We start from the raw sequence: 114,670 nt of genomic DNA, 5'->3' as shown, positions 1-114,670 counted from the left end.
CGTCTGGCAATTGCGCGCGCGCTGCTGCACGATGCGCCGCTGATGCTGCTCGACGAACCCACCGAAGGGCTGGATGCCACAACCGAGAGCCAAATCCTTGATTTACTGGCGAATGTCATGACCGGCAAAACCGTGCTGATGGTCACACACCGCCTGCGCGGACTGGCGAGTTTTGATCGGATAATTGTGATGGACAACGGACACATTATTGAGCAAGGTAGTCACGCAGAGCTGTTGGCGAAACAGGGTCGCTACTACCAGTTTAAACAGCGTCTGTAGACTATATTTGTAGCGTCCTTACTCGCGTACTGGAGTTTTGCTGTCATGCGCCTGGTCCAGCTTTCTCGTCATAACATCGCGTTCCCTTCTCCGGAAGGGGCGCTGCGTGAGCCCAACGGGCTGCTGGCCCTTGGAGGTGACCTCAGCCCCGCTCGGCTATTAATGGCGTACCAGCGCGGTATATTCCCCTGGTTTTCCCCCGGCGATCCGATTTTATGGTGGTCCCCCGATCCGCGTGCAGTGCTGTGGCCAGCGCAGTTTCACGTGAGCCGCAGCATGAAGCGTTTCCATGCGAAATCCCCTTACCGCGTCACCCTCAACCACGCTTTTGGTCAGGTCATTGAAGGCTGTGCAGAAGACCGCTATGAAGGGACATGGATAACCCGCGATATCATTACCGCCTACCACCAGCTCCATGAGCTTGGCTACGCCCACTCCATCGAGGTGTGGGAAGGCGGAGCACTCGTCGGCGGCATGTACGGCGTGGCGCAGGGGACGCTGTTTTGCGGCGAGTCGATGTTCTCTCGTGCGGTTAACGCCTCGAAAACCGCGCTGCTGGTCTTCTGCGATGCGTTTGCCCAGCGCGGCGGACGCCTGATCGATTGTCAGGTGCTCAACGAGCATACGGCCTCCCTGGGTGCTATTGAAATCCCGCGACGCCAGTACATCGAACAGCTGGATGCCAGCCGTCAGGAGAAGCTCCCGCGCGACTTCTGGATACCGAGAACGCTCTTTATGCCCAATGCCTAAATGTTTTCCGCATATTTTTTGTGAGGGTGTTATAATTATGCCGCAGAGTAGCTTCTGCCTGTTGCCCCGCCGCCGTTTGGGACCCTCGCTTCAGATAACGTCCTGACGTTTATCCTGTTGTCTCCCCTTTACGAATGCGCTTCCTGTTCGGTTGTACCGTGACGCTTGGGCAATGCGCCGAAACTGTTTTGCTGCGTTTTAATCGCGCAATTCTTTACTTAATTGATGAATTTCGGCATTATCTTGCCGGTTCAAAACTTGGTAGTGATACCCCAGAGGATTAGATGGCCAAAGAAGACAATATTGAAATGCAGGGTACCGTACTTGATACGTTGCCTAATACCATGTTTCGCGTAGAGCTGGAAAACGGTCACGTGGTAACTGCGCACATCTCCGGTAAAATGCGCAAAAACTACATCCGCATTTTGACGGGCGACAAAGTGACTGTTGAACTGACCCCGTACGACCTGAGCAAAGGCCGCATTGTCTTCCGTAGTCGCTAATTGTTTTCGCCTGTAATGGCAGATGAATATTAAATAAGGCCGGGATTTTCCCGGCCTTACTTTTTTTGTGCTGCAGGTGATTATTTGAACAATTATTTAGCCGTTCGTTTCAGCGTCAGGCTGTCTGGTCGACAGCAAGGCCAGCCACTGTAAGTGACCGACATTAGCAGCCGCAATGCCCTTTTAATGGCTGTGTCTGGCTATGCTATCAGCCGTTTGCCACCTGATAACCTATATTTATCAAAGCATCAAGCTCGTCTTTTGCAAACAACCTTGCCCGATAGCATTCGCCAGGGAACTCTGGATAGCCATCCAGCGAGCAAATCAAATCGTAGATTGTGGCAATAATATGGCCTGTCACATCGCTGATAAAGAAAGAGCGCGCATGGTTGGTGTAGATGCCATAGTAGTCACCATAATCTATTGCTGCCCCCATAAAATCAGTGACTTGAGGAACACGATCGGAAGGTAACTCGAAACTTTCGTGAGCCTGGGTTGCTGTATTGGCGACGAGATCAACAGCATAGAAAACGACTCTCGCAGGATCGGTTTTGTAAAAAACAGCCGTTGAATCAAGCGTAATATCTCGAGTAACTGCATTGCCTTCATTATCGACGCAGGAGCGATTATCAAATAGCGAAAGAACAAATTTCCCTTCAGTCTCATTGCTTAACCCAGCAAAAGCGCTATTTTTAGTGACAAATACGGTATGAGCACCATTTTCAAAATCCGCTATACCGGAAGTATCTATCTGCGTAACGCCCTGTCCTGCAGCGAAATTACTGTTAAACCCCCCTGTATTAATACTCCACAGCATCTTACCATCGGCAGGAGAAATACCAAACGTCAGGCCTGCAGAGCGAGTATGAACAACAATCGCTTCAGCATTTGCCTCACCCGCGGGGATCCAGGAAAGCGAGTTAAGGTGAGCATCGTTTGTGGGACTATTATTCAGGATCTTCGTATTATCAAAAGCACGAGTGTAATTTTTTGCCCACAGCATCACGCCTGTCTTTTCATCAAATTTTAATATTGATGCATCCTGTCGCATAGTATTGGTAGAACGGTCCGGGTTATCATTACCAATCATGAAGAGATTACCAGCTGAATCCCAGATCAGATCGTGGGTGTTAGCATAGCGGTTGCCATCGCGGTCACGTAAATCAAATTCCAGAATCTCGTTGCCCAAAATATCGATTTTGAAAAAGCGTCGCCCATACCAATGTTCATCTTCATCACTGCCGATATAGAAATAACCTTTATGCGTTTTTAGCATCTGGTTACGGTAGGGCTGAGCATAATAGCAGCGAAGATCGCCGTTCCGGTCGTAGCCATCACAATTGGTTGTCATTAACCAACTGTTTCCCCATACGGTCGTGAAGTTAGCGGGATCCGTTTGCTCAATATCGATATGGAAAATTGTCCCATCGCGGTAGAGTTGTTCCTGTGTGCTTACTTGGATGATTTGATTAAAAATTTCCACTCCGCTAAGGTTTTTAAAGATAACCTGCACTTGGTTAAGGTAGTTTGCGTACAGCCCAATAACTGGAACTTTTATCTCAGGTAAAGTGATAATGTCACTTGAAGAATACGTAAAATCTAAACTTGTCGTGCTAGTCGATCTTCCCAGAACCGTATAGGAATATGTTGCCTCTTCATCAATTATAAACTTCAGATAGACCGCAAGCTGGTTGTTAGCAGGAGCGAGATCCATTCCAAGATAGGTAATTGCCATATTATTCACCTGTTGTTAATTATTACTGTGTAACTTCTTTTACTCGCATCTCATTCACCTGTTGGGGAATGATCTTATTTCCTTTCACCAGATAATCAATAACCGCATTGGAAAGGTTATATCCACCTTTTACCTGTTTGTTCTGACCATCAATGAATGCAGTAAAGCCATCACCACCAGGGGCAAGGAAACTATTTGTCGCTACGCGATAGGTATCAGAGTCTACAATTGGCTTGCCATTAAGCGTAAGTAGCACAACGCGTTGCCCGACAGGTTTATGTTGGTCGTAGCGCATCTCCAGTCCTTTCGACATCTGCAAAACACCGTTAGTGAGTGATGCACTGTGCTCCATAAGATTTCGTAAGGATTTCCCTTTCAAATCCATTATGGTTAGCTCATTTGGAAACGGGAACGCGCTAATAACATCGCCGAGGGTTATCGGACCGGCATTCAAATCAGCACGCAGACCACCTGAATTAGTGAGCGCCAGTTGCGCATCAGGCGCAGCAGCAAGCATTGCATCGGTAAATAAATTGCCCAGCGAAGATGATTCCCCGTAGGCGCGCGTAAGCGTAACAGGCGTCTCTCCAACTTTTTGGCGAACCGTTTCGGAGAGCTTTTTATTCCAGCTATCAATAACACTCTGAGTTGCCGGATCGGGTTTCCATTCATCAGCGTAAAGGGTTTTAAGTTCGAAGCTTTTTATTTTGTTGTGATGTTTTTTTAGATCCACATCCAGGACCAGTTTACCAATATCAATCCCACCACTATCAGTCGAAAGCACCAGCGTGTTATCTACTTTAAGCGGCTCCGGCGTCCCAACATGCGCATGTCCGGTAATCAGAATATCCAGTCCTTTCACCTGTTTCGCCGTCTGGATATCCTTATCAAGGGCGCGTTTGACATCAGTATTGCCGATACTGGACTGGCGTGCAGGGAAACCTTCATGAATGAGTGCAACGGTTATATCTACTTTTCCACGTAGTTCATCCAAATAATGCTGGAGATATTTCACCTCGTCACGCGCTTCAATACCCTGACGCATTGACGATGAAACGGTATCATCGAAAGCGAATACGCCATGCAACCCAATGACCCCAATTTTAACGCCACCCTTTTCAAGGATTGTATACGGCTTATTCCAGAAAAGGACATTGCTATTTTTATAAAACACGTTACCTAACAGTATCGGGAATTTAGCCTGACTGAGCTGTATCAGCGTATTATCCCAACCATGGTCGAACTCATGATTGCCGACAGACGCAGCATCAAATGACATTGTATTCATAATATCTATGATTGCCCGCCCTTTTGTCAGGCTGCTAATGTATGGACCGGTAAAGTAATCTCCAGCATCGAAATAAAAAGTAGCCTTATTTTTTTGCTTTTCTTGCTTAACGTAAGTCGCAATATTTGCGAAGCCACCGACAGCTCTTTTACCTTCTGCAACATAAGGGAGTTTATAGGGCTCAACATGTGCATGCAGGTCATTGGTATAAATGACGGTAACGTCCTGCGCTGGACTTAGCGAAGCATATCCCGATAGTAATAAAACCGCGATTACTGTTTTTTTCATTTTTAACTCTCGAATTAAAGAAAGAATTTCATTATCGATTAGCAAAAAACAGATTTTGTGAACCTTCTCACGACATATGGAAAAGGGAGACGCGAAAATTTACGACTAACAGAATCAGTTGGTGAAGCACATGGAATCCGCTCAAAAAATAGATCTCAATGTTTGCAAAAGCTGGTCATGTCCAAATCTCGGAATACCAGATGCGAGTGATTATGTTTTTCCTGTTTATCGTCTGGGCTACGCAGCACTTGAATGTCAAAAATGTGGCAGTCTTCCTCCACTGTTTAATACAAAAGAATGTGACGAGTGGTTCAGTCAATTCATGCAACGAAAATTAGGAAATACAGGACAAGGTTGTCCCCGCTGTTTTACAGCGCACATCATTCGCTATGGATACACAAAAGCCAGAACACCCCGCTTTCAATGTTGTACCTGCCGTTATGTATTTACTCCACACTATGACAATGCTGTAGGCCTGAATAAAAATATCACCCTTCTTTCCCAGCTCGAACAAGGGGTGCACTCTGGTGAAACGACAAACCAAAGGGTGCTTGCGCAAGCGGTTAACGGGTTCGAGCGCGATCTGCATGTTTCACTCCCTGCGCTAACAAGGGTGTCAACGACCACAATGGTTATACCGTTTCAGGGTCATTCTACCAGGCAGAAACTGTATGTTGTGATCAGTGCCGATGCTGACTCCGGCAAAATTATTCAAATAACAACCAACTATTGCGAATGGAAGGTAGGTGATTCATTGCTCTATCAGGGTTCTAAGTCTTTCCCTTCTTCGATACTACCGTCGAGCGATACCGATCTTATTCGGGAGCAAGAAATGCAATTTCTTAAACGGAGTCAATTTGATGAAATTCAGTACGGTAGTGCCGAGCTTAAGCGAAACGACCGGGGAAGCATAGTCCGTCCTGTCATTACCATACACAGTCATTTCCAGCGATTAAAACGACGCTTCCCGGGTGTAACCGATCATTATCTCGCCCATGAGTGCGTTTTGCGCGGCGGGGCTATAACTGCCTGGTCAACAGAAGTCCGACTTGGAAAAACCGATCTTTGGTTTGTATCTGAAAAGAATGAAAAGGCCAACCTCTCTGACAAAGCATTTTGCCTTACAGGTAGCTGGAAAATGGGATGGTGGAAAAATGTGTGGCAGCGTTGGGATAATGGCGAGGTATGCAAGATGATTGGCCTACTGACCGGACAGCAAAGTACAGCGGAGCCCGCGTTGATTTCACTTGCATACTGCACTGCGTTTGCTGTCTGGCTGAAATCCCATCCATGGTCATTACAGTGTCATAACTATGGGGCACGGGTAGTGAGCCAGCATTTAGTGGGTCTTGGCTGTATTTATAACCAACAGATGAAGGAAAATTCAGGCAGTTAAGGGCCACATAACGCGAGCTGTACGGCAGCGAACTGCACTATTTTTTAGTGTCATCAAAAGTTATTAACGTCTTCCTGTAACACCCACTTTTCCGAAAATTAATCCATTTGGCGTCAGAGCAACTCCCCCGACGCCTCGGATCGACGTCAGGAAATAATGTGAATTACCGTTTCTGCACTTTGAGGTGCAACGACATCTGCGGCCATCGAATGCGTAATGTTATGGAGTAGCCCAGTCAGGTGCGGCAACATATCGCGGTCAAAATGCGATACCAGCAGTATGTGGTTTAACGCCCGACAGTAATCACACTGTGCTTCGGTGTCTTCAAGCAGCCACTCTTTTTGTCTCGGTTGTTCCGCTTCGTCCTCAAATTCCACCACCTGAAAATCACGCATTGACTCTGTGAGGCCGGATTTCATTTCTTCCAGATACGCCCCAAGGCAGCGACAGATGGGCTGCGTTTGTGGGAGTGATGTGCAATCGAGGAGGATTTCGGTGAACAATTTGCAGCGCTCTGCAAGGGTTGGGAGATCGGGGTTGAGGGAGAGTTCGCTATAAAGCAGTGAAAGATTGTTATGTTCCATTTGATTATGACTCCGTGTGAAATGATGGGATCTCCACCCAAACGCCAACTCAGGTGGCAGACTGAACCGGTTTGGCGTACCGACCCACACGGGAAAATCGGCGCTTCAAAAGAAGCCCCGGTTCAGCCCACCATAATTGAGTCTGCGGATTATATCGCTAGCTTTCAAAAGTGTGAACGAACCTGATGATAGTTGACGTATCAACATCATTTCTCGTGTGTAATCAGGACGCCAATCCTGACACCTGATTTTGCAGGTGCGCCGCCATTTTATTACTGTGGATTTATCCAGCAACTGACTTCGAAAGAAACTGGAAAGCGCCTCGCAAAATTCCTCTGCGGTCTGTTGCCCTCACCCCAGCCCTCTCCCACAGGGAGAGGGAGAAAACACTAAAAACGACAACACTGTTGTCGTTTTGCTTTTACCTTGGCAGGCATAAAAAAAACCGGGCAAATGCCCGGTTTTTAACATTAACGTTTAACTCAGTGAGCCGCTTCCGGCTTGTGCTTCGCCGCGCTCTGGAAATCGTACGTCAGTTCGTTCTTCGCCTGGTCCAGCGCCACGGTCACCTGACCGCCGTCCACCAGCGAGCCAAACAGCAGCTCGTTTGCCAGCGGCTTCTTCAGGTTGTCCTGAATCACGCGCGCCATCGGACGGGCACCCATCGCACGGTCGTAGCCTTTCTCGGCCAGCCAGTTGCGGGCCTCCTGGCTCACTTCCAGCGACACGCCTTTCTGATCCAGCTGAACCTGCAGTTCGACGATGAACTTGTCCACAACCTGATGGATCACCTCGGTAGACAGGTGATCGAACCAGATAATGTTGTCCAGACGGTTACGGAACTCCGGCGTGAAGATCTTCTTGATCTCCTCCATCGCATCGGTGCTGTTGTCCTGGTGGATCAGGCCGATGGATTTACGCTCGGTTTCACGCACGCCGGCGTTGGTGGTCATCACCAGCACCACGTTGCGGAAGTCCGCCTTGCGCCCGTTGTTGTCGGTCAGCGTCCCGTTGTCCATCACCTGCAGCAGGATGTTGAACACGTCCGGGTGCGCCTTCTCGATTTCATCGAGCAGCAGGACCGCGTGCGGATGCTTGATCACCGCGTCGGTGAGCAGGCCGCCCTGGTCAAAGCCTACGTAGCCCGGAGGCGCACCAATCAAACGGCTGACGGTGTGACGCTCCATATACTCGGACATATCAAAGCGCAGCAGCTCAATGCCCAGCGCTTTGGAGAGCTGAACCGTCACCTCGGTTTTCCCCACGCCGGTTGGGCCAGCGAACAGGAAGGAACCGACAGGCTTGTGGTCATGCCCCAGCCCGGCGCGGGCCATCTTGATCGCTTCGGTTAAGGCCTCAATGGCCTTATCCTGACCAAAGACCAGCATTTTCAGGCGATTGCCGAGGGTGCGCAGCGTGTCGCGGTCGCTCTGAGAAACGCTCTTCTCAGGGATACGCGCGATGCGGGCCACCACGGACTCAATATCCGCCACGTTAACGGTTTTCTTACGCTTGCTGGCCGGCATCAGGCGCGCACGCGCCCCGGCCTCATCAATCACGTCAATCGCCTTATCCGGCAGGTGACGGTCGTTGATGTATTTCACCGCCAGCTCCACCGCCGCACGGACCGCTTTCGCGGTGTAACGCACGTCGTGGTGCGCTTCGTACTTCGGCTTCAGGCCGTTGATGATCTGCACCGTTTCCTCGACGGACGGCTCGGTCACGTCGATTTTCTGGAAGCGGCGGGCCAGCGCGCGGTCTTTCTCAAAGATGTTGCTGAACTCCTGGTAGGTCGTGGAGCCAATCACGCGGATCTTGCCGCTGGAGAGCAGCGGTTTGATCAGGTTCGCGGCATCCACCTGGCCACCGGAGGCCGCACCTGCGCCGATGATGGTGTGGATCTCATCGATAAACAGGATGCTGTTGGTGTCCTGCTCCAGCTGTTTTAAAAGCGCCTTGAAGCGTTTTTCAAAATCACCGCGGTATTTGGTGCCCGCCAGCAGCGAGCCTATATCCAGTGAGTAAATGGTGCAGTCGGCAATCACTTCCGGCACGTCGCCCTGCACAATGCGCCAGGCAAGCCCTTCGGCAATCGCGGTTTTACCCACGCCTGACTCACCCACCAGCAGCGGGTTGTTCTTGCGGCGACGGCACAGCACCTGGATCGCGCGCTCCAGCTCTTTATCGCGACCAATCAGCGGGTCGATACCGCCAACGCGAGCAAGCTGGTTAAGGTTGGTGGTGAAGTTTTCCATACGATCCTCCCCGCCTGCTTGCTCTTCATTGTTATTGACCTGATTGCTGGAATCCGATGCCTGGTTAGGCTCGTCTTTGCGCGTTCCGTGAGAAATAAAGTTAACCACGTCGAGGCGGCTGACTTCGTGTTTGCGCAGCAGGTAGGCAGCCTGTGACTCCTGCTCGCTGAAGATGGCGACTAAGACGTTTGCGCCAGTCACTTCGCTACGCCCGGAAGACTGGACGTGGAATACCGCGCGCTGCAGCACGCGCTGGAAGCTGAGCGTCGGCTGCGTGTCGCGCTCTTCTTCACTGGCTGGCAGCACCGGTGTGGTTTGTTCGATGAAGGCTTCGAGTTCCTGACGTAGCGCCACCAGATCCACGGAGCAGGCTTCCAGCGCTTCGCGGGCAGATGGGTTGCTAAGCAGTGCGAGCAGTAAATGCTCGACGGTCATAAACTCATGTCGGTGCTCACGCGCTCTGGCGAAAGCCATGTTTAAACTGAGTTCCAGTTCTTGATTGAGCATAGGCACCTCCCCCCAATTTTATGCCTTATCAGGCCTTTTCCAGCGTACACAGCAACGGATGCTCGTTCTCCCTCGCATAGTCGTTCACCATCGCCACTTTGGTTTCCGCCACTTCGGCTGTGAAGATGCCGCAGATAGCTTTGCCACGATAATGAACGGTAAGCATCAGTTGCGTTGCACGTTCTACATCATAAGAAAAGAACTTTTGTAGCACGTCAATAACAAATTCCATCGGCGTGTAATCATCGTTCATTAACATAACCTTATACATAGATGGCGGTTTTAGCGCGTCGCGCACTTTGTCTTCCGCCAGCTGGTCGAAATCCAGCCAATCGTTGGTCTTACCCATTATGCATAACCACTTTGAATCTACCTCAGATGTTAGATAACAATCATCTATTACTGTCATCCGCGATGTCTGTCACAAACTGTTGCAATAGCGTTAACTGCTTCAAACTTTGGTTGATTATTGTCCCATCTCCAGCGCCAAACGCTTGACGACTTCTTTCGTTTCTCTAAATTGTACAAGCGTGAGATGGCGAGGTTTTGAACAGCCCCCACTCCACCACCGGTTCATTCCATCTTAACTTATAAGATTTACGAAGGATGTCGAAGCATGGAAATGGGTACTGTTAAGTGGTTCAACAACGCCAAAGGGTTTGGCTTCATCTGCCCCGAAGGCGGCGGCGAGGATATCTTCGCTCACTATTCCACCATTCAGATGGATGGTTACAGAACGCTCAAAGCCGGGCAGTCCGTCCGGTTCGATGTACATCAGGGACCAAAAGGCAATCATGCAAGCCTAATCGTACCCGTTGAAGCAGAGACGGTTGCATAGCTCTCTGTTTTATTGTGTACATCCCGCAGTCAAAATGCCAGCCCGATCGGCTGGCATTTTTATTTTCGGGTTATTCCCGAGCCAGCGCGTCCACCGGATCCAGCCGCGCCGCGTTGCGGGCGGGCAACCAGCCAAACAAAATGCCGGTAAAGGTCGAACACAAAAACGCGGTGATAATGGCAACCGGCGAGAAGCCAATCTCCCAGCCGGGTAAAAAGAGCTGGAGCGCAAACGCGATCATCATCGAGAGCGCAATGCCCATCGCCCCGCCGACCAGACACACCAGAACCGCCTCAATCAAAAACTGCTGCAGCACATCGCTGGCCCGGGCGCCGACCGCCATGCGAATACCGATCTCTCGCGTGCGCTCGGTGACCGACACCAGCATGATATTCATCACCCCGATGCCGCCGACGACCAGCGAGATCACCGCCACCAGCGTGAGGAACAGCTGAAGAGTACGTGTGGTCTTTTCCGCCGTTTTCAAGAGGCCGTCCATATTCCAGGTGAAGAAATCTTTCTTCCCGTGGCGCAGGGTTAACAGTCGCTCAAGCTGCTGTTCGGCGAGCGCGCTGTCGTAGCCCTCCTTCACGCGCACGGTGATGGAGTTGAGCCAGGACTGTCCCATAATCCGCCCGGAGATGGTGGTGTAGGGCAGCCAGACGCGCAGGATCTTGCTGCTGCCAAACATCGACTGCTTCTCTTCCGCCACGCCAATGACCGTGGCGGGCATGTTGCCGACCAGGATCACTTCGCCTACCACGCTGGCTTTATTGGGGAAGAGCTGCCTGCGCGAGTTCGCGTCCAGCACCACCACCTGCGCCCTGCCCGCCAGCTGCTCGGCGTTGAAGGTGGCGCCTTCGCTGAAGGTCATGCCGTAGACGTTGAAATAGTCTCCGCTCACGCCGTTAGCGCTGGCGGCCACGTCAACGTTGCCCACGCGCAACCGCAGATTCTGCGAAACCGCAGGCGTGGCGGAGTTCACCCACGGCTGCTTCTGAATCGCGGCCAGATCGTCGTATTTCAGCGCCTGCTGATACTGCGGCTCGTCGTCGCCAAAGTCTTTGCCGGGATAAACGTCAATGGTATTAGTGCCAATGGCGCGGATATCTGCCAGCACCAGCTGCTTGGCCGCGTCGCCCACCACCACGATCGATACCACCGAGGCGATACCGATAATGATGCCGAGCATCGTCAGCAGGGTGCGCATTTTGTTGGCCGCCATCGCCAGCCAGGCCATGGTCAGCGCTTCGCGAAAGCCGCTGGAGAACTGTCCCCAGCCGGTTGATGCCGGTAGCGCTTCTTTCGGCGCCGCAGCCCTGGACTCGCGCGGCGGTGGATTGCTGACCAGCTCGCCGTCGTGGATCTCAATAATGCGTTCCGCCTGCGCCGCCACCTGCGGGTCGTGGGTAACGATAATCACCGTGTGCCCCTGATCGCGAAGCTGATGGAGGATCGCCATCACCTCTTCACCGGAATGGCTGTCGAGCGCCCCGGTCGGTTCATCCGCGAGGATCACCTGCCCGCCGTTCATCAGCGCACGGGCAATACTCACGCGCTGCTGCTGGCCGCCGGACAGCTGCGAGGGCTGGTACTCCACCCGCTCCGCCAGCCCCAGACGCGTCAGCAGCATCTGCGCGCGCTCAAGCCGTTTCTTCCGCTCGACGCCCGCATAGACCGCGGGAACCTCCACGTTCTGCGCCGCATTCAGGTGAGAAAGCAGATGGTAACGCTGGAAGATAAAGCCGAAGTGTTCCCGGCGCAGCTTCGCCAGCGCGTCGCCGTCCAGCGTGGAGACATCCGTCCCGGCCACGCGATAGGTCCCGCTGGTCGGTTTATCCAGACAGCCGAGAATGTTCATCAGCGTCGATTTACCGGAACCCGACGCGCCGACAATCGCCACCATCTCGCCCGCCTCCACGCGCAGGGAGATGCCCTTCAGCACCTCCACCGGGCCGTCGCCTGACGGATAGCTGCGACGAATGTTATTCAGCTCAAGCAGCGCCGTCATTTAGCGGCTCCGGGCAGGCTTTCGCTGACAACAACCTCCTCGCCCTCTTCCAGTCCTTTCACCACCACCACGTCGGTGTCGTTGCGCGCGCCGATCACGACCTCGCGCTCGCGCGTTTCGCCGTTGCGCAGCACTTTCACTTTATAACGGCTCTCCCCGGCGGACTCGCCGAGCGCAGAGAGCGGAATGGTCAGCACATTCTTCACGCCGGTCAGCTGGATATGCACCTGTGCGGTCATGTCCAGACGCAGCACGCCCTGCGGGTTTGGCACCTCAAAGCGGGCATAGTAAAAAATTGCGTCGTTAACTTTCTCCGGCGTCGGCAGAATGTCCTTCAGCACGCCTTCGTAGCGCGTCTGCGGGTCGCCAAGCACCGTAAACCAGGCGTTCTGCCCCGGCTTAAGATGGATCACATCCGCCTCTGAGACCTGGGCTTTGACCAGCATGGTGCTCATGTCCGCCAGCGTCAGAATATTTGGCGCCTGCTGCGCGGCAATCACCGTCTGGCCCTGCAGCGTGGTGATCTGGGTCACTTCGCCCGCCATCGGTGCGACGATTTTGGTGTAGTCGAGGTTGGTTTTTGCCGTATCCAGCGAAGCCTGATTGCGTTTGATCTGCGCGTCAATCGTGCCAATCTGCGCCTGTTTCACCGCCAGTTCAGTGGTGGCAGTATCTAAATCCTGTTTCGAAATAGCCTGGGTTTTGGCCAGCGCCTGCTGACGGGTCAACGTTACCTGAGCCAGGTTACGTTCTGCCAGAGCCTGGGCACGCTGCGCGCGCAGCTCCATCAGCGTGGCTTCCACCTCGCGGATCTGGTTCTCAGCCTGCTCAGGATCGATAACGCCGAGCAGCTGGCCTTTTTTCACCTTGTCGCCAATCTCAACCGACAGCGTTTTCAACTGGCCGCTGACCTGAGCGCCGACGTCAACCTTGCGCAGCGCGTCAAGCTTGCCCGTCGCGAGGACGTTTTGCTGCAGTTCGCCCGGGCGAACAATCAGCGTCTGATACTGCGGCACCGGCGCATTCAGCACCTGCCATAGCCAGTACCCACCGGCTAAAACCACGACCGCCAGCAGCAGAAACAGCGTTCTGCGTGTTCCCTTGAGGTTCATAAATATTCCAAATAAATGTTCTGGCAATGATAAGCGTTGATTCTAACTAAACGACTCTTCAACGAAAGCCCTGTTCTCCGAAATCGTCCTAATTTGTTTACGAGATGTTGACATTTCTCCTGCTGAAATAGCGATATTCCAAAAGGATCAGGATCTACCATGTCTTCTATCGTCGATACATCACTTTCAAACCTGCCGCAGCCAAAATCCGGCTGGCAGCTCTTCAAAAACCTGGCTTTCGGTGAGATCGCACCCGGGCTGGCATGGGAAAAACCCGCCTATCGACGCAAGTTCATGCTGCGTTCACTGGCGACACCGCTCAGCACCGCTCGCCTGCTGTCTGATCTTGCGAAACATCCGCACCTGATGCAAATGCTCCAGGTTCAGCCAGGGCTGCCCTGCCGCCTTCATCGTCCGTGGTTAACGGTCAATATGGAGCGACAGCGTGTGCTGGAATCGCTGTCCTGGCACTATCAGATGATGTGCCGCCAGCTGCCGGCGACGCTGACAAAGGGTTACCTTTCAAAGCAGGGCGTGACTCTGCTGACCTTAACCGGAAAAGATGAACAGCAATTTACCGTCCGCCTGTGTGCCGACGCGTTTATGGATAAAGAGGGAGAAGCTACCCTCGTTTTCTGTGACAGTCAAAATACGGCGCTGGCGGAGATGACCTTTACGCTATGCCAGTTTGAGGGAAAATCGACGCTGTTCATTGGCGGTTTGCAGGGCGCAAAAGCGCATGTTCCCCATGAGCTGATCCAGGGAGCGACGAAAGCCTGCCACGGCCTGTTCCCGAAACGTCTGCTGGTCGAGGCCGCAATGACGCTCGGCGCCGCGTTCCCGGTAGAGCAGATTGTCGCCGTCAGTAACGATACCCATATTTATCGCAGCTGGCGCTACCGCAAGAAAAAAGAGGGCAAACTGTTGGCCGATTACGACAGTTTCTGGCTCTCCATCGGCGGTGAAAAGCAGGATAACGGTAATTTTATGCTGCCACTCGTCATGCCGCGTAAACCGATGGAAGAGATCGCCAGCAAAAAACGCTCCGAATATCGCCGCCGCTACGCGCTGCTGGATAGCCTGATTCAGCAGATGAAACAGGCGACCCAACGCTAATCCGCTTTCCCGCGTGCCAGCCACAGCACGCGGGAGAACATCTTCCGTAACAGGGTCGGTACCGCCTCCACGCCCCGCCTGCCCGCTTCCGTCGCCACTTCAATGGCTAAATCCGGTTTTGACGAACGGTGAATGGCTTTGGCGATCACCCGCCGCATGTTCATCGGGACATCGACCGGCACCATGGCAATGCGGTGGAAGACGTCGTCGAACCCCTGACGATACATAAAGTGTTCCATGTCCATCGCGGGGAGCATGGTTAAATGGTCGCGCTCTTCCTCGCGCTCGTTATTCAGCAGGCTCCGCACGGTCGAGGCATATTTTTTACCCGCCTCATCACCGTCTACCAGAACGTGCCACTCGATCCCCATCCGGCGGGCGAATTTTATCAGCGGCTTTAATCCCGACTGGGCGAATTCGATTACCTTAATGCCTTCCGCATCAAAGTGGTGGCCGCACTGGCGCGCCAGCTCGTTGATGACCCAGGTTTCCGTTTCCCCCTCCACCAGCAGCCAGCAGCGGGCAAAGAGCGACGACGCCCGGTTAAAGCGAATATGAAACGCGATGCGCCGCCCGTCTTCCGCGTTCAAACCGCCCGGCCCAAGGCGGAAAGCGGAGACGCGGGAGGATTCACGCACCAGGCGACAGACGTGTTCTACCGGCGTCAGCGATAATAACTCTCCGGAATTGGTGGTCGTAATGCGCTGGAGCGGCAGCAGATTCAGCAGATGCCAGGCCACGGAGAGCATGATGGGATGCAGGCGCGTTTCCGGGTCTTCCACCAGCAGCAGCGGCCGGGCGTCCCGGTCCAGACGAACGGTGCCTTTGGCCTGCAGAAGCGTTGAAAACAGCCCCAGCAGAATCACCCGATGGGTACGGCCGCCGGGCCGGTCGATCATCCGGTTAATGATGTCCAGATAGCGCCAGCTTCGCTGCTCATCATGAGAGCGGCGGCGCATCAGACGATGGCGGGACTCCGAGGTGCCCTGCTCGGAAAAATAGTGCTCCAGGAGTTGCACCATCGCGGACAACCCCTGTCGGATTTGACCATCGGTCAGATTCTGCGGACGCGACACCAGCTCTCTTGCCAGAAAATCCAACTCGCGGGCGGTAACCTCCACTTCCGGCATATTCGGTACGGTACCGTTACGAATACGCCGCATAAAGCGCGCATCGCGCAGGCGTAACACCGGCGTCAGGCGGATCAGGTGGCGGGCCAGATCGTCGATATTGTCCAGCGGGATCGGGTTGGCTTTCTCATCGAGAAAATCACGCAGAGTGAGTACCCCCTCGTTCTCCGCCATCTCACCTTCAAGCCGATAGAAAATCCGGTGGAAACCGTCATCGCAAGGCACCCAGCAGGGTGACAGCGGGCGGAAGCGACGCACGCGGTGACGTCCGGGCTCGGATTCGCGGAACGTCAGGATGATATGCAGATGCTTCTCGCGCCCCGTTACGTCACCGGGCGGGAACCAGAAATCGTCGCGGACGAAGTGATACAGATCGTCTTCGGGTGAAAGCAGTAGCGTCAATGCATCCAGCAGGCTGGACTTACCCCACGCGTTCTCGCCGATCAGGACGTTGTTCTGCTCCAGCTGCAGCGACAGGCGGTTAATACCGCGAAACCCGACAATTTCCACACGTTCGAGAAGCATAAATCCCCCGCGATATGATCACTTTTTCCTTCAAGTAATCAGCAGTATAGCGGGATGCAGACGGGCTTGACACTGCAATCCGCCTCCATAACCTGGCGGAAGCACGAAAAATTCAGAATTTATCCATCAGGTTTCATTTGAAATAACCCACATCTCACAAGATACTACCGCCCGCAAATTGGTCTATGCTCTATTTACCGCTGATTTGAACAAGGATTGACATCACATTGCCTTAAATCAAATTAATCGAATTTATTTAAGTGGCGAAGGGGTGTTGTTGGTTTTTAAAATACGGGCTCTTTGAGTCGTCATCCCTTTATGGCGATATATCCCGTGCGCGGGAAAGCGTGCGGAAAATTATTTGAGGTGGTTATGTTTAGAAAATTGGCAGCAGAATGCTTTGGTACATTCTGGCTGGTATTTGGTGGCTGCGGTAGCGCCGTTCTGGCAGCAGCATTCCCGGAATTAGGTATCGGTTTTGTCGGCGTCGCGCTGGCGTTTGGTTTAACCGTATTAACCATGGCATTTGCCGTGGGACATATTTCCGGCGGTCATTTTAACCCGGCAGTGACGTTAGGTTTATGGGCGGGGGGCCGTTTCCCGGCGAAAGACGTAATTGGCTACATTGTGGCGCAGGTAGTTGGCGGTATTATTGCGGCGGGCGTTCTGTACGTGATTGCCAGCGGTAAAGCCGGCTTCGACGCGGCGGCCAGCGGCTTTGCCTCTAACGGCTTCGGCGAACACTCTCCGGGCGGCTACTCCATGCTGTCTGCCATCGTGATTGAAATCGTGCTGACCGCAGGCTTCCTGTTGGTGATCCACGGCGCAACGGACAAACACGCGCCAGCCGGTTTTGCCCCGATTGCTATTGGTCTGGCGCTGACGCTTATCCACCTGATTTCTATTCCGGTCACCAACACCTCCGTTAACCCGGCACGCAGCACCGCCGTCGCCATCTTCCAGGGCGGCTGGGCGCTTGAGCAGCTGTGGCTGTTCTGGGTGATGCCAGTTATCGGCGGTATTCTGGGCGGCGTGCTGTATCGCACCCTGCTGGAAAAACGCGATTAATCTTTCCCTCCCTCTCCCCGTGGGGGAGGGCCGGGGTGAGGGCCACAGGCCGCACACCCCACATAGACACAAGCCGGGTAAGGCGCAGCCGCCACCCGGCTTTCTTTTGCCGCTTTACTGAACAGCCTTTATTGGGTAGTGTCACTGGCGCTTAACCGATACTCAAAAAGGACCGGCTGTTCATGTTTTCAGGACTCCTCATCATTTTGCTGCCCTTGATCGTGGGCTATCTTATTCCGCTGTATCGTGAATCCGCATTAAGGCTCATTAATCGATTCCTGAGCTGGATTGTCTACGTTATTCTTTTCTTTATGGGGATTAGCCTGGCATTCCTGGACAACTTATCGGCGAATTTACTCTCCATCCTCCATTATTCTGTCGTCACCGTAGTGGTTATTTTGCTGTGCAATATTGCCGCGCTGCTGTGGCTGGAACGCACTATTCCATGGAAAAATCACCATCATCAGGAAAAGCTCCCTTCACGAATTGCAATGGCGCTTGAATCATTAAAATTATGCGGCGTCGTGGTGCTCGGTTTTCTTCTTGGGCTGACCGGTTGGGCATTTTTACAGCACGCGACTGAGGCCAGTGAATATACGCTGATCTTCCTGCTGTTCCTGATCGGTATTCAGCTGCGAAATAATGGCATGACGCTGAAACAAATTGTCCTCAACCGTCGGGGAATGATGGTTGCGGTTATGGTTGTTGCCAGTTCAATGGTGGCGGGCGTCATCAACGCCTTTATTCTCGATCTGCCGCTGAAAACCGGCCTGGCGATGGCGTCCGGTTTTGGCTGGTATTCGCTCTCCGGTATTCTACTGACCGAATCATTCGGCCCGGTGATCGGCAGCGCCGCCTTCTTTAACGATCTGGCGCGCGAGCTGATTGCCATCATGCTGATCCCGAGCCTGGTTCGCCGCAGTCGTTCTACCGCGCTGGGCCTGTGCGGCGCAACGTCGATGGACTTTACCCTGCCGGTACTACAACGCTCCGGAGGGCTGGAGATGGTGCCCGCAGCTATCGTGCACGGCTTTATTTTAAGCCTGCTGGTTCCGGTCCTGATGGCCTTCTTCTCTGCCTGATACTTCTTTGGCGGTAGGTTTCCTGCCGCCAAAATTGCGCTAAATCAATCTCCCTCTATTTTGTAGCAGAAAGCCCTTTTCTCCGTTCTGGCACAGGCATAACCTTAAACATGTATATTAAATATAACTTTAACAGGTGTGATTATGTTTTGTGTGCAATGTGAACAAACCATCCGTACCCCGGCAGGCAATGGCTGCTCTTACGCACAGGGTATGTGCGGCAAAACCGCAGAAACATCTGACCTGCAGGACCTGCTGATTGCCGCCCTGCAAGGCCTTTCCGCATGGGCGTTCAAAGCCCGCGAATACGGTATTGTCGACCATTACGTCGATAGCTTCGCCCCGCGCGCATTCTTCTCCACGCTAACCAACGTTAACTTCGACTCTCCGCGCATTGTCGGCTACGCCCGCGAAGCGATTGCCCTGCGTGAGGCGCTGAAAGCCCAGTGCCTGAAGGCGGATGCCGGCGCTCGCGTGGAAAACCCAATGTCAGAACTGCAGCTGGTTAGCGACGATTTGGGCGACCTCCAGCGTCAGGCGGCAGAATTCACCCCGAATAAAGACAAAGCGGCGATTGGCGAGAACATTCTCGGCCTGCGCCTGCTGTGCCTGTACGGCCTGAAAGGCGCTGCGGCGTATATGGAGCACGCGCATGTGCTCGGTCAGTACGACAACGACATCTACGCCCAGTACCACAAAATCATGGCGTGGCTGGGTACCTGGCCTGCCGATATGAATGCCCTGCTGGAATGCTCAATGGAAATCGGCCAGATGAACTTCCGCGTAATGAGCATTCTGGATGCCGGTGAAACCAGCACCTACGGCCACCCGACGCCGACGCAGGTCAACGTCAAGGCAACCGAAGGCAAGTGCATTCTGATTTCCGGTCACGACCTGAAAGATCTCTACAACCTGCTGAAGCAAACCGAAGGCACCGGCGTTAACGTTTATACCCACGGCGAAATGCTGCCGGCGCACGGCTACCCGGAGCTGCGTAAATTTAAGCATCTGATCGGTAACTACGGCAGCGGCTGGCAGAACCAGCAGGTGGAGTTCGCCCGCTTCCCTGGCCCTATCGTGATGACCTCTAACTGCATCATCGACCCGACCGTCGGCGCGTACGATGACCGCATCTGGACCCGCAGCATCGTCGGCTGGCCGGGCGTGAGCCATCTTGAAGGTGACGATTTCGGTCCGGTTGTCGCCCAGGCGCAGCAGATGGCAGGCTTCCCGTACAGCGAGATCCCGCACCTTATTACCGTCGGCTTCGGTCGTGAAACCCTGCTGGGTGCCGCTGATTCGCTGATCGATCTCGTCAGCCGTGAAAAGCTGCGCCACATCTTCCTCGTCGGCGGCTGCGACGGCGCGCGCGGCGAGCGTAACTACTTCACCGATTTCGCCACCAGCGTGCCGGAAGACTGCCTGATCCTGACCCTGGCGTGCGGCAAATACCGTTTCAACAAGCTGGATTTCGGCGACATCGAAGGTCTGCCGCGCCTGATCGATGCCGGCCAGTGTAACGATGCTTACTCGGCCATCATTCTGGCGGTCACCCTGGCGGAGAAACTGGGCTGCGGCGTGAACGACCTGCCGCTGTCGCTGGTGCTGTCATGGTTCGAGCAGAAAGCGATTGTCATCCTCCTGACCCTGCTCTCTCTCGGCGTCACCAACATCGTGACCGGACCGACCGCGCCGGGCTTCCTGACGCCGGACCTGCTGGCCGTGCTGAACGAGAAATTCGGCCTGCGTTCCGTGACCAACGTTGAAGATGATATGAAACAGCTGCTGAGCGCGTAAGGAGTTATTCATGACCATGCCAACCTCACAATGCCCGTGGCGGATGCAGGTTCATCACATCCATCAGGAGACGCCGGATGTGTGGACGCTGTCGCTGCTGTGCCATGACTACTATCCGTACCGTGCAGGCCAGTATGCGCTGGTCAGCGTTCGCAATTCTGCGGACACTCTGCGCGCCTACACGATCTCCTCAACGCCGGGCGTGAGCGAGTACATCACGCTCACCGTCCGTCGTATTAACGACGGCGCGGGCTCTCAGTGGCTGACGCGGGACGTGAAGCGCGGGGATTACATCTGGCTGTCTGACGCGCAGGGCGATTTCACCTGTGACGACAAAGCAGACGATAAATTCCTGCTGCTGGCGGCGGGCTGTGGCGTAACGCCAATTATGTCGATGCGCCGCTGGCTGGCGAAGAACCGCCCGCAGGCCGACGTGCAGGCGATTTTCAGCGTCCGTTCCCCGGAAGATGTGATTTTTGCCGGGGAGTGGCGCAATTATCCGGTGACGCTGGTGGCGGAGCACAACGCGACCCACGGCTTTGTGCCCGGTCGCCTGAGCCGCAAGCTGCTGCAAAGCGTGCCGGATATCGCGAACCGCACCGTGATGACCTGCGGCCCGGCGCCGTACATGGACATCGTGGAAAAAGAGGTGAAAGCGCTTGGCGTGACCCGCTTCTTCAAAGAGCAGTTCTTCACGCCGGTGGCGGAAGCGGCAACCAGCGGCATAACCTTCACCAAACTGCAGCCTGCGCGGACCTTCTTTGGCCACGTGGGGACCACGCTGCTGGAGGCGCTGGAAAGCAACAAGGTGCCGGTAGCGGCGGCCTGTCGCGCGGGCGTGTGCGGCTGCTGTAAGACGAAGGTGGTTTCCGGGGAGTACACCGTCACCAGCACCATGACGCTGTCCGACGCGGAAATTGCCGAGGGTTACGTGCTGGCGTGCTCGTGCCACCCACAGGGCGATCTCGTCCTCGCATAAACGGCAAGCGTTCGATCGTAGGCCCGGTAAGCGTCAGCGCCGCCGGGCTTTTTGTCGGGTGGCACTGCGCTTACCCGACCTACAACAACCCTACCGCCACGCGGGCGCTTTACCCAGCGCAAACCGCCCCGCCCCTAAAAATGCGACTGCCAGCGAGCCGATAAAGAAGTACACCAGGCTTTCAATCGCCCATGCGCCTACCTTATCGAGGGCGAGCGTTTCACCCATTCCCACCATCAGCCACGCCACAATCATCGTAAAGGCCAGCACCAGCGCGGCCGGACGCGTAAAGAGCCCGACAATAATCAGAACCGGTGCCACCACTTCTCCAATCAACACGCCGTAGGCGATAAATCCCGGCAGCCCTTTTTCCACCAGCATGCCGCTAATAAAGCCCACGCCGCCAAAAAGCTTGTGCAAACCGTGAAAAAGCATCAGCCCGCCGACGGCAAGTCGTAACAAGAGTTTGCCAAGATCGTCGCACGATAGCTTTTCATTAACAGCAATTAACAATGATTTAACCATTTGAAATGATTCCTGTTTTCACCGAGGTATAACCAGATTATGCCGAATAATTGCGCGTGAAAAGCACCTTTTAATTAGGGGGAGATGACGGGCAATACGGAGACTTTCTTCTAAGCTTGTAAGCGATATCACAAAAAGGAGACGGACAACCATGAAACAAACCGTGGCTGCATATATTGCGAAAACGCTCGAACAGGCTGGCGTGAAACGTATCTGGGGCGTAACCGGCGATTCCCTGAACGGACTCAGCGACAGCCTCAACAAGATGAAGACTATCGAATGGATGCCTACCCGCCATGAAGAGGTTGCCGCCTTCGCCGCAGGCGCTGAAGCACAGCTTACGGGGGAACTGGCCGTGTGTGCGGGCTCGTGCGGTCCTGGCAACCTGCATCTGATTAACGGGCTGTTCGACTGTCACCGCAATCACGTGCCGGTGCTGGCGATTGCCGCCCATATCCCCTCTTCCGAAATCGGCAGCGGCTATTTTCAGGAGACGCATCCGCAGGAGCTGTTCCGTGAATGCAGCCACTATTGCGAGCTGGTTTCATCCCCGGAGCAGATCCCGCAGGTGCTGGCAATCGCCATGCGCAAGGCCGTGCTGAACCGCGGCGTCTCTGTGGTCGTTATCCCGGGCGATGTGGCCCTCAAGGCCGCGCCGGAAGGGGCCAGCACCCACTGGTATCACGCCCCGCAACCCGTCGTAACCCCTGCGGAAGAAGAGCTGAAAAAGCTGGCTCAGCTGCTGCGTTACTCCAGCAATATCGCCCTGATGTGCGGCAGCGGCTGCGCGGGCGCGCACAAGGAGCTGCTTGAATTCGCCGGTAAGCTTAAGGCCCCTATTGTCCACGCCCTGCGCGGTAAAGAGCACGTCGAGTACGACAACCCCTTTGATGTGGGGATGACCGGTCTGATCGGTTTCTCCAGCGGCTTCCACACCATGATGAACGCCGACACGCTGATCCTGCTGGGTACCCAGTTCCCGTATCGCGCGTTCTACCCGACGGATGCGAAAATCATTCAGATTGATATCAACCCGGCCAGCATCGGCGCGCACAGCAAGGTCGATATGGCGCTGGTGGGCGACATCAAATCTACCCTTGCCGCCCTGCTGCCGCTGCTGGAAGAAAAAACGGACCGCAAGTTCCTTGATAAAGCCCTGAGCGACTATCGCGACGCCCGCAAGGGGCTGGACGACCTCGCCAAACCGAGCGACAAAGCCATTCACCCGCAGTATCTGGCGCAGCAGATCAGCCATTTCGCTGACGACGATGCCATATTTACCTGCGACGTGGGCACGCCAACCGTCTGGGCGGCACGCTATCTGAAGATGAACGGAAAACGCCGCCTGCTCGGCTCGTTCAACCACGGTTCGATGGCCAACGCCATGCCGCAGGCGCTGGGCGCAAAAGCGACGGCGCCGGAGCGTCAGGTAGTGGCAATGTGCGGCGACGGCGGGTTCAGCATGCTGATGGGGGATTTCCTGTCGGTGGTGCAGATGAAGCTGCCGCTGAAAATCGTGGTTTTCAACAACAGCGTGCTGGGCTTCGTGGCGATGGAGATGAAGGCCGGAGGCTATCTCACGGACGGCACCGAGCTGCACGACACCAACTTCGCGCGCATCGCCGAGGCCTGCGGCATCACCGGTATTCGCGTGGAGAAAGCCTCAGAGGTGGACGAAGCCCTGCAGCGTGCGTTTTCCATCGACGGTCCGGTGCTGGTGGATGTCGTCGTCGCCAAAGAAGAGCTGGCGATCCCGCCGCAAATTAAGCTGGAACAGGCCAAAGGCTTTAGCCTGTATATGCTGCGCGCCATCATCAGCGGGCGCGGTGACGAGGTGATCGAACTGGCAAAAACCAACTGGCTCAGGTAAAACATTTCGCACGACCTCTTAAAATAAAGGGATGTGAAATGATTGATTTACGCAGTGATACCGTAACCCGCCCGAGCCGCGCCATGCTCGAAGAGATGATGGCCGCCCCGGTCGGGGACGACGTCTACGGCGATGACCCGACGGTCAACGAGCTGCAGCGCTACGCGGCTGAACTGAGCGGCAAGGAGGCCGCGCTGTTCCTGCCGACCGGAACGCAGGCTAACCTGGTCGCGCTGCTCAGCCACTGCGAGCGCGGTGAAGAGTATATCGTCGGCCAGGGCGCGCATAACTATCTGTATGAAGCAGGCGGTGCCGCCGTGCTCGGCAGCATTCAGCCCCAGCCGATTGACGCCGCGCCGGACGGTTCCCTGCCGCTCGATAAAGTCGCGGCGAAAATCAAAGCCGACGATATTCACTTCGCCCGCACCCGGCTGCTCAGCCTCGAAAACACCCACAACGGCAAAGTCCTGCCGCGCGAATACCTGAAAGCAGCGTGGGAATTCACCCGCGAGCGCGGGCTCGGCCTGCACGTTGACGGCGCGCGCATCTTTAATGCCGTCGTGGAGTACGGCTGCGAGCTGAAAGAGATTGCGCAATACTGCGACTCGTTCACCATCTGCCTCTCCAAAGGGCTGGGCACGCCGGTGGGCTCTCTGCTGGTGGGCAACGCAGACTACATCAAGCGCGCCAACCGCTGGCGCAAAATGACCGGCGGTGGCATGCGTCAGGCGGGTATTCTGGCGGCGGCCGGGCTGTATGCCCTGAAAAACAACGTGGCGCGCCTGAAGGACGATCACGACAACGCCGCGTGGATGGCTACGCAGCTGCGCGAGATTGGCGCCGAGGTGATGCGCCACGACACCAACATGCTGTTCGTACGCGTGGGCGATGACCGCGCCGCCGCGCTGGGCGAATTTATGAAATCACGTGGCGTGCTGATCAACGCCTCACCCGTCGTGCGTCTGGTCATGCATCTCGACGTGAGCCGCGAACAGCTGGCTGACGTGGTGAAACACTGGCAGGCGTTTTTACAGCGATAAGGAGCATCACGTGCCGCAACGCATTCTGGTGCTCGGCGCCAGCGGGTACATCGGTCAGCATCTCACCGCGGCGTTAAGCCAGCAGGGACATCAGGTGCTGGCAGCGGCACGCAACACCGAACGCCTGCAAAAACTCAGTTTGCCTGGCGTTACCTGCCACAGCGTTGACCTCAACTGGCCGAAGGAACTTCCCGCCCTGCTGGAAGGGGTCGACACGCTTTACTATCTGGTGCACAGCATGGGCGAAGGCGGGGATTTTATCGCCCACGAGCGTCAGGTGGCGATGAACGTTCGCGACGCCCTGCTGCAAACCCCGGTGAAGCAGGTCATTTTTTTAAGCTCGCTCCAGGCGCCCGAACACGAGCAATCCGATCACCTGCGCGCCCGCCAGCTGACGGCTGAAACCCTGCGCGGGGCGAATATCCCCGTCACCGAACTGCGCGCCGGGATCATCGTCGGCGCAGGCTCCGCCGCCTTCGAAGTGATGCGCGATATGGTTTACAACCTTCCCGTACTCACGCCGCCTCGCTGGGTGCGCTCGCGCACCACGCCGATTGCGCTGGAGAATTTGCTGCATTATCTGGTGGCCCTGCTGGATCACCCGGCGGAGCAACACCGCGTGCTCGAGGCGGCAGGTCCTGAAGTGCTGAGCTATCAGGAGCAGTTCGAACATTTCATGCGCGTCAGCGGCCGCCGCCGCTGGCTGATCCCCATCCCCTTTCCGACCCGCTGGATTTCGGTGTGGTTTTTGAATGTGATCACCTCGGTGCCGCCGACGACCGCCAAAGCGCTGATCCAGGGGCTCAAACATGATTTACTGGCGGACGATCGCGAACTGCGGGCACTCATTCCCCAGGGCCTGATCCGCTTTGACGATGCCGTGCGCAATACGCTGAAAGAAGAAGAGCAGCTGGTGAACTCCAGCGACTGGGGTTACGACGCCCAGGCGTTTGCCCGCTGGCGCCCGGAGTACGGCTATTACCCGAAACAGGCGGGCTGCACGGTGAAAACCCGCGCCAGCCTGGCCGCGCTGTGGGAGGTGGTGAACCAGATTGGCGGCAAAGACGGTTATTTCTTCGGCAATATCCTCTGGCAAACGCGTGGAGCAATGGATCTGCTGGTGGGGCACAGGCTGGCAAAAGGCCGCCCGGCACGCCCGTATCTTGAGGTTGGCGACGCGGTCGACAGCTGGAAGGTGATCATCGTCGAGCCGGAAAAACAGCTGGCGCTACTGTTCGGTATGAAAGCGCCGGGGCTGGGGCGACTCTGCTTTACCCTCAAAGACAAAGGCGACCATCGCGAACTGGACGTCCGCGCCTGGTGGCATCCGCACGGAATGCCGGGTCTGTTCTACTGGCTGTTGATGATTCCCGCCCACCTGTTTATCTTCCGGGGGATGGCGAAGCGGATTGCGCAACGGGCAGAACAAAAGACGGAAAAGATCTAAATAAAACTCTCTTTCTTTCACCTTTCCCATTGCATAGCGCCGTAATTCACGAAAGAATGCGCACGAAATTCTTTTCAACACAGTGGATTGATATGAAGGTACTGGTTACCGGGGCGACCAGCGGCTTAGGCCGAAATGCGGTCGAATTTCTGCGCAACAAGGGCATCAGCGTCAGGGCTACCGGTCGCAACGAAGCGATGGGAAAACTGCTGCAAAAAATGGGCGCGGAGTTCGTCCATGCTGACCTGACGGAGCTGGTCTCCTCGCAGGCGAAAGTGATGCTCGCCGGTATCGACACGCTGTGGCACTGCTCCAGTTTCACCTCCCCATGGGGTACCCAGGAAGCCTTCGATCTCGCCAACGTGCGGGCAACCCGCCGTCTGGGCGAATGGGCCGTCGCCTGGGGCGTGCGTAACTTTATTCATATCTCGTCACCGTCGCTCTATTTTGACTATCACCACCATCGTGACGTGCAGGAAGATTTCCGCCCTGCTCGCTTTGCCTGCGAGTTTGCCCGCAGCAAGGCGGCCAGCGAAGAGGTAATTGACCTGCTGGCACAGTCGAACCCGCACACTCGTTTTACGGTCTTACGTCCGCAGAGCCTGTTCGGGCCGCACGACAAAGTGTTTATTCCGCGTCTGGCGCAGATGATGCACCACTACGGCAGCGTGCTGCTGCCGCGCGGCGGCGATGCGATGGTGGATATGACCTATTACGAAAACGCCGTTCACGCCATGTGGCTGGCAAGCCAGCCGGACTGCGATAAGCTCATCTCCGGTCGCGCCTACAACATCACGAACGGCGAACCCTGCACGCTGCGCAGCATTGTGCAGCGCTTAATTGACGAGCTGCAGATCGACTGCCGCATCCGTTCAGTCCCTTACCCAATGCTGGATATGATTGCCCGCAGCATGGAGCGTTTTGGCAGTAAATCGGCCAAAGAGCCTGCGCTGACGCATTACGGCGTATCGAAGCTTAACTTTGATTTCACGCTGGATATTTCGCGGGCGGAGAACGAACTTGGGTACAAACCGATCGTGACGCTGGATGAAGGGATTACGCGTACGGCGGCGTGGCTGCGGGATCACGGGAAGCTTCATCGGTAGATCGGGTCCTGCATTTTTACGATGAGAAAAAAAACGGCAACCCGAAGGTTGCCGTTTGTCATTTTACTGTTTTGCTGATTACAGCGCAGTCCACGCGTCCTGCCATGCAATCCCTTTACCTGGCTCGTAGTAGGATGGCGCGTTATTGCACCAGCCGCTGTACGGATAAGGTTTGCACTGGAACAGCTGGCCGCGGTTGTTAACGATATCGCCTGCTTTCCATTTGGTTTTGGAAGTCCAGGTCGGGTAAGTCCCGGTCTGGCCGCCGTTGGTCTGCTTAGCCTGTACGTTCAGCGTATAGGTTGTGGTGCTGCTCAGCTCGCCGTCGCTGACGGTAAGGTTGATCGGGTACTGCGTCGCCGCCGCCACTTCCGGTGCATTGAACGTAATAATCGCTTTATCATCGCCGCTTACGGTCTGGCCGTTCGGAGCCGTCCAGGTATAAGTCAGGTGGTTACCGTCTTCGTCAGTCGAGCCAGACGCGTTCAGAGAAACAGATTTCCCCGCTTCAACCGCCCCCACTGGACCGGCGATTTTTGCTACCGGCGCATGGTTTACCGGCGCTGGCGTATTATCATCCGGAGCCGGGGTGTTATCATCTGGCACCGGCGTGGTATTGCCTTCGTCCGTTGGGTCGACAGGGGTCGGCGTCGGAGCTGGCGTGACGCTACCGCCGTCGGAAGTCCCGTCTTCACCCACCACGTTGACGTTGAAGTAATGCTTCACGCATTTGGTGTAGTCACCCTCTTTAAAGGCGCTGAATGGCGTCTGGTAACCCACCAGCTGGCAAGAGTAGGTCTGGCCTGACGGGGTATCCGCGCTCCATCCCCAGTCCTGTTCCCAGTAGATCTTCAGCGCGCCGGCACCGCCTTCGTCGAACTGCTTCATGTTGGCGCAGCCCAGCACTTCGTTAGACGGAACAGGCACTTTCAGGTAGTTGGCAAACTCTTTGTAGTATTTGATACGGTTTTGAGACTGGGCGATCTCAGTCGGGCCACCGCACTCCACGCCGCCGTTGATGATCTGCGTGGTCACGCCGAAGCCCGGTACCAGACCATTCGCCTTATCGTGATCGTTCGGCTGCCAGGTGCCATCGATAACCTGCAGCATGCTCGGTTTTGGCGGCTGCGGGTAGGCGAAGAAGAAGATCGCGGAAGCAAGGTTCAGCCAGGTGTCCGCCACCAGCTCAGGTTTGTCCAGCAATACGCGGACGTCGCCGTACATCGCTTCAGAGAACGGGCCGTAGTTGTAGTTATAGGAGAGCTGTTTCGCACCGCGACCAAAGTAGCTAACGAAATCACCATCTTTGTCTTTACCGCACGGCCAGGTCTGCCCCTGCCAGACATCTGGGTTACATTCGCCGTTATAGCCACCCTTCTGACCTTCGCTCCAGCCCATCTCACGCACGTAAACCAGCGCCTGACGCCACTCGGCTTCCGGACGCCAGGACTCGTGGCCGCCGGTTTCCTGCGCGAAGTGCGCGAACATGGTTGCCAGAGACTTACGGCAGATGGCATCGCTGTTACGACCATCGGTATAGGTCTGGCACAGCGCCGGGAATTTACCGACCGCTTTCAGGAAGTTGCTGTAGGTATATTCTGGCGCACGCAGTGGGAAGAGGTATTCCCAGTCGCTGGCCTTGATAATCCCTTCCACGCGCTTGACGTTTTCCGGGTTTGTCGATTTACCCGGCTCAATTTGTTCCACCAGGCTGTTGTCCAGCGTGCGAATGGTTGACTTCACTGAAGCCATCAGCGGGAAGTTGGTCAACTCCTGCTCTTTCTTCTGCAGATCGCTGGCCTTAACGGTGTAAGGTTCGCTGCTGGCCTGCAGCTGGGTTGCCTGAGCCATAAACGGTGCAACACATGCGCCCGCAATAAGAACACTGAGTAATGTCCTTTTGTTCATATTCAATGGTCCTCTTAAGGATATTAAGGGTCTATAAAAGTTAATTTGTTTCGCGGTTTATTTATTAATCATTTAATAAATAAACCCGGGAGCAGTTTTCGTTTTATGAAGAACACCAGTCGGTACTCTTCAAAAAATAAAAATCAATAATAATAACGGTTACGGGTGCTACGTTTTAACTTCTGATATTTATTCCAGACCTTACGGGCATAGACCATGCGCTGCGGGTAATTCTCTTTTTTCAGACCCGCGTTATAGGCGCCGACCGCCTCCCAGTTATAGCCATAAACTTTAATCATTCCGGATAATATCGATGCGCCAACCATAATCGAGGTGCAGGGCTCGGTAATTAACCGGTACTCATTAATGCCTTTTCGCTCCAGCTCGGAAAAATGTGAACTGTTAATCTGCATCAGGCCGACATCACGCGTGCCATCATTATTCTGTCCAATCGCGTTGGGATTCATTCCCGATTCAACATTAGCAATGGCATACAACAGATAAGGATCCACATGATAATAACTGGCGGCTTTATCCCAGCAGTTGGCAAAGACGCTATGGCTTATTATCAGCAACAATAAAAATAACGTTTTCATTTTCAGTCCGGCTCTTTTTCATTGTCTCCTTACGCGCTTATTGCTCTGTTTCCTGATTTACGGTCCACGTCCGTTGCGGGACGTGGACCGTGATCGCGGGCAAGTTCCTTACCCGCATCGTTATGGCAGTGACTTACTGGCAGTCAGTCGCAGGGCCTTTTTTCACCCATACATCGCTGCTATCTGGTTTATCACCCTTCGTCCACCATTTCGCGGTGTAGGTGTAACCATTGTAGGTAGTGGTATCGCCGCCGTTATAGACCACGTCGGAGCGCCAGTTGAATTTCACCTGACTGACCAGCTCCCATGCATCCACGCCGAAGCCCGGCTGGTTGCCCTGAGTCCAGTATTTTGCTTTCCAGACCAGGTTGTCGAAGCTGACGGTATTCCCGGCGTTGTAAACCTTGCTTGCGCTCCAGGCAGCATACTTACTGGCATTGGCATCAACAGGGTTATCGCAGCTATTGGTGGCAGAACCTTCGTCAGACGGCGTATTGCCTTCATCGGATGGGGTGTTACCTTCGTCAGACGGCGTGTTGCCTTCATCGGCAGGGGTGTTACCTTCGTCAGACGGAGTGTTGCCTTCATCGGAAGGGGTATTGCCTTCGTCAGACGGAGTTTCCGCTGCTTTAGGCGTCACGGTTACCTGGACATTAGTCTGTACGCTGGTCTTGCCATCGTTCACTACCACGGTCAGGGTGTAGGTAGACTCCGTGTCCACGTCCGGGGCGGTGATGTTCAGGTTTGCAGTATCTGCACCTGTCGCCTGCATATCGGCAGGAACGCTCCAGGAGTAGGTCAGCGCATCGCCATCTGGATCGTTGGCCTGAGCGTGCAGAGAGTAGTTCTGGCCCGCTTCCAGGGTAACGGCTTCCATCTGGTTAACCACCGGTGCCTGGTTCGCTTTCGGCGCCTTGTTCACAACCTGAACGTCAGCGGTGCTGCTCAACCCTTTCGCGTCAGTTACCGTCAGGCGGAACGCCAGAGTCTGGTTACTGGTAACCGCTGCAGCGTTGAAGGTCGCTTTCGCTTTGGTGCTGTTGGTGATGGTCACCGACGGGCCTGAGATCTGCGTCCATTTGTAGGTGATGGCATCGCCATCCGGATCGGTGGAGGCAGAACCATCCAGCGTCACGGTTACCGGACCGGTCACCGTCTGGTCAGCCGCCGTTGCCACCGGCGCATGGTTGGTCACCACAGGATCAACCGGCGCGGCACCACCGCTGGTGAGACTTTCATTCATCGCGTTCAGAATGTCTCCGGTATCGGAGTCGATAGACCAGGCAAACAGACCGCCCAGGTTTTTCGCCAGCACATACTGGCCTTTCGCCGTTGCGGAACGCGCGTCTTCATAGGTGATCAGATCACCGGTATTTTTGTTAAACAGGTATGGCGCTTCTGCGGTCGCGTCATAATTGTATTCCCAGCCTGGTTTGCCTTTGTAGTCGTTAACGATCTGACGATAGTCAACCACGCCCGGCTCCCAGGTCCCTTTCACCATGCCCGTTGCCGTGCCGGTGAACGGGTTGTTATTGCTGTAACCGTGAACGCCGGTCCAGCCGCGACCGTACATGGCCGTCCCCACGACAATTTTGCCGGGCTGTACGCCCTGTGCCAGCAGCGCATTCACGCCGTTTTCGGTGGTGTAATTAGTATCCGGTTTGTTCGCCGGCGCACGCAGTGCCGCCTGATGACCCAGATCGGTGTTGCTCCAGCCGCCGTAGAAGTCGTAGCTCATCAGGAAGATATGATCCATGTACTGCTGGGCAGCGGTGTAATCAACGTCTTCAATTTTGTCGCTGCCTGAACCGATTGCTGAGGTCAGTTCAAAGGTACGGCCGGTTTCGGCTGACAGTTCATTCATCATGGTGCGCAGTTCGCGCATCAGTGCGGTATACGTCTCTTTATCCTGCTGCGGGTTGCCCAGCGTTTCGTTCTGACCGCCGCCGCCAGGGAATTCCCAGTCGATGTCTACGCCGTCGAAGAATTTCCAGGTTTTCAGGAAATCTTTTACGGACGCGACGAAGCGCGCGCGGATCGCCGGGTCGTGCATTTTGAAGAACGGGTCAGACAGCGTCCAGCCACCGATAGACGGCAGCACTTTCAGCCCTGGATTGGCTTTCTTCATCGCCATCAGCTGGCCGAAGTTGCCTTTGTAGGGGTCGTCCCAGTTGCTGACGCCAGCCTGAGGTTTCTGCAGGGCGGCCCAGGGGTCGTGAATCGCCACCTGGAAGTCCTGACGGCCCGCACAGGCGCGTTTCAGCGCTTCGAAGCTGTTACCGCCTTCGATGGTTTTCAGGCTGTCGTTGATGCCATCGCCGCCGCAGATCGGAATGAAGCCGTACAGAATGTGGTTGAGGTTGGCGGCCGGGATTTTATCCACCGGGAAATTACGGTCATAAACGCCCCATTCAGGGAAATAGGCACCGACCACTTTATCGGTGTGCTTAGAGAGGGTTTTATTATTTTCCTGCATGGTGGTGTTGAGCGGCAGCAGATGGCTACCGTCGGTATCCGCGACGATAATCAGTTTGCTGGCGCTGGTGCTGCACCCGCTGGCGTTGCAGAGCTCAACCGTTTCCTGATAACGACCGCCTTTCTTCACTTTAAATGTCGCCGTGCCGGACATGCTGCCAGCACCGGTCCAGACGGTTTTGCCGTCGAGCAGTACTTTCGCTGAAGTCGGCGCCGCGCCGCTCCAGACGTCCCACTGCACTTTAACATCGGCGCCATCATGAACTTTGACGAGGCTGTTGTAAGCAGAAGCAGACTGATCAACTTCGACAATGGCAAATTTATCATTACCGCTGGCGATAGTTGCTTTACCTGGCACTGCTGCGAATACCGGGCTTGCAGCCGCTGCAACGAAGAGTGCCAGATATTTAGGCTTCAGAAATTTCATTATTTGATCCTGATAATACGATTTGTGAAATTAAATACCCATGCTTTTCCATTAAACATGGACGAACGTTATTTACTGATAAATTAATCGTGAACGCTTCTGGTTCACGAGAGACCTTTTTATTATTACGCCGTACCTTCCTCCACTCATAAAACATTCAACAAATCTTTTATTGCGGAGAGGAGAATACAGTGGGAAATTTATTTTCTCCTTTCATTCCCCCAATGAAAAAACTTCAAAAAAAACTTGACTAGATTATTTACAAGATGAGATACGAAACTTGCGCAATAAATACACCCATCCCGGAAAATGCAATATAGGGGCCAAAGGAAATAAGGTTATTTTTATTCTCAAAGGGCTTTAACAGACAATGTATAATAATGCCCCCCAGCGCCGCGATCAGCAAAATAGAGGGTAACGCCTGCCAGCCGCACCAGGCGCCCAGCGCCGCCAGCAGCTTAAAATCACCATAGCCTAATCCTTCCCGGCCGGTCAGCAGGCGGAATGCCCAGTAAACCAGCCAGAGCGACAGATAGCCCGCCACCGCGCCAAAGATAGCATCGGTCAGCGGTAGCGTCCGGAACAGGGCATGGAACATCAGCCCCGTCCACAGCAGCGGCTGGGTCAGGCAGTCCGGCAGCAGCATATGGCGCGCATCGATCGCCACCAGCGGCAGCAGAAAACTCCACATCACCCACAGCGCGATGAGCGCCGAAAATGACGTTGCCAGCGCGGCGCTGACGGCGAAGAAGACAGCGCTACAGACTTCCACCAGCAGCAGTCGCAGCGGAATCGCGCAATGGCAGTGGCGGCAGCGACCGCGCAGCGCGAACCAGCTAATGATGGGAATATTTTCCCACGCGCTCAGGGCATGGTGGCATTCCGGGCAGTGAGAGGCGGGAAACAGCAGATTGCCTGCCCCCTCTTCTTCCATGACCAGCGGCGGAATACGCTCGGCGACTACGCCCAGAAAACTGCCAAGGATTGCCCCCAGCGCTCCGCTCATGACGCACAGCCCCGGCAGATTCGCCTGCTGCAACAGCATTAGCGGGGTCATGCGCTTTTCGCCCAGCTCAGCGTAATGTGCGCTTTCACGTCACTCTGACGATCCACCGGCGTTAACTCGAGTTTCTCCAGGTGTATACCGGAAGAGACGTTCATCTCACGCAGCCAGTTTTGCAGGGCAGAAACGTTGACGCGCTCGACGTTAAAGGTCAGCGACTGCTCTTCCTGACGCACGTCTGTCAACGCGACGTGCACGACTTTGGCACTTTCTTCCACCACGCTGCGCGGGTTAGGGGTATTAACCACTCTGGACTGGAGGTGATTTTTATCAATTTCCTGACGCATCCAGTTCAGCGTCTGCTTCTGCTTAATTAACACGGCCTCGTTATTTTTGATCAGAGTATCGAGCGGCATCATCGCGCCGTAATAAACCATCGCACAGCAGAGTGCCCCGCCGCAGAGTTTAAATAAATTACGCTCGCGTGGGCTATAATTCTGCCAGCGGGTTTTTAACTGGGCTATTTGCGTTTTCATTTATAGCTCCCGGTAATAATGGCGGTATAAGGCGCCTCGCCGGAAATCGGCTGCATCGCAAAGTCAAAGGTTTCGGCGCTGCGGGCGACAAAATCCTGCAGGGTTTGTTTATCTATGGATTTTACATTGAGCGTCAGCTGATTTTGCGTTTCGTCATATTCCACGCTGTTGATCTCCAGAGACGGTAATGACTGCTTGATTTGATTAAGCGCTTCGAGCTGCAGGAAGATCCCTTTTTTCGCCTTGCTGATATTCTGCCCGACGTAGTACTTCAGGTTGCTGGTCTGACGCAGGGTCGGGAAATAGTGCTGCGCTACGGTGGTCATCTCCCGGTGGATCTCATTTTGCTGATGAGTGAGCATCCACGCCATACCCATGCGGGGGCCGATCAGCAGGCCGACGCAAAGCAGCATTGCCGCAGTGAGAGCGGTTTTCGCGTGACGCAAACGCGGACCGCTGGCGCTGCACCCGGAAAACTCTCCGTGCAGCATGTTGATACGACAGCCCTGCCACTGGGGTTGGATCAGCACAAGCGGATGCTGCCACGCCAGCAGTTCATCCACCTGTACCCCGTGCGGCGCATCGCCGTAGCAGCACACCTCTCCCGCCAGGCATTTACGCAACAGCAGCGGCAGCAGAACCGCATCGGCTTCGCCAGCGCTGCAGGGAGAAAAACGCAGCCAGTAGCTCTCCTCCAGGCTCACCAGCGTAGTGCCCCCTTCGCTCACCGGCAGCAGCCAGGCATCCGGCAGAACCTGAACCACCGCGAGGCCCGCCTGAGCGAACAGCGCAAGCCAGTGGCGCAGACGTTCAGCGTCGATGGCTACGGCATCCACCTCCTGTCCCTTTTTGTTCAGCACCGTCCAGTGCAGCGTCTCCACCTCGCCGAGCAACGTCTCTTCCGCCATCCACGAGAACTGCGCCGTCTGGGCGGAAAACCCTTTTTTTGGCAGGGTAAAATGACGAAAGATTGTCTCGCTCGCCGGCAGCAGCAGGCACACCTGCTGAGAAAGCGGGTGGCTGGAAAGTTCGCTCAACGCGCTCCAGCCCGTCAGATATTCCACCCGATCGTTACCGGATTCACACCACCAAATTTTGCCGTCCTCGCGGGTGTCGGGACGAATAAAAAGCACCTTTTTCATCATCTTCTACTTATCTTATTCAACCATTCGGAAGCGGCGTTGCCAGGTCACGACCTTACCCGCCTCACTGTCAACGTGAAGCTGACTGACGACGCGCAGCGTTAAATCATCGGTATTGCCGATGGTATCCACCCGAAAATAGCGAGTGTTGACCGCAACCCTGTCCTGAATCTGCGCCAGGATATCTTTGGTCTGCGGATAGGTGCTCTCCAGCACTTTGCTGAACGCCTCCAGCGATTCCCATCCCTCTTCCGGGCGTGAATCGATCAGGCGGGCAGCGTCATCCGTGTTTAACACGCCGGTAAAAACCGCCGCCAGCAGCGGCGCCTGTTCCCGTGTTAAGGTATTCACATTTAGGGTGCCATCCGTATCCGGCAAGGCGCACAGCAGCTTGCTGACCTTCGGCCACGCCTCCTGCGGAAAGGCGGGCAGCAGTCTGATTTCGTTAATGGTGCGCATCATTTGATTCGCTGGACCACGGGCGGGAGTAACGCTTGCCCAGGCGTCGGCCTCCTGGCCCTGTTTCGCCGTCACGTCGTCGGCGTCAAGATAATCCACCAGTTGCTGGTAAATCTCTTCTGCCGCCAGCGTACCGACACCACTTTCTGTCAGCAGTTGTTCGATAATCTGCTCTTTCACCGGTTTTTCCGGTAGCGCAGCAGCGTCGGCCGGCGCCGCTGGCGCGGCGTCAACGGCCAGCAGACTGTTGACGTTAAAGCAGGTCCGGGCATCTTCTACCTGACTCACCACAGTGTAATTATCCCCGTGGGTTTCCAGCGGCTGCGCCCAGTCACCTTGCGGCGACAGGCCCGCCCCTTCTGAACTGGCCGCTTTCTGCAATACGTTTTCCAGTACCTTCTGTTGACGGGCAATGGCCCAGCGCAGCGTCTGCTGGCTGACCTGATAATGCGTTTTTTGCAGGTGGCGGCAGAACTGCTGACTGATTTTCGCCGCCAGGGCGGACATCATCACCAGCAGGATCAGCACCACCAGTAGCGCCACGCCGCGCTCTTTTCGCGCTGTTTTGCCGCTCATGAACTCACTCCTGGCTGTACTGCCGTATCGGGCTGCGGGGTTGTTACGGGCTGGGCCGCATTCTCCGCTGCCGGCTGCGCCGGGTTCGCATTGGTCTCTTTTGACGCTGCCTGGATCTCAGGCATATCGCCGGGAGTGATAAAAACCCAGCGCCAGGTTTCGCCGTTTTCCATGGTCAGATTCAGCTCAACGCCGTCCGGCTGATGGGCGACGTCGGTCCATTTCTCCTGCCAGCCTTCGTGCCAGAAGCGCCATTTCAGCGCTTTCACTTCGCTTAAAATCGGCACTTCTTCCGGCTGCGCGCTGGCGGGACCATCGATGGCAGCCCGGACGTTGCGCCACAGGCGCTTGTCTCTTAACGTCCAGCGCACCCGCTCCAGCTGCACCTGGCCGCTGATGCCGTTCAGGGTTGTCATTTCCAGACCATTCGGCTGCTGAACGAACACCTCGCCGCTGTTGCGCGGCGCGCGCGCCTGCAGCTGATAAAAGTCACGCGAGAGCAGGTTGTACGTACGCTGAAGCGCCGTCACCTTTGTCGCCGCCTCGTCGCTGGCCGTCGAGGTGCGCATCGCCCCGTCAAGAATTTGCCAGGCGAGAATGCTGATCACCGCGAAGATAGCCAGCGCAATCATGATTTCCAGCAGGGTAAAACCCTGCTGACGCTGCACCTTACTCACGATCCACCTCCGGTTCGGCGAGCTGAAGCGCCACAACCGGTTGCGCATCGCTTCCTTCGCTGTACACACGAACCTCATCGGCAAAGGTATTTTCGGCGGTTTTTACCCGCTGGATATGCCAGGTCCAGGTTTGTCCGCCCATGGTTTCGGTGCCCTCCTGCTCTGCGTCCGGGAAATCGGTCTGAGCCAGCTGCGCTTGCGCCAGCTGGTTTTCCGCCACCCAGCTGGCCTGAAGCGTTTCTGACAGGCTGTGGGTGAAGCGCACGTTGAGGGTGACGGAGTTCATCAGCGCCAGCGCCGCGGTGGAAAAAATCACCAGCGCCACCATCACTTCCAGCAGGGTCATCCCCTGCTCGTTGGTTTTGCGTTTAGTCATCGTTTTCCACCACCACGGGAACAGAGCCCTGCGACGTCACGTGAAAGCGCTGCTTTTTATCCAGGCTTTCGAGGCTGAGCGTGAAGCGGCTAAGCTCGCCGTCCGGCAAAAAAATGATTTGCGGTTCATCGTTCAGCGTGGCCGCCAGCGTTCGCGGCGAGAGGGAGACATGCATCTCCTCCGGAAACTCGCCGCGGGTGGCGATCCGCCCCGCCTTTAACGGTGCCCAGTGGCGTTCGCCGTTATTTCCAACCTGTGTAACCAGCTTAAATTCTGACGAGGTCATCACCAGCCCGACAATATTTCCGTCCATTACCGCACGGTCAGAACCATATTCAACGAGGGATTTTAGCTGCTGACCAAATGTATCTGCGCCGCTGCGTGATGGAATGGTGGTGACCACCATCATGGCGCTCAGGGCGAATATCACCAGCGCCACGATAATTTCCAGCAGGGTAAATCCACGTTGCTTATTCATTACTTATCTTTTTTATCAAAAGACCAGTTGCTGATATCGTCGGCAGTATTCGCTTCTGCATCCGGTCCGGCTGAGAAAATATCGACAGCACCATGCTCACCCGGACTGACCAGAATATAGTCGTTGCCCCAGGGGTCCTGCGGCAGGCGGCGAATATAGCCGTCGTCGCGGTAGCCTTTCGGAATGGGCGCAATTTCAGGTTTGGTCACCAGCGCCTGCAGCCCCTGTTCGGTAGTCGGATAGCGATGGTTGTCGAGTTTATACATATCCAGCGAACCTTCCAGCGCCACAATATCGCTGGTTGCTTTCTGAATATCGGCTTTTTCTTTATTGCCCATTAAATTAGGCACGACCATACTGGCCAGCACACCGAGAATAACGATCACTACCATTAATTCGAGCAGCGTGAATCCCGCCTGACGCTTCAGGCTATTTTTTTTAACTGACATGATTAACCTACCATATTATTAAGTTGAAGAAGCGGTTGTAATATTGAAAGAACGATAAATAAAACAACGGTCGCCATAGTTACTACCAGTGCCGGTTCAAATACCGACAGCGTTAACGTAATTCGATGCTGTAATGCAGATTCCTGGTTTTCCGCCGCACGATCCATCAACGAGCCCAGCTCGCCGCTCTCCTCCCCGGAAGCCACCATGTAGAGCATGGTGGGTGGGAAAATTCTCGCCTGTTCCAGCGCGTTGTAGAGGGATGCCCCCTGGCGCACGGTGTCCGCCGCCTGCTCAAGCACCTGCCGGGCATAGAGGTTTTCAATCCCGTCCATCGCGATATACATCCCCTCCAGCAACGGAACGCTGCTGGCCTGCAAAATACTCAGCGTGCGGATGTAGCGCGCGCTGTTAATGGCGCAGACCAGTTTCTTCAGCGGCGACTTTAGCAACAGCCACCGATGATAAACAAATCGGTTCTTTTCTTTTTTTATCCAAAATTTAAAGCTCGCCGACGCCCCGAACAGGCCGCTGGCGATAACGATTCCCCAGGCCTGTAAAAAGTCGCTTACCGCAATCAGCGTGCGGGTGGTCACGGGCAGTTCTTGTTTCATGTGGGTAAACTGGTCGATGACCTGGGGCACCACGGCGACCAGCAGAATGGAGATCACCGCGATCGCCACCACCGTCAGGGTGATGGGGTAGACCATCGCCTGGGTAAGCTTGCTTTTCATCTTCTGGCGCTGCTCGTTGTACTCGGCGAGCTTTTCCAGCACGCCACCGAGATGGCCGGTCTTTTCACCGGCCATCACCAGGGTACAGTAGAGCTTGTCGAAGCTGCGCGGAAACTGGCTGAAGGCGTCGAACAGCGTGTGACCTTCCACAATCTTGTCGCGGATCTCGGTCACCATCGCTGCCAGGGTTTTATCTTCCGTCTGCTTCGCAATCGCCTTCAGCGCACTCTCCAGCGGCAGCGCGGCATTGACCAGCGTCGCGAGCTGTCGGGTAAACATCGACAGCACTGGAATCGACAGTTTTGCCCCTTTACGGGCGTTTTTTCCTGCCGCCGGATCGCTGATTGGGGAGATATTTACCGGCATCAGCTTCTGTTCACGCAGCATCTGGCGCACCTGCTTTGGCCCTTCGGCCTGCAGATTGCCGCGCTGCGTTTTCCCCGCGGCATCCGTCGCGGACCACGCATACCAGGCCATTACGCATCCCCTCCGCGCTCGGCGGTGACGCGCATCACCTCTTCCAGCGAGGTCACGCCGGAGATCACCTTCAGCAGACCGTTTTCACGCAGGCTGTAGGCCTCTTTGAAAAGCTGCGTTTCGATGGACATCTCATCTTTGTCTTCATGGATCGCACGCCGCATGGCGCTGTCGACCACCAGAAATTCATGGATGCCTGCGCGTCCCTGGTAGCCGCTCTGGCGACACTGTTCACAGCCCACGGCGCGATAAATCGCTTTCGGCGGCGTTTCCATAAAGGTGAACAGCGCTTTCTCATTGTCATCCAGCGGACTGGTCGTGCGACAGTGCGGACACAGCCGACGCACCAGACGCTGGGCAATGACGCCAAGCAGCGACGAACCAATTAAAAATGACTCCAGCCCCATATCACGCAGACGGGTAATGGCGCCCGCGGCACTGTTGGTGTGCAGCGTGGACATCACCAGGTGACCGGTGAGCGAGGCCTGTACCGCGATTTGCGCGGTTTCACCGTCACGAATTTCCCCGATCATCACCACGTCCGGGTCCTGGCGCAGAATGGCGCGCAGCCCGCGCGCAAAGGTCATGTCCACGCGCGGATTGACCTGGGTCTGCCCGACCCCTTCCAGTTCATACTCGATCGGATCTTCCACGGTCAGAATGTTGCGTTCATGGCCGTTAAGCGCCGAAAGCAGCGCGTACAGGGTGGTACTTTTCCCCGAACCGGTCGGGCCGGTCACCAGGATGATGCCGTGCGGACGTTCAATCAGTCCCTTTAACTTCACCAGCTCTTCGTCAATCAGACCGAGCTTGTTGATGTCCGGCTTAAGGTTGCTTTTGTCCAGCAGACGCATCACCACGCGTTCGCCGTACTGAGACGGAATAGTGGAGACACGCACGTCAATGGCCTTACGACCAATGCGCAGCGAGATACGACCGTCCTGGGGGAGACGTTTTTCGGCGATGTCCAGTTTGGACATCACTTTGATACGCGACACCAGCAGCGGCGCGAGCTTGCGCGCCGGCTGCAGCACCGGACGCAGCACGCCGTCAACGCGAAAACGAATGCTCAGGGTGCGCTCGAAGGTCTCGATGTGAACATCGGAGGCCCCCTCTTTCACTGCTTCACCCATAATGGCGTTGATCAGGCGGATCACCGGCGAGTTCTCGTCGTTATCCAGCAGATCTTCGTTGTCAGGGATCTCCTCGGTTAACGCCATAAGGTCAATATCGGCGTCCATGTCGTCCACCAGCTGCTGCGAGACGCCGCTGTTCTGCTGCCAGATGTTGGTCAGCAGTTCGTCAAACGCTTCCGCCGTCAAGATCGTCGGGGCATAGGAGCGCCCCAGCACGCGGCGCATCTCCAGCAGGGCATACGCCTGCGCATCCTCGCGGATATAAACCTCGTCGTTATAGAACAGAACCCCGTTCTCTTTCGCCCAGGTGCTGGTACAGAGCGCATTACTCATCTCGGTCATGTCGCTTGCGCCTTATTCTTTAAACGGGTTGCGGGACGACACCGGCGCACTGGCGCTCACCGGTGCGGCGTGGCTCTGGGACGGATAGGCTGGCAGCATTGGGTTGTCCGCATTCTCGATAATACCCAGCTTATGCTCCTCCATACGCTGCTGCTGACGCGCCTGGATCTGGTCATATTTCTCTTTCGAAGCCGCGCTGTAGTTGTCGTCGTCGCGCAGTACGGTGGTGTGGATAAACACCATAAGGTTACGCTTGGCGCTGTCCTGCGAGGTATAGCGGAACAGCTGTCCCACCACTGGAATATCGCCCAGCAACGGCACTTTCGAAACCGACTGTTTGGTGACGTTTTCCATCAACCCCCCCAGCACCACCGTCTGCCCGCTGTGGACCATCACTTCGTTATTGATGGTGCGGGTGTTGAAGGTTGGGCCGAGGCTGGCGTCAGCCGTCGCGTTGCTGTCCACGCTGGAGACCTCCTGCTCGATCTTCAGATGGATCATGTCGCCATCGTTGATCTGCGGAACGATTTTCAGCTTGGTACCAACGGTCTTACGCTCCACCGAGTTAAAGACGTTATCACCGCTGGTGGTCTGCGAACCGGAAAGCACCGGCACGTCCTGACCGACGTTGAACGACGCCTCTTTGTTATCCAGCGTGACCACGCTCGGCGTCGACAGAATGTCGTTTTTGCCGTTAGTGGACAGCGCCGTCATCAGCGCGCCGAAGTCGCCGTTAAAGAAGCCGGTCGCCAGGCCCGTATAGCTGCCAATGACTTTGGACTTCTTGATCTGGCTGATCGGCAGGCCGGTCGAACCAAACTGAACCCCACCGTGTTTACTGGTCCACTGCACGCCCAGATCCAGACCGTTACCGTCCTGTACCTCGGCGATAATCGCCTCCACCAGCACCTGCGGACGGCGGATATCCAGCTTGTCGATCACTTTTTCAAGCGAGTTCATGACATTTGGCTGGGCGGTGATCACCAGTGAATTGGTAGACTCGTCGGCGGTAATATTCAGGTCACCTGCCATCGGCGCGGCTTTGCTCTTGCCACCGCCCGCTTTATCTTTCAGCTGCTCGCCGATCCCCGTCAGCACCGGCACCACTTTGGTGGCGTTGGCGTATTTCAGGTAGAAGACGCGGGTGTTGCCCTCGTTGTTCTGCTCGCGATCGAGCTGGGAAATCAGCATCCGGGTGCGCTGACGCGCGTCCGGGCTGCCGCTGATCACCAGGCTGTTGGTTTCATCGTCGGCGACCACTTTGGTCGCCAGCTGAGGGGCATTTTGCCCTTTCTGCTCTTCGTTGTTGAGATTGTTCAACATGTCAGAAAGATCTTTGGCCGAGGCAAAACGCAGTGGCACGATTTCACGGCGCTGGACGCCGCTTTGATCCACACGCTGCACCAGATCCACCAGACGGTTAACCACCGAGGCTTTGCCGGTTAACAGCAGCACGTTTGACGGCTCAAAATGGACCACGTTACCGATGCCGGAGGCGTCGTTCAGCTGACGCAACAGGGGGGCCAGCTCACGTACCGGGACGTTCTCCATCCGCACCACGCGGGTGATGATTTCGTCGCCTTTGCCGGGGTTTTGGCTGTCGGCAATCGGTGCGCCCGACATGCGGGCCACCGAAGAGCGCACGACTTTCACCATCCCGTTATCCATCGGGATCACTGACAGACCATAGAGATCCAGCACGCTGAGGAAGAACTGGTAATATTCATCTTCCGTCAGTACGTTGTAGGTGCGGACCGACACCGTTCCCTGAACGGAAGGATCGACCAGAATAGTTTTATTGAGGTTACGCCCGACGGTATCGATAAATTCGCGAACATCGGTATTTTTAAAACTGGCGCTAAAGTTCGCCGCGAACAGCGAACCGGAATATAACGACAATGCGGTCAGCGCTACGCACGCCCATGGAAATTTCTTCATGTCTGTACACTTATTAATTGTTTAGAACATTGACCCGAATATTTTCAAGGTGAGCGTGACGTCGAATAATGACATCCGCTGCTTTCATTTTTGACCAGCGGGCAACGATCTCTTTTGCCTGCGCCTCTTTAGTCATATCCACATCGTCAACTTTCACCACCACATCACCTTTTTCCAGGCCAGCATGGCTGTAGAAAGGCGACGCATTGCGTGGATTAATGTTGTAGCCTTCCAGCTGGCCTTTTTCGATTAACGGCTTTAACACCAGATAATCATCCAGATGCAGATTATCCAACCCTGCATCTTTCTTCGATTTTGTTACCGGGGCACTGTCAACGCCGCCTTTGAAATAGTCTGGTTTTTTAAGTGAGATAACCTGCGGTGCGCCTTCATAATTCACCACCACATTATCGGGATGAATTTCGGCAATATAGGCATTGTCAAAACCAGCGAGCATTTCGCCCTCGCGATAGCTCTTTTGTCCCGCGGGGGTTTTTATCACCGCAAAGGACAGCCAGGCTTCATCGCTGCTGAGAATACCTTCGATTTCCGCACTGAGCTGTTTTTTCACCGCCGCTGGCTGTTTCGCTGGCATCACCGCCGGCGTAAAAAGTACAAACGGGGTTTCATCGTGACTTTTTTTTTGCATCTTCTGTTTTGAATCAGATAACCTGTTCGTCACTTTCTTATAATCTTTATAAACCATATACCCTTGCTGGCCGCAGAAAATAAGCAGCACAAACATGACGCAGGGCATAATCAATTGAGTAACAAATGACATCCGCATTTTTTAACGAGCCTTTCTGCCAGTCAGTAATTCACAGCACAGGGCTGTATAAGTGAGTGACAAAATACTAGTGTGTTTCCTCGCCCCCGCCCATTCACACATGCGCTAACAATAATTTAGAAAAATATTGATCGTGAGATACACCTATGATAGAAGCGCAGAGCGAATATTTTTACCCAGCATTCAAATTGCCCCTTCTGTCTCTATCCTTTACTTTTTCGTCTCCTTGTTATGAATGAAAGAGACGGTAATACGCTATGTATATGCGCCATTTTAATTTCACTACCCAGCCTTTCCGGACTATCACCCGGATGCCAGGTGATTTTTTTGTTCCGTATCATCAGGATGTGTTCGGTTTGCTGAAAGAGAAGTGCCAGACAACAGGCGTTACTGCGCTCTTTAGCAACGATAGCTATCTCGCCGCGCAGTTTTGCGATGCGCTAAAAGCGCATGACGGCACGCTGCTTGCGATTAATGCCTTCCCGAAACTCAGCGCCAGCGGCCTGCTCTATAAACTCAACACCACCACTAAAGAGAGCAAAACCCGGATCCAGGCTATTGATGCTGTGCTGCGTCAGTGGAAGGACGAGTTGTTGTCCCGCAAAACCACGCGTAAAGTGCTGGTCATTTCGCATATTCAGTCGATGAAAGCGAATTGCCATGACGCACTGTCCATGTTGTTAACCCGCGCGCAGGAGCTGGGTGTGCCTCTGTCGGTTGTGCTGATGGGATCGGCCGACCAGGAGGCCGCCCTTCAGCAGTCCGCGTTGCGTGAATCTCTTCATACGCATCACACGCTCCGGCACCTCACCTGCCGCGAGTCTCTGAGCTATGTTCAGGCCCAGTGTGAGGCGCATGGCAGCGACGCCGCGCCGTTTACCCCGGCCCGCGTGCGCAAGATGCACGCTCTGACCAATGGACAGACAGGCAAGCTCAATGAGCTGGCGCATCTTGCGATGCTGGCCGCCTGGACCGAGCGTTCAGCGCAGGTATCGCCGCGCCATCTGCGCCTGGCCGCAGGAGAAGTTCTGCCGGCGAAACCGAAGGGCAAACGTCTTGCCGTTATGGGCCTTTTTGCCTCTGTACTGTTTGCCGCCTGCGGCTGGACATTGATGCCCACCATTACCGCCAGACTGCCTGTACAGCTGCCCGTGATGGCCAGCTGGAAACCGCAGACGCCAAACACCAACGCCCCGGTGGTGCCGGTTATTGATAATGAAGTGGTGAATAAGCCCGATGCGATGCATCAGCTCTATACCATGTGGGGCTATGACGCCACGGCGGATGAGGCGCTCTGCCAGAACGCCGGGCGGGTCAACCTGATGTGTAAGGAGGGCAGCGCTCCGGTCGAAGAGCTGGCAAAAGAGGGTTATCCGTGGATCGGCGAGCTCAAAACCGGCGATCACCTGAACTATGCCGTGGTGGCCAGAGTGGATGATAACTCGCTGGATCTGCTGATGAATAATCGCACCTGGCAGGTAAGTCGCAGCTGGTATAACCAGCATGCAACGGGCAATTACACCCAGCTGCACCGCCTGACGCCGCAGGGGAAAGATGCCGTGAGCGCCGAAAGCAGCGCCAACGATCTGGGCTGGATAGATCAGCAGCTTAGCCTGGCGCTGAATCAGCCCGAAACCCACGCCAAGGTGTGGACGGCCGAACTGATGCAGCGTACCCGTGAGTTTCAGCAGAAAATGCATCTGCATGTGGACGGGATTGCGGGTGAAGATACATTGATGCAGTTAATGCGTGAAACCAGGACTACGCCAAGCGTACTTATTCAGTCCACAAATATATCTGCGACCCCCACCGCGCAGGAGAAGCATTCATAATGTCGACGATCACTCTGGCTGCCCAGCGCAGCTATACTCTGAACGCGCCGGTCTGGTTTTCGTACCGACGCCCCTCGCTGAAAAAAGTGGTCTGTGCCACCCTGATCTGGGTGGTGGGAATAGTGATGACGATCGCTGCGGGACTCTATGCTCATCTCTACTGGGATCTGCGGCATCCCGTACCTGAGCCAGTAAAAGCAAGCGCCGTTAAGCCAGAAACGACGCTATCGGATATGCATTATGTCTATGTCAGTAAACCGTTCCCGCAGCCTGAACCAAAGCAAGAACCGGTGACCAAAGAGATGCCGCCGCTGCATGAGATGCCCATTGATAGCGGCGATGCAGACTGGCAGCAGGCGCCCGACGGTGAAATGCCGCATGATATTTCCCGGGATACATTACCAGGAACAGAAGTGAACAACGCAGCTTCCCCCGAACAGGACAATACCGGTCAGGCAGTAGATGACGGAGCAATAAAGGCATTATTGCTGAAGGCGTTAAAAGAGCAGGAAAAAGATTATTCGCAGGGGAAAATGCCCACGCCTCCCGTGGATGAAACCACGTCAGGAACGCAGGCAAATAATTTACTGAAACATAGCCCTCCTTTCAGTTAAAAAGGAGATAAAAGCGATTAATATTTCTCTGGCAATACTGACAAATACATAAGACGACCTTTCTCAACCTGAATATAATTACCTTTCTTCAGGTCAGCGAGGATTTTAATAATGGTACTCCGGGCCAGGCTGGTATATTCCTGAATATAGTCGTAAACATTGATATCGCGCTGATGGTGCACCATCAGTTCGTTGATTTCCAGCAAGAACTCGCGAACAATCGAGTACGCGCTGCGGGCCACCAGCACTTCGTCACGTTTGCTGAGCAGGCAAATATACCAGGAGAGGACTTTACTCAAGGCTTCCCACAGGTTTTTTTCGTTCATCAGGCGGACAAAATCATCTTTTTTAATGGTCCGCACCACGGTATTGGAACGAACCAGGCCGTACATATGCGTTGAGTTGTAATAAATAGAGGAGAGCCCGAAAATACATTTATTCTGTAAGGTGAACATACATAGTTCATCGGACTCGCGGCGGAATTCAACCTCACCGCTAATGATAAAATGAATATTTTCGTTATTCTCTGTACTAATACGCTGCCATTTTCGTAAGGTCCTTTCTTCAAAACCTTCAGTTACCGCGATAATGGCGTCGAGTTCATCTTTGGGACGGCTATTTTTACTGTAGATACTTAACATAGTTAAACCTATTAATATTAAGTTGGAAAAGGTGAACGTGTGCAATCACAGCGCATAAATGTGTAGTCCATTTAACAAATGTAAAGTAACGCTAAGACGTAAGCGTATCCGTATTTCTTATTTGTCGTGCTGATATATTGTCAAACACGTTTGCGAGTAATTTCGACTGAGGAAACTATAAAATATTCACGTCGTGAATGTGATTAAAAAAATGTCCAAAAGAAGACCGTGTAAAGTGGCGTCGGGTAACCCGGAGGATTACCCCTGCCCGTAGCGCTCTAACAGCGCCTCCGCGATAGCCAGCGTTTCGCGATCGGCCACGCCGTCCCAGCGCGCCGGGCGAAAATGCATCTGAAACGCGACGATAACGCGCTTCTGCTGTGCGTTCGTCATGTTATCGGTCACCTCATAGCCGTAGCGCGCCAGCAGATCGAGCAGCACCTTCGGCTCCACGAGCTCATCGCGCGGCTTGCCGTTCAGGTAAAACGCCACCCGCGCCGGGTCCGGCCACGCGCCGATGCCCTGCATGGCGAGCGCCTGCCACGGGAACAGCGGGCCGGGATCGTCTTTGCGCTGCGGGGCGATGTCCGAATGGGCTACCACATTTTCAGGCCTGATGTTGTAGCGGGTAATAATGTCTTTGGCGAGCGGAACCAGCGCCGCAATTTGCTCAGGCTCAAACGGCGTAAAATGCTTAACGCCCGACGTTTTTTGCCAGCCGCGGTTCTCAAGCTCAATGCCGACCGACGTATCGTTAATGCGGTTGGTGCCGCGCCAGAAGCTGATGCCCGCATGCCAGGCCAGTTCGCTTTCGGGTACCAGCTGCCAGATACGCGGCTTACCGTCCGGTGCCGGGGGTTTAGCCGGGATCAAATAGTGAGAGCTGACGTTCTTATCAGTCAGCGTGGCCAGCGAGCTGTCAAAGTCATCCGCGGTGTAGTGGATCACCAGCACCTTGATGCGCGGGTAAGCCGCCTGCGCCTGATGGCGCGTGTCCAGCTCGTAGGCGCCTTTGTCGATAATCCCTTTTTCCGTGACGCATCCTGCCAGCAGCAGCGCCAGCAGGAGCGTGGCAAGCGAACGCCTCATCGGAGGGTTTTCACCGCCGTACCGCTTACGCTCACCATCAGCATGCTGGCATCTTTTCCGACCGTTTCGTAGTCGATATCAATCCCCACGACCGCATCAGCGCCGAGGGCTTCCGCCTGCTCGCCAAGCTCTTTAAAGGCGATTTCGCGCGCTTTGCGCAGCTCTTTTTCGTATGCGCCCGAGCGGCCGCCAACGATATCGCGGATACCGGCAAAAAAGTCGCGGAAGATATTGGCGCCGAGAATCGCTTCGCCGGTAACCACACCGCAATACTCGGTTATTGTCTGTCCTTCCAGGGTTGGCGTTGTTGAAAACTGCATGGTTTCTCTCCTTCTTTAGCGTTCAATGCCTTAGGCACAGCATTATCGGTTCGTTACGCTATGATTGAAAGGATAGTTAATAAATAAGGAAATCAACATGCGCTATTCTGCTTTAACACTTTTGGTGCCCTGCGCGCTGGTGCTCAGCGCCTGTACCACCACGGTCACGCCAGCCTTTAAGGATATCGGTACCCGCAGCGGCCCCTGCATTGAGGGCGGCCCGGACGCCGTAGCGCAGCAGTTCTATGATTATCGCATTCAGCACCGCAGCAACGATCTCACCGGCCTGCGCCCGTATCTGAGCGACGGTCTGGCAAAACTGCTTAACGACGCCACCCGCGATCCTCAGCACAACACATTGCTGAAATCCGATCCGTTCTCCAGCCGCACCACGCTGCCGGACAGCGCCGAAGTGGCCAGCGCGTCAACCATCCCGAATACCGATGCCCGCAATATTCCGTTGCGCGTGAAGCTGACGCAGGGAACCCAAACCTGGCAGGATGAAGTACTGATGATCCGTGAAGGACAGTGCTGGGCGGTTGATGACGTGCGCTACGTTGGCGGCAGCGTTCATGCTCCGGCAGGCACGCTTCGCCAGTCGATTGAGAATCGCTAAACCCACCGATTCAACCCGGTAACCCCCGTAAAATGTGCGGCATTTCATGCGGAATGCCGACATTTATACTCGCCGACCTTACCGTTCGCTATTTTGTGCTATGTTTAAGAGGAAACGCGGGTTATATTTAACTTTTAACGCATAAATATTGCATAACTATTCTGTCAACGGTACTATCTGCGGCCTCAATTGCTATAGATTGCCTGGATGAGTAAAGACTGCCCCGATGAGTATTAAACTAAACGGCATTAACTGCTTCTACGGCGCACACCAGGCGCTGTTTGACATCACGCTGAACTGCCCGGAAGGCGAAACGCTGGTTTTGCTTGGCCCAAGCGGTGCAGGCAAAAGCTCCCTTCTGCGCGTCCTTAATCTGCTTGAAATGCCCCGTTCAGGTACGCTGGCAATTGCCGGTAACCATTTTGATTTCGCGAAAACGCCGTCTGATAAAGCGATTCGCGAACTGCGTCAAAACGTTGGCATGGTCTTCCAGCAATACAATCTCTGGCCGCATCTGACCGTACTGCAAAACCTGATTGAAGCGCCGTGCCGCGTGCTGGGGTTAAGTAAGGATCAGGCGATCGCTCGCGCTGAAAAGCTGCTGGATCGTCTGCGCCTTAAGCCTTACAGCGACCGCTTTCCGCTGCACCTTTCCGGTGGTCAGCAGCAGCGCGTAGCCATTGCCCGCGCGCTGATGATGGAGCCTGCGGTACTGCTGTTTGATGAGCCAACCGCGGCGCTGGACCCGGAAATCACCGCCCAGATCGTCAGCATCATTCGCGAGCTGGCGGAAACCAATATTACGCAGGTTATCGTCACCCACGAAGTGGAAGTGGCGCGTAAAACCGCCAGCCGTGTGGTCTACATGGAAAACGGGTATATCGTTGAGCAAGGTGATGCGAGCTGCTTCGCGAACCCGCAAACCGATGCCTTCAAAAACTATTTATCTCATTGATTGTGTCAGGGGAAATATAATGAAAAAAGTATTACTTGCCGTGCTGCTTGCTGGCGTTACCCTTTCTGCTACCGCAGCCCAGACCATTCGTTTCGCCACGGAAGCCTCTTACCCTCCGTTTGAGTCGATTGATGCGAACAACAAAATTGTTGGCTTCGACGTGGACCTGGCTAACGCCCTGTGTAAAGAGATCGACGCGACCTGTACCTTCAGCAACCAGGCGTTCGACAGCCTGATCCCGAGCCTGAAGTTCCGCCGTATCGACGCCGTGATGGCCGGTATGGACATCACTCCGGAGCGTGAAAAGCAGGTGCTGTTCACCACCCCTTACTACGACAACTCCGCCCTGTTCATTGGTCAGAAAGGTAAATTCACCTCTGTCGATCAGCTGAAAGGCAAAAAAGTTGGCGTGCAGAACGGCACCACGCACCAGAAATTCATCATGGATAAACATCCGGAAATCACCACCGTTCCGTATGACAGCTACCAGAACGCGAAGCTGGATCTGCAAAATGGCCGTATCGACGGCGTATTTGGTGATACCGCAGTCGTGACCGAGTGGCTGAAAGCCAACGATAAGCTGGCGCCAGTGGGCGACAAAGTGACCGATAAGGATTACTTCGGTACCGGTCTGGGGATTGCCGTTCGTCAGGGCAACACTGAGCTGCAGCAGAAATTCAACGCTGCGCTGGAAAAAGTGAAGAAAGACGGCACCTACGAAACCATCTACAAAAAATGGTTCCAGAAGTAATTCCTGATGAATGAAATTTTTCCTTTAGCAAGCGCCGCCGGGATGACCGTCGGCCTTGCCGTTTGCGCACTGATTATCGGCCTCGTGCTGGCGATGTTCTTTGCGGTGTGGGAATCCGCGAAATGGTTCCCCGTCGCCTGGACAGGCTCCGCGCTGGTCACCGTGCTGCGTGGGCTTCCGGAAATTCTGGTGGTCCTGTTTATCTATTTCGGCTCCTCACAGCTGCTGCTGACGCTGTCAGACGGTTTCACGATCAATCTTGGCTTTGCGCAGATCCCGGTGCAGATGCAGATTGAAAACTTCGACGTCAGCCCGTTCCTATGCGGCGTGATTGCCCTCTCCCTGCTCTACTCCGCGTACGCGTCGCAAACCCTGCGCGGTGCGCTGAAAGCCGTGCCGCAGGGTCAGTGGGAGTCGGGTCAGGCGTTAGGCCTGTCGAAATCAGCGATCTTCTTCCGTCTGGTTATGCCGCAGATGTGGCGCCATGCCCTGCCGGGCCTCGGCAACCAGTGGCTGGTGCTGCTGAAAGATACCGCGCTGGTGAGCCTGATAAGCGTTAACGATTTGATGCTGCAAACCAAAAGCATCGCCACCCGCACCCAGGAGCCTTTTACCTGGTACATTGTGGCGGCGGCTATCTACCTGGTGATCACGTTGCTCAGTCAGTACATCCTCAAGCGTATTGACCTGCGTGCGACGCGCTTTGAACGGAGACCAGGCTGATGCTTGAATATTTCCCCGAGCTGATGAAAGGGTTGCACACCAGCCTGACGCTGACCGTGGCGTCCATTATCGTGGCGCTGATCCTGGCCCTTATCTTCACCATTATTCTGACGCTGAAAACGCCGGTGCTGGTGTGGATTGTGCGCGGCTACATCACCCTGTTTACCGGTACGCCGCTGCTGGTGCAGATCTTCCTGATTTACTACGGCCCGGGCCAGTTCCCGTCGCTGCAGGAGTATCCGGTTATCTGGCATCTGCTCTCTGAACCGTGGCTGTGTGCCCTGATTGCCCTTTCGCTCAACAGTGCGGCCTATACCACCCAGCTGTTCTACGGCGCGATCCGCGCCATTCCGGAAGGACAATGGCAGTCCTGCGGAGCGCTGGGCATGAGCAAGAAAGACACGCTGGCGATCCTGCTGCCGTACGCCTTTAAGCGCGCGCTCTCCTCCTACTCCAACGAAGTGGTGTTGGTGTTCAAGAGTACCTCCCTGGCCTACACCATCACCCTGATGGAGGTGATGGGTCACGGACAGCTGCTGTATGGACGCACCTATGACGTGATGGTGTTCGGTGCCGCAGGCGTGGTTTACCTGGTGGTTAACGGCCTGTTGACGCTGATGATGCGCCTGATCGAGCGTAAAGCGCTGGCGTTTGAGCGCAGATCGTAGGCGGGCTAAGCGCAGCGCCACCCGGCAAGAAGTGCATAAATGTGATTAATCAATGCGGGTAACTTTCTGGTTATCCGCTTTTTTTTGCCATAAAAATAATAATTAATCATTTTTATTGCATACAAATTCATTAAATGGCATTGTACATCCATGCCGCAGACACGGCGCATAAATAAGACAGACGGGAGCATTACAATGAAAAAGTTAGTTCTGGCCGCATTACTCGCCACCTTCGCCGCTGGCGCATCCGCAGCTGATAAAATCAATTTTGGCGTGTCCGCCACCTATCCGCCGTTTGAGTCGCTGGATGCCAGCAACCAGATCGTCGGTTTCGATATCGATCTGGCGAAAGCGCTGTGCAAACAGATGCAGGCCGACTGCACCTTTACTAACCATGCTTTTGACAGCCTGATCCCGTCGCTGAAGTTCAAAAAATACGACGCGGTGATCTCCGGGATGGACATCACGCCTGAGCGCAGCAAGCAGGTGGCGTTCACCGACCCGTACTACGCCAACTCGGCGGTGGTGATTGCGAAGAAAGGCGCGTATACCTCTTTCGATCAGCTGAAAGGCAAACGCATCGGGATGGAAAACGGCACCACGCACCAGAAATACCTGCAGGACAAGCATCCTGAAGTGAAAACCGTAGCCTACGACAGCTACCAGAACGCGATTATCGACCTGAAAAATGGCCGTATCGACGGCGTGTTCGGCGATACCGCCGTGGTGAACGAGTGGCTCAAAACCAATCCGCAGCTGGGCACCGCAACCGAGAAAGTGACCGATCCGCAGTACTTCGGTACGGGTCTGGGCATCGCGGTACGTCCGGATAACAAGGCCCTGCTGGAAAAACTGAACGGCGCGCTGAAAGCGATTAAAGCGGACGGCACCTATCAGAAAATCAGCGATCAGTGGTTCCCGCAGTAAGATTTTTTTGCCGGGTGGCTCGGCCTACGGGGGTGGTAGTCTGTAGGCCGGGTAAGGCGAAGCCGCCACCCGGCACTCTCTCACAGCGGCACAAAGAACCTGAACCGCGCCCCGCTCACCGACTCCATCAGCCTGATCCCGCCGCCGTGCAGCTCCAGCATACGTTTCACGATTAACAGCCCCAGCCCGCCGCGATTCTCCCGCGATGCCTGGGTATTCAACGCCGATGGCCGCTGGAACAGATCGTCGCGCAGCGAGGCATCCACGCCCGTTCCGCTGTCGGACACTTCGACCTGCAGCTGTTCATTTTCCTGCCACACCGCCAGGCGAATTTCTCCGCCGCCCGGCGTATGGCGCATCGCGTTATCCAGCAGGTTGGTCACCACGCGTTCAATCATCGACACATCGGCGTTTACCATCGGCAGCGGCCCCGGCACGTCAATATGCAGATTGACCTCTCGCGTGCGGGCCGTGAGCTCAAACTTCTGCGCCACGTCGGAAATCAGCTCCGCCATTGCGAACCGCTCGCGCTGGGGTTTAATACCGCCGTGTTCAAGGCGCGCCAGCTCAAACAGCTGCTGCGAAAGATGCCGGACTTTTTGCCCCTGACGCAGCGCGGTGGCGAGATACTGCTGGTGCTCCTGCGGCGTCAGGGTGGCGGATTTGAGCGACAGGGTTTCGAGATAGCCCAGCAGTGAGGTCAGCGGCGTGCGGAGATCGTGCGAAATATTGGCGATAAACTCCCGACGCTGGCGATCGCTGTCGGCCAGCCGATCCCACTGTTGGGTGATTTTGCGCGCCAGCTCGATAAAGCTGTTGCGCAGGATCGCCACTTCATCTTTTGCCGCCGTGTCCGGCGTCTGTGCCGTCAGCAGCCTGATTGCGCTCATGCTGTCCTGCTCCAGCCCGGCGACCTCCACCGTCAGCTGTTTTACCGGGCGCGTGACCCAGTACCAGACCAGCAGCCCTGCCAGCAGCCCAAACAGCACGACCCACAGCAGTGACCACAGGACGGTACTCCACAGCGCCTTGTGCCAGGCCATTTCCGCCAGAGCGTTTGACTCCTCGCCCTGCAAGATAATGTACAGATAGCCTTTTAGCTCGCCGTCCTGCCGCAGCGGCGTGGCGCTAAAGACCTTTTTATTTTGACTACGAGGATCGTCGCCCAGGACCGGTATGGCGGTACCGCTCAGGAAGGTCTGAACCGGGGCCAGATCGATTTTTTGCCGCTGAATGTGGCCCGGCGGTGCGGCATCGGCCATGATATCGCCGTCCGGGGAGACAACGTACAGCTCAACGCTCGGATTAAAGGTCATCAGCCGATCGAACAGCGGCTTGAGAGCCCTTCGGTCGACCCTGCCCTGCGCGTCCAGAATCGGTTCACGCTGGACGATCTGCTGCGCCAGCCCGCCCGACAGCCGCTGCACCATCGCGTTACCGTACTGCGTACTGGTGTAGAGCTGTACCGCGCAGGCGACGGCGGCGCAGAGCATCATCAGCAGGATGAACAGCAGCGTCAGGCGCTGACTCAGGCTAAAGCGGCGCATCATGATTTGGCTCCGCAAATTTATAGCCCTTGCCCCAGACGGTGCGAATGATCTCCGGCTCGGCGGCGTCCTTCTCTATCTTGATGCGCAGGCGGTTGATATGGGTGTTGACGGTGTGCTCGTAGCCTTCGTGCTGGTAGCCCCAGACCTGCTCCAGCAGCGCCAGACGGGAGAACACCTCGCCGGGATGACGGGCAAAGAAGTAGAGCAGCTCGAACTCGCGCGGGGTGAGGTCCACCACCTGGCCGTGTAGCAGCACGCTGCGCGCCAGCGGATCGATGGTCAGTCCGTGCGCCTGAATGTGTCCGTCAGTTTGCGCCTGCCCCATCGCCTGCTGGCGACGAAACAGTGCTTTGATACGCGCAATCAGCTCCTGCACGGAGAACGGTTTTGCCAGATAGTCGTCGGCGCCGGTTTCCAGCCCGGTGATGCGGTCGGTTTCGCTGCTGCGGGCGCTGATGATGATCACCGGCAGGTAGCGCGTCATCTGACGGATGCGGCGGCAAATCTCCAGACCGTCAACGCTGGGCAGCATCAGGTCGAGGATCACCGCATCCCAAGGCTGTTTTTCAAGACGCAGTAAGGCCTTGCCCCCGTCGGGCTCGTGGGTGATGGCATAGCCTTCGTCTTCTAAATTGAGTCGCAGAAGCGCCGCGATATCATGGTCGTCTTCCACCAGCAGGATCTGCTTCATGGGTAAGCCTTTATTCATGTCTTATGACGTAAGCTTACCTGATTTCGAGCGGGGGAAGAGTTCACATTTTGTTTAAGATTTCACGAGCAGCGTCAACACTTCATAATGCGCGGTATGCGGGAACATATCAAAAAGCTGAACGCGTTCAACGCGATAGCCCGGTAGTTGCGCAATGTCTTTCGCCATGGTCTGCGCGTTGCAGCTGGAATAGATGATGTATTCCGGCGCCATCTGGCTCAGGTAGTCGCACAGCGCCTTGCCGATGCCGCGGCGCGGCGGGTTGACCAGCACCAGCTCCGGCACGTTGCCCTGGCCGGTCGCGAACTGCGTGGAGTCGAGCGCCTGGAAGTGCAGATTCGTTAACCCCAGTTCGGCGGCGGACTGCTTCGCGCAGGCAATCGCTTCGGCAGAGATCTCAATGCCGGTGAGCTGCATCTCCGGCGTGGCGCAGTGCAGGCCAAACCCGCCCACGCCGCAGAACAGATCCCACATATGATGGATGTTTAACGCACGAACCCAGTCGCGGGCGGTGGCGTACAGGCTGCTAGCCACGGTTGGGTTAGTCTGGAAGAAGCTTTGCGGGCGGATCCACAGCGGCACGCCGTTGAAGTTTTCGGCCAGCGCGTGCTGGTCGGTGAAGATAATCTCTTTCTCCCCTTCCATGATCGCCATATGCACCGGCTGAATATTCGCCGTAATGACCTTCAGCTGCGGCAGCTGTTCCTGCAGCCACGGCAGCGCCGCGCGCAGCTGCGCCAGCTTAGTTTCAGAGCGCAGCACGAAGCGCAGCATCATGCCGCCGTCGAGTTGGCTTTCCGTCAGCAGAAGGTATTTCAGCTCGCCGCGCCTGCGGGCAACGCTGTAAGGCGTTAACCCTGCACGCGCGATAAATGGTTTCAGCGCGGCAAAGACGGGCTCAAACGAGGCGGGATATAGCGGGCAGTCGGTTAAATCTTCCGGCGTACCGTCGCGGTGCAGCATCCCCAGCAGCGGTTTTTCCACGCTGCCGCTGACCACCATTTTGGCTTTATTGCGAAAACCCTGCTCAGGGCCGCTGACGGGTGCGCACCACTCGCCCACCGCGTGTTCTGCCAGCAGCTGTTGCAGGTCGGCCATTTTGGCGGTGAGTTGTTGAGAGACCGGTTGTTCTATCCACTGACAGGAGCGGCAGCGTCCGGCGGCATAGAGTGCGCACTGCATATGAAAACCTTAAAAATCACGAGGGCTGCGATTATACACATTATTGCAGGCGGAAGAACCGCCGACTGGAGGCCGGAACGAAGAGAAGAAAGAGCACCAGCATGTCCGGCAGTTTTTGCATAAACAGCGCGCGCAGGATCTCGCGTTTGGACTCACCGGCAATACTGAACAGCTCCGGGTAGCCATACCCCAGCGAAGCGGCCCAGAGATAGCTCGCCGCGGTAATCTGCGTCAGCATATAGACCCAGCGCGCCCAGTTGCGCCCTTTAACCAGCGAAAACGCGCAGTAGATCTCGATAAACACCAGCACCAGGCTGCTCAAAAAGACCAGCGTCAGATTCCACGTCTGCACGCTGCGGTGAATGAATTCACCGATGCCGCGCACGCCCAGGGTGTTCAGAATCATCAGCACGTCGAGGCAGCGGATCATAATAATGGCGAGCGCCGCCACCTGAACCAGAGCAGGTACGTTAGGTCGCGCGTGCGTAGTACGTGATTTTTTTAATAATCCCAATGTTTTACTTCCCTGAAAAACAGTGCCGCGTCATGCGCGGCACATCACTGGAAATTTTAAATCCTTCAGCCGCGTCTTGCACGCTGGATATCGCGCACGCGCTGTTTTTCCGCGCGCGCCATCAAATACCAGGCGATAAATCCGACAATTCCGACCACGCCGAGGATGATGGAAGCCAGGGCGTTAATCTCCGGGTTGACCCCCATGCGCACGCTGGAGAAGACCAGCATCGGCAGCGTCGTCGCGCCCGGTCCGGAGACAAAGCTGGCGATAACCAGATCGTCCAGCGACAGCGTAAACGCCAGCAGCCAGCCGGAGATCACCGCCGGCATAATCATCGGCAGGGTGATGATGAAAAAGACCTTCAGAGGCGTCGCGCCAAGATCCATCGCCGCCTCTTCAATGGAGCGATCCAGCTCGCGCAGGCGCGAGGAGATCACTACCGCCACGTAGGCCGTACAGAAGGTGACGTGCGCCAGCCAGATGGTGAGCATGCCGCGATCCGCCGGCCAGCCGATGGCGTGTGCCAGGGCCACGAACAGCAGCAGCAGCGCGAGTCCGGTGATCACGTCCGGCATAACCAGCGGCGCGGTGATCATAAAGGCGAACCCGTTTGAGCCGCGAAAACGCCCGAAGCGCACCATCACCAGCGCGGCGATCGTGCCCAGCACCGACGCCATTGTCGCCGCCAGGGCGGCAATCGTCAGGCTCAGCCCCACCGCGCTCATCATCGCATCGTCGTGGAACAGCTCGCTGTACCAGCGCGTCGACCAGCCCGCCCAGACCGTTACCAGCTTAGAGCTGTTGAACGAGTAGATCACCAGCATCAGCATCGGCGCATACAGGAAGGTAAAGCCAATCACCAGGATCGCAATTCGCCACGGGGAGCGCACTACCGGTAAGTTGTTCATCCGTGATCTCCCATCTGTTTCTGCTGATGCTTGTGGAACCACATGATCGGCACGATCAGCAGCAGCAGCATGACAATCGCCACCGCCGACGCCACCGGCCAGTCGCGGTTATTGAAGAACTCCTGCCACAGTACGCGGCCAATCATAATGCTGTCAGGGCCGCCGAGCAGTTCCGGGATCACAAACTCCCCGACCGCCGGGATAAAGACCAGCATTGACCCGGCGATAATGCCGCCTTTGGTCAGCGGGACAATGACGCTGAAGAAGGTTTTTAACGGGCGGGCGCCGAGATCGAGCGACGCTTCCACCAGCGAATAATCAATGCGCGTCAGCGCCGTGTAGATCGGCAGCACCATAAACGGCAGATAGGCGTACACAATGCCGATATAGACCGCGAGGTTGGTGTGCAGGATCGTCAGCGGCTGATCGATAACCCCAAGCCACATGAGAAAGTTATTCAGCACGCCGTTGTTTTTCAGGATCCCCATCCAGGCATAAACGCGGATCAGGAACGAGGTCCACGACGGCAGGATCACCAGCAGCAGCAGGATGTTACGCGTCGACGGCTTGCTGTGCGCCACCGCCCACGCCAGCGGGTAGCCCATCACCAGACAGCAGAGCGTCGAAATCGCCGCCACCTGCAGCGACTGCAGATAGGCTTCGAAATAGAGCGGGTCGTCGGTGAGCTGCAGGAAGTTGCCGAGGTTAAGCGTCAGCGTAAGCTGCCCGTCGGCCCAGTCCAGCAGGTTGGTGTAAGGCGGTATCGCCCTCGCCATTTCCGCCAGGCTTATCTTGAAAACAATCAGAAACGGCAGCAGGAACAGCAGGATCAGCCACACGTACGGCAAGGCGATCACCAGCTTGCGGCCGTGTTTCATCTGCATGCGCGTCAGCCACTGGGCAAGGCCGCCCGGCTTTTCTGCGCGGGCTGGAGGTTCAAGTGCACTCATTTGCCGCTCCTTATACCGTCAGCACGACGCAACTGTCAGCGTCCCAGCAGAGACGCACTTCGTCACCCCAGGTCGGCTGCCCCTTGCGGTAGCGATGTTCGTTCTGAAGCTGCGCGCTGAGCATCTGCCCGCTTTTCAGACGCACGTGGTAGATAGACAGGTCGCCCAGATAGGCAATGTGCACCACTTCGCCCACGGCAAAGTTATAGCCATCGGCAGGCGGATCCTCGCAGAGCATGATTTTCTCCGGACGCAGCGCGACGTAGACCGGCACGTTATCCACCACCGAGTTGTCAGGATCGACCTTAAGCGGATGCTGCAGCCCCGGCGATTCGATGACCAGGCCATCCTCCTGACGATCTTTCAGCAGCCCTTCGAAAACGTTGACCGAGCCGATAAACTCCGCGCTGTAGCGGGTCGTCGGGTGCTCATAAATCTCTTCTGGCTCTCCGATCTGCACGAACTTCCCGCGATTCATGATCGCGATACGCCCGGCCATGGTCATCGCCTCTTCCTGGTCGTGGGTCACCATCACGCAGGTCACCCCCACGCGCTCGAGGATATCCACCACTTCGAGCTGCATACGGTCGCGCAGTTTTTTATCCAGCGCGCCCATCGGTTCGTCGAGCAGCAGCAGTTTCGGGCGTTTTGCCAGACTGCGGGCTAGGGCCACGCGCTGGCGCTGGCCGCCGGAGAGCTGGTGCGGCTTACGCTTCGCGAACTCCTGCATGTGCACCAGGCTCAGCATTTCGGCCACACGCGCGGTAATTTCGGCCTTCGGCAGCTTGTCCTGCTTCAGGCCAAAGGCGATGTTCTGCTCCACCGTCATGTGCGGGAACAGCGCGTAGGACTGGAACATCATGTTAATCGGACGCTGATACGGCGGCACGCTGGAGAGATCCACACCATCGAGCATGATCTGCCCGGCGGTGGGCTGTTCAAAACCGGCCAGCATACGCAGCAGGGTCGATTTACCGCAGCCAGAAGCCCCCAGAAGGGCAAAAATTTCGCCTTTATAGATAGTCAGGCTGACGTCATCCACGGCATGCTGGCCATCAAAAGATTTGGTGAGGTTACGAATTTCAAGAAGCGGGGTCAGCGCTTTACGGACTTTCGCCTGCGGGCGGGGGATCGCGTCATTCACGGGGTGTTCTCCGGCATAGATCAGTACTGGTGCAAACGCACCGTCAGGGTGCGCATCGCCGGGCGGCGCTAACGCTTGCCCGGCCTACGGGTTGTGAAGGCCCGGTAGGCGACAGCGCCACCGGGCAACAATACCCAACGCCGTTATTTACCGCTTTTCACCTTGGTCCACGCGCGGGTACGCACGCGGTCAATTTTTGGATCCTGAACTTTCAGGGTGAAGAGCTTGGCGAACACATCCGCTGGCGGATAGATAGCCGGGTTGTTACGGATTTCTTCGCTTACCAGCGGCAGGGAGGCCTTGTTACCATTCGCGTAGTAAACGTGGTCGCTGATGTGGGCGATCACCTCAGGACGCATCAGGTAGTTGAGGAACTGATAGGCTTCGTCCTTGTTCTTCGCATCAGCCGGCATCGCGAAGACGTCGAAGAAGGCCAGCGCCCCCTCTTTCGGAATGAAGTAAGAGACATTCACGCCGTTTTTCGCCTCTTTCGCGCGGTTAGCCGCCTGCCACACGTCCCCTGCCCAGCCGATCGCGACGCAGATGTCGCCGTTCGCCAGGTCATTGATGTACTGAGACGAGTGGAAGTAACGAATGTTTGGACGCAGCTTCAGCAGCAGATCGGTCGCCGGGCCGGTGTAATCATCGGCTTTACTGCTGTTCGGGTCTTTGCCCAGGTAGTTCAGCACGGTCGCGAAAATCTCTTCCGGCGCATCGAGGAAGGAGACGCCGCAGCTTTTCAGCTTCTCAAGGTTTTCCGGCTTCAGCACCACGTCCCAGCTGTCCAGCTTGACGTCCGGGCCCAGCACCGCTTTGACTTTATCTACGTTGTAGCCGATACCGGTGGTCGCCCACAGGTAAGGCATCGCGTATTTGTTGTCCGGGTCATGCTTCGCCACCAGCTTCAGCACTTCCGGATCGAGGTTTTTCCAGTTCGGTAATTTGCTCTTGTCCAGAGGCTGGAAGACGCCTGCCGTCAGCTGGCGCTCAAGGAAGCTTGCAGAAGGCACCACGAGATCAAACCCGGTGCTGCCCGCCATCAGTTTTCCTTCCAGCACTTCGTTGGAATCGAAAACGTCGTAGACCACTTTAATGCCGGTCTCTTTTTCAAAATTCGCCACCGTGTCCGGCGCAATATAGTCAGACCAGTTGTAAACGTGCAGCGTTTTTTGTTCCGCAGCGAGCGTGCCGGCAGAGACGGCCATCAGAGCACCCGCAACCAGACCCGATAACCATTTTTTATTCAAGGCGATCATATCTTTATTCCTTCTGAAAGCTCGTTAACAAACGAACTAAAACTGTGCAATCTGAAGATATGCAATAATCATGCATAGTTTGTCGCTCTGCCTAAAATAAAAAGAAACCTCTTTACCCGGCAGCTTCCGCTCGCTTTTTTAAGCATCGCAAGAATAACTGTAGCCCGTGTCTCCGGCTATAGCCCAGACGAAAAAACGCCTTTTATCAATTTTTTATGCAGGTTATGTCTACGTGATAAGCCGAAACGGCCTTCAGGGAGGTGAAAAATTCTTTAAAGAAAGGTTAAAAGCAGCAGAAAAAATGGCCTTCTGCAGCCGCTATGGCAGCGACTGCGCAAAAGTCAGACAGGCTTAGTGAAGAAAATTGGGAGATGCATCATTATTCTCTGCATCATCTTCCGCGCTATACAGCAGATGGTGCGCATTGGCTTCCATCATGACCATGGAAATTTGCTCTTCGCTCAAGCGCATAAACCAGGAGAACTGCTTGAACGACAGCCCGGCACCGGAGAATAAAGACTGGCAAACGACCAGTTTTGGCAGATTATCATCCTGTATGTCGAGAAATGCTTTCACCGTCAAAGAACTGGCGTTGATCGCTGACAGGTCGGAGGCCAGCGCCAGAAGCGCGGACGGCTTCACTTCGGCCAGCGCGGAGAAAAGGATTACGTCGTTAATGAGATCGATTTTGGCATCGAAAATGCCGTCGAAATTCTGCATATGAGGCAGATGCAGCGCCTGGCAGGAATCGCATTCGAAGAATGTAATTCCGGCATCATCAAGCCATTGACGTAACGTATCCAGTGTAGGTACGACCTGTAAATCCATCGCTGTGCAGCCTCTTCAATATAATCTGTGCATAGGGTACGCAAAAAGTGCGTTCAATACCATTTAACCGCCCGTTTTCAGACAGTAGCCCGGCGTGGCATGACGCTCGATCCATGAGATCATTTTACCCGCAATATCGACTCCTGTGGTTTTTTCCACGCCTTCCAGCCCCGGCGAGGCGTTCACCTCCATGACCAGCGGCCCGCGCGTCGCCCGCAGAAGGTCTACGCCCGCCACGTCCAGCCCCAGGGTTTGCGCCGCTTTCACGGCAATTTCCCGTTCGCGATCGCTAATATCGGCTACCCGCGCCACGCCGCCGCGGTGAAGGTTAGAGCGGAAATCGCCCTCTTTCGCCTGGCGCTCAATGGCCGCCACCACCTCATTGCCGACCACGAAGCAGCGAATATCGCGCCCTTTCGCCTCTTCGATGTACTCCTGCACGAGAATGTGGGCATTGAGGCCGCGAAAGGCGTCAATGACGCTCTCCGCCGCCTGACGCGTTTCCGCCAGCACCACGCCAATGCCCTGCGTCCCTTCCACCAGCTTAATCACCAAAGGCGCGCCGCCCACCATATCGATAAGATCGCTGGTGTCGTCCGGTGAATGGGCAATCCCCGTAACGGGGAGATCGATCCCCTGACGGGCGAGCAGCTGCAGCGAGCGCAGCTTGTCGCGGGCGCGGGATATGGCGACGGATTCGTTGAGCGGATAGCTGCCCAGCATCTCGAACTGGCGCAGCGCGGCGGTGCCGTAATAGGTGATCTGGGAGCCGATGCGCGGGATCACGGCATCAAAGTGCGGCAGCTTGCGGCCTTTGTAGTGAATCGACGAGGCGGCCGGGTCAATGTTCATATAGCAGGACATCGGGTCGAGGATCTCAACCTGATGCCCGCGTTTCGCCGCCGCCTCACGCAGGCGTTTACATGAATAGAGCGTTCCATCCCGGGACAATATGGCAATTTTCACCCTGCACCTCTCTGAAGACATGGAAAAAGCCTGAGTATCATATACGCAGGCAGGCGCAGGAGGAATGGACTATCGCGTCGCCCATCCCTGTTTGTGGAGGTAATCAAGAATAAACGGGCGATTTTCTTTAATGATGGTGCGACGAATATGGTCAGTCCAGGTATCGCGGCGGTTATTGCTGCCGCGCGTCAGGTAGTAGTTCGCCAGCTCTTCGTCATATTGATTCAGGACGTCCTGATCGACCGGCTGGTAGTGGTTTTCGTGCACCAGCATGGCGGCAGGAATGCGCGGCTTTATATCCGGGTTATCCGCAGGCCAGCCGAGGCACAGGCCGAACAGCGGCAGGACGTGTTTTGGCAGCTTCAGCAGGTCGGTTACGCTTTGAATGTTGTTACGCAGGCCTCCGATGTAGACGCCGCCTAATCCCAGCGACTCCGCCGCAGTAAAGGCGTTTTGCGCCATCAGCGCGGTATCCACCACGCCCAACAGCAGCTGTTCGGCCAGCCCCAGTTCGGCCTCAGGGCAGATCTGCAGGTGGCGGTTAAAGTCGGCGCAGAACACCCAGAACTCCGCGGCCTGGGCCACATGCTTCTGCCCGCCGGTCAGCGTCACCAGCTGTTCACGCATGGCCGGGTCGGTAATGCGGATAATGGAGCTGCACTGCAGGAAGCTGGAACTTGAAGTCGCCCTTGCGCTATTAATAATCGCTTCGCGCTGCGCATCGGTAATCGGCTCATCTGTGAAGTGGCGAATGGAACGATGGGATGTGAGCAGGTCTATGGTTGGCGTCATCTTGTCTCTCTTTGTCGTGCTTAAACCGTATGGCAGCCAGTATAGGCAATGATTTGCGCGGTGTAATTGGCGAAACATAGCCTTACTGTATCAAAGCGACAGGCGAAACCTTCTTTAATGGCGACAGGTTATCGGGCACTATATGTCCTATTCGCCGTCAGGCTTGTTTTTTTGAGGAGAGAGAAATGTTTGCAGTAATTTTTGGTCGTCCAGGGTGCCCTTACTGTGTGCGCGCGAAAGAGCTGGCTGAGAAACTGACTGAAGAGCGCGATGACTTCAACTTCCGCTACGTGGACATCCACGCGGAAGGCATCACCAAAGCGGATCTTGAAAAAACCGTCGGCAAGCCGGTTGAAACCGTACCGCAGATCTTCCTCGATCAGAAACACATCGGCGGTTGCACTGACTTTGAAGCTTACGCCAAAGAGCATCTGGGCCTGTTTGCCGCTCAGTAATGCGAAGACGCCCTCACCCGGAGGGCGTTTTTATTTGTGGTGCCGTCGATGCTTAATCAGACTGCAGACAAACAAATAGCACAGCGCGCCGAGGGCGCACCAGAAGACGCCGCTCAGCAACCACGCCAGCTCCTGCCAGAAACTTCGCGTTGATACATACAGCATGCGCATCAGCAGCAGACACAGCGGTGCCGCCAGCATTGCGCCAATAAGCGGCTTGACCACCTCCCCTTTACGGGAAAGAAAACTGGCAGCGGCTCCCGGCAGGGTGAAAAAGAGCAGCCCCAGCTCCGGATGTCCGGCTGCCCTGAATGCCCCTTTCACATTAAAAGCGAGCGACATGCACACGACGGTAAACAGCAAAAAACAGCTGATCACCCCCGCCCAGTTTCGTTTAATGTTCAAACTATCCTCCTGACTTATCTCTATCAAATACAGCTTCGTCGGGTAGACGCCCAGTCAGATAAAGCAGTGCGGCAATCCTTGCCAAAGTACGCACAGGGTGATGCGATAATAGGTAGCTGTCAGTAGCTAATACGATTAAACTATCGGCCAGCTAATGTTTTAGGGAATAAATTAGGTAACAGGGAGGGTTGAACGCGTTCCCTGGCCCAGAAAACAGTAGCCCAAATAGTCCTTTCATTCAACAACTTACTGGTAAACAAGAAGTTAGCCTCCGTGAATATAAACGTCGCAGACTTGTTAAATGGGAATTACATCCTGTTATTATTTGTGGTACTGGCGCTGGGCCTTTGCCTGGGTAAATTGCGCCTGGGTTCAGTTCAACTTGGTAATTCCATTGGCGTTTTAGTCGTCTCCTTATTATTAGGTCAACAGCACTTCAGCATTAACACGGACGCGCTCAACTTAGGCTTTATGCTGTTTATTTTTTGTGTTGGCGTAGAAGCGGGACCGAACTTTTTTTCAATTTTCTTCCGCGACGGCAAAAATTATCTGATGCTGGCGCTGGTGATGGTCGGCAGCGCGCTGCTGATCGCGTTAGGGCTGGGTAAACTGTTTGGCTGGGATATCGGGTTAACGGCCGGTATGCTGGCAGGCTCTATGACCTCCACCCCCGTGCTGGTGGGTGCCGGTGATACCCTTCGCCATTCCGGCATGGCCGGCGCGCAGCTCTCTACCGCGCTCGACCACCTGAGCCTGGGCTATGCCCTGACCTATCTGATTGGTCTGGTGAGCCTGATTGTCGGCGCACGCTACCTGCCAAAACTGCAGCACCAGGATCTGCAGACCAGCGCCCAGCAAATCGCGCGCGAGCGCGGTCTCGATACCGATTCCAAACGTAAAGTCTATCTCCCGGTAATCCGCGCCTATCGCGTCGGGCCAGAGCTGGTGGCATGGGCTGACGGCAAAAACCTGCGCGAGCTGGGGATTTACCGCCAGACGGGCTGCTATATCGAACGTATCCGCCGCAACGGCATTCTGGCGAACCCGGACGGCGACGCGGTGCTGCAGATGGGCGACGACATCGCGCTGGTGGGCTACCCGGACGCCCACGCCCGTCTCGACCCGAGCTTCCGTAACGGCAAAGAGGTGTTTGATCGCGACCTGCTCGACATGCGTATCGTCACCGAAGAGATCGTGGTGAAAAACCATAACGCCGTGGGCCGCCGACTGGCCCAGCTGAAGCTGACCGACCACGGCTGCTTCCTCAACCGCGTGATCCGCAGCCAGATTGAGATGCCGATCGACGACAACGTCGTGCTCAACAAAGGCGACGTACTGCAGGTCAGCGGTGACGCGCGACGCGTGAAAACCGTTGCCGACCGCATCGGCTTTATCTCCATTCACAGCCAGGTCACCGACCTGCTGGCCTTCTGCGCCTTCTTTATCGTTGGCCTGATGATCGGGATGATCACCTTCCAGTTCAGCAACTTTAGCTTCGGCATCGGTAACGCCGCCGGGCTGCTGTTTGCCGGGATTATGCTGGGCTTCCTGCGAGCAAACCACCCGACCTTCGGCTACATTCCGCAGGGCGCGCTGAACATGGTGAAAGAGTTCGGTCTGATGGTCTTTATGGCGGGCGTCGGCTTAAGCGCGGGCAGCGGTATCGGCCACAGTCTGGGCGCAGTCGGCTGGCAGATGCTGGTATCCGGACTTATTGTCAGCCTGGTGCCGGTGGTGATTTGCTTCCTGTTCGGCGCCTACGTGCTGCGCATGAACCGCGCCCTGCTGTTCGGGGCGATGATGGGCGCGCGTACCTGTGCGCCGGCCATGGAAATCATCAGCGATACCGCGCGCAGCAACATCCCGGCGCTGGGGTATGCGGGCACCTACGCTATCGCTAACGTGCTGTTGACGCTGGCAGGTACGCTGATCGTTATCATCTGGCCTGGACTCGGATAACTCCCAAGTTTGCGCGTGATGAAATTATTTTCGTTACGCGCAGAACTTTTTTTTCAGGGGGCAGTCATAACTAGTGCCACTGCTTTTCTTTGATGTCCCCAATTTGTGGAGCCCATCAACCCCGCCGTTTTGGTTCAAGGTTGATGGGTTTTTTGTTGCCTGAAATTCACCTTCCTCTAATCTTTTCTTCTCTCTTGCCACCAAAACACATATGATTAAACATATATAAAATCACACCTGCAGGAAAACCCATGCTCCACCCGCTCCAGCTCTTCAAAAGCCTGTCCGACGAAACGCGGCTCGCCATCGTCATGCTGCTCCGCGAAGCGGGAGAACTGTGCGTTTGCGATCTCTGCTCCGCGACCGCCGAGTCGCAGCCGAAGGTCTCCCGCCACATGGCCCTGCTGCGCGAATCCGGGCTGGTTATCGATCGCCGTGAAGGGAAATGGGTCCATTACCGTCTATCTCCCAACATGCCTGCCTGGGCGGCAACCGTTATCGACAACAGCTGGAACTGCCTGCGGGAAGAGACGCGCATGAAGCTGAAAAACCGACTCTCGGGCTCGTGCTAGGCAAAACACATTCACAAAAACAGATATAATGGAGTAAGCGATGTTTCTGGCAGGGGCTATTTTTCTGTTTACGCTGGTACTGGTCATCTGGCAGCCCAAAGGGCTCAGTATCGGCTGGAGCGCGACTATCGGCGCCGTACTGGCGCTGGCCAGCGGCGTGATTCATATTAACGATATTCCGGTCGTGTGGAATATCGTCTGGAACGCCACGGCAACGTTCATCGCCGTCATCATCATCAGCCTGCTGCTGGATGAGTCCGGTTTTTTCGAGTGGGCGGCGCTGCACGTTGCCCGCTGGGGGAACGGTCGCGGGCGATTGCTGTTTACTTATATTGTGCTGCTGGGCGCAGCCGTGGCGGCGCTGTTTGCCAATGACGGTGCGGCGCTGATCCTGACGCCTATCGTTATCGCCATGCTGCTGGCGCTGGGGTTCAGCAAGCAGGCCACGCTGGCGTTTGTCATGGCGGCGGGCTTCATCGCCGATACCGCCAGCCTGCCGCTGATTGTCTCCAACCTGGTCAACATCGTGTCGGCAGACTTCTTTAAGCTGGGGTTCAGCGAATACGCCTCGGTGATGATCCCTGTTGATATCGCCGCCATTGCCGCAACGCTGATGATGCTGCATCTTTTCTTCCGTAAGGAAATTCCCCCGGAATATGACCTGGCGAAACTCCAAGAGCCCGCGCGGGCCATTCACGATCTCCCGACGTTCAGAACGGGCTGGATCGTCCTGCTGCTTCTGCTCGTGGGTTTCTTTGTGCTTGAACCTCTCGGCATTCCGGTCAGCGCCATCGCGACCGTCGGCGCGCTGATTTTATTCGCTGTCGCAAAGCGCGGACATGCGATAAACACCGGAAAAGTGCTGCGCGGCGCACCGTGGCAAATCGTCATCTTCTCGCTGGGGATGTATCTGGTGGTGTATGGCCTGCGCAATGCCGGGCTGACGGAATATCTTTCAGGCGTACTGAATAGCCTGGCCGGACACGGACTGTGGGTCACCACGCTGGGAACCGGATTCATCACCGCGTTTCTCTCATCCATAATGAACAATATGCCCACGGTGCTGATTGGCGCGCTCTCCATCGAGGGCAGTACGGCGACAGGTTTGATCAAGGAAGCAATGATTTACGCCAACGTGATTGGCTGCGACCTGGGGCCGAAAATCACGCCTATCGGTAGCCTCGCCACCCTGCTCTGGCTCCACGTGCTGGCGCAGAAAAACATGACGATCACATGGGGCTACTATTTCCGGACGGGCATCGTTATGACGCTGCCCGTCCTGTTTGTGACGCTCGCCGCGCTAGCGCTACGTCTCTCCTTCACACTGTAATGAGCCACTGATATGAGCCACATCACTATCTACCATAACCCCGCCTGCGGCACCTCGCGCAACACGCTGGAGATGATCCGCAACAGCGGCACCGAGCCAGAAATTATCCTCTATCTGGAAACCCCGCCGTCGCGCGATGAGCTGACCGCCCTGATTGCCGAGATGGGCATTTCGGTGCGAGATCTGCTGCGTAAAAACGTGGAGCCCTATGAACAGCTCGGCCTTGCCGAAGATAGCTTCAACGACGACCAGCTTATCGATTTTATGCTGCAATACCCGATCCTGATTAACCGTCCGATCGTGGTGACGCCGCTGGGCACCCGCCTGTGCCGACCGTCTGAAGTCGTCCTCGACATCCTGCCGGATGCACAGAAACGGGCGTTTACGAAAGAGGATGGCGAAGCCGTGGTGGATGCCAGCGGGAAAAAAATCGAACGCAGGTAAAACTGGCAGGGCGAGTGTTACCTAAAGGTTACCCTCGCCCGCAATTCTCCCCACCATCGCCCGGATCTCCTCCCGGGTTAACGGCGCCCGGTCGGTGACATAGTGCAGCGTCATCCCTTCGATAAACGCGTCCAGCGCGCGGGTGGTAACCGGGTCGAACCACTGCTCCAGCGTGGTCTGGCTCATCTTCATCCAGTCCTGCATCACCGTTTTGAGCGCCGCGCTGCGGTGCATAAAGGCGTAAAGCTGATACATCAGCGCCATGTTGTGCGGCGTGGTCACCTGCGAGCTATGGATCAGCGTGGTGATGGATTCGCACGCCATTTCCGGCCCGGTGACGCCCGCAAAGAAATCCCGATACTGCTGCGACATCTGGCGGGTAAACCACGTGAAGGCCTCCTCCAGCAGCGGCTCCATGCCGTCGAAATAGTAGGTCATCGACCCCAGCGGCACGCCCGCGCAGGTGGCGATTTTACGGTGCGTGACGGCGTGAATGCCGTGCTCGGCGATGGTATCGAGCGTTGCCTGCAGGATCTTCTCCCGTCGATGCGGATCGTTCGGTGGTCTGCTCATAAATTCCTCACGTGGTTTGTGTACAAATGTACACAAACTTGCTAGTGTTGTCGCTATTGTTGTACTTCTGGTGCTACCGCAATGACGCTAACCTCTCCCCGTAAAGCCCTGCAGCGACGCCTGTGGGCGCTGTTTATGTTCTTCTTTATTCCCGGCCTGCTGATGGCCTCCTGGGCCACGCGCACCCCCGCCATTCGCGATATTTTGTCCGTTTCTACCGCAGAGATGGGCATTGTGCTGTTCGGCCTGTCGATAGGCTCCATGAGCGGCATTCTCTGCTCCGCGTGGCTGGTAAAGCGCTTTGGTACGCGAGCGGTGATCCGCACCACCATGTGCTTTGCCGTGTTCGGGATGGGAATATTGAGCGTGGCGCTGTGGTTTGCTTCGCCGGTGCTGTTCGCCCTGGGCCTGACGGTATTTGGCGGCAGCTTCGGTTCGGCTGAAGTTGCTATCAACGTGGAAGGGGCGGCGGTCGAACATGAGATGAATAAAACCGTGCTGCCGATGATGCACGGTTTTTACAGCCTCGGCACGCTGGCCGGTGCGGGCGTGGGGATGGCGCTGACGGCCACTGGCGTAAGCGCGAATCTGCATATCCTGCTGGCGGCGCTGGTGTGCATCATTCCGATCCTGACCGGCATCCGGGCCATCCCGGACGGCACCGGTAAAAACTCCGCTGACGAACAGCACTCGGCTGAAAAAGGGCTGCCCTTCTACCGCGACTTCCAGCTGATGCTGATCGGCGTGGTGGTGCTGGCGATGGCGTTCGCGGAAGGTTCCGCCAACGACTGGCTGCCGCTGCTGATGGTGGACGGCCACGGCTTTAGCCCGACCTCCGGCTCGCTGATTTACGCCGGGTTTACGCTGGGGATGACCGTCGGGCGCTTCACCGGCGGCTGGTTTATCGACCGCTACAGTCGCGTGGCGGTGGTACGCGCCAGCGCCCTGCTGGGCGGCCTGGGTATCGCGATGATCATCTTTGTGGATGTGGACTGGATTGCCGGCGTCTCGGTGATCCTCTGGGGGCTGGGCGCGTCCCTCGGCTTCCCGCTGACCATTTCAGCCGCCAGCGATACCGGCCCGGATGCGCCGACGCGCGTCAGCGTGGTGGCAACCACGGGCTATCTCGCCTTCCTGGTCGGGCCGCCGCTGCTCGGCTTCCTCGGCGAGCACTACGGGCTGCGCAGCGCCATGCTGGTGGTGTTAGGGTTAGTCATCATCGCGGCGCTGGTGGCGCGCGCGGTGGCAAAGCCGGAAACGAATCAAACGACACTGGAGAAGGGATATGAGCGTTAAACTGATCGCCGTCGACATGGATGGTACTTTTCTGAGCGATGCCAAGACCTATAATCGGCCGCGCTTTCTGGCGCAGTATGCCCGCATGAAGGCGCAAGGCATTCGGTTTGTGGTCGCCAGCGGCAACCAGTACTACCAGCTGATCTCCTTTTTCCCGGAGATTGCGCATGAAATTGCCTTCGTCGCCGAAAACGGCGGCTGGGTCGTGAGCGAAGGTGAAGACATCTTTAACGGCGAACTGTCGAAAGCCCGTTTCGAGACCGTAGCGAACGTGCTAAACGAGGTTCCGGGCATTGAGATCATCGCCTGCGGGAAAAGCAGCGCGTACACGCTGAAATGCTATGACGAGGGCTTTAAGGATATCGCGGCGAAGTATTACCACCGCCTCGAAATGGTCAGCAATTTCGACAACCTGAACGATATTTTCTTCAAGTTCGGGCTTAACGTGTCTGATGATGAAATTCCGCGGATTCAGGCGCTGCTGCATGAAAAGCTGAGCGACATCATGGTGCCTGTCACCACCGGTCACGGCAGTATCGACCTGATTATCCCCGGCGTGCATAAAGCCAACGGCCTGCGGATCCTGCAAAAGCGCTGGGGCATTGACGACAGCGAAGTGGTGGCTTTCGGCGACAGCGGCAACGACGTGGAGATGCTGCGTCAGTCCGGGTTCAGCTTTGCGATGGCGAATGCCAGACCGCATATTAAAGCGGCCGCGCGTTTTGAAGCGCCGCATAATAATGATGAAGGCGTTTTAAACGTGATTGAGAAGGTGTTGAACGGAGAGGCGCCGTTTAATTGACCGGTGCGGTCTGGTACCCTCACCCTGGCCCTCTCCCACAGGGAGAGGGGACTTGTTCCGTGCTCGCCAGCAGGGAGAGGGAATAAGAATTAAGGCTGCAGGGCGTTGCCGACGCGTTTGTCTTTCAGGAACACCACCATCAGGCCAACCCACAGCGCGCCGTTGGCGAGGTTAAACAGGCTGAACAGCCCGTTGCCGCCCATCGCGTAGGCATGCTTGCTCACTTCAATACCGACGGTAAAAATCAGCATCTGCAGCATTCCCATTGCCGCTGAGACCGTGCCTTTACTCATCTCGCTGGCAAACAGCGTCAGGCGCACCAGCCCGGCGTTGGCCACGCCAATCCCGAAGGCATAGAGGCTGAGCCCCGCCGTCATCCACAGGTAGGCGTGGGATGACGCGACGGTCGCCACCGCAGCCAGAATCAGCCCTGCCGCAATCGGCCAGCCGCCCATGATAATCAGGGAACGCACGGTGCGTCGTGACGTCAAACGTGCCAGCACCAGGTTCCCGATAATCAGCGCGCCAAAGATCGGCACCTGCAGCAGGCCATACTCGTAGCTGCTGAGCTTTTCACCGCTGATGATAATGACCGGCGACTGCGCGATCCACGCCAGCAGCGGCAGGCTAACGAACCCGGTCGCCAGCGCGCCCGCCACAAAGCGGCCATTCTTCAGCACCTCTTTGTAATCCCGACCCAGCTCTTTCAGCGAGAGTTTCTCACCGATGCGGGTGGCCGTTTCCGGCATCGCCCGGTGCAGGCCAAAGATCGCGAAGGCGGCGAGAACCGCAAAGAGCACAAACATCCCTTCCCACGGCGCAACGTGCACCCACGCGGCACCCACCAGCGGCCCGAGTAAGGGGGCGATCAGCGCGACGTTCGCCATCAGCGCGGTAATCTTGATACACACCGCCTCCTCAAACGACTCCTGAATGGCGGCATACCCCACGGCGCCGATAAAGCACAGGCTCACCCCCTGCAGGAAGCGCAGCAGGGTAAATTGTTCAATGTTTTGCGCCAGCAGCGTGGCGAGACAGGTGACGATAAACCACACCACGCCCGTCAGCATCACCGGACGACGGCCAATACGATCCGACAGCGGCCCTAACAGCCACTGCAAAAACATGCCGCCGGCCAGATAGGCGGTCATGGAGGTCGGCACCCACTCAATACCCGCGTTGTACTGCGCCACAACGGCCAGCATACCGGGCTGGATCATATCGTTGCCGATATAGGTAGAGAATTCGTAGAGCACCAGACACAGGGGGAAAAGCAACGCCTGACGACCCAGACGTGAACCAGAAGAAGAACGGTTTAACATGCAATCTCTTTATAATGACAAAATCGCGACGAGTTTAATGAAATGCCGCAGCCCGAGATAGTGATTTATCGAGGATAAACAGAAATAAAGCACATATCGTCTTCGTTTAAGGTTTCCTTAAGTTGACAGTTTTATGATAGCCCGATTACTCGTCAACGATCCCAAATTATGGCACTCACCTCCAGCCGTTCAGAATTGTCTAACTTACAGACAAATAAGACAAAACGACTTTACCGCTTACCGACCCGCTTTTATGGTTATCAGCTTTTCGTACTGATCGCCCTTGCCGTGGTGTTTACATGGCTATCGCGCAATCAAGCGCTCGACAGGTGGATCACCGGCTTTTGGTATGACGCGGCAACGCAGAGCTTCCCGCTGCAGAAGGACCACCTGCTGGATCTGCTGAACCACCGCCTGGCGAAGTACATCGCCATCGGCTTAGGTGCCGTAGCGCTGTTTTACGGCGCCTGGAAGCGCAACGCAAGGCTGGTCACGGCGGCGCTGCTGATGGGCGTTGGTGCGCTGGTGGTAGGCGTGCTGAAAAGCGTGAGCCATCACAGCTGCCCGTGGGATCTGGTGGAATATGGCGGTAAGGCTGTGTCTTATCCCCTTTTCAGCGCCGTCCCTGCCGACAGCGGTCCGGGGCGCTGTTTCCCCGGCGGTCACGCCTCCAGCGGCTTTATGGTGATGGGGCTGTTTTTTGCCTTCTGGCGCGAGCGTCCGCGTCTCGCCTGGTGCTTCGTCGCGCTGGGCGTGGTGTTAGGTCTGGCGATGGGCTACGGCCAGGTCATGCGCGGGGCGCATTTTTTCTCTCACAACCTGTGGGCCGGGTGGTGGGTCTGGTTTTCCCAGGTGGTTGTCTACGGACTCATTTCCACCCGGTTTGCTAAAGAGTGATAACGCTATGTTAGAGAATCTGAATTATCAGCTGTTTTATCTGATCAACGCCACGCCAGCCTCGCCTGAGTGGACGATCGATTTTGCCACCTTTCTGGCAAAAGATTTGATCAGTATCGTGCCTGCACTGGCTGCGATTCTCTGGCTGTGGGGTCCCCGCAGCCAGGTGAAGGCGCAGCGCCAGCTGGTGATTAAAGTCGCGATGGCGCTCGGGGTAAGCGTCCTGGTCAGCTACATTCTCGGCCATGCGTTCCCGCACGATCGTCCTTTTGTCGATCACGTCGGCTATACCTTCCTGCACCACGCGCCGGATGACTCGTTCCCGAGCGATCACGGAACGGTGATCTTTACCTTCGCGCTGGCTTTCCTGTTCTGGCATCGCCTGTGGTCCGGCGCGGTCCTGATGGTGGCGGCCCTGGCAATCGCCTGGTCTCGCGTTTACCTGGGCGTTCACTGGCCGCTGGATATGGTGGGCGGTTTCCTGGTCGGGATGATTGGCTGCGTGAGCGCGGCTATCCTGTGGAGCCTCTTCGGTGAAGCGCTTTACCGCACGCTGTCTTCGCTCTATCGTGCCATTTTCGCTATCCCGATCCGCAAAGGCTGGATACGTGACTAACCCCAACCTGACAGGTTACACTTGAACCCCCGCCCTGCGGGGGTTCACTTTTTTATCCCGAGGAACTATGGAAACACGTCGCGATGACCGCATTGCTCAGCTGCTACAGGCGCTGAAGCGCAGCGATAAGCTGCATCTTAAGGAAGCCGCCAACCTCCTCGGCGTCTCAGAGATGACCATTCGTCGGGATCTGAACAGCGAAAGCGCGCCCGTCGTGCTGCTGGGCGGGTATATTGTGCTTGAGCCGCGTAGCGCCAGCCATTATCTGATCAGCGACCAGAAGACGCGCCTGGTGGAAGAGAAGCGTAAGGCCGCCCGGCTTGCGGCCTCACTGGTACAGCCGCACCAGACGCTGTTTTTTGACTGCGGAACCACCACGCCGTGGATTATCGAAGCTATCGACAGCAGCATCCCTTTTACCGCCGTGTGCTACTCCCTGAACACCTTTCTGGCGCTGCAGGAGAAACCCGAGTGCCGGGTGATCCTCTGCGGCGGCGAGTTTCACGCCAGCAACGCCATCTTTAAGCCGCTTAACCTGCAGGATACGCTCAGCAATCTCTGCCCGGATATCGCGTTTTATTCCGCCGCAGGCGTCAACGTGCGTCAGGGCGCGACCTGCTTTAACCTGGAAGAGCTGCCGGTGAAGCACTGGGCGTTAAGCGCGGCGCAGTATCATGTGCTGGTGGTCGATCACAGCAAGTTTGGCAAGGTGCGTTCGGCAAGAATGGGGGAGCTGGCGCAGTTTGACGCCATCGTCAGCGACTGCCGCCCGGACGACGAGATTGTGGCCCACGCAAAGGCGCAGCAGGTGAAGTTGATGTATTAAGAGGGGTGCGGTCTGATGCCCGCACCCCGGCCCTCTCCCACAGGGAGAGGGAGAAAACCCACAAGGTTTAACTAAACCAGCTGCCAAACCAGCTATGGAATTTCATCATCACGAAATCCCACATCCGGCTGAAGAAGCCGCCCTCATCCACCGCTTCCATCACAATCAGCGGACGCTGTTCAATCGACTTACCGTTAAGCTGGAAATCAATCGTCCCGACCACCTGGCCTTTTTTCAGCGGCGCGGTGAGCTGCGGGTCGGTCAGGGTATAGCTGGCCTTCAGGTTTTTTAGCTGACCGCGCGGAATGGTCACTGAGCCCGCTTCGCCGGCGCCCAGATTCACTTCACTCTTGTCACCAAACCAGACGCGCTGGCTGACGAACGTGGCATCCGGTTTAATCGGCGTCACGGTTTCATAGAAGCGGAAGCCCCAGGTCAGCAGTTTTTCTGACTCATTAAAGCGAATACGGTCGGTTTTGGTGCCCAGCACCACCGAAATCAGACGCATGTCGCCCTGGGTCGCGGAGGCCACCAGGTTATAGCCTGCGCCCGCCGTGGTGCCGGTTTTCATTCCGTCCACGTTAACGTTGCTGCTCCACAGCAGGCGGTTGCGGTTCGGCTGACGGATTTTATTGAAGGTAAACTCTTTCTCTTTGTGGATGGCGTATTCATCCGGCACGTCGTGGATCAGCGCTTTCCCCAGCAGCGCCATGTCGCGCGCGGTACTGAACTGTCCCGGTGCATCCAGACCGTGAACCGTTTTGAACGTGGTGTTGGTTAAGCCCAGTTTCTGCGCGTAGCCATTCATCAAACCAATGAAAGAATCCTGACTGCCGGCAACGTAATCGGCCAGCGCGATACAAGCATCATTTCCCGACTGAATAATTACCCCTTTGTTCAGATCGGAAACGGAGACCTGATCCCCCGGCTTCAGGAACATCACCGAAGAGCCCCGCAGCGCCGGGTTACCGGTCGCCCAGGCATCTTTCCCGATGGTGACCATATCGTCCAGCTTGATCTTGCCCGCTTTCAACGCCTGGCCGACCACATAGCTGGTCATGATTTTGGTCAGGCTTGCCGGATCGAGTTTCTCATCCGCATTCCCTTCCGCCAGCACTTTACCGCTGGAGTAGTCCATCAGGATCCAGGCGCGCGCATCCACAGGCGGCGCTTCGGGAGCAGCCTGTTCAGCTGCGTAGAGCGTTGGTGCAAACAGGAAAAGGAGCGCAGAGCCTGTCGCAAGGCTGCGCAGAGAAGTCATTTTACGCGTCATAAATGCCACCCGAGTGTCCATTCAAAAATTACGTCACATCACCGTGTCGCAAGAAGCGATGAGTAATAGCGCACTAAAACGGTTAAAGAAACCCAACGAGGGTAAAGTTATTAAAGTTTATGCAATAACATTCAGATACGCTTTGATTCAGACGATTTTTTTGTCTTCTGTTGCGTAATTGTTAGGTTTATCTCACCATGGCGAAAGCTGACCCGGATTCACATCTCATCAGGAGTAAATATGATTACGCTTTGGGGCAGGAACAACTCGACCAACGTTAAGAAAGTGCTCTGGACGCTCGAGGAGCTGGATTTACCGTTCAATCAAATCATGGCCGGCATGTCGTTCGGCGTGAATAAAGAGGCCGACTATCTGGCCATGAACCCGAACGGCCTGGTGCCGCTGCTGCGCGATGATGAAACCGACGCGACGCTTTGGGAATCTAACACCATTGTGCGTTACCTCGCCGCCCAGTATGGTCAAGGGCGTCTGTGGGTAGAAAACCCGGCGCAGCGCGCCCAGGGTGAAAAGTGGATGGACTGGGCGAACCAGACGCTATCCCCGACCCACCGCGTGATCCTGATGGGACTTATCCGCACGCCGGAAGCCGAACGCGATCATCCCGCGATTCACGCCGCGCAGGATGCCTGCGAAAATCTTTTCGCGATGATGGATGACGAGCTGGCGAAGCACGCCTGGTTCTCCGGCGAGGCGTTCGGCGTGGGCGATATCGCCGTGGCGCCGTTCGTCTGGAACCTGACCAATATGGGCCTGAAGTGGACGCCGCGCCCTCACCTTGAGCGCTGGCTAAAACAGCTGAGCGATCGCCCGGCGTACCGCAACGTGGTAATGATCCCGGTCACCTGATTACGCACCGGACGGGCTGACTTTTAACAGCTGCCCGTCCGTCTCGTCGGTCAGCACATATAAATAGCCGTCCGGCCCCACCCGCACATCGCGAATACGTTTATCCCGGTCGCCCAGAATTCGCCCGTCCTCCGTTACCTTATTGCCCTCCACGCTCAGCACGATAACGTCCTTTTCCTTCAGCGCGCCGATAAACAGCTTGTTTTTCCACTGCGGGAAAACGTCGCTGTTGTAAAACGCCATACCGCTCACGGCAGGTGACACTTTCCAGACGAACAGCGGTTTTTCGGTTCCCTCAACGTGCTCGCCTTTGGCTTCCGGAATTTTCAGACCGCTGTAGTTAATGCCGTGCGTCGCCAGCGGCCAGCCGTAGTTCTTTCCTTTCTCCGGGATGTTGATCTCATCTCCGCCGCGCGGGCCGTGCTCGTTCAGCCACAGCGCGTCGCTCCAGGGATTCATCGCCATCCCCTGCGGGTTGCGAATGCCGTAAGACCAGATTTCGGGTCGCGCGCCGGGGGTATTCACAAACGGGTTATCCGGCGGCACTTTTCCGTCTTCGGTGAGGCGCACCACTTTACCCTGCAATTTATCCAGATCCTGCGCCGTGGGACGCTGGTTGTTCTCGCCGAGTCCGATAAAGAGCGAGCCTTTGCCGTCGAATACCAGCCGCCCACCAAAATGGTTCCCGGTGGAGAGTTTCGGCATCTGGCGGAACACCACCTGGAAGGCTTCAATGCGCGTAAAATCATCGCTTAACCGGCCATAGCCCACCGCCGTTCCGGCTTTGCCGTCACTTCCTGCTTCGGCGAAGCTAAGCCAGATGCGGCGCGATTTTTCAAAATCCGGGGCGAGGACCACGTCCAGCAATCCTCCCTGACCGTTTGCCCAGACCTTCGGCACGCCGACAATCGGATCGGACAGCCCTTTTCCGGCCTGCCAGCGTTTGAGCTGACCGCCCTTCAGGGTCACCAGCAGGCCTTTATTGTCCGGCAGAAACGCCAGGGACCAGGGATGATCGAGTTTGTTTTGCAGCACCTCGACCTTGACCGCCTCTGGGGCAGCAAGAAGCGAAAACGGAATGAACAACGCAGGCAGGGAAATTAGCGAGGATCGAGGCATAACGCGCTCCTTTATCGGCATATGGCATAAAGGTTAGCCACTGCATCCGGGCGCGTTACCACTTTTACAAAAGCTTAATCAGAAGGGGGAGTTGCCTCCCCCTGGATCAGTGCTGTTCAAGCTTCTCGTGCTCGTTCAGGCACATGATGCATAGAGAGAGCGTGGTCAGGCAGTTTTCAAGCTTCTCCGCGTTAACAGCGATAAAATTCGGGCAGTCGTGGCGTCCGTTCATCAAACATACCCCAGCGATGGAAAGCACCTCAGCGGCGCGGCGCAGGGCGATCAGCTCACTTTCGCCGTATTTCGCCTTCAGGGTCGGTGCTTTTTCACGCATGAAATTGCAAAGTTCAAACAGGTTATCACGCAGATGTTCGCTTTCGCTGACTGACATATACCCTTTTGCCTTCCTCAACTGCAGGTACGCGGCCAGGTCGATTCGGGCGTTGATCAGCTTGGTAAGCAGATCGCGTTTAAGTCTGTCAACGGTCATGCTCTTTCCTCCTCTGTCAGCCATTGTGCATAGTCAGGATAAGTTCATTTTTTGTACAGTTTAATGTCTGGGATCAATTTTTATTAACTGATTAACATTATTTACAATGTTACAACGTCTGCCCGGCGCATCCGCCTTGCAAAGAGTGTATAAATCCCCCGCGATACGCTGTAAAATCCCGCCCTGATAACTCCATAATTGATGAATTTTTAACCTATGAGCAATGTTACGCACCAGCCGAAAATCGGCTTCGTCTCCCTGGGCTGCCCGAAAAACCTCGTGGATTCCGAACGCATCCTGACCGAACTGCGCACCGAGGGCTATGACGTGGTGCCAAGCTACGACAACGCCGATATGGTGATCGTGAACACCTGCGGCTTTATCGACAGCGCGGTTCAGGAGTCACTGGAAGCCATCGGTGAAGCCCTGACGGAAAACGGCAAAGTGATTGTTACCGGCTGTCTGGGCGCGAAAGAAGACCAGATCCGCGAAGTGCACCCGAAGGTGCTGGAGATCACCGGCCCGCACAGCTACGAGCAGGTGCTGGAACATGTTCATCACTACGTGCCAAAACCAAAGCACAACCCGTTCCTGAGCCTGGTGCCAGAGCAGGGCGTGAAGCTGACGCCGCGCCACTACGCGTACCTGAAAATTTCCGAAGGCTGCAACCATCGCTGCACTTTCTGCATCATCCCGTCCATGCGTGGCGATCTGGTAAGCCGTCCGATTGGCGAAGTGCTGGCGGAAGCTAAACGTCTGGCCGACGCGGGCGTGAAGGAGCTGCTGGTCATCTCCCAGGACACCTCGGCTTACGGCGTGGACGTTAAACACCGCTCCGGTTTCCACAACGGCGAGCCGGTGAAAACCAGCATGGTCGGCCTGTGCGAGCAGCTGTCTAAACTCGGTATCTGGACGCGTCTGCACTACGTCTATCCGTACCCGCACGTTGACGACGTGATCCCGCTGATGGCGGAAGGCAAAATTCTGCCGTACCTGGATATCCCGCTGCAGCACGCCAGCCCGCGTATCCTGAAGCTGATGAAGCGTCCTGGCTCCGTTGATCGCCAGCTGGCGCGCATCAAGCAGTGGCGTGAAATCTGCCCGGATCTGACCCTGCGCTCCACCTTCATCGTCGGCTTCCCGGGTGAAACCGAAGAAGACTTCCAGATGCTGCTCGACTTCCTGAAAGAAGCGCGTCTGGACCGCGTAGGCTGCTTCAAGTACAGCCCGGTAGAAGGCGCAACCGCCAATGAGCTGGCGGACCAGGTGCCGGAAGAAGTCAAAGAAGAGCGCTGGAACCGCTTCATGCAGCTGCAGCAGCAGATCTCTGCCGAGCGTCTGCAGGAAAAAGTGGGCCGCGAGATCATGGTCATCGTTGACGAAGTGGACGAAGAAGGCGCGATTGGCCGCAGCATGGCGGACGCCCCTGAAATCGACGGCGCGGTGTACCTGAACGGCGAAACCAACGTTAAGCCGGGTGATATTATTCGCGTGAAGGTTGAAAACGCCGACGAATATGACCTGTGGGGTAGCCGGGTTTAATCACCCCACTCCGCTTTTGTAGGCCGGGTAAGGCGTAGCCGCCACCCGGCACATTTCACTGCCCTACCCCTTAATCCTCGGATCCAGCGCGTCGCGCAGCCCGTCACCCAGCAGGTTAAACGCCAGCACGGTCAGGAAAATCGCCAGACTCGGGAAGATCGCCACGTGCGGCGCAATCACCATATCCGCCCTCGCCTCGTTCAGCATCGCGCCCCACTCCGGGGTCGGAGGCTGCGCCCCTAGCCCCAGAAACGACAGGCTGGCCGCCGAGATAATCGACACGCCGATACGCATGGTGAAATAGACCACGATGGACGATACCGTACCCGGCAAAATATGGCTGAACAGGATCGTGGCGTCGCTGGCCCCCATGCTGCGGGCGGATTCGATAAACGTCTGCTGTTTCAGCACCAGCGTGTTCCCGCGCACCAGGCGCGCGAACGCCGGAATCGAAAAGACCGCGACCGCAATGATGACGTTCGCCATGCCGTTGCCCATGATCGCCACCACGGCAATCGCCAGCAGAATGCCGGGAAAAGCAAACAGCACGTCGCAGATGCGCATGATGATGCGGTCCCACCAGCCTTCGTAATACCCGGCAACGAGACCCAGTACGGTACCGATGGCCGCGCCGATCAGCACCGCGAACACCCCGGCGGCAAGCGAGATCTGCGCCCCGACCAGCACGCGGCTAAAGATATCGCGCCCGAGTGAGTCAACGCCGAACCAGTGGAGCATCGAGGGCCCGTCGTTCAGGCGGTCGTAGTCAAAATAATTTTCCGCATCAAACGGCGCCACCCACGGCGCCACGATCGCCACCACAATCAGCAGCAGCACGAACAGCCCCGCCGTCATCGCGACCGGCTGACGGCGGAAACGCCGCCAGAATTCAGACCACGGGGTGCGGATGTGGTCCGGTTTGAGCCCCGGCATGGCGTTTAAAACAGCCTGACGTCGCCAGTTCAACAATCGCATCTTACTTGTACCTGATGGCCGGGTTAATGGCGGCGTAGAGCACGTCCACCACTAAGTTGATAAGAATAAACTCCAGCGAGAAAAGCAGAACTTCCGCCTGAATCACCGGGTAGTCGCGCATCTCGACGGAGTCGACCAGCAGGCGTCCCAGTCCCGGCCAGTTGAAGACCTTTTCCACGACGATCGAGCCGCCGAGCAGGAAGCCAAACTGGAGCCCCATCATCGTCACCACCGGGATCATCGCATTGCGAAACCCGTGCTTGAGAATGACCCACTTCTCGCTGACCCCTTTCGCCCGCGCGGTGCGAATATAATCTTCGCTCAGCACGTCAACGAACGAGGCGCGGGTAAAGCGGGCCATTACCGCCGAAACGGCAGCCCCCAGCGTCATGGAAGGCAGGATATAGTGCTTCCAGGTATCGGCCCCGACGGTCGGCAGCCAGCCCAGTTCGACGGAGAAGATCTGCATCAGCAGCATCCCCAGCGCGAACGCCGGGAAGGAGATGCCGGTCACCGCCAGCGCCATGCCGAGCTTGTCCGGCCAGCGGTTGCGCCAGACGGCCGCGATAATCCCGGCACCAAGCCCAAACACGACCGCCCAGCTCATGCTGGCTATCGTTAACCAGAACGTCGGCATAAAGCGGCTGGCAATCTCCTCCGACACCGGACGGCGCGACACCATCGAGATACCAAAATCGCCCTGCAGAACATTGCAAATGTAATGGATGAACTGCATATACAGCGGCTGGTCGAGGCCAAGCTGCTTACGCACCAGGTCAATGACGGTAGCATCCGCTTCAGGCCCGGCAACCAGACGCGCCGGATCGCCCGGCAGCATATGGACAAACAGAAATACCAGAACCGCCACAATCAGCAGCGTCGGAATAAGCCCCAGCAGGCGTTTACAAACATAATTCAGCATGAGGTTTATTTTAAATCCGCATCGTCAAAGCTAAAGCCCGTGTCCGGCATGATGTAGAACCCGGTCAACGCTTTGTTATGGGCTGACACCAGTTTCTCCACCACCAGCGGCACCCACGGTGACTCTTTCCAGATAATATCCTGCGCGTCTTTGTAGAGGCGCGCCTTCTCTTCCGGTCTGGTGGTTTTCAGGGCATCGGCCAGGTCTTTGTCCACCTGCGGGTTGCTGTAAAACGCGGTGTTGAACAGGGTTGGCGGCCAGTTTTGCGAGGCAAACAGCGGCGACAGCGCCCAGTCAGCTTCACCGGTCGAGGCTGACCAGCCGGTGTAGAACATCCGCACGCCGCTCTCTTTTTGCCCTTTCCCCTCCACTTCTGCCGCACGCTGTCCGGCATCCATCGCGGTCACCTGTACCTTGATACCCACCTGCGCCAGCTGCTGCTGGGTAAACTGCAGCACCTTCTGGGCGGTACTGTGATTATGCGAAGACCACAGCGTGGTGCTGAAGCCGTTCGGGAAGCCCGCCTCTTTCAGCAGCTCGCGCGCTTTAGCCGGATCGTACGGCCACGGCTGATAGCTTTGCGCATACGCAATAGCCGGCGGCAGCACGCCGGTGGCCGGGGTGGCATAGCCCGCAAAAGCGACCTTCACCAGCGCCTGACGGTTAATGGCGTAGTTGATGGCCTCACGCACCTTCGGGTTATCGAACGGCTTTTGCGTGACGTTCATGCTGATGTAGCGCTGCATGATCGACGGGCTGGCGACCAGCTCCAGCTTACTGTTTTTCTGCAAAATAGCGGCCTGCTCATACGGGATCGGGAAGGCAAACTGCGCCTCGCCGGTTTGCAGCATCGCCGCGCGGGTGTTGTTGTCCACCACCGGGCGCCAGGTGATGGTGTCCAGCTTCGGCAGCCCTTTCTGCCAGTAGCCCGCGAATTTCTTCACCTTCACAAAATCGGTCTGATTCCAGGTGAGCAGTTCATAAGGGCCGGTGCCAACAGGGTGGAAGCCGATCTCCTTGCCGTATTTTTTCAGTGCGGCAGGGGAAATCATCGCCGTTGCCGGATGCGCCAGAATATTGATAAACGCGGAGAACGGCTCTTTCAGGGTGATTTTGACCGTCGCCGGGTCGACCACCTCGGTGCTGGCGATATTTTTATACAGGTTATAGCGCTTGAGGCTATTTTCCGGATTGCTGGCGCGGTCCAGGTTAACCTTCACCGCCTCCGCATTGAAGTCTGTCCCGTCCTGGAACTTCACGCCGGTCCTGAGCTTGATGGTATACACCATCCCGTCGTCGGACACGGTATACCCCCCCGCAAGCACGTTTTTGAGCTTCATCTCTTTATCGAGGCCAAACAGGCCCTGATAGAACGATTTCGCCACCGCCTGAGAGAGCGTGTCGTTAGCGTCATACGGATCGAGCGTGGTGAAATTCGAGCCGACGGCGACCACCACGTCTTTGGCAGCGAACGCGGGGGCAGCGGCCAGGGCTGCCGTCACGCTCGCGGCTAACAACCATCTACGCGCTACAAATGTAACCATTGTGTTCTCCTGCCTGTTGTAAGTTATAACCGCGAAAAAGCGTTGTCCTGACGCGGGGGAGCGACGAAATGACCCGGCCCGACCTCGCGCAGCGTCACGCGCTCCACGGCCTCGCCGCGTTTATGAATATTGCCCGGCATTTCATCCTGGAGCAGCACGCGCTGGCCGTGACGATGCGCGGGATCGGCAACCGGGACCGCCGCGATAAGCTTGCGGGTGTACGGATGCTGCGGGTTCTCAAACACCGCCCTTCGCGGACCAATCTCCACGATCTGCCCCATAAACATCACTGCCACGCGATGGCTGATGCGCTCGACCACCGCCATATCGTGCGAGATAAACAGGAAGGCAATGCCCATATCCCGCTGTAAATCCAGCAGTAAGTTGATGATTTGCGCCCGGATAGAGACATCCAGCGCCGAGACGGACTCATCGGCAATCACCACTTTCGGGTTCAGCGCCAGCGCGCGGGCGATGCAGATACGCTGCCGCTGTCCGCCGGAAAACTCGTGCGGATAACGCCAGGCGTGCTCCGGCTTCAGGCCGACGCGCTCCAGCAGCCAGGCCACGCGGCGCTGGGCCGCTTCGCCGTCGAGCAGGTTATGCACCCGCAGCGGCTCCATGATCGAATACCCCACCGTGTGGCGCGGATCGAGAGAGGCATACGGGTCCTGGAAAATAAACTGAATATCCCGCCGCACCGCCTGCAGCTTGCTGTCCGGAAGGGTATCAATGCGCTCGCCGTTAAAGGTAATGCTGCCTTCCTGTGATTCCACCAGACGGAGCAACGCGCGCCCGGTGGTGGATTTACCGCAGCCGGACTCTCCCACCAGCGCCAGCGTTTCGCCCGGCCAGAGATCGAAGCTGACGTTTTCCACCGCGTGCACTTCGCGCTTAACGCGGTTCAGTATGCCGCTGCGCAGCGGAAAACGGGTGACCAGATCGCGCACTTCCAGAATGGGCTTACCCGGCACCACGGTGTCCTGCTCGGGCTCATCCTCCTGCTGCTCAGACGCCTCAAGAGAAATCAGGGGGAAGCGGCGCGGCAAATCGCTGCCGTTCATCGCCCCCAGGCGCGGAACCGCCGCCAGCAGCGCTTTGGTGTAAGGATGCACGGGCGCGTGAAAAATCTGCTCGACCGGGCCGGTTTCCACCGCGCTGCCCTTGTGCATCACCAGCATCCGATCGGCGATATCGGCGACTACGCCCATATCGTGGGTGATGAAAATCACCCCCATCTCCATCTCCTGCTGCAGCACTTTGATGAGCTGCAGGATCTGCGCCTGAATCGTCACGTCCAGCGCCGTCGTCGGTTCATCGGCTATCAGCACCGCCGGACGGCACGAGAGCGCCATGGCAATCATCACCCGCTGACGCATGCCGCCGGAAAGCTGATGCGGGTAGCGACCCAGAATGGCCTGCGCCTCCGGAATGCGCACCAGCTCCAGCATCCGTCGGGCCTCTTTGAGCGCTTCATCGCCGCTCAGCCCCTGATGCAGGCGGATGGACTCGGCGATTTGTTCCCCGACCGGGAAAACCGGGTTCAGGGAGGTCATCGGCTCCTGGAAGATCATCGCAATATCCGCCCCGCGCACGCCCTGCATCTGCGAACCGCTCAGCTCATTTAAATCAATGACCTGACGGTTACGGCGGCGCAGGAGCATTTTCTCGCTGCTGATTTGCCCGCCCGTCTGTTCCAGCAGACGCATCAGCGCCAGCGCGGTGACCGATTTACCGGAGCCGGACTCGCCAACAATCGCCAGCGTCTCGCCGCGCCTGAGCGTGAACGATAAATTCTGTACTGCGGGGATGAACTGCCGCTCTTCCTGAAACGCAATATTGAGCTGATGGACAGCCAGCACTTCGCGGTTGTCCAGTTCTTCACTGTGCGGCACGCGCTGCCCCCTTATTCACGATAGATGCCCGTGCTCGGTTCATCACCGGCATAACCCCAGGCGCGATACATGCCTTCACTGTTGAACGGCAAAGCCACGTTGCCCTCACGATCCACCGCAATGAGCCCGCCGACGCCGCCAAGCGCGGGGAGTTTTTCCATTACCACGCGCTCGCAGGCTTCGCTGAGGCTTAAACCGCCGTAATCCATCAGCGCGGTGATGTCGTAGGCCGCGAGGGCGCGGATAAACACTTCCCCGGTTCCGGTACACGACACCGCCGCCGTCGCGTTATTGGCGTAGCAGCCGGCGCCCGGCAGCGGGCTATCGCCGACGCGCCCGGGCAGCTTGTTGGTCATCCCGCCCGTTGAGGTCGCCGCCGCGAGGTTTCCGGCCTTATCCAGCGCCACCGCGCCGACCGTGCCCATTTTGGTGGTTTCATCGAGCGGCGCTGTATGGTCAAGCTGCGTCATGCCCGCCGAACGGGCTTCCAGCAGCTGCTGGTAGCGCTCCTCCGTGGAAAACAGATCCGCCGATACCGGTTCCATCCCGTGCTCGAAGGCAAACGCCTCTGCCCCGGCCCCCGTCAGCAGCACGTGCGGACTCGCCTCCATCACCAGACGCGCCGCCAGCACCGGATTGCGCAGATGACTCACGCCCGCCACGGCGCCCGCTTTCAGGGTGACGCCGTCCATCACGCAGGCATCCAGCTCGTGCGTTTCATCCCGGGTAAAGACCGAACCGATCCCCGCATTAAATAACGGACACTCTTCCAGCAGGCGCACCGCCTCGGTGACCACGTCCAGCGCGCTTTCGCCCGCTTCGAGCATTTTCTGACCCGTTTCCACAATGGCGTACAGCGCGTCGATATAGCGCTTTTCCTGCTCGGGACTGAGCTGTGCTCGGGTGATTGCCCCGGCGCCACCATGAATTGCGATTACCGCATTAACCATTCGCATCACCCGTTAGCCTGATTTGCGGCTTTTTCTATAAATATCATTATCGTCGATGAAACTTCAGATGATTTTTGAATATAGAAAGACGTAACTGTGATGTAAAGCGTACACCCGTCGGGTCATACAGTTAGCCGCACTTTTCTGCCATAATGAGCGCTTTCGTTGTTACTCCGCAGGAGCCCACCATGGATTTTACCGCCGGACTGATGCCGCTTGAGACGGCACTCACGCAGATGCTTGACCGAGTTTCCCCGCTGCATGACGTTGAGACGCTGCCCCTCGTGCGCTGTTTTGGCCGTATTGCCGCGCGCGATATCGTCTCTCCGCTTAACGTGCCGGGGTTTGATAATTCCGCGATGGACGGTTACGCGGTACGCCTGGCGGATCTCCAGACGGGTAACGCCCTGCCGGTGGCGGGTAAAGCCTTTGCGGGCCAGCCGTTTAGCGGTGAATGGCCTGCGGGCACCTGCGTGCGCATCATGACCGGCGCGCCGGTTCCGGCCGGCTGCGACGCCGTTGTGATGCAGGAAGAGACCGAACAGACCGACGACGGCGTGCGTTTTACTGCGAACGTTAAAGCGGGCCAGAACATCCGCCGCACGGGCGAAGATATCACGCTTGGCGCAACGGTCTTTGCCGCCGGACAGAAGCTGACGGTAGGTGAACTGCCGGTGCTGGCGTCGCTCGGCGTGGCTGAAATCGACGTTATCCGTAAAGTGCGCGTTGCCGTTTTCTCCACCGGCGACGAACTTCAGCTTCCGGGCCAGCCGCTGCAGGACGGTCAGATTTACGACACCAACCGCCTCGCGGTACATCTGATGCTGGAGCAGCTGGGCTGCGAGGTGATTAACCTCGGCATTATTCCTGACGATCCGGAAAAACTGCGCGCCGCGTTTATCGAGGCGGATAACGCTGCCGACGTGGTCATCAGCTCCGGCGGCGTCTCCGTGGGCGAAGCGGATTACACCAAAACCATCCTCGAAGAGCTGGGGGAAATCGCCTTCTGGAAGCTGGCCATCAAGCCGGGAAAACCGTTCGCGTTTGGCAAGCTCACTCACGGCTGGTTCTGCGGCCTGCCGGGGAATCCGGTCTCGGCGGCTCTCACCTTCTACCAGCTGGTGATCCCGCTGCTGGCGAAGCTTTCAGGCAACAGCGCCAGCCCGCTGCCGGAACGCCAGCGCGTGCGCGCCGCCACGGGCCTGAAAAAATCGCCGGGTCGTCTCGATTTCCAGCGCGGCATTCTGGCGCGCAACGCGGACGGAGAGCTCGAAGTGAGCACCACCGGGCACCAGGGCTCACACATTTTCAGCTCCTTCAGCCAGGGCAACTGCTTTATCGTCCTGGAGCGCGAGCGCGGCAATGTGGAAGCAGGCGAATGGGTTGAGGTTGAAAGTTTTAACCATCTGTTCGGAGGTTGACATGACGGTGGAGCTGAGCGACCCGGAGATGATGCGCTACAACCGCCAGATTGTGCTGCGCGGGTTTGACTTTGAGGGCCAGGAAGCGCTTAAAGCAGCAAGCGTGCTGGTTGTCGGGCTCGGCGGTCTTGGCTGCGCCGCCGCGCAGTATCTTGCGGCGGCGGGCGTTGGCAGAATGACGCTGCTGGATTTTGATACCGTGTCGGTATCTAACCTGCAGCGCCAGACGCTGCACAGCGACGCGACGGTTGGTCAGCCGAAGGTGGACTCTGCCCGCACGGCATTGGTACGAATCAACCCCAACGTTCAGTTCACCCTGATTGACGCGATGCTGGATGACGTGGCGCTGTCCGCGCAGATTGCGCAGCATGACCTGGTGCTGGACTGCACCGATAACGTCGCCGTCCGTAACCAGCTGAACGCGGGCTGCTTTGCCCACAAAATCCCGCTGATCTCCGGCGCGGCGATCCGCATGGAGGGGCAAATCAGCGTCTTCACGTACGCGGAAGGTGAACCCTGCTACCGCTGCCTGAGCCGTCTGTTCGGCGAGAACGCGCTGACCTGCGTTGAAGCGGGCGTGATGGCGCCGCTGGTCGGCGTGATTGGCTCCCTGCAGGCGATGGAAGCGATCAAGGTGCTGGCGCGCTACGGCACGCCAGCCGCGGGGAAAATTGTGATGTATGACGCGATGACCTGCCAGTTCCGCGAGATGAAGCTGATGCGTAACCCGGGGTGTGAGGTTTGCGGAGGTTAAAGCAAACGGCAACCTTCAGGTTGCCGTTTTCGTGTTTGCTCCCTCTCCCTGTGGGAGAGGGTTGGGGTGAGGGCATCAGGCCGCACCCGTCAGATCGACGTCCGTCCAAACGCCCCCTGCCAGTCCTGCTCAAACTTCACAATCGCCGCATCCACGGCCGGAGAGGTAATAAACTGCTGCGCCACGTCCAGCGGCAGCGTGATTGACTCGCAGCCTGCCAGCAGGCAGTCCAGCGCCTGACGCGGCGTTTTGAAGCTCGCGGCCAGCACCTTTGACTGCGGGGCGTGCAGCGTCAGCAGCTGCTGCAGTTCAACCACGGTCTGGATCCCGTCCCCGCCCTGCGCGTCCACGCGGTTAACGTAAGGCGCCACATACTCTGCACCCGCCAGCGCGGAGAGCATCCCCTGCGCAGAACCGTAAACCGCCGTACCCAGCGTCGGGATCCCTTCCGCTTTCAGCATCTTGATCGCCGCCAGCCCTTCGGCGGTCACCGGCACTTTTACTACCAGGTCGTTAATGATGGCGCGCAGCTTACGCGCGTCCTCCACCATCCCTTCGGCGGTGGTCGCCATCACCTGGGCGAACAGACGGCCTTTACCGCCCAGCGCGTCGTGCAGCGCCGGCAGCAGCTCGTCCAGCGGCGTTTTACCTGCCGCCACAATGCTTGGGTTGGTGGTCACGCCCGCCAGCGGGAAGATACGCGCCAGCTTTTTGACTGCCGCAACGTCAGATGTGTCGAGATAAAGTTCCATGATGTCACCCTCAAAATTAGCCTGCACTTACCCTATCACGATAAAACCTGTTCAGTAGTTGACCTGCATCAAGATAATTTTCATTCGAAAGTAATTTAATCTTCATGTGCAACACGAGAGGCGAAATCATGATCTTCAATATTCAGCGTTACTCTACCCACGACGGCCCCGGTATTCGAACCGTGGTGTTCCTGAAAGGCTGCTCGCTGGGCTGTCGCTGGTGTCAGAACCCGGAAAGCCGCTCCCGCAGCCGGGACGTGCTGTTTGACGCGCGCCTGTGCCTGGACGGCTGTGACCTGTGCCAGCAGGCGGCACCGGGCTGCATCGAACGCGCGCTGAATAGCCTGGCTATCCACCGCGAGAAGCTTGATGAAGCCGCGCTCAACGCCCTTACCGACTGCTGCCCGACGCAGGCGCTGACCGTCTGCGGTGAAGAGCAGCAGGTCGAGGAGATCATGGCGACTGTACTGCGCGACAAACCCTTCTACGATCGTAGCGGCGGCGGGATCACCCTCTCCGGCGGCGAACCGTTTATGAACCCTGAGCTGGCGCACGCCCTGTTTAAAGCCAGCCACGAACAGGGGATCCACACCGCCGTGGAAACCTGCCTTCACGTGCCGTGGCATTACATCGAGCCATCATTACCCTACGTCGATCTGTTCCTCGCCGACCTGAAGCACGTCGACGGTGAGGTGTTCAAACAGTGGACGGACGGTTCGGCTAAGCGGATCCAGGATAACCTGAAACGTCTTGCCGCCGCCGGGAAAAAAATCACCATTCGCGTGCCGCTGATCCAGGGCTTTAACGCTGACGAAGCGTCCATAACCGCCATTACCAACTTCGCTGCCGACGAGCTCGGCGTCGACGATATTCATTTTCTGCCGTATCACACGCTGGGCATGAACAAATACACCCTGCTCGGCCAACCCTACTCTGCCCCTGACAAACCGCTGGATAACCCTGCCCTGCTGGACTTCGTGCAGCAGTACGCCTGCCAGAAAGGGTTAACCGCGACCTTACGAGGATAAACCTATGACAACCCTGAATCTCAACACCCTCAGCGAGCGCATTAAGGCGCACAAAATGGCCCTGGTGCATATCGTCAAGCCGCCGGTCTGTACCGAGCGCGCCCAGCATTACACCGAAATGTACCAGCAGCACATGGACAAGCCGATCCCGGTACGCCGCGCCCTGGCGCTGGCGCATCACCTGGCGGAACGCACCATCTGGATCAAACACGACGAGCTGATCATCGGTAACCAGGCAAGCGAAGTGCGCGCCGCGCCGATTTTCCCGGAATACACCGTCTCCTGGATTGAGAAAGAGATCGACGATCTGGCGGACCGCCCGGGCGCGGGCTTTGCGGTGAGCGAAGAGAACAAGCGCGTGTTGCATGAGATCTGCCCGTGGTGGCGCGGCCAGACGGTGCAGGACCGATGCTACGGCATGTTCACCGACGAGCAGAAAGGCCTGCTGGAAACCGGCATTATCAAAGCCGAAGGCAACATGACCTCCGGCGACGCGCACCTGGCGGTCAACTTCCCGCTGGTGCTGGAGAAAGGCCTCGACGGCCTGCGCGCTAAGGTGGCCGAGCGCCGCACGCGCATCAACCTGACGGTGCTGGAAGACCTGCACGGCGACCAGTTCCTGAAGGCGATCGATATCGTGCTGGAAGCCGTAAGCCTGCATATCAAACGCTTTGCCAATCTGGCGCGTGAAATGGCGTCCACCGAAACCCGCGAAAGCCGCCGCGACGAGCTGCTGGCGATGGCGGAAAACTGCGACGTGATTGCCCACGAGCCGCCAAAAACCTTCTGGCAGGCGCTGCAGCTGTGCTACTTCATTCAGCTGATCCTGCAGATTGAGTCCAACGGCCATTCCGTCTCCTTCGCGCGTATGGACCAGTATCTCTATCCGTACTACCGCCGCGACGTGGAGCTGAACCAGAGCCTGGATCGCGAGCACGCCATCGAGCTGCTCCACAGCTGCTGGCTGAAGCTGCTGGAAGTGAACAAGATCCGCTCCGGCTCGCACTCCAAGGCTTCCGCCGGTAGCCCGCTGTACCAGAACGTCACCATCGGCGGCCAGAAGCTGGTCAACGGTGAGCCGATGGACGCGGTGAACCCGCTCTCCTACGCGATTCTGGAGTCCTGCGGTCGCCTGCGATCCACCCAGCCAAACCTGAGCGTGCGTTACCACGCGGGCATGAGCAACGACTTCCTCGATGCCTGCGTGCAGGTGATCCGCTGCGGCTTCGGGATGCCCGCGTTCAACAACGATGAAATCGTCATTCCGGAATTCATCAAGCTCGGCGTTGAACGAGACGACGCCTACGACTACGCGGCCATCGGCTGTATCGAAACTGCGGTGGGCGGCAAATGGGGCTATCGCTGCACCGGCATGAGCTTTATCAACTTCGCCCGCGTGATGCTGGCCGCGCTGGAAGGCGGGCGCGACGCCACCAGCGGCAAGGTGTTCCTGCCGCAGGAGAAAGCGCTCTCCGCCGGTAACTTCGACAACTTCGACGAAGTGATGGCGGCGTGGGACAGCCAGATCCGCTACTACACCCGCAAATCCATCGAGATTGAGTACGTGGTGGATACCATGCTGGAAGAGAACGTCCACGATATTCTCTGCTCGGCGCTGGTGGACGACTGCATCGAACGCGCGAAAAGCATCAAGCAGGGCGGCGCGAAGTACGACTGGGTCTCCGGCCTGCAGGTGGGTATCGCTAACCTCGGCAACAGCCTGGCTGCGGTGAAGAAGCTGGTGTTCGAGCAGGGCACTATCGGTCAGCAGCAGCTGGCGGCGGCGCTGGCGGATGACTTCGACGGGCTGACCCACGAGCAGCTGCGCCAGCGCCTGATTAACGGCGCGCCGAAGTACGGCAACGACGACGACAGCGTGGACATGCTGCTGACGCGCGCCTATCAGACCTACATCGAAGAGCTGAAGCAGTACCACAACCCGCGCCACGGCCGCGGCCCGATTGGCGGTAACTACTACGCGGGCACCTCTTCCATTTCCGCGAACGTGCCGTTTGGCGCGGCAACGATGGCCACTCCGGACGGACGTAAGGCGCACACCCCGCTGGCGGAAGGAGCAAGCCCGGCCTCCGGTACGGACCACCTCGGCCCGACGGCGGTAATTGGCTCGGTGGGTAAACTGCCGACGGAAGCGATTCTCGGCGGCGTGCTGCTTAACCAGAAGCTGAACCCGTCGACGCTGGAAAACGACAGCGATCGCCAGAAGCTGATGGTGCTGCTGCGCACCTTCTTCGAGGTGCATAAAGGCTGGCATATTCAGTACAACATCGTCTCGCGCGAAACGCTGCTGGAAGCGAAGAAACATCCTGACCAGTATCGCGATCTCGTGGTGCGCGTCGCGGGCTACTCGGCGTTCTTCACCGCCCTGTCGCCGGATGCGCAGGACGATATTATCGCCCGTACTGAGCACACGCTGTAACGGCATGTCCCCTCACCCCGACCCTCTCCCACAGGGAGAGGGAGAAAACACTAACAACGGCGACCTCGGTTGCCGTTTTACTTTTACTTTCGAATGAAATTAAATTTGTGCTCCCCGTCACCTTGTTATTAGAATGTTTCAAAACGCAGTGACCCAGGAGCACAGTATGACCGTTAAAGTTATCGTCACCGATATGGACGGAACTTTCCTTGATGATGCCAAGCAGTACGATCGTGACCGCTTCCAGGCACAGTTTGAACAGCTTAAAGCCCGCGACATTGAATTCGTTGTCGCCAGCGGCAACCAGTATTACCAGCTCATCTCCTTCTTTCCGGAGCTGAAAGACCGGATCTCCTTCGTGGCGGAAAACGGCGCGCTGGTGTTCGATCGCGGCGAACAGATTTTCCACGGCGAGCTGACGCGTCATGAATCGCAAATCGTGATTGGCGAACTGCTGAAAGATAAAGGGCTGAACTTCGTGGCCTGCGGGCTGGAGAGCGCGTACGTGAGCGATAAAGCCCCGGACGCGTTCGTGGCGCTGATGTCAAAGCACTATCACCGCTTAAAGCGCATCAGCGATTACCGCGAAATTGACGACGTACTGTTTAAATTCTCCCTGAACCTGCCGGACAGCGATATCCCTAATCTGGTGGATAAACTGCACGTCTCCCTGGACGGCATCATGAAGCCGGTCACCAGCGGCTTTGGCTTTGTCGATTTGATTATCCCCGGCCTGCACAAGGCCAACGGCATCAGTCGTCTGCTGAAACGCTGGAAAATCTCCCCGCAGGAGTGCGTGGCCATTGGTGACAGCGGCAACGATGCCGAGATGCTGAAGCTGGTGAAATATTCCTTTGCGATGGGCAACGCGGCAGAGAGCATCAAAGAAATCAGCCGCTACGGCACAGACGACAACAACCATCAGGGCGCGCTGAACGTCATTCAGGCCGTGCTCGACAACCATTCCCCGTTCGACCTCTGATCCTTTCCTCGCCGGAGCGTCGCTCCGGCCTCTCACTCTTTTTCCGACCTGTGGCTTGCGTCAAGTTTTTAAACTTGCATTAACTTATTTTTAACTTAAAGTATCACTTGCAGACACTTTTACTTTCGAATGAAAGATGCGAGGCAGTTATGACCTTTACCAGTGAAACCTTACCAGCGGACCACAAAGCGGCAATCCGCCAGTTAAAACGTGAGCTGCGCGCGCAGATCGGCGACGTGCAGGCGGTGTTTAATAAGCTCAGCGACAAAATTGCCACCCGCGTGGCGGAAATCAACGCGCTTAAGAACAAAGGCGAATCCGTCTGGCCGGTGATTCCGTTTGCGGATGTGAAAAACGGCACGATTACCGACGCACAGCGCGAGGCCGTTAAACGCCGCGGCTGCGCGGTGATTAAAGGTCATTTCCCGCGCAAGCAGGCGCTGGCGTGGGATCAGTCGATGCTCGACTACCTCGATCTGAATAAGTTTGATGAGGTCTACAAAGGCCCGGGCGATAACTTCTTCGGCACCCTGACGGCCTCCCGTCCGGAGATTTACCCGATTTACTGGTCGCAGGCGCAGATGCAGGCGCGCCAAAGCGAAGAGATGGCGCAGGTGCAGTCGTTCCTGAATCGTTTATGGACATTCGAGAGCAACGGCAAGCAGTGGTTCAACCCGGACGTGAGCGTGATTTACCCGGACCGTATCCGCCGCCGCCCGCCGGGAACGACCTCGAAAGGGCTGGGCGCGCATACCGACTCCGGCGCGCTGGAGCGCTGGCTGCTTCCGGCTTATCAACAGGTGTTTGCCCGCGTGTTTGACGGCAACGTCGATAAGTACGATCCGTGGAACGCCGCGCACCGTACCGAAGTGGAAGAGTACACCGTCGATAACACCACCAAATGCTCGGTATTCCGCACCTTCCAGGGCTGGACGGCGCTGTCGGATATGATCCCGGGCCAGGGCCTGCTGCACGTGGTGCCGATCCCGGAAGCGATGGCTTACATTCTTCTGCGTCCGCTGCTGGACGACGTGCCGGAAGACGAGCTGTGCGGCGTGGCGCCGGGGCGCGTGCTGCCGGTTTCCGAGAAGTGGCACCCGCTGCTCATCGAGGCATTAAGCAGCATTCCGGCACTCGACGCGGGCGATTCCGTGTGGTGGCACTGCGATGTGATCCACTCCGTCGCGCCGGTGGAAAATCAGCAGGGGTGGGGCAACGTGATGTACATCCCTGCCGCGCCGATGTGCGAGAAAAACCTCGCGTACGCGAAGAAGGTCAAGGAAGCGCTGGAAACCGGCGCGTCGCCGGGAGACTTCCCGCGCGAGGATTATGAAAAGAGTTGGCAGGATCGCTTTACCGTGAACGATCTCAACATCCACGGCAAGCGCGCGCTGGGCATGGTTTAACTGTCGTACAGCCCTTCCCGCTCCACGGCGGTGCGTCGTTTCCCCTGACGTATCCGCCGTACCGATTCCCGCACGGCCAGCGTGCCGTTAAGCAGTAACGTCCCGACCGGCGCGTCCGGGCGCATAAGCCGCTGCTGGAGCATATATACCGCTTCGGTTCCCAGCTCATCGCGCGGAACGTGCACCGCCGTTAATGGAACATCCTGAATCGCCGCCAGGTTAAAGCCATCAATGCTCATCACCGACACGTCCTGCGGCACGCGCAGGCCGTGGTTTTGTAATGCGCTAATGGTGCCCGCCGCCATAAAGTCGCCGCCGACCAGGAACGCGGTAGGTAAATCCTTCCCCTGCACTTCACTGAGCCAGCTGCTGACCATCTGTTCCGTTTCGCGCGCGCTGAAGCTGGGCACCACCAGCAGATCGCGTTTATCGTTGAATTTCAGATTGTGAGATTGCCACGCGTCGCGGATCCCCGCCAGGCGCAGCTCCATGGTGTAGCGGCGCAGGCACAGCACGTTCATCACCTCACGGTGTCCCATTTCGAACAGATATTCCGCCGCCCGCTCGCCGATGGCGCGATGGTCCGGCGCGACGGCAGGCAGACGCATGTGCCGGTCGCGGCAGTTAATCAGCATGCAGGGTTTACCGACGTCCACCGCCAGATCGTGGATATGGGGATCGTCAATGCCAAGAAGGATTGCCGCCTGGGTGTCCGCTTCGTTCATGCGTGCCAGAAACAGCTGGGCGTCGCTGTCGTTCTCCTCCAGCGCGCAGTAGCGAAGGCGCACATCGTGGGACGCCAGGCCTTTACTCACGCTCTGGATCACGCGGTAGTAAAAGATGTCGGACCGCTCGTCAAACGCCCGCTGCGGGGCAAAAACCACCAGGCTGTTAAGCAGCAGACGCCCTGCCGCCATGCCGTCCATCACCCCCAGCTCCCGCGCGCACGCCAGCACCTTCGCGCGCGCTTTTTCACTGGTATTCGCTTTTCCCGCCAGCACCCGCGATACGGTGCTGATCGAGAGCTGCGTCCGGGCCGCGATTTCGGTGATTTTTAGACTTTTGTCCATTTTGTGATCTGGCTCCATTTGCGAAATGAGAAAATTTTCATAGCGTATTGGTCAGGTAATAGCTGACATAAAAGCCATCATGCCAGAGGGTTTACGTCAGTTATGAGAAATTTTGCACAAAATCCACTTTTGCCCACTCATTTTCTTCCTTAAGGTGAACTTGTCACACAACTTCCATACTAGTTGTATAGCAACTTAAGCAGTTTAAACGGATAGAAATCAAAGGCATAAAAATCCGTGTGACACCTGAACCTCCGTCCCCTTACCGTCCGTCTTGTGGAGAGTAAAATGAGTCAGGACATCAATAACACCGTAGCGACAAGCAAAACAGGTCGCGTCATCAAGAACCTGCGCTGGTACGTGCTGGTGCTGTTCTTACTTGGCGTCACCGTTAACTACATCACCCGTAACTCACTCGGGATCCTCGCCCCGGAACTGAAAGAGAGCCTCGGGATCACCACCGAGCAATACTCCTGGATCGTCGGCGCGTTCCAGATCGCCTATACCATTTTCCAGCCCCTGTGCGGCTGGCTGATTGACGTCATCGGCCTGAAGATTGGCTTTATGGTCTGCGCCGGGATCTGGGCGCTGATGTGTATCTTCCATGCGGGCGCCGGAAGCTGGCTGCACCTCGCTATTCTGCGCTTCTTTATGGGTGCGTCTGAGGCCGCGGCTACCCCGGCGAACGCCAAAACCATCGGCGAATGGTTCCCGAAATCAGAGCGACCCGTTGCCGCCGGCTGGGCGGGCGTGGGCTTCTCTATCGGCGCGATGCTGGCTCCGCCTATCATTTACTTCGCTCACGCGTCGTTCGGCTGGCAGGGGGCGTTCATGTTTACCGGCGTGCTGGCGCTGCTGTGGGTGATCCTGTGGTGGGCGTTCTACCATAATCCGGAGCAGCACCCGAACCTGAGCAAGGACGAGCTGGCGTTTATCAAGCAGGATAACGAACCGCCTGCCGTCAAACTGCCCTTCCTGACCGCGCTGAAAACCGTCTCGAAAAACAAACGCTTCTACGGTATCGCCATCCCGGCCTTTATGGCGGAACCGGCCTGGGCGGTGCTGAGCTTCTGGGTGCCGCTGTACCTTGCCAAAGAGCACGGTATGGACCTGAAGCAGATTGCGATGTTTGCCTGGCTGCCGTTCCTCGCCGCCGACCTCGGCAGCGTGGCGAGTGGCTACCTGACGCGTCTGTACACCCGTCTGTTCGGCTGCTCGCGCGTTAACTCGGTCGTTGCCAGCTCCGTGACGGGCGCGTTCCTGATGATCTCGCTGGGCATCGTGGCCATTACCCGCGACCCGTATATCACCATCGTGCTGATCTCCATCGGCGGCTTCGGGCACCAGATCATCTCCTGCATGCTGAGCGCCCTGGTCGTGGAGTCGTTCGACAAAGGCCAGATGGCGACCGTCAACGGCATGCGCGGCTCGGCGGCGTGGATCGCCAGCTTCCTGTTCTCGCTGTTAATCGGTGTGACCGCCGACAAAATCGGCTTTAACCCGCTCTTTATCGCCATGGGCTTCTTTGACCTGATTGGCGCTCTCTTCCTGGTAGCATTTATTGCTGAACGTCGCGCCAAGCGCGCCTGATAGTGGATGTATTGCATATGAAAACCCTGAAAAACTGGACCCTTGATACGCAGTCGGCAAACCATCTGGAACTGCTGGTCGATAACCAGCACCGTCTGTGCCTGTATGTGCTGGAAGAGAACCTGTTCCGCGTGCTGATCAAACGCAAAGGCGAGCTGGCGCTGGACCGCACCTGGAGCATCGCCCCGGAACAAGACGTGCCGTGGGAAGGTCGCCGTCGTGACGATGTCAGCGGCTTCACCTGCCCGACCTGGACGCTGACGCAGCAGGACGACACGTTAACCGTGGCAACCGAACAGCTGCGCGTCACCGTGCACCAGCCGCTGTGGCTGGAGTGGCACTACCGCAATGAGGCGGGCGAGTGGCAGCCGCTGGTCAACGACCGCCCCACCAGCGCCTACCTGCTGAACGCCCACGGCGACGGCGTGGCGCACTACCTCAGCCGTCGTAAAGACGAGCGTTTCTACGGCCTGGGCGAAAAAGCGGGCAATCTGCAGCGCAACGGCAAGCGCTATGAGATGCGCAACCTCGACGCAATGGGGTATAACGCGGCCAGCACCGACCCGCTCTACAAGCATATTCCGTTCACTATCGCCCGCCGCGACGACGTCAGCTACGGCCTGTTCTACGACAACCTGAGCAGCTGCTGGCTGGATCTGGGTAACGAAATCGACAACTACCACACCGCCTATCGTCGCTGGCAGGCGGAAGCGGGCGATATCGATTACTACATCTTTACCGGCAAGCGCGTGCTGGACGTCACCAAAGCCTTCGTGCGCCTGACCGGGAAAACGCTGTTCGGACCGAAATGGAGTCTGGGCTACAGCGGCTCGACCATGCACTACACCGACGCGCCGGACGCCCAGAACCAGCTGATGAACTTCATCCGCCTGTGCGAAGAGCACGCCATCCCGTGCGACTCGTTCCAGCTCTCCTCCGGCTATACCTCTATCAACGGCAAGCGCTACGTCTTTAACTGGAACTATGACAAGGTGCCGCAGCCGAAGGTGATGAGCCAGGCCTTCCACGACGCGGGGCTGAAGCTGGCGGCAAACATCAAGCCGTGCCTGCTGCAGGACCATCCGCGCTATAACGAAGTGGCGGAGAGCGGCCTGTTCATTCGCGATTCAGAAACCGATGCACCGGAACGTTCCAGCTTCTGGGATGACGAAGGCTCGCACCTCGACTTTACCAACCCGCAGACGGTGCAGTGGTGGCAGAACGGCGTGACCACGCAGCTGCTGGAGATGGGCATCGACTCTACCTGGAACGACAACAACGAATATGAAGTGTGGGACGGGGAAGCGCGCTGCTTTGGCTTCGGCAAGGAGATCGCCATCAAGCACATTCGCCCGGTGATGCCGCTGCTGATGATGCGCGCCTCGCTGGAAGCGCAGCAGCGTTTCGCGCCGGAAAAACGTCCGTATCTCATCTCCCGCTCCGGCTGCGCCGGGATGCAGCGCTACGTCCAGACCTGGAGCGGCGACAACCGCACCAGCTGGGACACCCTGCGCTATAACATCCGCATGGGTCTGGGCATGAGCCTGTCTGGTCTGTTCAACGTCGGTCACGACGTCGGCGGTTTCTCCGGCGACAAACCGGACGCCGAGCTGTTCGTGCGCTGGGTGCAGAACGGCGTGATGCACCCGCGCTTTACCATTCACTCGTGGAACGATGACCACACCGTGAACGAGCCGTGGATGTACCCGGGCGTCACGCCAGCCATTCGCGGTGCGGTTGAGCTGCGCTACCGCCTGCTGCCGTACCTCTACACCCTGCTCTGGCAGGCGCATGCCGACGACGAGCCGATGCTGCGCCCGACCTTCCTCGACCACGAGCATGATGCGCAGACGTTTGAGGAGTGCGATGACTTCCTGCTGGGCCACGACCTGCTGGTGGCCAGCGTCGTCGAAGCCGGGCTGCGCGAGCGACGCGTCTGGCTGCCGGATAACGACACCGGCTGGTATGATTTTTACACCCACGCGTGGTATGCAGGCGGCCAGTCGATCGTCCTCGACGCGCCGCTGGAAAAACTGCCGCTGCTGGTGCGCGCCGGTGCCGGTCTTCCGCTGAGCGAACGCATCACGCATGTGAGTGCCGAAAAAGATACGACCCGTGAACTGAAGCTGTTCCCGGTGAAGGGAGTCGGCACGACCACCGGAATGCTGTTTGAAGACGACGGCGAAAGCTGGGGCTACCAGAACGGCAATGCGCTGTGGGTGGAGTGGGAAATGGTGTGCGACGGCGCAACCATCAACCTGAAGGTTAACGCGCGCGGGGATTATCGTCCGGCGTGGAAATCGCTTAAGGTGTCGCTGCCTGCAGGGGAAAAACGTACGCTGCTGGTGAACGGGGTCGAAGGGGGCGAGTGGGTGGTCTAGTGCGGCCCGATGCCCTCACCCTAACCCTCTCCCAGGGGGAGAGGGAATAAAGGCACGCCCCCTTTCCCTAAGTATTTCGCGCTGCAGGAAGGCGGCAAGCCTGTGAATCCCCGGGAGCTTACATAAGTAAGTGACCGGGGTGAACAGGTGAAGCCAACGCATCTGCAGCGTGAAAGACGACGGGAAATTAGCCGTCGATACCTTTACTGCGCAGGTAATCTTCATAGTTACCGGTGAAGTCCACCACGCGCTCTGGCGTAATTTCGATCACGCGGGTCGCCAGCGAGCTGACGAACTCACGGTCGTGAGAGACGAAGATCAGGGTACCCTGATACATCTCCAGCGCCATGTTCAGAGATTCGATGGATTCCATGTCCAGGTGGTTAGTCGGTTCGTCCATCACCAGGATGTTTGGTTTTTCCATCATCAGCTTGCCGAACAGCATGCGGCCCTTCTCACCACCGGAGAGCACCTTAGCCGGCTTTTTGATATCGTCCTGGCTGAACAGCAGACGACCCAGAATGCTGCGTACCGCCTGCTCGTCGTCGCCTTCCTGCTTCCACTGGCTCATCCAGTCAAAGACGGTCAGGTCATTTTCGAACTCGTACTCATGGTCCTGCGCGTAGTAGCCAATCTGCGCGTTTTCAGACCACTTCACGGTGCCGTTGTCCGGCTGCAGTTCGCCGACCAGGGTTTTCAGCATGGTGGATTTACCCACGCCGTTGGCGCCGAGGATGGCAATCTTCTCGCCCACTTCCAGCAGCAGGTTGAAGTTTTTAAACAGCGGGCCTTCATCGAAGCCTTTGGTAAGGGCTTCCACTTCCAGCGCGTTACGGAACAGCTTCTTGTCCTGCTCGAAGCGGATGAACGGGTTCTGACGGCTGGAGGCTTTAACCTCTTCCAGCTTGATTTTATCAATCTGACGCGCGCGCGAGGTCGCCTGACGCGACTTAGAGGCGTTGGCGCTAAAGCGGCTGACGAAGGACTGCAGGTCAGCAATCTGCGCTTTCTTCTTGGCGTTATCCGCCAGCAGACGTTCACGCGCCTGGGTAGCCGCCGTCATGTACTCGTCGTAGTTGCCCGGGTAAACGCGCAGCTCGCCGTAGTCCAGATCCGCCATGTGCGTACAGACCATGTTCAGGAAGTGACGGTCGTGCGAGATGATGATCATGGTGCTGTCGCGATCGTTCAGCGTCTGCTCCAGCCAGCGGATGGTGTCGATGTCCAGGTTGTTCGTCGGTTCGTCGAGCAGCAGGATGTCCGGGTTAGAGAACAGCGCCTGTGCCAGCAGCACGCGCAGCTTCCAGCCTGGCGCCACTTCGCTCATCGGGCCGTAATGTTGTTCAACCGGAATGCCTACGCCCAGCAGCAGCTCGCCCGCGCGCGCTTCTGCAGAGTAACCGTCCATCTCACCGTACTGCGTTTCCAGATCGGCCACTTTATAGCCGTCTTCTTCGCTCATTTCGGCCAGCGCGTAGATGCGATCGCGCTCCTGCTTCACTTCCCACAGTTCCCCATGCCCCATGATCACGGTGTCGAGCACGGTGAACTCTTCGAAGGCGAACTGATCCTGACGCAGCTTACCGATACGCTCGTTAGGGTCGAGCGATACGTTGCCGAGCGTTGGCTCCAGGTCACCGCCGAGGATCTTCATAAAGGTGGATTTTCCGCTACCGTTGGCACCAATCAGGCCGTAACGGTTGCCGCCGCCAAATTTGACGGAAATGTTTTCGAACAGCGGCTTACTGCCAAACTGCATAGTGACGTTGCTGGTAACTAACACGGGGAGATTCCTGCGAAAAGTGTGATAAACACGGCATTATGCCACAATTCCGAATTGAGATCCCGTGTTGCGGCAATCCACTAAACTTTAACAAAATCGAAAAAAATGTGATTTCGTACACATCTGAATTCCCTGTTAGCGGGAATGCACATATAATGCGCTCCCATCACAGATTCAGACTTATCAACTCATCGCCAGAATGGCTTAGATACCTCGCACAACATGAACATGAAATTAACAACGCTTTTAGCGGCGGCGTTAGCCGTAGTAGGTTTTTGTAAGACCGCGTCTGCGGTGACGTATCCCCTGCCAACAGACGGTAGCCGTCTGGTAGGCCAGAACCAGGTTGTGACGGTACCAGAAGGTAACTCTCAGCCGCTGGAGTATTTCGCTGCACAGTACCAGCTGGGCCTGTCTAACATGCTGGAAGCGAACCCGGGCGTTGACCCGTATCTGCCGAAAGCGGGTACCGTGCTGAATATTCCTCAGCAGCTGATCCTGCCGGATACCGTTCATGAAGGTATCGTGATTAACAGCGCCGAAATGCGTCTGTATTACTACCCGAAAGGCACCAACACCGTTATCGTGCTGCCAATCGGTATCGGCCAGCTGGGTAAAGACACCCCAATGAACTGGACCACCAAAGTTGAGCGTAAGAAAGCGGGCCCAACCTGGACGCCGACTGCCAAAATGCACGCGGAATACATCGCTGCGGGCGAACCGCTGCCAGCCGTTGTACCGGCAGGCCCGGATAACCCAATGGGTCTGTACGCGCTGTACATTGGCCGCCTGTACGCTATCCACGGTACCAACGCCAACTTCGGTATTGGCCTGCGCGTAAGCCACGGCTGCGTGCGCCTGCGTAACGACGACATCAAATTCCTGTTTGAAAACGTGCCGGTCGGTACGCGCGTGCAGTTCATCAACGAACCGGTGAAAGCGACCTCTGAGCCAGACGGCAGCCGCTACATCGAAGTGCACAACCCGCTGTCCACCAGCGAAGACCAGATCAACAACAACGAAGTCGTTCCTGTTACGCTGAACAGCGCGGTACAGGCGGTAACGTCTCAGCCAGACGTTGAAACAGCGATTGTTGACCAGGCCGTGCAGAACCGCTCCGGTATGCCGGTGCGTCTGAACTGACAGAGAAGCATTAAAAAAGCGGGCCTCGTTGCCCGCTTTTTTTTATCCGTTATTCACGATCACGATCCCACCGTGGTCGTACCGATAGTGGCAGTGGGCATACTCCAGCGGCGTGCCGTCCTCCAGATAAATCACCTGCTCCACTTCCAGCACCGGATCGGTCTGCTCGCAGACCAGATGCTCCCTGTCCAGCGCGTTGGGCTTAAGCGCCCGCACCACCCGATACGACCCCATAATTTTCAGCGCCAGGGTCTCCTGAACGTACTGAAACACCGACCCTTCAAGATGGTTTTTCGTCAGGCCCGGCACCAGATTCATCGGCATCACCGTGGAATCCAGCGACATCGGTTCGCCGTTCAGCAGACGGAGTCGAATGAAGTCATAGATCGGCGCATCGGCGTTAATCATCAGCGACGCCTGCTCTTTTTCGTTCGGGAAGCGCAGCTCGAAATGCACCACCCGGCTGGTCACCGTGCCCAGATGTTCCCAGGTTTTGGTCGCACCAAAGTAGTCGCTGCCGGAGAGATCCCACTGCGAGAGCTGAAGGAAGTTTTTACGGATGAACGTGCCCTGCCCCTGGCGGGTATAGACCAGACCTTCGACGATCAGCTGGCGCATCGCCTGCTGAATGGTCATCCGGCTGGTGCTGAACTCCGCCGCCAGCGCAAACTGGTCCGGCAGGGGTTCATTGGCGGCGTACTGCTGGCTGATAATGCGTTTCTTAATTTCCCGCGCTATGGTGATGTACTTCGCCGCCATCGTCCTTCCTTTCAGTTAGTTTTCTATCCCGCTGTTTTTCAACGCCACTCTCTCGGCAATCTTGAGGAAAGGCAGGTAGAAGAATACACCAAATACGATGATTGCCAACTGCACCACCACCGCCCGCCAGTCCCCCGCCGTGGCAAGCCAGGCGCTGAGAATGGGCGGCGTGGTCCACGGGATCATCACCACGCAGCGCGACATTAACCCCAGCGTGGTACAGAGCCAGGCGAAGTAAATGCCGATGGCGGGCAGCAGCACGAACGGGATCATCAGCGGCAGGTTAAACACGATCGGCAGGCCAAAAATCACCGGCTCGTTGATGTTAAACAGGCCCGGCGCCAGCGACAGACGCGCCACCTGCTTCGCCGACTTTTGTCGGGAAAAGATAAAGATGGCAATCAGCAGCGAGATCGTGCTGCCCGTGCCGCCCACCATGCCAAACGTCGGCACGAAGATGTTGTTGATGATATGCGGGATGGGCTGACCGTTGGCGAAGGCCAGCATGTTCTCGTTGGTGTTGATCAGCAGGAACGGCTCCAGCACCACGCTGTTGACGACAGACTGATGAATACCCAGCGTAAACAGGAAGTTACCGAAGCTGTAGATGAAAATCGTCCCCGGCAGGCTGGTGTTGATCAGCCGCAGCGGCTGCTGGATAAAGGTAGTAATAAGATGGATCAGGTCCGTGTGCAGCACGTTTGCCAGTATCGCCGCCAGCACCGCGAACAGGGAGAGCGTGAGGATAGTCGGGATCAGCGCGGTAAAGGATTTGCTCACCGCCGGAGGCACGTTTTCCCCGAGGGAAATGTGCAGCGCCTTCAGGCGCGAAATGGCGATAAACAGTTCCGTTGAGAGCAGCCCGATCAGCACCCCGGCGAAAATCCCGGTTGAGCCGATATTGGCGAACGTCAGCACCTGGGTGACGTTCACCGCGGCGTCGCTGCCGACGGGCGTAATCTGCAGGCGCATCGGCATCATGATGATGAAGCTGCTGACGGCGATAACCACTGCCGAGACCGGATTGTCGAAATCTTTGTTGCGCGCCAGCGACCAGGCAATCATCGGGGCCAGCAGCAGCGCGGCGATGTTCAGCGTGCCGTTGATAATCGCCTCGCCCCACACCTTAAACTGCGCGAGCGTGTCGCCGTGAAAAATCCACGGAAATACCACGTTGTTCACCAGCACCGCCACACCGGCGAGGATGAAAATGGGCATCACCGTGGCGAAGGCGTCGCGCAGGGAGCGCAGGTGCACCTGATTAGCCAGGCGAGCCGAGAACTCTACAAACTTATCGACAAAAGACTGCATGTGCGGTGTTATTTTTGTTTCAGACATAGCGGATAGTTCCCATCAATCAGTCACAAAAACGGCCCGGCAGCGTACGGCTTACATCTCGCGTCCGTTGGTATGGATAACCTGTTTTAACCACGCGTAGCTCTTCTTCGGCACGCGCTTCAGGTCTTTCAGGTCGTGGTTTTCCCGGTTGACATAGACCACGCCGTAACGCTTACGCATGTCGCCCTGGGAGCTGAGAATGTCGATTAACCCCCAGCCGAGGTAGCCGATCACCTCTGCCCCGTCCTCGAACATCGCCTCCTTCATGGCATTGATATGCGCCCGGTGGTAGTCGATGCGGTAGGTGTCCTCGATCGGATTGATGCCGTCCCAGGACTCAATCACCCCGATGCCGTTTTCGATCGGGAAGACCGGCATCCGCCAGTCGTTGGCGTAGCGGGTGATGATGGTGCGAAAGCCCAGCGGATCGATCTGCCAGTTCCACTCGGTGGCCTTCAGGTACGGGTTGTTTTTCTCGCCGTGCAGCAGGTAATAGTTTACCGGCGTGCCTTCCGGGATCGCATCACTGTCCAGCGTTTTGCTGGCGTAGTAGCTGAAGGCCATATAGTCGTTTCTGGTGCGCGCCAGCAGCGCTAAATCCTCGGCGCGGTAGATATCGCCAAAGCCTTCCTGTTCCACCACCGCCATCACCGCCGGGCTGTAGCCCTGCCCTGCGAAGACGCGCAGCAGGTTCTGGTTGAGGAATTCGTCGTACTGCTGGGCGCAGAAGATATCGCGCGGTTTGCAGGTGGCCGGGTAGATCAGCTGGTGCGCCAGCATGCCGCCCATCAGCTGGCCGGGTCTGGTCTGGTGCAGATATTCGGTCAACGCCATGTGCGCCACCATCGCATGATGCTGCAGCTCGTACAGCTCGCGCAGGGTTTTGTCGCCGTGCATATAGCCGGAAATGCGGAACGCTTCCGGCATATGGAAGATGTTCTGCTCGTTGAAGGTCAGCCAGTACTTCACGCGGTCGCCATAGCAGTCGATCATCTTTTTGCCGTAGCGGATAAAGGCCTCCATCACGCGGCGGTCGTTGAAGCCGTTGTACTCCTGCGCCAGCGCCAGCGGCATATCGAAGTGGTACAGGCAGATCATCGGCTCGATGCCGCGGGCGATCAGATCGTCGATAAAACGGTCATAAAACGCGATGCCCTCGTCGTTGAACGCGCCGTCGCCCTGCGGGCAGACGCGGCTCCATGAGATCTGAAAGCGGTAGCAGTTCATGCCCAGATCCTGCATCAGGTCGAAATCTTCCCGGTAGCGGTGGTAGGAGTCGGTCGCGACTTTCCAGTCGGAGACGTTCTCCCCGGCTTCGCGAATGTCGTACACCGACATCCCTTTCCCACCCTCGTTCCATGCGCCTTCTGTCTGCATGCTTGACACCGAGTTGCCCCATAAAAAATTGGCCGGCAGCGAATTGTTCATGCTCTCTCCCTATATGACTAGTCATTTAAAATATCATGACTAGTCATATAGGCGAAGATGAAATGGGGATCAAAGGGGAGGATCGTTTTTTGTGAGCAATGCGGGAAAAAAAGCCCCGGTTAGCGATGCACTACCGGGGCAAGGAAGGTTATTGTTGCACGAGCTGATTGCGGCGATATTCACCCTGCCGCTCCAGCATCCAGCCCGGGTATTCGCGCGGCAGTGCGCTCACCGCATCAAGCTGCTTGAGTTCGTCTTCGCTCAGTCGGATCCCGGTCGCGGCGATATTGTCGTCCAGCTGTTCAACGCGTTTCGCGCCAATGATGACGCTGGTCACCGCTTTCTGATGCAGCAGCCACGCCAGCGCGATTTGCGCGACGGAGACACCCTTGCTTTCGGCGATAGTACGCATCACGTCCACGCAGTCGAAGGCGCGATCTTTGTTCACCGGCGGGAAGTCGAACTCCAAACGGCGACCGCCGGCTTCGCTCTGCCCGTCGCGGCCATATTTTCCGCTCAGCAGGCCGCCTGCCAGCGGGCTCCAGACCATCAGCCCGACGCCTTCGCTCTGCATCATCGGCACCAGCTCGCGCTCAAGATCGCGTCCGGCAATGGTGTAATACGCCTGGAGGGATGCGAAGCGCGCCAGCCCGAGACGCTCGGAAATGCCCAGCGCTTTGGCAATCTGCCACGCCGCCCAGTTCGAGACGCCGATATAGCGCACGTGGCCGTGCTGCACCAGGTTATCCAGCGCGTAGAGCATTTCTTCAATCGGCGTTGCGGGGTCGAAGCCGTGAAGCTGGTAGAGATCGATATGATCGAGCTGCAGGCGGCGCAGGCTCTCCTTCACGCTGCTGATGATATGATAGCGCGAGCTGCCGCGCGAGTTCACCCCTGCCGTTCCCGTTTCGCCGAACACTTTCGTGGCGACCACCACGTTCTCGCGAGGGATCTTCAGATTTTTCAGCGCCTGACCGGTGATCTCCTCCGAGCGTCCTTCCGAGTAAACGTCCGCAGTGTCGATAAAGTTGATCCCGGCATCCAGCGCGCGGCCCACCAGCTGCTCGGCTTCACTTTGCTGGAGCTGACCAATCTTACCCCACATGCCGCCCTCGCCGCCGAAGGTCATGGTGCCGAGGCACAGTTCAGAAACAAACAGACCGGTGTTGCCCAGTTTTTGATAACGCATAAGTTATTCCTCGCATGTCGATTGGGTACCCGATAGTTATACCCGCCCCTCAGCCATCGCGAATGTGGTGTTCCTGTCCGTTTCTTGCCCAATCCTCTGAATTTATCCGCGCGGGGCGTCGCCAAAGACGCTGTAGTCCGGTAACTGCACCTGCTGATACGGCTCCCAGCCGCCGCCGAGAGCCTTGTAGAGCGCCACGAGATCGAGCGCGCTCTGCACCTGCGCCTGTGCGCGCTGCTGCTGGGCCTGCGCGAGCTGCCGCTGCGCGTCCAGCACGTCGATAAAGCTGGCAATCCCCTGGCGGTAGCTGTCGCTTGCCAGGTCAAAAGCGTTTTGCAGGGCGTCGATCGTTTTTGCGAGACCCGCTTCACGCTGCTGGTCGGTGCGATAGCTCACCAGCGCGTTTTCCACATCCCCGAGCGCGGTCAGCACAGTCTGGCGATAGTCCAGCACCGCCGCTCCCTGCTGCGCGCGCGCCACCTTGACGCTGGAGACCAGCCGACCGCCCTGGAAGATCGGAATAGAGACCTGCGGGCCAAAGCTGTAGAAGTGGCTGCTCCAGTCGGTCAGCCAGTTGGTTTCGCTGTTGCGCAGGCCAAACTGCCCGGAGAGCGTAAAGCTCGGGAACAGCTCCGCCACCGAGACGCCGATTTGCGCCGTGGCGGCGTGAAGGTTCGCCTCCGCTTCGCGCACGTCCGGACGGCGTCGCGCCAGCGTGGACGGAATGCCGGTCTGCACGATATCCGGCAGGGCCGGCATCGGCTGCACGCTTTGCAATTCCGCATCCAGCGCCCCAGGCGGCTTGCCGAGCAGGATCGCCAGGCCGTTCATCGCCTGCCGCTCCTGCGCCTGATACTGCGGAAGCTGGGCCTCAAGATTGCCTAACTGCGCCCGGGCGTTTTCCACGTCCATCTGTGGCGATAGCCCGCCGCGCTGGCGGTTTTCGGTGAGATCCAGCGTCTGCTGCGCGCTTTTAATCTGGGTGTTCAGCGTGGCTATAATGCTCTGCGCCCCGCGCAGCTGGAGCCACGCGCGCGCCACTTCCGCCTCCAGCGACACCAGCGCGTCGTTACGCTGCTCGATGGCGGCTTTCTGCTGCGCTTCGGCGGCTTCCACCTGACGACGCACCTTGCCCCACAGGTCAATTTCCCACTGGGCGTCGAAGCTGCCCTGGTAGAGGTTAATCGGCTGCGTCAGCGGCCCCAGCGCGCCTTTCAGGTTGGGATCGATGCTATCCACCTGGTCGTACACGCCGTGAGATTTCAGCTCTCCTTCCAGGCCAAGCTGCTGGCGCGTCGCCTGCAGATTGCCGTTGACCGACGGATAAAACGCTCCGCCCGCCTGGTTAATCTGCTCTCGTGCCCCGGCGATGCGCAGCACCGTCTGCTGCAGCGTCAGGTTTCCGGCGATCGCACGTTCAACCAGGCTGTCGAGCTGCGGCGAGCCGAAGGTCTTCCACCAGCGCGGGTTGGTCGCGGCGGAGGTAGTTTGCGATTTCACCGCGCTGTCGCCCTTATCGTTCCAGTGCGTAACGGCGGGCGGCGCAGGCTGCTGGTAGTCCGGCCCGACGGCGCAGCCCGCCAGCAGCATCATTATCATCAGGGGGTGTAAACGTCTGTGTATCATCAATGTGCTCCTGCACTCCCCTCGCTCTTAACCGGCGAGAGCAACAAACAAAACGGAATCAGTAACAAGGCCACCGCGCTCAGAATGGTAAAGACGTCGATGTAGGCCAGGAAGCGCGACTGCTCGATCATCGTCTGGTACATGCGTCCGGTGGCGATGCCGGTGGGGTCGCCCACCTGGGTAGTGAAGTTCTGGATCGCCTGGGCGCTTTCGCGTATCGCCTGCTGGAACTGCTCGTTAAGCGGCGAGGCGTGGTACGCCAGATGCGCGCTGTGCGCCTGCGCGCGTTCGGTGATGGCCGCCGTCGAAAGGGATATGCCAATCGAACCCGCTACGTTGCGGAACATGGTAAACAGCGCCGCCGCATCGGCATTCAGCCGCCTCGGTATCGAGATAAACGCAATCGTCGTGAGCGGCACAAACAGGAACCCCAGCCCTATCGACTGGGCGCTGCGGAACAGCACCAGCGTTTCGAAGTCGATATCCGGCGTCAGCGTTCGCGACCAGAAGAACGACACCGCCAGACAGGTAAAGCCAAAAGCGATGATCCAGCGCGTCTGCACCACCGGCATCAGCTTCAGCACCAGCGGAATGGTTAACACAATCAGCACCGCCCCGGGCGACAGCACCAGCCCCGACCAGGTAGCGGTGTAGCCCAGGTCCTGCTGCGCCAGCTGCGGGATAACAACCGAGCTGCCGTACAAAATCATCGCCATCCCCGCCATCAGCAGGCTGGAGATGGCAAAGTTGCGGTCTTTCATGCAGTGCAGATCCACCACCGGCTTTCTGGCATATACCAGCCAGTAGATGGCGCCGATAATGCCGACAAGCGTCAACACGCCGAAGGTGCGGATAAAGTTCGAGTAGAACCAGTCCTCGTCTTCTCCCCGGTCGAGCATCACCTGCAGACAGCCCAGCCCCAGCGCGATCAGGCCGATCCCCGTCCAGTCGATAGTCAGCTTCTCTTTTGATTTGCTCTCCCACGGCGGATCTTCCAGCAGCTGGTAGATCGCCAGCACCGTCACAATCCCCACCGGAATGTTGATAAAGAACACCCAGCGCCAGGAATAGTTGTCGGTGATCCAACCGCCCAGCGTCGGGCCGAGCACCGGCGCAACGATAATCGCAATGGAGGACAGACCAAACGCTTTGCCCCGGTCTTCGGGTTTGAAGTAGTCGAGCAGCACCGACTGCTGCGTGGGCTGCAGCCCGCCGCCAAAAAAGCCCTGCATCACGCGGAACAGGATGATCTGCCACAGCTCGGTGGCAATCCCGCACAGGAACGAGCAGACGGTAAACATGACGATGCAAATCAGGAAGAACTGCTTGCGGCCAAACACCCGGCTCAGAAACGCCGAGATGGGCAGCACGATGCCGTTCGCGACCAGATAGCTGGTTAACACCCAGGTAGATTCGTCATAGCTGGACGAGAGCGATCCTGCCACGTGGGGGAGCGCCACGTTGACGATGGTGGTATCCAGAATTTCCATGAATACCGCCAGGGTGACGACAATCGCCACCGCCCACGGATTGCTGGCGGGCTTCCAGCTGTCGTGGCTGTGATCCGTCATTCCACCGTCACCTTCGGTGCGACCGACAGCCCCAGCGGCAGCGGTTTGTTTGGATCCAGGCCCTTATCAATCACGATTTTGACCGGCACGCGCTGCACAATTTTGACGAAGTTACCGGTGGCATTTTCTGCCGGGAATGCGGAGAAGCGCGAGCCGCTGCCCTGCTGGATACTGTCTACGTGGCCCTCAAGCTCCATATCCGGCCACGCGTCGACGGACACGGTGACCTTATCGCCCGGCTTCATGCGCTCGAGCTGCGACTCTTTAAAGTTCGCGACCACCCACACGTTAGGGGAAACCAGCGAGAACAGCGCCGTTCCCGCCTGCACCAGCGTGCCGGGCTGCACGTTGCGTTTGGTAACAACGCCGTCGAACGGGGCGCGAACTTCGGTATAGGAGAGATTAAGGTTGGCGGTTTCCAGCTGCGCTTTAGCCTGATCGACCTGACGCTCGCGCGCTTCAACGTTGGTTTCCTGCTGGCGGATTTGCAGCTGTACCTGCTCTGCCACTTCCAGCTGCGCCTGAGCGCTGGCCAGCCCTGCCTGCGCGCTGCGCAGTTGAGCGTTCGCGGAATCAATACTTTGCTGGGTGGTCGCACGCGGGTCGACGCCGCGCTGACGACGGTACTCTGCCTGCGCGTTCGCCAGATCGGCCTGCGCTTTCAGCACCTGCGCTTTGGCTTCGTCACGCTGGGCGGGATACTGGACTTTTGAAAGCGCCAGCTGCGCCTGGGCCTGATGCAGCTGCGCGATAGCCAGCCCAAGCTGGGCCTGAGCCTGATCGCGCTGCGCGGTGGTGTCCCGCGGATCGATAACCACCAGCAGATCGCCCTTTTTCACGCGCTGGTTATCGCGCACGCGCAGCTCGGTAACGTAGCCCGCCGTTTTGGGGGCAATCGTCACCACGTCGCCGTCGGTAAAGGCGTCGTCGGTCGTCTCTTCGTTACGGGTTAAAAACCACCAGACCAGCGCCACGACCACCATTACCACCACGACAATGCCGAGGATAATTAACGGTTTCTTGCCCGGGCGCTTACGCTCATTATTGTTTTTGTCCTGCTCGTCAGCAGGCGGGTTTTGATCTTCAGCCATAGTTCAGCAACGGTCCTGTCAGTGAGCGGCATCACACTATGCCGTTCACTAAAGCTAGGACGTTGCTATACGTTTGCCAGGAAAAACTGACAAATTGCGCACTATATGAGAAGGAATATTCCGAAACCAATCGCCGCGGCCCAAACCAGCATCGGGATCGACCAGACGTGGAAACGCCACCAGATACGACGGTCGTTGGCCATACGCAGGGCAATCAGGTTTGCCAGCGAGCCGGGCAGCAGCCCAAACCCGCCGATGTTCACCGCCCAGGCCAGAAGCGTATCGGGCGGAACATAGTTGAGCAGCAGAATAGTGGACGGTACGTTGCTGATAAACTGCGACAGGCCAATCGCCGTCAGCCACAGTCCCGGCTGAGACAGCGTGCTGACGCTGTGCAGAACGTTCTGCAGTACCGGAAGCTGGATAAGGAGATGCACATCAATAAACATCGCCATAAAGACCAGCAGCAGCGTCCAGTCCACGCTCACCAGCACGCGACGCGCCAGGACAACAAACCCCGCGGCAACGAGCAGGACGCCCGCCAGCTCATACTTCAGCTCCAGCGCGAACAGAAAGACGATGTATAACCCAAGACAGCCCCACACCAGACGCGGCTGCCACTGCGGGCCGGTTGTGCCGCTGTGGTACTGCAGCTTTTTATCCGGAAACGCGAACCAGCATACCGCCAGTAGCGAAAGCATCATCACCAGCGCCAGAGGGGCCATCTGCCAGATGAAGGCGGCGAACGACAGACCGGACCGTCCCCACAGAAGGATATTTTGCGGGTTGCCAATTGGCGTCAGAAGCGAGCCTGCATTGACGGCAAGCGCTTCAAAGATGATCAGCCGGCTGACCGGGATCTCGCACAGCTTACGCAGCGTGAGCGTGAGGGGCACGATGATAAACAGCGCCACATCGTTGGTCAGAAACGTCGACAGTACCGCGGCGGAGAACACCATAAACAGGGACAGCCTGCGCTCGGTGGCAAAGCGGCGCACCATTTTACGGCCCAGAACGTCAAAATAGCCGCTCAGCTCGACCCCTTTGGTGAGCATCATCAAGCCGCTCAGGGTAATGATGGTGCGCCAGTCAATTGCGGCGGGCCAGGCGTGTGGCGCAAAAGGCACAAAGAGGCTTAACGCTGCGCCAATGATTAATAAGAGATGGAAGAAACGATCGCGTGCCAGGGCCTGCAGTCCGGGGATTTTCATTCAGCGGAGGAACCATATTTAAGGGTAAATTCGCGAAACTTCACCAGCGTCTCTTCGCTGACGTGGTGTTCCATGCCTTCCGCATCCCGGCGGGCAATCTCCGGGCTGACGCCCAGCACCAGTAAAAAATTCTCCACAAGCTGATGACGCTCGCGGCTCTCCTGCGCGAGTTTCTCCCCTTCCGGCGTCAGAAAAACACCGCGCCAGGGGATCATTTCAATTAAGCCCACGGAGGCCAGGCGTTTTAACATTTTAGCGACAGTTGGCTGTGAAACCCCCAGCCTGGCGGCCATATCGACCTGGCGCGCTTCACCAACCTCACGGATCAGATCGGAAATGAGTTCAACATAGTCATCAATCAGTTCACGCCGGTGCGCTTCACGGACCTGGCGAAAACCTTCGACATGTTCTTCAACATTCACCAGTTGCGTCGTTTTCCTCATTGTCGGATGACCTGCGCGACGGTTCATTGTACTTCCTCAGTGGGGTGACGCTTCCAGCGCCCGGTTTGGAGAGCGCACATTGTAAACCATAGCTCCGCAAGCACAAAAAATTAACGAAATAGCCATAGCTATACAATATAGCCTGTGCTATATCTGTATGTAATGCAGTCACCCTTCACGGATCGAAGGGATCAAAACTCAGGAGGTCTTATGAACGAATTCAAGAGGTGCATGACCGTGTTTACCCACTCTCCCTTTAAAGTGCGCTTAATGCTGTTGAACATGCTGTGCGATATGTTTAACGGCAAACCGCATCAGGACGACAAACCTTCCCACTAAGCGGCGTTGCGGTACGCCGCTTCATTTTCCCGTCACAATCTCGCTGTAAACTGGCTTTCAGCCGCCCTATTCCCGATCTTTTTTACGGATTTGCAATCCCCTTCGCAAAACATCTGCTTAGCAACTGTTGATATTATTTAGCGCTCGCACTATCTTCTTGCAGCCCTGC

At 56.9% G+C, this 114,670-nt stretch carries 105 protein-coding genes (1 of these 105 running past the window's edge); 44 read left to right on the top strand and 61 right to left on the bottom strand.

All coding sequences use genetic code 11. The features are described 5' to 3' along the window. The 3 genes from cydC to infA all read left to right on the top strand — a co-directional run. Positions 1-279: the 3' portion of a cysteine/glutathione ABC transporter ATP-binding protein/permease CydC gene (gene cydC / locus INF68_RS03875; protein ID WP_126786642.1), read on the top strand. The gene continues 1,443 nt to the left of window position 1, outside the view; only the last 279 of its 1,722 coding nucleotides appear in the window; the start codon falls outside the window, past its left edge; its stop codon occupies positions 277-279. Positions 280-324: 45 nt separating this feature from the next. Beyond that, complete coding sequence (aat, locus tag INF68_RS03870) at positions 325-1,029, top strand: leucyl/phenylalanyl-tRNA--protein transferase (protein WP_126786641.1); 705 nt, start codon at positions 325-327, stop codon at positions 1,027-1,029. 284 nt (positions 1,030-1,313) lie between these two features. After that, on the top strand, positions 1,314-1,532 hold the full coding sequence (gene infA / locus INF68_RS03865; RefSeq protein WP_002211347.1) for a translation initiation factor IF-1: 219 nt from the start codon (positions 1,314-1,316) through the stop codon (positions 1,530-1,532). A 208-nt stretch (positions 1,533-1,740) separates the two neighbouring features. Here infA and INF68_RS03860 read toward each other — a convergent pair whose 3' ends face one another. Continuing rightward, positions 1,741-3,267, bottom strand: a complete 1,527-nt coding sequence (locus INF68_RS03860) for an aryl-sulfate sulfotransferase (RefSeq protein ID WP_126786640.1) — start codon at positions 3,265-3,267, stop codon at positions 1,741-1,743. Between the two features lie 22 nt (positions 3,268-3,289). Beyond that, on the bottom strand, positions 3,290-4,843 hold the full coding sequence (locus tag INF68_RS03855; protein ID WP_126786639.1) for a bifunctional UDP-sugar hydrolase/5'-nucleotidase: 1,554 nt from the start codon (positions 4,841-4,843) through the stop codon (positions 3,290-3,292). A 130-nt stretch (positions 4,844-4,973) separates the two neighbouring features. Here INF68_RS03855 and INF68_RS03850 point away from each other — a divergent pair, with 130 nt between their 5' ends. Beyond that, positions 4,974-6,239 (top strand): IS1 family transposase, encoded by a 1,266-nt coding sequence (locus INF68_RS03850; RefSeq protein ID WP_126786638.1) that lies wholly within the window; start codon positions 4,974-4,976, stop codon positions 6,237-6,239. Between the two features lie 146 nt (positions 6,240-6,385). Here INF68_RS03850 and INF68_RS03845 read toward each other — a convergent pair whose 3' ends face one another. From INF68_RS03845 to clpS, 3 genes are all read right to left on the bottom strand, one after another. Next, the gene (locus INF68_RS03845) at positions 6,386-6,823 is read right to left on the bottom strand and encodes a hypothetical protein (RefSeq protein ID WP_109846007.1); all 438 of its coding nucleotides are present in this window, start codon (positions 6,821-6,823) and stop codon (positions 6,386-6,388) included. 482 nt (positions 6,824-7,305) lie between these two features. Further along, entirely contained in the window at positions 7,306-9,585 is a 2,280-nt protein-coding gene (clpA, locus tag INF68_RS03840; protein ID WP_008499992.1) for an ATP-dependent Clp protease ATP-binding subunit ClpA, read from the bottom strand. 28 nt (positions 9,586-9,613) lie between these two features. After that, a complete protein-coding gene (gene clpS, locus INF68_RS03835) occupies positions 9,614-9,934 on the bottom strand; it encodes an ATP-dependent Clp protease adapter ClpS (protein WP_006174393.1) in 321 nt (106 codons plus the stop codon). A 267-nt stretch (positions 9,935-10,201) separates the two neighbouring features. Here clpS and cspD point away from each other — a divergent pair, with 267 nt between their 5' ends. Continuing rightward, positions 10,202-10,423: a cold shock-like protein CspD gene (gene cspD, locus INF68_RS03830; RefSeq protein ID WP_006809408.1), complete on the top strand. Its 222-nt coding sequence runs from the start codon at positions 10,202-10,204 to the stop codon at positions 10,421-10,423. Between the two features lie 70 nt (positions 10,424-10,493). On the opposite strand, the gene macB is transcribed toward cspD, so the two are convergent. Beyond that, positions 10,494-12,434 carry a macrolide ABC transporter ATP-binding protein/permease MacB gene (gene macB, locus INF68_RS03825; protein ID WP_109846005.1) on the bottom strand — a complete coding sequence of 647 codons (1,941 nt, stop codon included), beginning with the start codon at positions 12,432-12,434 and terminating at the stop codon, positions 10,494-10,496. Continuing rightward, positions 12,431-13,546, bottom strand: a complete 1,116-nt coding sequence (macA, locus tag INF68_RS03820; RefSeq protein WP_193525257.1) for a macrolide transporter subunit MacA — start codon at positions 13,544-13,546, stop codon at positions 12,431-12,433. The genes macB and macA overlap by 4 nt, the downstream gene beginning before the upstream one ends. A gap of 159 nt (positions 13,547-13,705) precedes the next feature. On the opposite strand from macA, the gene INF68_RS03815 reads away from it, so the two are divergent. Continuing rightward, on the top strand, positions 13,706-14,662 hold the full coding sequence (locus INF68_RS03815) for a VirK/YbjX family protein (protein WP_126786636.1): 957 nt from the start codon (positions 13,706-13,708) through the stop codon (positions 14,660-14,662). On the opposite strand, the gene INF68_RS03810 is transcribed toward INF68_RS03815, so the two are convergent. Further along, a complete protein-coding gene (locus INF68_RS03810) occupies positions 14,659-16,317 on the bottom strand; it encodes an ATP-dependent endonuclease (RefSeq protein ID WP_029739481.1) in 1,659 nt (552 codons plus the stop codon). The genes INF68_RS03815 and INF68_RS03810 overlap by 4 nt on opposite strands. Positions 16,318-16,689: 372 nt before the next feature. Here INF68_RS03810 and aqpZ point away from each other — a divergent pair, with 372 nt between their 5' ends. From aqpZ to hcr, 4 genes are all read left to right on the top strand, one after another. After that, positions 16,690-17,385, top strand: coding sequence for an aquaporin Z (gene aqpZ, locus INF68_RS03805; protein ID WP_033145073.1), 696 nt, complete (start codon positions 16,690-16,692; stop codon positions 17,383-17,385). A 182-nt stretch (positions 17,386-17,567) separates the two neighbouring features. Further along, positions 17,568-18,467, top strand: coding sequence for a lysine exporter LysO family protein (locus INF68_RS03800; RefSeq protein ID WP_126786635.1), 900 nt, complete (start codon positions 17,568-17,570; stop codon positions 18,465-18,467). Between the two features lie 144 nt (positions 18,468-18,611). Further along, complete coding sequence (gene hcp, locus INF68_RS03795) at positions 18,612-20,264, top strand: hydroxylamine reductase (RefSeq protein WP_126786634.1); 1,653 nt, start codon at positions 18,612-18,614, stop codon at positions 20,262-20,264. Between the two features lie 10 nt (positions 20,265-20,274). Beyond that, complete coding sequence (gene hcr / locus INF68_RS03790) at positions 20,275-21,243, top strand: NADH oxidoreductase (protein ID WP_126786633.1); 969 nt, start codon at positions 20,275-20,277, stop codon at positions 21,241-21,243. 90 nt (positions 21,244-21,333) lie between these two features. Here hcr and INF68_RS03785 read toward each other — a convergent pair whose 3' ends face one another. Then, positions 21,334-21,768, bottom strand: a complete 435-nt coding sequence (locus INF68_RS03785; RefSeq protein WP_126786632.1) for a DoxX family protein — start codon at positions 21,766-21,768, stop codon at positions 21,334-21,336. Between the two features lie 151 nt (positions 21,769-21,919). Here INF68_RS03785 and poxB point away from each other — a divergent pair, with 151 nt between their 5' ends. The 4 genes from poxB to INF68_RS03765 all read left to right on the top strand — a co-directional run bounded on the left by poxB (position 21,920) and on the right by INF68_RS03765 (position 27,231). Continuing rightward, positions 21,920-23,638, top strand: coding sequence for a ubiquinone-dependent pyruvate dehydrogenase (gene poxB, locus INF68_RS03780; protein ID WP_023310968.1), 1,719 nt, complete (start codon positions 21,920-21,922; stop codon positions 23,636-23,638). A 38-nt stretch (positions 23,639-23,676) separates the two neighbouring features. Beyond that, the gene (gene ltaE / locus INF68_RS03775) at positions 23,677-24,678 is read left to right on the top strand and encodes a low-specificity L-threonine aldolase (RefSeq protein ID WP_109846001.1); all 1,002 of its coding nucleotides are present in this window, start codon (positions 23,677-23,679) and stop codon (positions 24,676-24,678) included. A 10-nt stretch (positions 24,679-24,688) separates the two neighbouring features. Further along, a complete protein-coding gene (locus tag INF68_RS03770; RefSeq protein WP_109846000.1) occupies positions 24,689-26,125 on the top strand; it encodes an SDR family oxidoreductase in 1,437 nt (478 codons plus the stop codon). A gap of 92 nt (positions 26,126-26,217) precedes the next feature. Then, a complete protein-coding gene (locus tag INF68_RS03765) occupies positions 26,218-27,231 on the top strand; it encodes an NAD(P)-dependent oxidoreductase (RefSeq protein ID WP_063439202.1) in 1,014 nt (337 codons plus the stop codon). 78 nt (positions 27,232-27,309) lie between these two features. Here the strand turns inward: INF68_RS03765 and INF68_RS03760 are convergent, their stop codons facing one another. From INF68_RS03760 to INF68_RS03690, 15 genes are all read right to left on the bottom strand, one after another. Continuing rightward, positions 27,310-29,139, bottom strand: a complete 1,830-nt coding sequence (locus tag INF68_RS03760; RefSeq protein ID WP_126786631.1) for a chitinase — start codon at positions 29,137-29,139, stop codon at positions 27,310-27,312. A 143-nt stretch (positions 29,140-29,282) separates the two neighbouring features. Continuing rightward, positions 29,283-29,735, bottom strand: coding sequence for a type III secretion system invasion protein IagB (gene iagB, locus INF68_RS03755; protein WP_029739471.1), 453 nt, complete (start codon positions 29,733-29,735; stop codon positions 29,283-29,285). A gap of 133 nt (positions 29,736-29,868) precedes the next feature. Then, positions 29,869-32,637: a glycosyl hydrolase family 18 protein gene (locus INF68_RS03750; protein ID WP_126786630.1), complete on the bottom strand. Its 2,769-nt coding sequence runs from the start codon at positions 32,635-32,637 to the stop codon at positions 29,869-29,871. A 259-nt stretch (positions 32,638-32,896) separates the two neighbouring features. Beyond that, the gene (locus INF68_RS03745; RefSeq protein ID WP_193525256.1) at positions 32,897-33,694 is read right to left on the bottom strand and encodes an A24 family peptidase; all 798 of its coding nucleotides are present in this window, start codon (positions 33,692-33,694) and stop codon (positions 32,897-32,899) included. Continuing rightward, positions 33,691-34,176 carry a type II secretion system protein GspM gene (gene gspM / locus INF68_RS03740; protein WP_126786628.1) on the bottom strand — a complete coding sequence of 162 codons (486 nt, stop codon included), beginning with the start codon at positions 34,174-34,176 and terminating at the stop codon, positions 33,691-33,693. The genes INF68_RS03745 and gspM overlap by 4 nt, the downstream gene beginning before the upstream one ends. After that, positions 34,173-35,318 (bottom strand): type II secretion system protein GspL, encoded by a 1,146-nt coding sequence (gene gspL, locus INF68_RS03735; protein ID WP_126786673.1) that lies wholly within the window; start codon positions 35,316-35,318, stop codon positions 34,173-34,175. Before gspL ends, gspM begins: the two co-directional genes overlap by 4 nt. 15 nt (positions 35,319-35,333) lie before the next feature. Continuing rightward, entirely contained in the window at positions 35,334-36,353 is a 1,020-nt protein-coding gene (gene gspK / locus INF68_RS03730; RefSeq protein ID WP_109845995.1) for a type II secretion system minor pseudopilin GspK, read from the bottom strand. Beyond that, positions 36,350-37,030, bottom strand: coding sequence for a type II secretion system minor pseudopilin GspJ (gene gspJ, locus INF68_RS03725; protein WP_126786627.1), 681 nt, complete (start codon positions 37,028-37,030; stop codon positions 36,350-36,352). The genes gspK and gspJ overlap by 4 nt, the downstream gene beginning before the upstream one ends. Further along, complete coding sequence (gene gspI / locus INF68_RS03720; protein WP_109845994.1) at positions 37,023-37,406, bottom strand: type II secretion system minor pseudopilin GspI; 384 nt, start codon at positions 37,404-37,406, stop codon at positions 37,023-37,025. Before gspI ends, gspJ begins: the two co-directional genes overlap by 8 nt. Next, positions 37,399-37,884, bottom strand: a complete 486-nt coding sequence (gspH, locus tag INF68_RS03715; RefSeq protein ID WP_109845993.1) for a type II secretion system minor pseudopilin GspH — start codon at positions 37,882-37,884, stop codon at positions 37,399-37,401. The genes gspI and gspH overlap by 8 nt, the downstream gene beginning before the upstream one ends. Next, on the bottom strand, positions 37,884-38,333 hold the full coding sequence (gene gspG, locus INF68_RS03710; RefSeq protein WP_126786626.1) for a type II secretion system major pseudopilin GspG: 450 nt from the start codon (positions 38,331-38,333) through the stop codon (positions 37,884-37,886). Before gspG ends, gspH begins: the two co-directional genes overlap by 1 nt. Positions 38,334-38,335: 2 nt before the next feature. Continuing rightward, entirely contained in the window at positions 38,336-39,544 is a 1,209-nt protein-coding gene (gene gspF, locus INF68_RS03705) for a type II secretion system inner membrane protein GspF (protein ID WP_109845991.1), read from the bottom strand. After that, positions 39,544-41,022, bottom strand: coding sequence for a type II secretion system ATPase GspE (gene gspE / locus INF68_RS03700; RefSeq protein WP_109845990.1), 1,479 nt, complete (start codon positions 41,020-41,022; stop codon positions 39,544-39,546). Before gspE ends, gspF begins: the two co-directional genes overlap by 1 nt. Before the next feature lie 12 nt (positions 41,023-41,034). Further along, positions 41,035-42,960, bottom strand: a complete 1,926-nt coding sequence (gene gspD / locus INF68_RS03695; RefSeq protein ID WP_109845989.1) for a type II secretion system secretin GspD — start codon at positions 42,958-42,960, stop codon at positions 41,035-41,037. Positions 42,961-42,973: 13 nt separating this feature from the next. Continuing rightward, complete coding sequence (locus INF68_RS03690) at positions 42,974-43,705, bottom strand: type II secretion system protein N (protein ID WP_109845988.1); 732 nt, start codon at positions 43,703-43,705, stop codon at positions 42,974-42,976. Positions 43,706-44,004: 299 nt separating this feature from the next. Between INF68_RS03690 and INF68_RS03685 the strand changes: the two genes are divergently transcribed. Next, the gene (locus INF68_RS03685; RefSeq protein ID WP_126786625.1) at positions 44,005-45,579 is read left to right on the top strand and encodes an ExeA family protein; all 1,575 of its coding nucleotides are present in this window, start codon (positions 44,005-44,007) and stop codon (positions 45,577-45,579) included. Further along, positions 45,579-46,193: a hypothetical protein gene (locus tag INF68_RS03680; protein ID WP_126786624.1), complete on the top strand. Its 615-nt coding sequence runs from the start codon at positions 45,579-45,581 to the stop codon at positions 46,191-46,193. The genes INF68_RS03685 and INF68_RS03680 overlap by 1 nt, the downstream gene beginning before the upstream one ends. 17 nt (positions 46,194-46,210) lie before the next feature. On the opposite strand, the gene INF68_RS03675 is transcribed toward INF68_RS03680, so the two are convergent. From INF68_RS03675 to INF68_RS03665, 3 genes are all read right to left on the bottom strand, one after another. After that, entirely contained in the window at positions 46,211-46,834 is a 624-nt protein-coding gene (locus INF68_RS03675; protein ID WP_126786623.1) for a helix-turn-helix domain-containing protein, read from the bottom strand. Positions 46,835-47,092: 258 nt separating this feature from the next. Next, on the bottom strand, positions 47,093-47,923 hold the full coding sequence (locus INF68_RS03670) for an N-acetylmuramoyl-L-alanine amidase (RefSeq protein WP_126786622.1): 831 nt from the start codon (positions 47,921-47,923) through the stop codon (positions 47,093-47,095). Then, positions 47,920-48,243, bottom strand: coding sequence for a heavy metal-binding domain-containing protein (locus INF68_RS03665; RefSeq protein WP_023310944.1), 324 nt, complete (start codon positions 48,241-48,243; stop codon positions 47,920-47,922). The genes INF68_RS03670 and INF68_RS03665 overlap by 4 nt, the downstream gene beginning before the upstream one ends. 97 nt (positions 48,244-48,340) lie before the next feature. On the opposite strand from INF68_RS03665, the gene INF68_RS03660 reads away from it, so the two are divergent. The 6 genes from INF68_RS03660 to artJ all read left to right on the top strand — a co-directional run bounded on the left by INF68_RS03660 (position 48,341) and on the right by artJ (position 52,883). After that, positions 48,341-48,859, top strand: coding sequence for a lipoprotein (locus tag INF68_RS03660; RefSeq protein ID WP_045403666.1), 519 nt, complete (start codon positions 48,341-48,343; stop codon positions 48,857-48,859). A 226-nt stretch (positions 48,860-49,085) separates the two neighbouring features. After that, entirely contained in the window at positions 49,086-49,814 is a 729-nt protein-coding gene (gene artP, locus INF68_RS03655; protein ID WP_047061479.1) for an arginine ABC transporter ATP-binding protein ArtP, read from the top strand. 19 nt (positions 49,815-49,833) lie between these two features. Further along, positions 49,834-50,565, top strand: coding sequence for an arginine ABC transporter substrate-binding protein ArtI (artI, locus tag INF68_RS03650; protein WP_008500032.1), 732 nt, complete (start codon positions 49,834-49,836; stop codon positions 50,563-50,565). A 6-nt stretch (positions 50,566-50,571) separates the two neighbouring features. Continuing rightward, a complete protein-coding gene (artQ, locus tag INF68_RS03645) occupies positions 50,572-51,288 on the top strand; it encodes an arginine ABC transporter permease ArtQ (protein WP_023310941.1) in 717 nt (238 codons plus the stop codon). Continuing rightward, positions 51,288-51,956 (top strand): arginine ABC transporter permease ArtM, encoded by a 669-nt coding sequence (artM, locus tag INF68_RS03640; RefSeq protein WP_033145048.1) that lies wholly within the window; start codon positions 51,288-51,290, stop codon positions 51,954-51,956. The genes artQ and artM overlap by 1 nt, the downstream gene beginning before the upstream one ends. 195 nt (positions 51,957-52,151) lie before the next feature. After that, positions 52,152-52,883 (top strand): arginine ABC transporter substrate-binding protein ArtJ, encoded by a 732-nt coding sequence (gene artJ, locus INF68_RS03635; RefSeq protein ID WP_033145047.1) that lies wholly within the window; start codon positions 52,152-52,154, stop codon positions 52,881-52,883. An 80-nt stretch (positions 52,884-52,963) separates the two neighbouring features. On the opposite strand, the gene INF68_RS03630 is transcribed toward artJ, so the two are convergent. The 11 genes from INF68_RS03630 to nfsA all read right to left on the bottom strand — a co-directional run bounded on the left by INF68_RS03630 (position 52,964) and on the right by nfsA (position 63,685). After that, positions 52,964-54,433, bottom strand: a complete 1,470-nt coding sequence (locus tag INF68_RS03630; RefSeq protein ID WP_126786620.1) for an ATP-binding protein — start codon at positions 54,431-54,433, stop codon at positions 52,964-52,966. After that, complete coding sequence (locus INF68_RS03625; protein WP_126786619.1) at positions 54,417-55,124, bottom strand: response regulator transcription factor; 708 nt, start codon at positions 55,122-55,124, stop codon at positions 54,417-54,419. Before INF68_RS03625 ends, INF68_RS03630 begins: the two co-directional genes overlap by 17 nt. 72 nt (positions 55,125-55,196) lie before the next feature. After that, on the bottom strand, positions 55,197-56,324 hold the full coding sequence (rlmC, locus tag INF68_RS03620; protein WP_126786618.1) for a 23S rRNA (uracil(747)-C(5))-methyltransferase RlmC: 1,128 nt from the start codon (positions 56,322-56,324) through the stop codon (positions 55,197-55,199). Between the two features lie 40 nt (positions 56,325-56,364). Then, complete coding sequence (locus tag INF68_RS03615) at positions 56,365-56,838, bottom strand: YbjO family protein (protein ID WP_109845979.1); 474 nt, start codon at positions 56,836-56,838, stop codon at positions 56,365-56,367. A 65-nt stretch (positions 56,839-56,903) separates the two neighbouring features. Next, a complete protein-coding gene (gene potI / locus INF68_RS03610) occupies positions 56,904-57,749 on the bottom strand; it encodes a putrescine ABC transporter permease PotI (RefSeq protein ID WP_023310934.1) in 846 nt (281 codons plus the stop codon). After that, positions 57,746-58,699 carry a putrescine ABC transporter permease PotH gene (gene potH / locus INF68_RS03605; RefSeq protein ID WP_109845978.1) on the bottom strand — a complete coding sequence of 318 codons (954 nt, stop codon included), beginning with the start codon at positions 58,697-58,699 and terminating at the stop codon, positions 57,746-57,748. Before potH ends, potI begins: the two co-directional genes overlap by 4 nt. Before the next feature lie 10 nt (positions 58,700-58,709). Next, complete coding sequence (gene potG / locus INF68_RS03600; protein WP_024907855.1) at positions 58,710-59,843, bottom strand: putrescine ABC transporter ATP-binding subunit PotG; 1,134 nt, start codon at positions 59,841-59,843, stop codon at positions 58,710-58,712. 143 nt (positions 59,844-59,986) lie between these two features. Then, positions 59,987-61,099 carry a spermidine/putrescine ABC transporter substrate-binding protein PotF gene (potF, locus tag INF68_RS03595; RefSeq protein WP_047742363.1) on the bottom strand — a complete coding sequence of 371 codons (1,113 nt, stop codon included), beginning with the start codon at positions 61,097-61,099 and terminating at the stop codon, positions 59,987-59,989. 351 nt (positions 61,100-61,450) lie between these two features. Then, positions 61,451-61,927: a YbjN domain-containing protein gene (locus INF68_RS03590; RefSeq protein WP_014169308.1), complete on the bottom strand. Its 477-nt coding sequence runs from the start codon at positions 61,925-61,927 to the stop codon at positions 61,451-61,453. Positions 61,928-61,990: 63 nt separating this feature from the next. Next, positions 61,991-62,893: a 30S ribosomal protein S6--L-glutamate ligase gene (rimK, locus tag INF68_RS03585; RefSeq protein WP_048990925.1), complete on the bottom strand. Its 903-nt coding sequence runs from the start codon at positions 62,891-62,893 to the stop codon at positions 61,991-61,993. Between the two features lie 69 nt (positions 62,894-62,962). Next, complete coding sequence (gene nfsA / locus INF68_RS03580) at positions 62,963-63,685, bottom strand: nitroreductase NfsA (protein WP_126786617.1); 723 nt, start codon at positions 63,683-63,685, stop codon at positions 62,963-62,965. A 185-nt stretch (positions 63,686-63,870) separates the two neighbouring features. Here nfsA and INF68_RS03575 point away from each other — a divergent pair, with 185 nt between their 5' ends. Next, positions 63,871-64,140 carry a GrxA family glutaredoxin gene (locus INF68_RS03575; RefSeq protein ID WP_006809455.1) on the top strand — a complete coding sequence of 90 codons (270 nt, stop codon included), beginning with the start codon at positions 63,871-63,873 and terminating at the stop codon, positions 64,138-64,140. Between the two features lie 30 nt (positions 64,141-64,170). Here the strand turns inward: INF68_RS03575 and INF68_RS03570 are convergent, their stop codons facing one another. Continuing rightward, complete coding sequence (locus INF68_RS03570) at positions 64,171-64,545, bottom strand: inner membrane protein YbjM (RefSeq protein ID WP_032658276.1); 375 nt, start codon at positions 64,543-64,545, stop codon at positions 64,171-64,173. 273 nt (positions 64,546-64,818) lie between these two features. On the opposite strand from INF68_RS03570, the gene INF68_RS03565 reads away from it, so the two are divergent. The 4 genes from INF68_RS03565 to arsC all read left to right on the top strand — a co-directional run bounded on the left by INF68_RS03565 (position 64,819) and on the right by arsC (position 68,850). Beyond that, a complete protein-coding gene (locus INF68_RS03565) occupies positions 64,819-66,504 on the top strand; it encodes an aspartate:alanine antiporter (protein ID WP_029739442.1) in 1,686 nt (561 codons plus the stop codon). A 251-nt stretch (positions 66,505-66,755) separates the two neighbouring features. Beyond that, entirely contained in the window at positions 66,756-67,076 is a 321-nt protein-coding gene (locus INF68_RS03560; protein WP_126786586.1) for a metalloregulator ArsR/SmtB family transcription factor, read from the top strand. A 40-nt stretch (positions 67,077-67,116) separates the two neighbouring features. Next, a complete protein-coding gene (locus INF68_RS03555) occupies positions 67,117-68,406 on the top strand; it encodes an arsenic transporter (RefSeq protein WP_126786585.1) in 1,290 nt (429 codons plus the stop codon). A gap of 12 nt (positions 68,407-68,418) precedes the next feature. Beyond that, entirely contained in the window at positions 68,419-68,850 is a 432-nt protein-coding gene (gene arsC / locus INF68_RS03550) for a glutaredoxin-dependent arsenate reductase (protein ID WP_126786584.1), read from the top strand. Positions 68,851-68,871: 21 nt separating this feature from the next. On the opposite strand, the gene INF68_RS03545 is transcribed toward arsC, so the two are convergent. Further along, positions 68,872-69,423, bottom strand: coding sequence for a TetR/AcrR family transcriptional regulator (locus INF68_RS03545; protein WP_126786583.1), 552 nt, complete (start codon positions 69,421-69,423; stop codon positions 68,872-68,874). 81 nt (positions 69,424-69,504) lie between these two features. On the opposite strand from INF68_RS03545, the gene INF68_RS03540 reads away from it, so the two are divergent. Both INF68_RS03540 and INF68_RS03535 read left to right on the top strand, forming a co-directional pair. Next, entirely contained in the window at positions 69,505-70,719 is a 1,215-nt protein-coding gene (locus INF68_RS03540) for an MFS transporter (RefSeq protein WP_126786582.1), read from the top strand. Continuing rightward, positions 70,709-71,521: a Cof-type HAD-IIB family hydrolase gene (locus tag INF68_RS03535; protein ID WP_126786581.1), complete on the top strand. Its 813-nt coding sequence runs from the start codon at positions 70,709-70,711 to the stop codon at positions 71,519-71,521. The genes INF68_RS03540 and INF68_RS03535 overlap by 11 nt, the downstream gene beginning before the upstream one ends. Positions 71,522-71,610: 89 nt before the next feature. Here the strand turns inward: INF68_RS03535 and INF68_RS03530 are convergent, their stop codons facing one another. Then, positions 71,611-72,843, bottom strand: a complete 1,233-nt coding sequence (locus tag INF68_RS03530) for an MFS transporter (RefSeq protein ID WP_126786580.1) — start codon at positions 72,841-72,843, stop codon at positions 71,611-71,613. Between the two features lie 168 nt (positions 72,844-73,011). Here INF68_RS03530 and INF68_RS03525 point away from each other — a divergent pair, with 168 nt between their 5' ends. From INF68_RS03525 to deoR, 3 genes are all read left to right on the top strand, one after another. Continuing rightward, complete coding sequence (locus tag INF68_RS03525) at positions 73,012-73,740, top strand: phosphatase PAP2 family protein (RefSeq protein ID WP_126786579.1); 729 nt, start codon at positions 73,012-73,014, stop codon at positions 73,738-73,740. 7 nt (positions 73,741-73,747) lie between these two features. Further along, the gene (gene ybjG, locus INF68_RS03520) at positions 73,748-74,356 is read left to right on the top strand and encodes an undecaprenyl-diphosphate phosphatase (RefSeq protein WP_109845968.1); all 609 of its coding nucleotides are present in this window, start codon (positions 73,748-73,750) and stop codon (positions 74,354-74,356) included. Between the two features lie 67 nt (positions 74,357-74,423). Beyond that, on the top strand, positions 74,424-75,182 hold the full coding sequence (gene deoR, locus INF68_RS03515; RefSeq protein WP_008503427.1) for a DNA-binding transcriptional repressor DeoR: 759 nt from the start codon (positions 74,424-74,426) through the stop codon (positions 75,180-75,182). A gap of 67 nt (positions 75,183-75,249) precedes the next feature. Here the strand turns inward: deoR and dacC are convergent, their stop codons facing one another. Then, the gene (dacC, locus tag INF68_RS03510; protein WP_126786578.1) at positions 75,250-76,455 is read right to left on the bottom strand and encodes a serine-type D-Ala-D-Ala carboxypeptidase; all 1,206 of its coding nucleotides are present in this window, start codon (positions 76,453-76,455) and stop codon (positions 75,250-75,252) included. A 240-nt stretch (positions 76,456-76,695) separates the two neighbouring features. On the opposite strand from dacC, the gene INF68_RS03505 reads away from it, so the two are divergent. After that, complete coding sequence (locus tag INF68_RS03505; RefSeq protein WP_126786577.1) at positions 76,696-77,322, top strand: glutathione S-transferase family protein; 627 nt, start codon at positions 76,696-76,698, stop codon at positions 77,320-77,322. Here the strand turns inward: INF68_RS03505 and INF68_RS03500 are convergent, their stop codons facing one another. After that, positions 77,323-78,441, bottom strand: a complete 1,119-nt coding sequence (locus INF68_RS03500; protein WP_063439184.1) for a PQQ-dependent sugar dehydrogenase — start codon at positions 78,439-78,441, stop codon at positions 77,323-77,325. A 106-nt stretch (positions 78,442-78,547) separates the two neighbouring features. After that, complete coding sequence (bssR, locus tag INF68_RS03495; protein ID WP_045355708.1) at positions 78,548-78,931, bottom strand: biofilm formation regulator BssR; 384 nt, start codon at positions 78,929-78,931, stop codon at positions 78,548-78,550. Positions 78,932-79,147: 216 nt separating this feature from the next. On the opposite strand from bssR, the gene rimO reads away from it, so the two are divergent. Continuing rightward, positions 79,148-80,473 (top strand): 30S ribosomal protein S12 methylthiotransferase RimO, encoded by a 1,326-nt coding sequence (gene rimO, locus INF68_RS03490; protein ID WP_023310913.1) that lies wholly within the window; start codon positions 79,148-79,150, stop codon positions 80,471-80,473. 63 nt (positions 80,474-80,536) lie between these two features. Here the strand turns inward: rimO and gsiD are convergent, their stop codons facing one another. From gsiD to iaaA, 5 genes are read right to left on the bottom strand one after another with little or no spacing between them, the layout of a single operon-like run. Continuing rightward, entirely contained in the window at positions 80,537-81,448 is a 912-nt protein-coding gene (gene gsiD, locus INF68_RS03485) for a glutathione ABC transporter permease GsiD (protein WP_126786576.1), read from the bottom strand. Between the two features lies 1 nt (position 81,449). After that, positions 81,450-82,370 carry a glutathione ABC transporter permease GsiC gene (gene gsiC, locus INF68_RS03480; protein ID WP_023310911.1) on the bottom strand — a complete coding sequence of 307 codons (921 nt, stop codon included), beginning with the start codon at positions 82,368-82,370 and terminating at the stop codon, positions 81,450-81,452. 5 nt (positions 82,371-82,375) lie between these two features. Continuing rightward, entirely contained in the window at positions 82,376-83,914 is a 1,539-nt protein-coding gene (gene gsiB / locus INF68_RS03475; protein ID WP_126786575.1) for a glutathione ABC transporter substrate-binding protein GsiB, read from the bottom strand. A 23-nt stretch (positions 83,915-83,937) separates the two neighbouring features. Then, on the bottom strand, positions 83,938-85,809 hold the full coding sequence (gsiA, locus tag INF68_RS03470) for a glutathione ABC transporter ATP-binding protein GsiA (RefSeq protein WP_126786574.1): 1,872 nt from the start codon (positions 85,807-85,809) through the stop codon (positions 83,938-83,940). Positions 85,810-85,820: 11 nt separating this feature from the next. Beyond that, complete coding sequence (gene iaaA / locus INF68_RS03465) at positions 85,821-86,759, bottom strand: beta-aspartyl-peptidase (RefSeq protein WP_109845962.1); 939 nt, start codon at positions 86,757-86,759, stop codon at positions 85,821-85,823. A 188-nt stretch (positions 86,760-86,947) separates the two neighbouring features. Between iaaA and moeA the strand changes: the two genes are divergently transcribed. Both moeA and moeB read left to right on the top strand, forming a co-directional pair. After that, positions 86,948-88,180, top strand: a complete 1,233-nt coding sequence (gene moeA / locus INF68_RS03460; protein ID WP_126786573.1) for a molybdopterin molybdotransferase MoeA — start codon at positions 86,948-86,950, stop codon at positions 88,178-88,180. Between the two features lies 1 nt (position 88,181). Continuing rightward, entirely contained in the window at positions 88,182-88,934 is a 753-nt protein-coding gene (gene moeB / locus INF68_RS03455; protein ID WP_126786572.1) for a molybdopterin-synthase adenylyltransferase MoeB, read from the top strand. An 89-nt stretch (positions 88,935-89,023) separates the two neighbouring features. Here the strand turns inward: moeB and fsa are convergent, their stop codons facing one another. Beyond that, the gene (fsa, locus tag INF68_RS03450; protein ID WP_126786571.1) at positions 89,024-89,686 is read right to left on the bottom strand and encodes a fructose-6-phosphate aldolase; all 663 of its coding nucleotides are present in this window, start codon (positions 89,684-89,686) and stop codon (positions 89,024-89,026) included. Between the two features lie 128 nt (positions 89,687-89,814). Here fsa and INF68_RS03445 point away from each other — a divergent pair, with 128 nt between their 5' ends. The 4 genes from INF68_RS03445 to INF68_RS03430 all read left to right on the top strand — a co-directional run bounded on the left by INF68_RS03445 (position 89,815) and on the right by INF68_RS03430 (position 95,539). Next, positions 89,815-90,714: a glycyl-radical enzyme activating protein gene (locus tag INF68_RS03445; protein ID WP_193525255.1), complete on the top strand. Its 900-nt coding sequence runs from the start codon at positions 89,815-89,817 to the stop codon at positions 90,712-90,714. Positions 90,715-90,718: 4 nt separating this feature from the next. Beyond that, complete coding sequence (locus INF68_RS03440; RefSeq protein ID WP_126786569.1) at positions 90,719-93,151, top strand: formate C-acetyltransferase/glycerol dehydratase family glycyl radical enzyme; 2,433 nt, start codon at positions 90,719-90,721, stop codon at positions 93,149-93,151. 166 nt (positions 93,152-93,317) lie between these two features. Then, positions 93,318-94,133 carry a Cof-type HAD-IIB family hydrolase gene (locus INF68_RS03435; protein ID WP_059446374.1) on the top strand — a complete coding sequence of 272 codons (816 nt, stop codon included), beginning with the start codon at positions 93,318-93,320 and terminating at the stop codon, positions 94,131-94,133. Positions 94,134-94,282: 149 nt separating this feature from the next. Further along, positions 94,283-95,539, top strand: a complete 1,257-nt coding sequence (locus tag INF68_RS03430; protein WP_126786568.1) for a DUF1479 domain-containing protein — start codon at positions 94,283-94,285, stop codon at positions 95,537-95,539. Here the strand turns inward: INF68_RS03430 and INF68_RS03425 are convergent. Beyond that, positions 95,536-96,609, bottom strand: coding sequence for a LacI family DNA-binding transcriptional regulator (locus INF68_RS03425; RefSeq protein ID WP_126786567.1), 1,074 nt, complete (start codon positions 96,607-96,609; stop codon positions 95,536-95,538). The two genes, INF68_RS03430 and INF68_RS03425, sit on opposite strands and share 4 nt — an antisense overlap. Positions 96,610-96,897: 288 nt before the next feature. Here INF68_RS03425 and INF68_RS03420 point away from each other — a divergent pair, with 288 nt between their 5' ends. Continuing rightward, on the top strand, positions 96,898-98,199 hold the full coding sequence (locus tag INF68_RS03420; RefSeq protein WP_126786566.1) for an MFS transporter: 1,302 nt from the start codon (positions 96,898-96,900) through the stop codon (positions 98,197-98,199). Positions 98,200-98,216: 17 nt separating this feature from the next. Continuing rightward, positions 98,217-100,580 carry a glycoside hydrolase family 31 protein gene (locus INF68_RS03415; protein WP_126786565.1) on the top strand — a complete coding sequence of 788 codons (2,364 nt, stop codon included), beginning with the start codon at positions 98,217-98,219 and terminating at the stop codon, positions 100,578-100,580. Between the two features lie 187 nt (positions 100,581-100,767). Here INF68_RS03415 and INF68_RS03410 read toward each other — a convergent pair whose 3' ends face one another. After that, positions 100,768-102,363, bottom strand: coding sequence for an ABC-F family ATPase (locus INF68_RS03410; RefSeq protein WP_023310897.1), 1,596 nt, complete (start codon positions 102,361-102,363; stop codon positions 100,768-100,770). A 222-nt stretch (positions 102,364-102,585) separates the two neighbouring features. Here INF68_RS03410 and ldtB point away from each other — a divergent pair, with 222 nt between their 5' ends. After that, entirely contained in the window at positions 102,586-103,506 is a 921-nt protein-coding gene (gene ldtB, locus INF68_RS03405; RefSeq protein WP_045403737.1) for a L,D-transpeptidase, read from the top strand. Positions 103,507-103,548: 42 nt separating this feature from the next. Here the strand turns inward: ldtB and INF68_RS03400 are convergent, their stop codons facing one another. From INF68_RS03400 to mntR, 9 genes are all read right to left on the bottom strand, one after another. Beyond that, entirely contained in the window at positions 103,549-104,265 is a 717-nt protein-coding gene (locus INF68_RS03400; RefSeq protein ID WP_126786564.1) for a GntR family transcriptional regulator, read from the bottom strand. Positions 104,266-104,280: 15 nt separating this feature from the next. Further along, entirely contained in the window at positions 104,281-105,603 is a 1,323-nt protein-coding gene (locus INF68_RS03395) for a PTS sugar transporter subunit IIC (protein WP_126786563.1), read from the bottom strand. 51 nt (positions 105,604-105,654) lie between these two features. Beyond that, on the bottom strand, positions 105,655-107,031 hold the full coding sequence (locus tag INF68_RS03390; RefSeq protein WP_126786562.1) for a glycoside hydrolase family 1 protein: 1,377 nt from the start codon (positions 107,029-107,031) through the stop codon (positions 105,655-105,657). A 148-nt stretch (positions 107,032-107,179) separates the two neighbouring features. Continuing rightward, on the bottom strand, positions 107,180-108,220 hold the full coding sequence (locus INF68_RS03385) for an aldo/keto reductase (protein ID WP_126786561.1): 1,041 nt from the start codon (positions 108,218-108,220) through the stop codon (positions 107,180-107,182). A 102-nt stretch (positions 108,221-108,322) separates the two neighbouring features. Beyond that, complete coding sequence (locus INF68_RS03380) at positions 108,323-109,846, bottom strand: efflux transporter outer membrane subunit (protein ID WP_126786560.1); 1,524 nt, start codon at positions 109,844-109,846, stop codon at positions 108,323-108,325. After that, on the bottom strand, positions 109,846-111,417 hold the full coding sequence (locus INF68_RS03375; RefSeq protein ID WP_033145003.1) for a DHA2 family efflux MFS transporter permease subunit: 1,572 nt from the start codon (positions 111,415-111,417) through the stop codon (positions 109,846-109,848). The genes INF68_RS03380 and INF68_RS03375 overlap by 1 nt, the downstream gene beginning before the upstream one ends. Continuing rightward, positions 111,414-112,508, bottom strand: a complete 1,095-nt coding sequence (locus tag INF68_RS03370; RefSeq protein WP_032661279.1) for an HlyD family secretion protein — start codon at positions 112,506-112,508, stop codon at positions 111,414-111,416. The genes INF68_RS03375 and INF68_RS03370 overlap by 4 nt, the downstream gene beginning before the upstream one ends. A 101-nt stretch (positions 112,509-112,609) precedes the next feature. Then, a complete protein-coding gene (locus INF68_RS03365) occupies positions 112,610-113,719 on the bottom strand; it encodes an anion transporter (RefSeq protein ID WP_126786559.1) in 1,110 nt (369 codons plus the stop codon). Next, entirely contained in the window at positions 113,716-114,189 is a 474-nt protein-coding gene (mntR, locus tag INF68_RS03360; RefSeq protein WP_109846323.1) for a manganese-binding transcriptional regulator MntR, read from the bottom strand. The genes INF68_RS03365 and mntR overlap by 4 nt, the downstream gene beginning before the upstream one ends. Positions 114,190-114,372: 183 nt before the next feature. Here mntR and mntS point away from each other — a divergent pair, with 183 nt between their 5' ends. Continuing rightward, complete coding sequence (gene mntS / locus INF68_RS03355) at positions 114,373-114,501, top strand: manganase accumulation protein MntS (RefSeq protein WP_008501175.1); 129 nt, start codon at positions 114,373-114,375, stop codon at positions 114,499-114,501. Positions 114,502-114,670 lie beyond the last annotated feature (169 nt).

It is taken from the genome of Enterobacter cloacae complex sp. P16RS2 (assembly GCF_014982155.1).
Taxonomy (GTDB): Bacteria; Pseudomonadota; Gammaproteobacteria; order Enterobacterales; family Enterobacteriaceae; genus Enterobacter; species Enterobacter cloacae_M.
This window is presented reverse-complemented; position numbering and strand designations above follow the sequence as displayed.

What these genes read in the sequence shown, in the direction of transcription:
- clpS (WP_006174393.1), bottom strand. Translation starts at nt 9,934, where the DNA reads ATGGGTAAGACCAACGATTGGCTGGATTTCGACCAGCTGGCGGAAGAC.
- gspF (WP_109845991.1), bottom strand. Translation starts at nt 39,544, where the DNA reads ATGGCCTGGTATGCGTGGTCCGCGACGGATGCCGCGGGGAAAACGCAG.
- gspL (WP_126786673.1), bottom strand. Translation starts at nt 35,318, where the DNA reads ATGAAAAAGGTGCTTTTTATTCGTCCCGACACCCGCGAGGACGGCAAA.
- INF68_RS03685 (WP_126786625.1), top strand. Translation starts at nt 44,005, where the DNA reads ATGTATATGCGCCATTTTAATTTCACTACCCAGCCTTTCCGGACTATC.
- INF68_RS03500 (WP_063439184.1), bottom strand. Translation starts at nt 78,441, where the DNA reads ATGCCTCGATCCTCGCTAATTTCCCTGCCTGCGTTGTTCATTCCGTTT.
- fsa (WP_126786571.1), bottom strand. Translation starts at nt 89,686, where the DNA reads ATGGAACTTTATCTCGACACATCTGACGTTGCGGCAGTCAAAAAGCTG.
- arsC (WP_126786584.1), top strand. Translation starts at nt 68,419, where the DNA reads ATGAGCCACATCACTATCTACCATAACCCCGCCTGCGGCACCTCGCGC.
- INF68_RS03435 (WP_059446374.1), top strand. Translation starts at nt 93,318, where the DNA reads ATGACCGTTAAAGTTATCGTCACCGATATGGACGGAACTTTCCTTGAT.
- INF68_RS03440 (WP_126786569.1), top strand. Translation starts at nt 90,719, where the DNA reads ATGACAACCCTGAATCTCAACACCCTCAGCGAGCGCATTAAGGCGCAC.
- INF68_RS03590 (WP_014169308.1), bottom strand. Translation starts at nt 61,927, where the DNA reads ATGGATTTACAGGTCGTACCTACACTGGATACGTTACGTCAATGGCTT.
- artQ (WP_023310941.1), top strand. Translation starts at nt 50,572, where the DNA reads ATGAATGAAATTTTTCCTTTAGCAAGCGCCGCCGGGATGACCGTCGGC.
- artP (WP_047061479.1), top strand. Translation starts at nt 49,086, where the DNA reads ATGAGTATTAAACTAAACGGCATTAACTGCTTCTACGGCGCACACCAG.
- gsiB (WP_126786575.1), bottom strand. Translation starts at nt 83,914, where the DNA reads ATGGTTACATTTGTAGCGCGTAGATGGTTGTTAGCCGCGAGCGTGACG.
- gspG (WP_126786626.1), bottom strand. Translation starts at nt 38,333, where the DNA reads ATGTCAGTTAAAAAAAATAGCCTGAAGCGTCAGGCGGGATTCACGCTG.
- poxB (WP_023310968.1), top strand. Translation starts at nt 21,920, where the DNA reads ATGAAACAAACCGTGGCTGCATATATTGCGAAAACGCTCGAACAGGCT.
- INF68_RS03745 (WP_193525256.1), bottom strand. Translation starts at nt 33,694, where the DNA reads ATGACCCCGCTAATGCTGTTGCAGCAGGCGAATCTGCCGGGGCTGTGC.
- moeB (WP_126786572.1), top strand. Translation starts at nt 88,182, where the DNA reads ATGACGGTGGAGCTGAGCGACCCGGAGATGATGCGCTACAACCGCCAG.
- mntS (WP_008501175.1), top strand. Translation starts at nt 114,373, where the DNA reads ATGAACGAATTCAAGAGGTGCATGACCGTGTTTACCCACTCTCCCTTT.
- infA (WP_002211347.1), top strand. Translation starts at nt 1,314, where the DNA reads ATGGCCAAAGAAGACAATATTGAAATGCAGGGTACCGTACTTGATACG.
- INF68_RS03630 (WP_126786620.1), bottom strand. Translation starts at nt 54,433, where the DNA reads ATGATGCGCCGCTTTAGCCTGAGTCAGCGCCTGACGCTGCTGTTCATC.
- INF68_RS03680 (WP_126786624.1), top strand. Translation starts at nt 45,579, where the DNA reads ATGTCGACGATCACTCTGGCTGCCCAGCGCAGCTATACTCTGAACGCG.
- gspH (WP_109845993.1), bottom strand. Translation starts at nt 37,884, where the DNA reads ATGAATAAGCAACGTGGATTTACCCTGCTGGAAATTATCGTGGCGCTG.
- INF68_RS03375 (WP_033145003.1), bottom strand. Translation starts at nt 111,417, where the DNA reads ATGACGGATCACAGCCACGACAGCTGGAAGCCCGCCAGCAATCCGTGG.
- INF68_RS03850 (WP_126786638.1), top strand. Translation starts at nt 4,974, where the DNA reads ATGGAATCCGCTCAAAAAATAGATCTCAATGTTTGCAAAAGCTGGTCA.
- bssR (WP_045355708.1), bottom strand. Translation starts at nt 78,931, where the DNA reads ATGACCGTTGACAGACTTAAACGCGATCTGCTTACCAAGCTGATCAAC.
- INF68_RS03445 (WP_193525255.1), top strand. Translation starts at nt 89,815, where the DNA reads ATGATCTTCAATATTCAGCGTTACTCTACCCACGACGGCCCCGGTATT.
- INF68_RS03855 (WP_126786639.1), bottom strand. Translation starts at nt 4,843, where the DNA reads ATGAAAAAAACAGTAATCGCGGTTTTATTACTATCGGGATATGCTTCG.
- gspE (WP_109845990.1), bottom strand. Translation starts at nt 41,022, where the DNA reads ATGACCGAGATGAGTAATGCGCTCTGTACCAGCACCTGGGCGAAAGAG.
- INF68_RS03575 (WP_006809455.1), top strand. Translation starts at nt 63,871, where the DNA reads ATGTTTGCAGTAATTTTTGGTCGTCCAGGGTGCCCTTACTGTGTGCGC.
- moeA (WP_126786573.1), top strand. Translation starts at nt 86,948, where the DNA reads ATGGATTTTACCGCCGGACTGATGCCGCTTGAGACGGCACTCACGCAG.
- potF (WP_047742363.1), bottom strand. Translation starts at nt 61,099, where the DNA reads ATGATCGCCTTGAATAAAAAATGGTTATCGGGTCTGGTTGCGGGTGCT.
- INF68_RS03765 (WP_063439202.1), top strand. Translation starts at nt 26,218, where the DNA reads ATGAAGGTACTGGTTACCGGGGCGACCAGCGGCTTAGGCCGAAATGCG.
- INF68_RS03555 (WP_126786585.1), top strand. Translation starts at nt 67,117, where the DNA reads ATGTTTCTGGCAGGGGCTATTTTTCTGTTTACGCTGGTACTGGTCATC.
- deoR (WP_008503427.1), top strand. Translation starts at nt 74,424, where the DNA reads ATGGAAACACGTCGCGATGACCGCATTGCTCAGCTGCTACAGGCGCTG.
- INF68_RS03785 (WP_126786632.1), bottom strand. Translation starts at nt 21,768, where the DNA reads ATGGTTAAATCATTGTTAATTGCTGTTAATGAAAAGCTATCGTGCGAC.
- gspD (WP_109845989.1), bottom strand. Translation starts at nt 42,960, where the DNA reads ATGAAGAAATTTCCATGGGCGTGCGTAGCGCTGACCGCATTGTCGTTA.
- gsiC (WP_023310911.1), bottom strand. Translation starts at nt 82,370, where the DNA reads ATGCTGAATTATGTTTGTAAACGCCTGCTGGGGCTTATTCCGACGCTG.
- ltaE (WP_109846001.1), top strand. Translation starts at nt 23,677, where the DNA reads ATGATTGATTTACGCAGTGATACCGTAACCCGCCCGAGCCGCGCCATG.
- mntR (WP_109846323.1), bottom strand. Translation starts at nt 114,189, where the DNA reads ATGAACCGTCGCGCAGGTCATCCGACAATGAGGAAAACGACGCAACTG.
- potH (WP_109845978.1), bottom strand. Translation starts at nt 58,699, where the DNA reads ATGAGTGCACTTGAACCTCCAGCCCGCGCAGAAAAGCCGGGCGGCCTT.
- clpA (WP_008499992.1), bottom strand. Translation starts at nt 9,585, where the DNA reads ATGCTCAATCAAGAACTGGAACTCAGTTTAAACATGGCTTTCGCCAGA.
- nfsA (WP_126786617.1), bottom strand. Translation starts at nt 63,685, where the DNA reads ATGACGCCAACCATAGACCTGCTCACATCCCATCGTTCCATTCGCCAC.
- INF68_RS03430 (WP_126786568.1), top strand. Translation starts at nt 94,283, where the DNA reads ATGACCTTTACCAGTGAAACCTTACCAGCGGACCACAAAGCGGCAATC.
- INF68_RS03385 (WP_126786561.1), bottom strand. Translation starts at nt 108,220, where the DNA reads ATGCGTTATCAAAAACTGGGCAACACCGGTCTGTTTGTTTCTGAACTG.
- macB (WP_109846005.1), bottom strand. Translation starts at nt 12,434, where the DNA reads ATGACGGCGCTGCTTGAGCTGAATAACATTCGTCGCAGCTATCCGTCA.
- iagB (WP_029739471.1), bottom strand. Translation starts at nt 29,735, where the DNA reads ATGAAAACGTTATTTTTATTGTTGCTGATAATAAGCCATAGCGTCTTT.
- cspD (WP_006809408.1), top strand. Translation starts at nt 10,202, where the DNA reads ATGGAAATGGGTACTGTTAAGTGGTTCAACAACGCCAAAGGGTTTGGC.
- INF68_RS03815 (WP_126786636.1), top strand. Translation starts at nt 13,706, where the DNA reads ATGTCTTCTATCGTCGATACATCACTTTCAAACCTGCCGCAGCCAAAA.
- hcr (WP_126786633.1), top strand. Translation starts at nt 20,275, where the DNA reads ATGACCATGCCAACCTCACAATGCCCGTGGCGGATGCAGGTTCATCAC.
- ybjG (WP_109845968.1), top strand. Translation starts at nt 73,748, where the DNA reads ATGTTAGAGAATCTGAATTATCAGCTGTTTTATCTGATCAACGCCACG.
- INF68_RS03425 (WP_126786567.1), bottom strand. Translation starts at nt 96,609, where the DNA reads ATGGACAAAAGTCTAAAAATCACCGAAATCGCGGCCCGGACGCAGCTC.
- INF68_RS03675 (WP_126786623.1), bottom strand. Translation starts at nt 46,834, where the DNA reads ATGTTAAGTATCTACAGTAAAAATAGCCGTCCCAAAGATGAACTCGAC.
- INF68_RS03665 (WP_023310944.1), bottom strand. Translation starts at nt 48,243, where the DNA reads ATGCAGTTTTCAACAACGCCAACCCTGGAAGGACAGACAATAACCGAG.
- iaaA (WP_109845962.1), bottom strand. Translation starts at nt 86,759, where the DNA reads ATGGTTAATGCGGTAATCGCAATTCATGGTGGCGCCGGGGCAATCACC.
- INF68_RS03545 (WP_126786583.1), bottom strand. Translation starts at nt 69,423, where the DNA reads ATGAGCAGACCACCGAACGATCCGCATCGACGGGAGAAGATCCTGCAG.
- hcp (WP_126786634.1), top strand. Translation starts at nt 18,612, where the DNA reads ATGTTTTGTGTGCAATGTGAACAAACCATCCGTACCCCGGCAGGCAAT.
- INF68_RS03395 (WP_126786563.1), bottom strand. Translation starts at nt 105,603, where the DNA reads ATGTCTGAAACAAAAATAACACCGCACATGCAGTCTTTTGTCGATAAG.
- rimO (WP_023310913.1), top strand. Translation starts at nt 79,148, where the DNA reads ATGAGCAATGTTACGCACCAGCCGAAAATCGGCTTCGTCTCCCTGGGC.
- INF68_RS03760 (WP_126786631.1), bottom strand. Translation starts at nt 29,139, where the DNA reads ATGAACAAAAGGACATTACTCAGTGTTCTTATTGCGGGCGCATGTGTT.
- gspI (WP_109845994.1), bottom strand. Translation starts at nt 37,406, where the DNA reads ATGACTAAACGCAAAACCAACGAGCAGGGGATGACCCTGCTGGAAGTG.
- INF68_RS03560 (WP_126786586.1), top strand. Translation starts at nt 66,756, where the DNA reads ATGCTCCACCCGCTCCAGCTCTTCAAAAGCCTGTCCGACGAAACGCGG.
- INF68_RS03690 (WP_109845988.1), bottom strand. Translation starts at nt 43,705, where the DNA reads ATGTTTGTGCTGCTTATTTTCTGCGGCCAGCAAGGGTATATGGTTTAT.
- INF68_RS03505 (WP_126786577.1), top strand. Translation starts at nt 76,696, where the DNA reads ATGATTACGCTTTGGGGCAGGAACAACTCGACCAACGTTAAGAAAGTG.
- artM (WP_033145048.1), top strand. Translation starts at nt 51,288, where the DNA reads ATGCTTGAATATTTCCCCGAGCTGATGAAAGGGTTGCACACCAGCCTG.
- ldtB (WP_045403737.1), top strand. Translation starts at nt 102,586, where the DNA reads ATGAACATGAAATTAACAACGCTTTTAGCGGCGGCGTTAGCCGTAGTA.
- INF68_RS03625 (WP_126786619.1), bottom strand. Translation starts at nt 55,124, where the DNA reads ATGAAGCAGATCCTGCTGGTGGAAGACGACCATGATATCGCGGCGCTT.
- INF68_RS03540 (WP_126786582.1), top strand. Translation starts at nt 69,505, where the DNA reads ATGACGCTAACCTCTCCCCGTAAAGCCCTGCAGCGACGCCTGTGGGCG.
- INF68_RS03415 (WP_126786565.1), top strand. Translation starts at nt 98,217, where the DNA reads ATGAAAACCCTGAAAAACTGGACCCTTGATACGCAGTCGGCAAACCAT.
- INF68_RS03670 (WP_126786622.1), bottom strand. Translation starts at nt 47,923, where the DNA reads ATGAGGCGTTCGCTTGCCACGCTCCTGCTGGCGCTGCTGCTGGCAGGA.
- aqpZ (WP_033145073.1), top strand. Translation starts at nt 16,690, where the DNA reads ATGTTTAGAAAATTGGCAGCAGAATGCTTTGGTACATTCTGGCTGGTA.
- INF68_RS03380 (WP_126786560.1), bottom strand. Translation starts at nt 109,846, where the DNA reads ATGATACACAGACGTTTACACCCCCTGATGATAATGATGCTGCTGGCG.
- INF68_RS03750 (WP_126786630.1), bottom strand. Translation starts at nt 32,637, where the DNA reads ATGAAATTTCTGAAGCCTAAATATCTGGCACTCTTCGTTGCAGCGGCT.
- INF68_RS03860 (WP_126786640.1), bottom strand. Translation starts at nt 3,267, where the DNA reads ATGGCAATTACCTATCTTGGAATGGATCTCGCTCCTGCTAACAACCAG.
- macA (WP_193525257.1), bottom strand. Translation starts at nt 13,546, where the DNA reads ATGAACCTCAAGGGAACACGCAGAACGCTGTTTCTGCTGCTGGCGGTC.
- aat (WP_126786641.1), top strand. Translation starts at nt 325, where the DNA reads ATGCGCCTGGTCCAGCTTTCTCGTCATAACATCGCGTTCCCTTCTCCG.
- gspK (WP_109845995.1), bottom strand. Translation starts at nt 36,353, where the DNA reads ATGAGCGGCAAAACAGCGCGAAAAGAGCGCGGCGTGGCGCTACTGGTG.
- gsiD (WP_126786576.1), bottom strand. Translation starts at nt 81,448, where the DNA reads ATGCGATTGTTGAACTGGCGACGTCAGGCTGTTTTAAACGCCATGCCG.
- INF68_RS03845 (WP_109846007.1), bottom strand. Translation starts at nt 6,823, where the DNA reads ATGGAACATAACAATCTTTCACTGCTTTATAGCGAACTCTCCCTCAAC.
- dacC (WP_126786578.1), bottom strand. Translation starts at nt 76,455, where the DNA reads ATGACGCGTAAAATGACTTCTCTGCGCAGCCTTGCGACAGGCTCTGCG.
- artJ (WP_033145047.1), top strand. Translation starts at nt 52,152, where the DNA reads ATGAAAAAGTTAGTTCTGGCCGCATTACTCGCCACCTTCGCCGCTGGC.
- artI (WP_008500032.1), top strand. Translation starts at nt 49,834, where the DNA reads ATGAAAAAAGTATTACTTGCCGTGCTGCTTGCTGGCGTTACCCTTTCT.
- INF68_RS03660 (WP_045403666.1), top strand. Translation starts at nt 48,341, where the DNA reads ATGCGCTATTCTGCTTTAACACTTTTGGTGCCCTGCGCGCTGGTGCTC.
- INF68_RS03800 (WP_126786635.1), top strand. Translation starts at nt 17,568, where the DNA reads ATGTTTTCAGGACTCCTCATCATTTTGCTGCCCTTGATCGTGGGCTAT.
- potI (WP_023310934.1), bottom strand. Translation starts at nt 57,749, where the DNA reads ATGAACAACTTACCGGTAGTGCGCTCCCCGTGGCGAATTGCGATCCTG.
- INF68_RS03400 (WP_126786564.1), bottom strand. Translation starts at nt 104,265, where the DNA reads ATGGCGGCGAAGTACATCACCATAGCGCGGGAAATTAAGAAACGCATT.
- INF68_RS03530 (WP_126786580.1), bottom strand. Translation starts at nt 72,843, where the DNA reads ATGTTAAACCGTTCTTCTTCTGGTTCACGTCTGGGTCGTCAGGCGTTG.
- INF68_RS03810 (WP_029739481.1), bottom strand. Translation starts at nt 16,317, where the DNA reads ATGCTTCTCGAACGTGTGGAAATTGTCGGGTTTCGCGGTATTAACCGC.
- rlmC (WP_126786618.1), bottom strand. Translation starts at nt 56,324, where the DNA reads ATGCAGTGCGCACTCTATGCCGCCGGACGCTGCCGCTCCTGTCAGTGG.
- INF68_RS03390 (WP_126786562.1), bottom strand. Translation starts at nt 107,031, where the DNA reads ATGAACAATTCGCTGCCGGCCAATTTTTTATGGGGCAACTCGGTGTCA.
- INF68_RS03525 (WP_126786579.1), top strand. Translation starts at nt 73,012, where the DNA reads ATGGCACTCACCTCCAGCCGTTCAGAATTGTCTAACTTACAGACAAAT.
- INF68_RS03370 (WP_032661279.1), bottom strand. Translation starts at nt 112,508, where the DNA reads ATGGCTGAAGATCAAAACCCGCCTGCTGACGAGCAGGACAAAAACAAT.
- INF68_RS03365 (WP_126786559.1), bottom strand. Translation starts at nt 113,719, where the DNA reads ATGAAAATCCCCGGACTGCAGGCCCTGGCACGCGATCGTTTCTTCCAT.
- INF68_RS03535 (WP_126786581.1), top strand. Translation starts at nt 70,709, where the DNA reads ATGAGCGTTAAACTGATCGCCGTCGACATGGATGGTACTTTTCTGAGC.
- gspM (WP_126786628.1), bottom strand. Translation starts at nt 34,176, where the DNA reads ATGAAAACGCAAATAGCCCAGTTAAAAACCCGCTGGCAGAATTATAGC.
- INF68_RS03420 (WP_126786566.1), top strand. Translation starts at nt 96,898, where the DNA reads ATGAGTCAGGACATCAATAACACCGTAGCGACAAGCAAAACAGGTCGC.